The sequence below is a fragment of the Salinarimonas ramus genome (genome assembly GCF_014645695.1).
GTDB classification, from domain to species: domain Bacteria; phylum Pseudomonadota; class Alphaproteobacteria; order Rhizobiales; family Beijerinckiaceae; genus Salinarimonas; species Salinarimonas ramus.
Genome location: NZ_BMMF01000017.1, coordinates 1 through 108,712 on the forward strand (window position 1 = coordinate 1; position 108,712 = coordinate 108,712).

Here is a 108,712-nt window from a genome sequence, read left to right on the forward strand (position 1 = left end):
CACGGGGCCGGAGGGGTCGGACACGCTCGCCACGATCGAGCGCCTCGTCTTCTCCGACGGCGTCATCGCCTTCGACCTCGCGCCGATCACGGACCCGATCTACCGCCTCTACGCCGCCGCCTTCGGGCGCACGCCGGACCAGGGCGGGTTCGAGTTCTGGATCGACCGGGCGCTGACCGGCCAGGGCACGCTCATCGATTTCGCCCGCTACTTCGTCGTCTCGCCGGAATACACCGCCCTCTACGGCCCGGTGGCGACCCTTCCCGACACCACCTTCGTCGACACGCTCTACCAGAACATCCTCTTCCGCGAGGGCGAGGCGGAGGGCCGCGCCTTCTGGCTCGGCCGCCTGGCCGACGGCATGGAGCGCGCCCACGTGCTCGCCTCCTTCACCGAGAGCCCGGAGAACGTGGCCAACAACGCCGAGGTGCTGGCGCAGGGCGTCCTGCTCAGCGAGGCGACGTTCGGCTGACGAGGAGGAGGCGCCGCGCGGAGGCCACGCGGCGCCTCACTTCGTAAGCCCGAGAAGCTGATGCGAGAAGGAGCTGGCGCCTATGCTCTTGACCTGGCCTGGGGTGGCTCGAGGTCATATCGCGCGCGCTAGACGATCGCGCGTCGATGCCGCATCGCAACCGAGCTTCGTCGGTCCAGCCATGCCCGCACTCAACTCCCGCCTTGCCCGAGCCTCTGCTCGGACCGAAATTCTTCATCGATCGACCGGAGTGGGTGACGAGGATCGCGCCCCCGCTGGTGTGCCTTGCGCCCGATATCGCGTCCAGTCCGGTCGGGTCTCGATCTCGCGCCCACCGCACGCCGAGCAGCGCAGCCGCAGGCCGACGTCGGGCACGTAGATCTCCGCCGGCAAGGCGTCGACATCGACGAGTCTAAATCCCGAGGGCAAGGAAAGATGCCGATCGCGCACCCCTGCGATGCCGAGACTGCGACGCTCGCTGCCTAGCGCCAGAGAACGGATATCGCACTGCTCGCGCCGAAACGATCATGTCCCGAGGCGTGGTGTAGCTGACGCGGTGCCATGGACGATCCTGGGCGTGGCCGGATCGTTCGTCAGGGCTCCATCGCTGGCAGGCTGACGGCGGGATCATCGCTCATGCCGGCGATGGTTTCCAGGGTCATGTATCTCGCGCGCTGGACGGCCCATTCGTCGTTCTGTTCGAGCAGGATTGCGCCGACGAGGCGGACGATGGCGTCCTCGTTGGGGAAGATTCCGACGACGTCGGTCCTGCGTTTGATCTCGCCGTTGACGCGCTCGAGCGGGTTGGTCGAGTGCAGCTTGGCCCGATGCCGCAGCGGGAAGTCCATGTAGGCGAGGACGTCGTGTTNGGCCGGCGTGTCGAGCGTCGCGAGGTCGACGTTCGACCCGCACAGCAGCACGCCCACCCGCTCGCCCGTCGCCGGGCGATAGGCGCCGGACGTCAGCGCGGCGAGCGCCGCCGCACCGCCCGGCTCCGTGGCGATGCGGAAATCCTGCCACAGCAGCGCCCGCGCGGCGAGGATCGCCGCGTCCTCGACGAGCGCGACGTGGTCCACCCGTGCCTTGGCGATCTGCGTGACGAGCGCGCCGGCCGAGCGGGCACCGAGGCTGTCGGCGGCGATCGAGTTCACCTCGACGTCCACGGGCTCCCCGGCGGCGAGCGCGGCATGGAGCGCGCAGGAGCCCTGCGGCTCCACGCCCACCACCTTCACCCGATCGCCGAACCAGGTGGCGATCCCCGCGATCAGCCCGCCGCCGCCGACCGCGACGAGGACGGTGTCGAGCCCGCCCTCGGCATCCTCCTCCCATTCGCGCGCGACCGTGCCTTGCCCGGCGATGGTCGCCTGCGCATCGTAGGCGTGCACGGAGAGGGCCCCGGTCCCCGCGATGTGCACGCCGCAGGCGAACAGCGCGTCCGCGTAGCGCGGCCCGCCGATGCGCACGTCCGCGCCCATGCGCCGGATGATCTCCACCTTCGCCGCCGGCGAGATCTCCGGCACGAAGATCGTCGCCCTGTGCCCGAGCTCGCGGGCGGCATAGGCGACGGCCGCACCGTGATTGCCCCCCGACGCCGCCGCGACGCCGGCCTCGGGCACGGTCTCCGTGAGGAGGTTGTTGAAGGCGCCGCGGGTCTTGAAGGACCCGGCATGCTGCAGGAACTCGAGCTTCAGGCTCACGGGCCCGTCGTGCCCGAAGGCGCCGTCGAGCCGCCAGATCGGGGTTCGCCGGACGTGGGGCGCGATGCGCGCGTGGGCATCGGCGACGTCCTGCGGCGTGACGGGCAAGGAGGGTGTCTCGGGGGCGTTCTCGGGGGCGCTCATGGCTCTCTCCTGTCTTTCCCCCTACCTAGCTTCGCACCTGCGCCCGCGCCAGCGCCCCCGCTGCCCGATCCGCCTGGCCGAATACGCGCCGCCTCACGCCCAGATGGCGACGGGCAGGCCGTGCGCGTCGCGCTCCGGCGGCTCGGGGAACCCCCGCGCCGTGCGCTGCGCGAGGCGCATCGCCACGACGAGGGCTGCGAGGGCGTCGAGGTGATCGTCTGGACCGGATCCGCGCGGGCGCTCGGCGTCGACGAGCGCTGCGGGAATGCCCGCGGCCTCGAGCAGCGCGCGGCGCTGGGCGAGGCCCGGCGGATGAGCGCGGCCCTTCACCTTCTTGGGCGTCTCGAGCGCCCGCTCCCCGTTCATGCGCCAGAAGGCGACCTCGGGATGGACCTCGAAGACGCGGGCGACGTCCTGCGGGCGCGCGCGCAGCAGCGCGTCGATCTCGCGGATCTTGGGGAAGAGCATGAAGCCCTGCTTGGAGACCTTGCGGGGCGGCGTCGAGGTCGCGAGCGCCACCCCGCAGGCCTCGCGGTAATCCGCCGCGTAGACCGCTGCGCGCGAGGGCATCGAGAAGACGCTCGACTGGCGCCCTCCGAGAAGCGGGCGCACCGCCTGCTCCGCGGCGCGTCCCGGCCCGACGATACGCTCCGGCAGGCCGATGGGCATGTCGATCGCGACGAGGCGCGGGGCCTCCGGCGCATCGAGGACAGCGGCCAGGTCCGGCGCGCCGCGCAGGCGCGGCGGCTCGGCGCCGTCGAGGCGCATGAAGGCCACGACCCAGCCGAACGGATAGCCGTCGGCGCCCGCGATCCAGGGGGACGCCGTCTCGCGTGCCTCGCCCGATGCCATCGCCCGATCCCCCGCTCGCCGCGCCCCGATCGCGGGAGGCTGCCACGTATGGTCTTAATCGCCGGTTGCTTCCACGCCTGCGCGGTGGAGAACGGCGAATTCGCCGCAGCTCGGTAACGCCGGATTAACCCTGAACGCGTTCCCTCGATGGAGGGGCCCTCCACGGGGGACGAAGTGACGGAAGCGCCGGATCGTTGGCGATTGACCGGGCTCGCCATGCGCGAAGCCGCGCGCATCCTGCGCGCCGAAGCCGCGAGCCTGATGGGGCTCGGCGGCCTGCGCGCGCGCACGCCCAAGCGTCTCGTCATCGTGCCGCCGGACATGCGCACCTGCGACGCCACCATCGCCGACGACATCTATGCCGGCTACTTCGTCTTCGGAGGCCGCGCGCTCGCCACCGGCGGGCGCTCGCCCTTCGCCCTCGAGCCGCCCTCCGAGGCCTGGGCCGACATCCTCCACGGCTTCTCCTGGCTGCGCCACCTGCGCGCGGCGGACACGGCGCTGGCGCGCGCCAATGCACGCGCCCTCGTCGACGAGTACCTGCGCGAGCAGCACGGGCCGGCGATCCGCAAGCCGTCGGTGGCCGCGCGGCGCGCGATCTCCTTCCTCAGCCAGTCGCCGCTCATCGTCGAGGGCGCCGACCATGTCTTCTATCAGCGCTTCCTGCGCGGGCTCGCCCGCGACCTGCGCACCTGCACCCGTGCGGCGCGCGTCGCCTCGCGCCCGCTGGGACGGCTGCAGGCGGCGATCGCGCTCGCTTATGCGGGCCTGTGCTGCGAGGGGTGCGAGACGCTCGGCCGGGCGGCGACCAAGGTGCTCGCCCGCGAGCTCGACCGGCAGGTGCTCGCCGACGGCGGCCATGTCGGGCGCAATCCCCGCGTCGTCCTCGATCTCCTCCTCGATCTCCTGCCGCTGCGCCAGGTCTATCTCGCCCGCGGGCTCGACCCGCCCGAGGCGCTGGTGCGCGCCATCGACCGCATGCCGCCGATGCTGCGCCTGCTGCGCCACGGCGACGGCACGCTCAGCCATTTCAACGGCGCCGGCTCGACGCCCGTCGATCACCTGACGACGCTGCTCTTCTACGACGAGGCGCGGGCGAGCCCGCTGCAGCGCGGGCTCCTCTCGGGCTACGAGCGCCTGCAGGCGGGACGGCTCGTCCTCGTGGCGGACGTCGGCGCGCCGCCGCCGCCCTTCGTGGCGCATGACGCCACTGCCGGATGCCTGTCCTTCGAGCTGACCTCCGGCGAGGCGCGCGTCGTGGTCAATCTCGGCGCGCCGCGCGAGCGCAGCGACCCGCTGGCGCTGCCCGCGCGGGGGACCGCCGCGCACGCGACGCTCACCCTCGACCGCGCCTCCTCCGCCGCCTTCACGAGCGACGCGCGGGGCCTCTCGAAGCTGCCGGCGGCCTTCCTGGAGAGCCGCTTCGGCACGCTCCTGATCTCCGGCCCCGGCGAGGTGCAGACGAAGCGCCCCGAGCCCCTCGTGCTCGAGGCGCGCCACGACGGCTATGCCAGCGGCTTCGGCGTGCTGCACGAGCGTCGGCTCGTGCTCGGCGCCGCCGGCGATGCGCTCGCGGGCGAGGATCGGCTGCTGCCGGCATCGGGGCGGGCCGCGCGCGGCGTCGGCGCCGTGCCGGCGGCGCTACGCTTCCACCTGCATCCGAGCGTGCGGGCACGACGCGCCCAGGCGGGGCGCGTCGTGCTCCTCGGCCTCTCCAACGGGGAGACCTGGCAGTACGTGCTCGAGACCGACGGCGTCGAGGCACGGCTCGAGGAGAGCCTCTACCTCTCCGCGACGGACGGGGCGCGCAAGGCGAGCCAGATCGTCGTCGCCTTCGATACCGCCGCCGCGCCGGTCATCGCCTGGCGCTTCGAGAAGCTCACCGCCTCCTGAGCCCGGCCGCGCCGTGCCGCGGTTCACGCGGCGGCCGCGGCGCCCCTCCAGCCGCGTGCGGTCTCGGCGATGCCGATGCGCCCGCGTGTCAGCGGCACGTCTCCCGAGAAACGCACGTGCTCGGCGTTGATTCCGTCGTACATGGCCGCGAGGAGACGTGCGCCGTCGGCGCCGAGCCCCGCCTCGCGCAGGATGCCTTCCCACGCCTCCCGCGGCGGCACGACCGGCTGGACGGGGCGCCCGACGATCTCCGCGACGGTGGCGGCGACGGCGCGCGGCGTCTCGTCCCGCGGGCCGGCGAGCTCGACGAGGGCCGGCGCGCGCTCCGCCGTCAGCAGCTCGGCGGCGACGCGGCCGATGTCGGCGGCGGCGACGATGCGCTGGGGCCGGTCGAGATCGGTCAGCATGGTGGGCAGCACGCCCTCGGCGGCGGCGACGCCGAAGACCGGGGCGAAGTTCTCCAGGAAGTACGTGGCGCGCAGGATGGTGAGGGGGACGCCGATGCCGGCGAGGGCCTGCTCGGCGGCGTGGAGGCTCTCGATGACGCCGGTCCCGGTGGGCAGGTGCGCGCCTTCCGAGGACAGGAAGACCAGGCGTGGCAGCGCGGCCGCTTCCGCCGCCTCGCGGATGGCGCGGGCCGTGGCGACGGCGCGCCCGACGAAATCCGTGGCGCCGTAATCCGGCGGGACGAGGGCGTAGGCGCCCTTCGTGCCCTGCATGGCGCGGACGAGATCGCTCGTCCAGGCGACGTCGCCCGACACGAGCTCGACGCCGCGCGCCGCCCAATGGGCCGCCTTCGCGGGGGAGCGCACGAGGGCGCGCACACGCTCGCCCGCGTCGAGCAGGGTGCGCGCCGCGGCGGCGCCGGTATTTCCGGTGATGCCGATGACGAGGAACATGGGGATTTCCTTCTTCGCTGTGGCCCGCTCTCGACGAGCCGATGAGCGAAGGGTAGGAAGGGAGCCTCCATGCGTCCAATGCATCGTTGGTATCCGGATCATGCGCGAGACGAATTTACGCGGGATCGACCTCAACCTCCTGGTCCTGCTCGATCATCTGATCGCCGAGCGTAACGTGACCCGCGCGGCAGCGGCGGCGAACCTGAGCCAGCCGGCCATGAGCCGGGCGCTGGCGCGGTTGCGCGCGCTCCTCGACGATCCGATCCTGGTGCGTGGTGCTGAGGGCCTCGTGCCCACGGCCCGCGCGCGGGCGCTACAGCCGGCGTTGCGGCGGACGCTCGGCGAGGTGCGCGATCTCCTCGCGCCGGAGCGCTTCGATCCCGCCACCTGGCGGGCGCGGGTGACGATCTCCGCCACCGATCACCAGACGATCCTCCTCCTGCCGGAGGTGATCGGGCGGCTCGCCCGCGAGGCGCCGGGGCTCGACATCGACGTCGTGCCCCTGCGCGCCCGCGAGCTCGACGCGCTGCGGGACGGGCGCACGCATCTGAGCTTCGGCGTCGCGGAGGCGCCGCTGCCGCCGGGCCTGCGCCGGCGCACGCTCGGCACGGATCGCTTCGTGACGGTGATGCGCGCCGACCATCCCGCCGCCGCGGGAAGCTGGAGTGCGGCGGACTTCGCCGCCCTCGACCACGTCCTCGTGACGGTGCTCGGGGAAGGCCGCGGCTTTCTCGACGCGCAGCTCGAGCGGCTCGGGCTCGAGCGGCGGCTCGCGCTGCGGCTGCCGCATTTCTACGCGGCGATGGAGGTGGTGGCCCGCTCGGACCGCGTCGTCACCCTGCCGGAGACGCTCGCCCGACGCTTCGCGCCGGGGCTCGGCCTCGCCGTGCGCGCGCCCCCGGTGTCCGAGGTGCGCTTCACGCCGACCCTGGTCTGGCCCGAGGCCTACGACAGCGATCCCGCCATGCGCTGGCTGCGCGAGGTGATCGCGCAGGAGGCGGAGCGGGTGTCGCGCGTCCCCTGAGCGACGATCATTCCGCGGCCGCGGCCGCCTGCGTCCGTCGGGGCTTCAGCAGCTCCAGCGGCGTGATGCGCAAGAGCGTGATGCGGTTCCTCGTCTTGCGCAGCACCTGGAAGCGGAAGCCGTGGAAGGTGAAGGCCTGGCCTGTTTCGGGAATGAGCTGCGCCTCGTGGATGACGAGGCCCGCGATCGTGGTCGCCTCCTCGTCGGGGAGGTTCCATTCCATGACGCGGTTGAGGTCGCGGATCGGGACCGAGCCGTCCACGTTCACCGAGCCGTCGACCTGCACCCGCACGCCCGAGACGGCGACGTCGTGCTCGTCCTTGATGTCGCCGACGATCTCCTCGATGATGTCCTCGAGCGTGACGAGCCCCTGCACCTCGCCGTACTCGTCCACGACGAGGGCGAAGTGCGTCTTCTTGGTGAGGAAGGCCCGCAGCTGGTCGCGCAAGGACGTGCGGTCGGGCACGAACCAGGGCTCGAGCGCGATCTGGTCGATCTTCAGCTTGGAGGCGTCGCCGCCCACGGCATCGAGGGCGCGCAGGAGATCCTTCGCGTGGAGGATGCCGACGATGTTCTCGTGGCGCCCGCGCCAGAGCGGCAGGCGCGTATGGGGCGAGGTGAGGACCTCGCGCACGATCGCGTCCGGCGGCAGGTCCGCGTCGATCATGCGCATGCGCGTGCGGTGGACCATGACGTCCTCCACCGCGAGCTCGCGCAGGTCGAGGAGACCGCCGAGCATGTCGCGCTCGGCCTTGGCGACGCCGCCCTCCTTGTGGAGGAGGTCCACCTGGCCCCGAAGCTCCTCGGTCGCGGAGAGGATGTTGGTGTTCTCGCCGAGCTTGATGCCGAACAGGCTGAGCAGGCCGCGGATGAAGGCCTCGATGGCGAGCGTGATCGGCCCGAACAGGGCGACGATCCACGAGATCGGCTTCGCCACGATGAGCGCGACCTTGTCGGGATAGTTGATCGCCACCGTCTTCGGCAGGATCTCGGAGAACACGATCACGAAGATCGAGACGACGATCGTCGCGTAGACGATGCCGACCTCGCCGAAGATCGAGAGCAGGATGCCCGTGGTCAGCGACGCGGCCAGCGTGTTGACCACGTTGTTGCCGATGAGGATGCCGCCGATCAACCGCTCGCGCGCGGTGAGCAGGCGGTTGACCAGCGTCGCGCGCTTGTCGCCGCCCTTCTCGAGCGCATGCATGCGCGCCCGCGAGGACGCCGTGAGCGCGGTCTCCGATCCGGAGAAGAAGCCGGAGAAGACGAAGCAGGCGAGTACCGCCAGGATCGAGACCCAGATCGAGCCGTCCATGTCATTCCTCGTGAGGTGGTCGTGCCGTCAGCCCGGCATCTGCCCTTCGCCCGCGCATTCGCGCGCGAGGAAGGTGCGCACCGCGGCGACGTCGACGCCTCGTGCGATGAAGCTCTCGCCCACGCCGCGCGCGAGGATGAAGGTCAGCTGTCCCGCCACCACCTTCTTGTCCTGCGCCATGGCGTCGAGCAGGCGCTCCGGATCCGGGGCGAGGCCCGGGAACGCTCCTAATGTGGTGGGCAGCCCCGTCGCGGCAAGGTGGCGCGCCACGCGCTCGGCATCGGCGGGGGCGCACAGGCCGAGGAAGGCCGAGAATCGATAGGCGAGCGCGAGCCCCGCCGCCACCGCCTCGCCGTGGACGAGGATCGCGGGATCGTAATGCGCGAGCCGCTCCAGCGCGTGCGCGAAGGTGTGGCCGAGGTTGAGGAGCGCGCGGTCGCCCTCCTCGCGCTCGTCGCGCGCGACGATCGCCGCCTTGGCGCGGCAGGAATGGGCGACGGCGTGCTCGCGCTCCCGCCCGCCGGCGAGCACGGCCTCGCCGTTCGCCTCGCACCAGGCGAAGAAATCGGCGTCGTCGATGAGCCCGTACTTGACGATCTCGGCATAGCCCGCGCGCAATTCGCGCAGCGGCAGCGTGTCGAGGAGCGCGGTGTCGGCGAGGACGAGGCTCGGCTGGTGGAAGGCGCCGACGAGGTTCTTGCCGTGGACGGAATTGATGCCGGTCTTGCCGCCGACCGAGGAATCCACCTGCGCGAGGAGCGTGGTGGGCACCTGCACGAAGCGCACGCCGCGGCGCACGATCGCCGCCGCGAAGCCGGCGAGATCGCCCACGATGCCGCCGCCCAGCGCCATCACGAGATCCCCGCGCTCGATCCGCGAGGCGAGGATGGCGTCGCAGACCCGCGCGAGGGTGGCGTAGCCCTTCGAGCCCTCGCCGGCGGGAACGGTGATCGTCTCGCAGCGCAGGCCCGCGCTAGCGACGCGCGCGGCGATCGTCTCGCCGTGCAGGCGCGCCACCGTGTCGTCCGTGACGAGGGCGACGGCGCGGGCGCCGAGCGCGGCCGCGCGCGTGCCGATTTCCTCGGAGACGCCGCGGCCGATGAGGATGTCGTAGGCGCGCTCGCCAAGAGCGACGCGGACGGCCTCGCGGGCGGGCGCGTCGGCTGCGGCGTGCGAGGTGATGGCGCTCACGGCGCGTCTCCCGGTCTGGTCGCGAGGTGCGCCTCGAGGGCCGCGACCACGGCCTCGACCACCTCCTCGTGGGCCCCGTCGTGGCTCTCCACCACGACGTCGGCGCTGGCGTAGACCGGATAGCGGCGCTCCATCAAGGTGCGCATCGTGCCTTCCGGGTCGGGATTCTGCAGGAGCGGGCGGTTGGCGCGCTTGCGCACGCGGCGCATGAGGGTCTCGAGATCGGCCTTGAGCCACACCGAGACGCCGAGATCGGCCACGGCCGCGCGGGTGGTCTCGTCCATGAAGGCGCCGCCGCCGGTGGCCAGCACGATGCCGCCCTCGCGCAGGAGCCGATCGATCACGCGCCGCTCGCCGTCGCGGAAATGCGCCTCGCCGTACATCTCGAAGATGTCGGGGATGGTCATCCCCGCGGCTTCCTCGATCTCGTTGTCCGCGTCGCGAAAGGGCATGCCGAGCCGCGCCGCGAGCCGACGGCCCACCGTGCTCTTGCCCGCGCCCATCAGGCCGACGAGGACGAGGGGCCGCCCGGCGAGGCCCTCGCGCACGCGGCCCTCGCGCGTGGGCGCGAACGCGGCGACCCCGCCCCGCCCCTCGTCCACCTCGCTCTGGTCACGCCGCACGCTCATGACGCTTGGATAGCATCGGGGCGGGCGGCTGTCATGCGGGAGGATGGGAGGGGGATGGTCAGCTATCGCTCGAACCAAGAAACCGGAATCGTGCCGAATGCCGGCTGGAGAGCATCTTCCGGGCGAAACGCTGGTCGCTGGTCACGACATGCGTATCCAGCTTGATCGCGAGCGCGAGGTAGATCATGTCGTAGGGTGAATGATCATGCGTGCCGGCGAGGTCCCACGCCAGGGACGACAGCTCTGCGACGGGCACGAACGTGCTGATCATGTCGGCGGTCGTCTCCACAAGGCGAATGGCCTCGTCGAGGCGCATTTGTCGAGAGCGGAGGTACTTGAGTGCGGTATTCTGGACTTCGGGCAGAAACAGATCCGGTGCCGTCGCCTGCGACCCGATCCCGATGATCGGCCCGGTGGTGCCGTCGACGACCCAGCGGACGGCAGCGCTCGCGTCGATGACGATCACCGCTCGTCTCTCGACTCGCGGATCAGGTCCTCGGGTGCGGTCAGTCCAGTAAACGGGCCGCAGCGTCGATGGAATTCCCGGATCCGCTCTGCCTTCTCCTCACCGGTTAGCGGCACGGCGGCCGCCAGCGTCTCACGAACGAGCTCCGCTAGCGGCTTGCCTGCCAGCTTCGCGCGCGTTTCGAGACGCCGTACCAAATCGTCGTCGACCTCGAGCTTCGCCATCCGATTCACCTCGTAAAACGACATGACCTTAGCGAAAGTTGCGCTTCCTGTCATCAGGCAACTTTCATCATCCTCGGCTCAGAGCGTCCGCAAGCCGCGCGCGAGAAGGTCGCGCATGAAATGCTGGTAGGGGATGCCGCGCTTCTCGGCTTCGGCCTTCAGCTCGTCGAGCTGGCGTCGCGGCAGCCGGAGCTCGATCGACGCCTCCGGATCGGCGAGATCGTGGCGCAGCGGCTCCATCCGGCTCCAGTCGTACGCGCTGAGATCCGCTTCGGCGACGAAGGCCTCAGCGGCCTCGTCGCTCGGGAGGGACGGCCAGGGCTTCCTTTGCTCGTTCATCCATCTGCCCGATCGAGGGGGCCGGTGCCCGACCCGGGTTGATCCAGGACGACGCACTAAACCGAGTTGCACCTCCTGTCACCAGGCAACTCTCACCGCCCGATCAGCGCCCGCGCCACGATCACCCGCATGATCTCGTTCGTCCCCTCCAGGATCTGGTGGACGCGCAGGTCGCGCACGATCTTCTCGATGCCGTAATCGGCGAGGTAGCCGTAGCCGCCGTGGATCTGGAGCGCCTCGTTGGCGATGTCGAAGCCGCGGTCGGTGGCGATGCGCTTGGCCATGGCGCAGAGCTTGGTGGCGTCGGGCGCGCCCGCGTCGAGGGCGGCGGCGGCGCGCCAGAGGAAGCTGCGCGAGGCCTCGAGCTCGGTCGCCATGTCGGCGAGCTTGAATTGCAGCGCCTGGAACTCGGCGAGCGAGCGCCCGAAGGCGCGGCGCTCGCGGGCATAGGCGAGGGACTTCTCGAGCGCCGCGTCCGCGCCGCCGAGCGAGCAGGCGCCGATGTTGAGCCGTCCGCCGTCGAGGCCGGCCATGGCGATCTTGAAGCCCATCCCCTCCTCCGAGAGCCGGTTCTCGACGGGCACCCGCGCGCCCTCCAGGATCACCTGGCGGGTCGGCTGGGCGTTCCAGCCCATCTTGCGCTCGTTCGCGCCGAAGGAGAGGCCCGGCGTGTCCTTCTCGATCACGAGCGTCGAGATGCCCCCCGCCCCCTCGTCGCCCGTGCGCACCATCGTCACGTAGAGGTCGGACACGCCGGCGCCGGAGATGAACTGCTTGACGCCGTCCACCACGTAATGATCGCCCTCGCGCCGGGCCCGCGTCTTGAGCGCGGCGGCGTCCGAGCCGGCGCCGGGCTCGGTGAGGCAATAGCTCGCGAGGCTCTCCATCATCACGAGCCCCGGCAGCCAGCGCCGACGCTGGGCGTCCGAGCCGTAGCGGTCGATCATCCAGGCGGCCATGTTGTGGATCGAGACGTAGGCGGACACGGTGGGGCAGCCGGTGGCGAGCGCCTCGAAGATCAGCGCGGCCTCGAGCCGCCCCAGCCCCGAGCCGCCGACGTCCTCCGCGATGTAGACGCCGCCCATGCCGAGCTCGGCCGCCTCGCGCATCACGTCGACGGGAAAGTGCTTCTCCTCGTCCCAGCGCACGGCGTCCGGCGCGAGCTTCTCGGCGGCGAAGGCACGGGCCATGTCGCGGATGGCGACATGGTCCTCGGAGAGGGAGAAGGGGGTCATGACCGGACCTCGACGACACGTTCGGGGTCGCGGAGGCTATCAGGTCGCGCGCGCCCGCTCCAGCCGGCGGCGGCCGGCGCCGCGCGTCAGCGGTGGATGCCGAGCATGGCGGTGAGGCCGCCGTCGATGGGGATCGTGGCGCCGGTAACGTAGGCCGCGGGCGGCGTCATCAGGAAGGCGGCGAGGCCCGCGACTTCCTCCGGCTGGCAGAAGCGCCCGGCGGGGATCTGCTTCTCCATGCTCTCGCGATAGGGCGCGTAGGGCGCCAGCATCTCGGTGTCGACGAAGCCCGGCGCGATGACGTTGACGGTCACCCCGCGCTTGGCCGTCTCCATGGCGAGCGTGCGGGCATAGGCCGCGAGCGCGCCCTTGGTGGCGGCATAGGCGGCGTTGCCGGCGTTCGCCTGGATCGCCGCCACCGAGCCGATGGCGACGATGCGCCCGGCGCGCGCGCGCAGCATCGGGCGCATCAAGGCCTTGCAGAGCCGCGTGAAGGCGAAGAAATTCACCTGCATGGCGGCCTCGGCCTTGTCCTGCGCCATCATGGCGGCGAGGGCGTCGTAGCTCTGGCCGGCATTGTGGACGAAGCCGAGGAAGCTCTCGCCCTCGATCGCCCCGCAGAACGCCTCGACCGCCTCCTTGTCGGCGAGGTCGAGAAGACGCGGCTCGATCGTGGAACCGGGATTGGCCGCGGCGACGTCCTCGGCGAGCGCCCTCGCCTCGTCGGCGGAGGAGCGGTAGGTGAACACGACGTCGTGCCCGCCCGCCGCCATGGCACGCACGATCGCCGCACCGACGCCCTTGGCGCCGCCGGTGACGAGGATGCGGGTCCGCTCGGTCATGTTCGTGCTCCTCGATCGCCGCGAATGCGTCAGCCCGGCTCGGCCGAGAGGACGAGGCAGGTGTTCTGGCCGCCGAAGCCGAAGGAGTTCGACAGGACGCGGGTCACCCGCGCCTCGCGCGCCGTGTTCGGCACGACGTCGAGCGGGATCGCCGGGTCCGGGACGTGGTAGTTGATGGTCGGCGGGATGACGCCCTCGCGAATCGTCATCAGCGAGAACACCGCCTCCACCGCGCCAGCCGCCGTGAGCGTGTGGCCGATCATCGACTTGTTGGAGGAGATCGGCACGCTCTGCATGCGCTCGCCGATCACCGCCATGAGTCCCATCGCCTCCATCTTGTCGTTCTCGGGCGTGCCGGTGCCGTGGGCGTTGACGTAGTCGATCGCCTCCGGGCCGATGCCGGCATCCTCCAGCGCCGCCGCGATCGCCGCGATGACCGGCGCGCCGTCGGGCGAGGAGCGGGTGCGGTGGAAGCCGTCGCCCTTCTCGCCGGCGCCGATGACGTAGCCCAGGATCTCGGCGCCCCGGGCATGGGCGTGCTCCGCGCTCTCGAGCACGAGGGCGGCCGCGCCCTCGCCCATGACGAAGCCGTCGCGGTTCTTCGAGAAGGGCTTGGCCGCCTCCTCCGGCACGGCGTTCTGGGTCGACAGCGCCGAGAGCAGCGAGAAGCGGATCAGCGCCTCTGCATGGACCGAGCCGTCGGTGCCGATGCACAGGGCGGCCGGCGCCTCGCCCCGGCGGATCGCCTCGATGCCGAGCTGGATCGCGGTCGCACCCGACGAGCAGGCCGTCGAGAGCGAGATCGGCGAGCCCTTCGTGCCGAAGCGATCGGCCAGGTGGTCGGCCACCGTGCCGAACAGGAAGAGGTCGTGCCACGCGGCGAAATCACCGGTCTGCGCCGCCGCCAGGAGGTCGGCATAGGTGACGTCGCCCGCCTGGCCCGAGGCCTCGGCGAGGGCGCGGCGCTGCGGCCACTCGATCTCGACGGGGGGAACGGCGACGAAGAGCGCGCCGGGGAAGTCGCCCGCGGGCAGGCCGGATTGCGCGACGGCCTCGCTCGCGGCCGTCGTCGCCAGGCGCTCGGAGAGCTTCGGCGCGCAGAAATCCTCCGCCCCCTCGAAGTCGACGGTGCCGGCGATCGTGGTGCGCAGGCCCTCGACGGGGAAGCGGCTGATGCGGTGGATGCCCGATCGGCCGGAGGTGAGCGCGGCCCAGTTCGCCGCCTTGCCCTCGCCGAGCGAGGTGATCACGCCCATGCCGGTGACGGCGACGAGGGGGCGCCCGAAACGGTCGGTATAGGTCGGCTCGGCCATAGCTCGCCTCGTTCGCTCTGTAATCGCGTTCAGCCGGCGCTCATCCGGCGAGGAGCCGGACGAGGCCGGCGCCGCGCTGGTGGCCGATGCTGGTGACGGCGGCCTCGCGTGCCTCGCCCGCGGCGACGAGCCCCGCCGCCAGCGCGACGCCCGCGGGCGCGTGCGCCTCCATCAGGTGGCCGACGAGGTCCTGGGTGACGACCGGCGTCGCGCCGGGCGCGCGCGCGGCGAGGACCGCGCGCTCCTCGCCGTCGCGGTTCGGGAGCCCCAGGGCACCGGAAACGATGCGGGCGTCGGCGCTCGTCTCCGTCTCGGCGAAGAGCCGGTCGAGCGCCTCGGCGATGGCCCCCTCGCCGCGGCCGGTCCGCGTCGCGCCGACCGCCGCCAGCGTCGCGAAGACCCGCGCCCCGCGAGCCTCGGCGTGCGAACGCGCCTCGAGCACCAGGAAGGCGCCGCCGGAGCCGAGCACGAAGCCGGGGCTCGCCCGCTCCGCGACCGGCGCCGGCGCACCAGCATAGGCGCGCTTGCCCAGCGCGTAGGAGAGGATCGAATCGGCGCGCTCGGCATTGAACGAGCCGCCGACGAGGAAGAGGTCGTTCTGCCCCGAGGCGATGCGCGCATGCGCGATGCGGATCGCGTCGACGCCCGCCTGCTCCTCGCCCATGAAGGTGCGCGAGGCGCCGGTGACGCCGTGGACGATGGCGATGTTGCCCGCGAGCAGGTTCGAGAGCTGCGCCAGGAAGAGCGTGGGCCGCACGTCCGACATCAGGCGCTCGTTGAGCAGCACCTCGGGCGCCTCGTGCGTGCGCATGGCGGTGAGCACCTGCCCGTCGACGTCGAAATCGCGCTCGCCGCCGCCCGCGGCCACGATGACGTGGGTGCGCGCCTTGAGCTCTGCGTCGTCCTTCAGGCCGGCCGAATCGAGCGCGGCGCCGGCGGCGTAGACGCCGAGCCGCTGCCAGGGCTCCATCTGCCGCTGGTCGGACTTCTTGGGGATCTGCGTCGTAAGATCGAGCGCGGGCGCCGGGCGCACGGGATAGGGCACGAAGCGCTGCGTCTCCCACGGGCCCGCCTCGAAGAGGCGATCGGCGCCAGAGCGGATCGCCGCGAGATGCGCCTCGATCCCCTCGCCCAGGCAGGAGACGAGGCCGATGCCGGTGACGACGACGTCGCGTTCGCTCATCGTGCCTGCGCTGCTCATCCCCGCACTGCTCATGCCGAAAGCTCCGTCAAGCCGATGCGCGCGGCCTGCCCGCGCATCTGGTCGTCGAGGCCGGGCGGGAAGGGCATGATGCGAAAGCGCAGCTCGGCGTCGCAGATCGGCTTGCCGTCCACCGCGATCCGCGCCTTCGTGCCGACATAGCCCGAGCCCTCGTGCAGGAGGGCGGCCTCGACGTCGAGGACGGCATTCGGCTCGACGAAGGTGCGAAAGCGCGCCTTGTCCACCGCCATCAGGAAGGGCATGTGCGTGTAGCCCATGAGCGCGAGCACGAGGTAGCCCGACGCCTGCGCCATGGTCTCCGTCAGGAGCACGCCCGGCACCAGGGGGTGGCCGGGAAAGTGCCCCTCGAAGACCGGGCTCTCGCTCGGCACGACGGAGCGCGCGACGATGCGCTTGTCCTGCGCGTCGAGGGACACGACCCGGTCGATCATCTCGAAATATTCGAGCCGCATCCGCTCGTCCGTCCTCTCGGCGGGCGCGTCGCGCCGCGCCCGGCTGCGCGACCTTCGAGGCGCCTCAGGCAGCGCGCCTCAGGCGGCGCCCTTGGCGGCGACGAGCTCGTCCACGCGCGCGACGAGGTTCTTCATCACGAAGTATTCCTCGGCCGGCGCCTTGCCCTCGTTCACTTCCTGCGTCCACTGCTCGAGCGGGAGCTTGATGCCGAAGGCCTTGTCGATGGCGAAGGCGATGTCGAGGAAGGCGAGCGAATCGATGCCCAGATCGTCGATGGCGTGGCTCTCGGGCGTGATCTCCTCACGCGGGATGTCGGCCGTGTCGGCGATGATGTCGGCGACTTTGTCGAAGGTGGTGGACATCGCGACGCTTCTGCTCCTGGTGAGGTCCCCGAACGGGCGCCTCGTCTGAGGTGACGCCCCTGCGGCGGAGCGCCCCGCGCGACCGCACGCCTGTCGCGTGCCGATCCCACGGCCGGCGGGCGCCGACCTCGCGCGCGAGGGGCTTCTCGAAGCGCCTCCCTTACACGGATGGCGGGCGCCCGGCAACAGCGAACCCCTGCTGCGAACGCCCGATCCGAACCGCGCGGCGATCGGCCCCGGCTTCACGGATCGCGCGCGCGTCTCTATGTGCGGGAGCGAGGAGGCCTCATGAGCTCCACCGTCTTCGATCGCCGTCTCGCCCGCACCCGCCTCGCCCGCGCACGGGCGCTCGGCCATGCCGACTTCCTCGCCGTGCGCGCGGCGGAGGATCTTGAGGATCGCCTCGGGGCGGTGCTGCGGCAATTCCCCGTCGTCGTCGATCTCGGCACGCCGACGGCGCACCTCGCCCGGGCGCTCTCGTCGCGACCGGGGACCGAGCGCGTCCTACGGCTCGCGCCGCTGCCCGAGCCGGGTGCCGTCGTCGCAGACGAGGAGGCGCTGCCGCTGGCCGCCGAGAGCGCGAACCTCGTCGTCTCGGCGCTGGCGCTCCAGGGGGTGAACGACCTGCCCGGCACGCTGATCCAGGCGCGTCGCGCGCTCGCACCCGACGGTCTCCTCCTCGCCTGCCTGCTCGGCGGCGCGACGCTCCACGAGCTGCGCCAGAGCTTCGCGGCGGCGGAAGCCGAGACGACCGGAGGCGTCTCCCCGCGGGTCGCGCCCTTCGCGGACGTGCGCGATCTCGGCGCGCTGATGCAGCGCGCGGGCTTCGCGCTGCCGGTCGTCGACGCCGACCCGATCGTGGTGCGCTATGCCGACGTCTTCGGCCTGCTGCGCGACCTGCGCGCGATGGGCCTGACGAACGCCCTCGTCGAGCGCCGCAAGGCGCCGCTTCGCCGCGACACGCTGGCTCGCCTCGCGGAGATCTATGCCGAGCGCTATGCGGACCCGGACGGGCGCGTGCGCGCGACCTTCGAGCTCGTCTGGCTGTCGGGCTGGGCGCCCCACGAGAGCCAGCAGAAGCCGCTGCGGCCGGGCTCCGCCCGCATGCGCCTCGCCGACGCGCTCGGCACGCGCGAGATCGGCGCCGGCGACAAAGCGAAGCCGTGAGGCTCCGGGTTTTCCCGGCGCTGCCGCGGGGATAGGCTCGCGCGAGGATCCGCCGTGCGCGCGCGGGATCTCCCACACTCCGCCGCCGTTCGGCAGAGACCGAAGTTTCGAGGAGCAGTCGTCATGATGAAAGAGCCCGGCCCCGACCATCCGATCACGGTGCGCCCCGCCGGCAAGCGCGTGCGCGTCGTCCTCGGCGGCGCCATCGTCGCGGAGACGGACGCGGCGCTGCGGCTCGAGGAGAACCTCTACCCGCCGGTCTTCTACATCCCGCGCGCCGACATCGAGATGGACCTCCTCGCCCCCTCGCCCAAGCGCACGCACTGCCCCTACAAGGGCGAGGCGAGCTATTTCACCGTGTCGGGCCACGGCATCGAGGCGCGCGACGCCGCCTGGTCCTACGAGACGCCCTACCCGGCGCTGAAGGAGATCGAGGGTCTCGTCGCCTTCGACCGCGCCAAGGTGGACGCGATCGAGGAGCTGAGCTAAGCCCCGTCGCCCGCCTCCACGCGCCCCGTCGGGCCGCGAGGCCAGGCCTCCACCGACGGAGCACGCCCCATGACCGTTCGCACGGCGATCGGTGTCGATTTCGGCACCACGAACACCGTGATCGCCCTCGCCGAGGAGGGAGAGGGCGTGCGGGCGGTGCCCTTCGCCCAGCCGGACGGGCTCTCCGACATCTTCCGGTCCGTCCTCGCCTTCGAGAACGTCACCGCGGGGGAGCGTCGCGGCACGGTGGTGTCCCACGCGGCGTCCGCCGCGATCCAGGCCTTCCTGACCACGGCCTTCGAGCTGCGGCTGATCCAGTCCTTCAAGAGCCACGCCGCGAGCCGGATCTTCCACGACACCCGCATCTTCACGCGGCGCTGGCGCTTCGAGGACCTGCTCGGCGAGTTCCTGCGCCTCGCGCTCGAGAGCGCCGGCGAGGCGCTGCCCGCCCCTCCGGACCGTGTCGTCGCGGGGCGCCCCGTCGCCTTCGTCGGCGCGCAGCCCGACGAGCGCCTCGCGATCCGTCGCTACGACGCCGGATACCGGCAGGCGGGGCTGGCCGCGCCGTCCTACGTCTACGAGCCCGTCGGCGCCGCCTTCTGGTACGCGCAGCGCCTCGAGCGCGACGCCACCGTGCTCGTGGGCGATTTCGGCGGCGGCACGAGCGACTTCTCCCTCATCCGGTTCGAGCGCAACGCCGGCACGGTGCGCGCGACCCCCATCGGCTATGCGGGGCTCGGCCTCGCTGGCGACGCCTTCGACTACCGGATCATCGACGCGGTGATCGCGCCGGCGCTGGGCAAGGGCTCGTCCTACCGCTCGATGGACAAGATCCTGCCGATGCCGGTGCATTTCTACGGCAACTTCGCCAAATGGCATCAGCTCGCGCTCTTGAAGTCCCGCGAGACCATCGCCGAGCTCGAGGAGCTGGAGCGCGCCGCGCTCGAGCCCGAGAAGATCGCGACCTTCCTCGACATCGTCCGCAACGATCGGGGCTTCGCCCTCTACCAGGCGATCTCGGACGCCAAGGTCGCGCTCTCGCGGGAGGAGGCGACGGAATTCCGCCTGCGGCTCGGGCGGCTCTCCCTCGACCGCACCCTCACCCGCGGCGAGTTCGAGGGCTGGATCGCCGCCGACCTCGCGCGCATCCACGCCACCGTCACGGGCCTCCTCGCGGAGCGCCGGCTCGACGCTGCGGAGATCGACACGGTCTTCCTCACCGGCGGCACCGCCCAGATCCCCGCCGTGCGCCGCCTGTTCGAGGAACGCTTCGGCGCCGAGCGCATCGGCGAAGGAGACCATTTCCAGTCCGTCGCCTACGGCCTGGCGCTGGTGGGGCTGGAGGAGGACGTCTCGCCTTGGGTAGCGGTGGTGGCGGGCTGACGCGTCGGGTCGCGGACCTGCGCTTGCCCGGCGCCGGGGGCGCCCCTACCTTCGAGTTGGTCGCTCCCGTCCGGGAGCCTCGCCACGGAGCCTCCCGCCTTGCCCTCCCTCAAAGATCGCCTGCGCTTCCTTTTCTCGCGGCGCTATCGCGCCGAGCATCCGCTCGTGCCCGTGGTGCGGCTGTCGGGGGCCATCGGGGTGGGGATGGGGCTGCGGCAGGGGCTGAGCTTCCAGGGCGTCGCGGGGGCGCTGGAGCGGGCCTTCTCCATGCCCGGCGCGAAGGCGGTGGCGCTGCTGGTCAACTCGCCCGGCGGCTCGCCCACGCAATCGCACCTCATCCACCGGCGCATTCGCCTGCTCGCCAAGGAGAAGGAGCTGCCGGTCTACGCCTTCTGCGAGGACGCGGCGGCGTCGGGCGGCTACATGATCGCCTGCGCGGCGGACGAGATCTGGGCCGACCCGAACTCCATCGTCGGCTCCATCGGCGTCGTCTCCGGCGGCTTCGGCTTCCACGAGCTGATCGAGCGCTGGGGCGTGGAGCGGCGGCTCTACACGACGGGCGAGAACAAGGCGATCCTCGACCCGTTCCGCCCGGAGGACCCCAAGGACGTGGCGCGCCTGCGCACGATCCAGGAGCGGATCTTCACGGGCTTCAAGGACATGGTGCGCGCGCGTCGGGGCGAGAAGCTCGACCTCACGAACGAGGCGGAGCTGTTCTCCGGCGCCTTTTGGGCGGGCGAGGACGCCAAGGCGCTGGGCCTCGTCGACGGCATCGGCGAGATCCGCGAGACGCTGCGCGAGAAGCTCGGCGAGAAGGTGCGGCTTCGCCTCGTCCAGCCGCCGCGGCCGGGGCTGATCCAGCAGCTCCTGCGACGCGGGCCCCAGCAGGAGGCGCCGCTCTTCGGGTCGGGTGCGTTCGGATCGGGCCTGATCGACCCGCGCGCCGCCCTCGCCACGCTCGAGGAGCGCGCGCTCTGGGCGCGGCTCGGCCTGTGATGGCGGGCGACCCGACCTGCAACGGCCACGTCCGGCACTGGTGGAAGGAGGCGGTCTTCTACCAGGTCTGGCCGCGCTCCTTCCAGGACACGAACGGCGACGGCATCGGCGACATACCGGGCGTGATCGCGCGCCTCGACCACATCGCCGGGCTCGGCGTCGACGCCATCTGGCTCTCGCCGCATTACGACAGCCCCAACGTCGACAACGGCTACGACGTGCGCGACTACGTGAGCGTCGCCGCCGAGTTCGGCATGATGGCCGATTTCGACCGACTGCTCGCCGAGACGAAGGCGCGCGGCATGCGCCTCATCGTCGACATGGTGGTCAACCATTCGAGCGACGAGCACGCCTGGTTCGTGGAGAGCCGCGCCGCGCGCGATTCCGACAAGCGAGACTTCTACGTCTGGCACCCCGGGCGCGAGGGCGGGACGAAGCCGCCCAACGACTGGCGCTCCTTCTTCGGCGGCTCGGCCTGGTCGCGCGACGCGACGACCGGCGACTGGTACATGCATCTCTTCCACGAGAAGCAGCCGGACCTGAACTGGGAGAGCGCGGCCGCGCGCGAGGCGATCTTCGAGGCGATGCGCTTCTGGCTCGACAAGGGCGTCGACGGCTTTCGCCTCGACGTCATCGCCTTCGTCTCGAAGGAGCCGGGCCTGCCCGACTACCCGCCGCGGCACCGCAAGGCGCCGGAATATTACCACGCCGACGGCCCGCGCCTCATGGAGCACCTGACGCGGATGCGCGAGGAGGTCTATCGCGGGGCCGACAAGGTGGCGGTGGGCGAGGCCTTCGGCGTCACCTTCGAGCAGGCGGCGCGCCTCGTCGCGGAGGGCACGGGGCCCCTCGACATGCTCATCCATTTCGACGCGGTGCGCATCGACCGCGCCGAAGGCTGGCGCTGGAAGCCGTTCACGCTGCCCGACTTGAAGCGCGTCTTCTCCGAGCAGGAGCGGCTCATGGGCCGCACGGCGTGGCGCACGATCTGCCTGTCTAACCACGACAACCCGCGCCTGGTCTCGCATTTCGGCGACACGTCGACCCCCGCTTTGCGCCGCCGTTCCGCCATCCTCCTCGCGACGCTGATCCTCACGCTCAAAGGCACGCCCTTCGTCTACCAGGGCGACGAGATCGGGATGACGAACTATCCCTTCGCGCGCATCGAGGAGTACGACGACGTGGAGGCCAAGGGCGCCTGGACGGACCACGTGGAGACCGGTGCCGTCGCCGCCGAGGAATTCCTCGAGAACATGTGGCGCACCACCCGCGACCATGCGCGCACGCCCATGCAGTGGGACGCCTCGCCCACCGGCGGCTTCACCACGGGCACGCCCTGGTTCCACGTCCACCCCGACGTCGGCGTGATCAACGCCGCAACGGAGCGCGCCGACGAGGGCTCGATCTACCACGGCTATCGGCGCCTGATCGCGCTGCGCAAGGCGACGCCGCCCCTCGTCTACGGGGACTATGCGGACCTCGCGCCCGACGACCCGCGGCTCTTCGTCTTCGAGCGGCGCATCGGCGAGGAGGCCTGCCTCGTCGCCCTGAACATGTCGAGCGAGGACGCGACGCTCACCGTGCCGGAGCGATTCGTCGGCGCCGCCCCGCTGATGGCGGAGGGCGCGGAGCCCGCGGGCGACGCGGCCGCGCCGCTCGGCGGGGAGATCATGCTCGCGCCGTGGGAATCGCGCATCTGGCGCACGACGGAGGGCTGACGCCGGGCCGGCCTCGCGGCGTCGTCGGTGGATCAGCTTCTCTGGACACGCGCCAGAGGATTCGGGCCGAGGGCTTCGAAGAGCTCGAGGTACACGGCGCTGCCTGCGGCGGGGACATAGACGTATTCGAGCTTCATCCCGTCCGGATCGGCGAAGAAGACCGCGTAATAGCCGGGCTCGTAGTCGTAATCGGCGGGCGGGTCGAGGATCGTGACGCCGTGCTCCAGGAGAAGGGCGTACATCGCGTCCACGTCCGCGCGAGAGACCGCGTTCCAGGCGATGTGGTGAAGCCCTGGGCTGTATCGATCGTGGGGATGGGCTTCCGGGCCGCGACTGACGCTCAGAATCAGGAAGTGCAGATTGCCGTAGCCGGTCATGCCGGCGAAGGAGAGCCGCGTCTCGGATCGCTCAACCAGTCGGTACCCCATGTGGGCGGCGATCGGCGTATAGAAGCGCTCCGCATGCGGAATGTCGCTGACGGTCAACCGGATGTGGTTGAGCGTGCCGCGCTTGTCGATCGTCTCTTGGCTCATGTCGCATGCTCTCCCTGGCCGCCCGCAGGGGCGCGGCCGAAATGGTCCTGATAAGCAGGCAGGCTCGGCGCCCCGCCGGTATGGACGAAGACGACGACCTCGCCGGGACGCACACGCCCGGCCTCGATCTCGGCGAGGAGGCCTGCCATGGCCTTTCCCGTGTAGATCGGATCGAGCAGGAGGCCCTCGCGGCGGGCGAGTCGAGAGACGGCCGCGCAGGAGGCCTCCGTCGGCACGCCGTATCCGGGCCCGATCTGGGCATCGTCGATCACGACGCGGTCGAGCGCTCTCACGACGTCGAGATCCGGCAGGAGATCCACGAGCGTATGCAGTCGCGCTTCGACCCGCGCTCGCTGCCGCGCGCGAGGCGCGCCGACGCTGACGCCGTGGAGCACCGGCCGGCCGGGAAGCGAATCGGCGCCCGCTGCGAGGCCCGCCAGCGTTCCCCCGGTACCCGTCGCCAAGACGATCCGTGACGGCTCCACGCCGAGCTCGCGGAGCTGGCCACCCAGCTCCACGGCGAGATCGCGCGCGCCGAGGCAACCCTCGGCGGTGGACCCGCCGGCCGGAACCACGAAGGGGACGCGCCCCGCTGCCCGAACCTCCGCCGCCGCGCCTGCGAGCGCGGCCTCGTAATCGGTACCCCTCGGGAGGTGCACGAGCCGTGCGCCGAACAAGCTCGCGAGGAAGCGGTTGCCGCCGTTCGGCGTGGGGGCGACGCCCGTCTCGTCGACCAGGAGGCCGATACAGGCGAGACCGTGACGCGCCGCCGCCGCCGCGGTCGCTCGCACATGGTTGGATTCGTGCGCGCCGATCGTCACGATCGTATCGGCGCCGGTCGCGACGGCACGCGCGAGAACGTATTCGAGCTTGCGCAGCTTGTTGCCGCCACCGCCGATGCCGGCGAGGTCCTCCCGCTTCACGAGAACGCGGGGACCGCCTCGTTCTGCCGTCAGCGTAGGCAGCGCGTGCAGCGGCGTCGGCGCGGCGACGAGATCGACGCGTGGCGAGGTGGTCACCGTGCGGCCTCGACGAGCGTGCGCTGACGGCCGAGCCCGTCGATGGCGAGCTCCATCACGTCGCCGGCCTTCAGATAGGCGGGCTCGGCCATGCCCATGGCGCAGCCGGCGGGGGTCCCGGTGAGCACGAGATCACCCGGGAGCAGCGTCATCACCGACCCGATATAGGCGAGGATCGCGTCGAGCCCGAAGACGAGATCCGCCGTGCTCCCCTCCTGCCGCGTCACGCCGTTGACGCGCGTGGTCAGGCCGAGCGTCTGCGGATCGGCGACCGCGTCGGGGGTGACGAGCCAGGGACCGAGCGGGCAGAATCCGTCGGCGCTCTTGCCTTTGGTCCACTGCCCGCCGCGGTCGAGCTGCATCGAGCGGTCGGACAGGTCGTTGGCGATGGCGAAACCCGCCACCGCATCGGAGACGCTGCCGCTCCACCCCGCACCGATACGCGTGCCGACGACCATCGCGAGCTCGACTTCCCAGTCGAGGCTCAGCGACCACGACGGCAGGACGACTGGGTCGGCCGGACCGGCGAGTGCCGTCGGCGCCTTGAGAAAGAGGACGGGCTCTCGCGGCGGGCTGGCCCCGACCTCCGCGATGTGAGCGCGATAGTTGAGGCCGACGCACACGATCTTCCCGGGGCGCGCGACGGGCGAGCCCAGACGAGGCGTACCCTCCACGCGCGGGAATCGAGCGGCGAGCGTGTCGTCGTCGAGCCGCGGCAGGCCCGCGGCGATCGTTTCCGGATCGATGTCCGCGAGCGCAGCCGAGAGGTCGTGGAGACGCCCCTCCCCGTCCAGCGCGCCAGGGCGCTCCGCCCGCGGGGGTCCGAAACGAACGTATCGCATTGCATACACCTCACGAGAGCCGGTCGGTGGCGCGCCGGATGCGGCGTGCCGCCTCCGCGACGCGGTCCGTCGCCGTGCCGAAGGAAAAGCGGATGAAGGGCGAAAGCTCGAACGCCTCCCCGGGAACGCTCGCCACGTGCGCGTCCTCCAGGAGCCAGCGCGCCACGTCGCGGTCCGTACGCAGACGCGCGCCCGACGGCGTGGTGCGGCCGAGCAGACCCTCGCAGGACGCGTAGAGGTAGAATGCGCCCTCGCACGGGTCTGCGCTCCACCCGGGAGTCGCGGTGAGCGCTTCCGACAGAAGATCACGGCGGTGTCGCAGCTCGGCGCGACGCTCCGCGAGGTGCTCCTGCGGCCCGTCCAGTGCCGCGACCGCCGCCCATTGGCTGACGTGGCACGGGCTCGACGTGCTCGGAGCCTGCCACCATTTCATGGCCTCGAGCAGGCCCCGCGGGCCCGCGCCGTAACCGATGCGCCAACCGGTCATGCCGTGCGCCTTGGCGACGCCGTTGACGACGAGCGTCCGCTCGCGCAGCCGCGGCTCGGCGTTGACGATGTTGCGAAACGAGCGGTCGTCGTAGATCTGATGCTCGTACAGGTCGTCGGAGAGGATCGCGACCCGCGGCGCCTCGAGCAGCACCGCCGCGAGGCGGGCGAGCTCATGCTCGTCGTAGACGGCGCCGCTGGGGTTGCAGGGAGAATTGAGCACCAGCCACCGCGTCCGCGGCCCGATCGCGGCGCGCAGGGCATCGGGCGTCATCTTGAAGCCGTCCTGCGCCCGCGTCGGGACCGTCACCGGCACGCCGCCGAGGGCCTCGACGGAAAGGCGGAACACGGTCCAGAGCGGAGTCGGGAGGACGACCTCGTCACCGGGCTCCAAGGTCACCGCGAAGGCATTGAATACGACCTGAGACGTGCCGGCTCCCACGAAGACCTCGTCCCTCGCGTAGTCGAGGTCGTTCTCGCGAGCGAGCTTGCGCCTGATCGCGTCCTTGAGCGGGTCGATACCGTCGACGTTGGTGTAGAGGATCTGTCCGGTCGCCATGAAGCGCGTCGCGGCCTCGATCACCGCAGGAGTGGTGGGATAGTCCATCTGCCCCTGCTCCATCGAGATCACGTCGACGCCCTCCTCGCGCAGACGTCGTGCATCTTGCGCGACTGTGAAAAGCAGTGGTGGCGCTATGGTACGATCAGCGCGAGTTTCGATCATTGGAAAACCTCGTTTCCACCCGAAGCTAGCGAGACGATCGCCTCCGGAAAAATGATCTTCCTTCATGGAAGCATGCGAGATCTTGGTTTGCGCGCCGCAATGCGGGCGCTAACCTCTCGAGCGCGCGATGGTGGGCGCGTGCGTGACAGGCGGGCCGCGGCCGGATCGGGCGCGAAACCGGGAGGGACCGGCACATGTCGACGAATCTGCCGCCGCTGGCGACGCTCCGCGCGTTCGAGGCGGTCGCCAGGCTGGGCAGCTTCACCGCCGCGGCGCGCGAGCTGTGCCTCACGCAGACCGCCGTCAGCCATCAGATCCGGACGCTCGAGGAGTGTCTCTCCTGCCGGGTCCTGTTCCGGACGAGCCGCTCCGTCGTGCTCACGAGCGAGGGTGCTGACTATCTGGACGCGGTGCGGCCGTCGTTGCGGGCGCTCGAAGCGGCGACGCACGCCGTCCGAGGGCGCGGGCGGGACGATGCGCTCGTCCTGAGCGTCTATCCGTCGTTCGCCGCGAAATGGCTGGTGCCGCGCCTCGGCGGCTTCCAGGCGCAGCATCCGCAGATCAGGGTCCGGATCGAGGTGGGTCACGAGCTCGTCGATCCGCACGGGCGCGGCGACCTTCTCGCCATCCGCTACGGCCGCGGTTCGTGGCCGGGCCTGTCGGCGCAGCGGCTCTTCGGCGAGCGCCTCCTGCCCGTCGCGGCTCCGCGCCTGCTGAACGCGCTGCCGCTCGACGACGTTGCGGACCTCGCGGCGCACCGCGCCTTGCACGACATCGCCTGCGACGGCTCCGCGGACGGCTGGGCCCGCTGGATCGCGCATGCGGGACACGACGAGATCGCGTTCGCGGCGGAGACGGCCTTCGGTGATTCGTACCTCCTGCTCGCCGCCGCGCTCGACGGTCTCGGCGTCGCGCTCGGGCGCGCGCTTCTCGTCGCTGACGATCTGGCCGCCGGCCGCCTCGTCGCGCCTTTCGACCTCCCGCTCGACGACGCCATGGCCTATTGGCTGGTCAGCGGGGATCCGGAGCGCGACGGCCCGGCCGCGCGCGCCTTTCGCGGCTGGATCGACGCCGAGGCTCGAGCCTGGGAGCGTCGCGCACGCATCGGCGGGACCGCTGCCGGGCGAGAGCATCGCGGCGTGCCCGCATTTCGGGCCGTGAGCTGAGGGTTACGAGCCGGCTGACGGCATCGTGAGGGCCCGCGCGCTTTCGTCCCGCTTTGCGGAGGAACGTGCGCGCCTTAAGCTCGATTGATCGATACGCAAGCGAGCCGGGGGGCGCGCGAGGCACGGGAGAGCCGCGCATGAGCACGGAGCGCGAGCCGGTGAGGCTCACGAAGGATCCCGCTCCCGGACCGGGCGGCACCGCCGACCGCGCGCGGCCACGGCGCGAGAGCCTCGCCACGCGTCTCGCCTCGCGCGTCGCGGGCTTCGCCGGCGGCGCGAGCGTCGATCCGAAGGTGCGCCTCGATCGGCTGGTGCGGCGCGCCGGGCTCGCGATCCTGTGGGAGCGGGCGTGGCCGGCGCTGTGGGCGCCGCTCGCCGTGGCGATGGTGTTCGCCTCCGTCTCCTGGCTCGGCCTGTGGCTCGGCGTGCCGCCGCTCTGGCGGATGATCGGCGCGGGCCTCTTCGGGCTCGCGTTCGTTATCTCCCTCGTGCCGCTCGCGCGTCTCCTCCTTCCGGGCGGTCGCGCGGGGCGTGCGGAGGCGCTGGCGCGGCTCGACCGCTCGTCGGGGCTTTCGCATCGCCCGGCCACCACCTTCGAGGACACGCTCGCCGTCGGCGGCGGCGACGAAGGTTCGCGCGCGCTCTGGGCGCTGCATCGGGCCCGCGCCGAATCGGCGCTCGGCCGCCTGCGGGCCGGCGCGCCGCGTCCCGACATGCCCCGGCGCGACCGCTACGCTTTGCGCGGCGCCGGCGTCCTTGTGCTGGCGGCGAGCGCCTTCGTCGCCGGCCCGGAGATCGGGGCGCGGCTCGGCTCCGCCTTCGACTGGCGCCCGCCCGCCGTGGCGGCGCCGGACTACCGGGTCGACGGCTGGATCGACCCGCCGCTCTACACCCGTCGCCCGCCGCTGATGATCGACCTCACGGGCGGCGACGACCTGATGCGCGTGCCGGTGGGCTCGCGCGTCGTGGTGCGCGTCGCCGGGCGCGAGGACGCGACGATCGAGACCGTGGGCGGACTCGTCGCCATCGAGGAGGACGCGCCCGCCGGCCGTCCGCAGCCCGGCCCGTCGACCACGACCCCCGCCACGACGTCACCCGGCGCCGCGATCGCCGCGCCGGCCATCGCCGAGCGCCGCTTCCGCCTCGACGGCGACGGGACGCTCTCCGTGCGCACCGGCCTCGCTGCCGGCGGCACGCTCACGCTGGAGGCGATCCCCGACACGCCCCCCGCCATCCGCTTCGCCGCACCGCCCGAAACCGGCGAGCGCGGCGCGCTGCGCCTCGCCTACGAGGGCGAGGACGATTACGGGATCGCCAGCGCCGAGGGGCGCCTCGCGCGCATCGACGCGAGCGGCGGGCGCACCCTCGTGCCGCCGCCGGCCCTCGACCTCGCCGTGCCCGCGGCGGGCGCCGACGACGCGGTGGCGGAGGAGATCGACCTCACCGAGCATTACTGGGCGGGCGCGGCGGTCGACCTCACCCTCGTCGCCACCGACGATGCGGGCCAGACCGGCACGAGCGAGACCGTGCGCGTGACGATCCCGCAGCGCCCCTTTTTCGACCCGCTGGCGCGCGCCCTCGTCGAGCAGCGGCGCAAGCTCGTCTTCGCGCCCGACGACACGCGGCCCGTGCAGGTCGCCCTCGACGCGCTCCTCATCGAGCCGTCTCGCTTCACGCCGGAATGGGGCGTCTTCCTCGGCCTGCGCGCCGCGGCGACGCGCCTGCGCGAGGCCTCGAGCGACGAGGACCTCGTCGCTCTGGCGGACTGGCTGTGGGAGATGGCGGTCCAGATCGAGGACGGCGATCTCAGCCAGGCCCAGCGCGACGCGCTCGCCGCCGCCGAGCGCCTCCAGGACGCCATGGAGCGCAACGCGCCCCAGGACGAGATCGACCAGCTGATGGCGGAGCTGCGGGAGGCCATGGACCGGATGCTGCGCGAGCTCGCCGAGCAGATGATGCGTGAAGAGCAGAACCGCGAGCGCGCGGACATGCCGCCGAACGCGGACATGCAGACGCTCTCGCGCCAGGACCTCGATCGCATGATGGAGGAGCTCGAGCGCGCCATGCGCGAGGGGGACATGGCGCAGGCCGAGCGGCTGATGAACCAGCTGCGCGACATCATGCGCAACCTCCAGACCGCGCGCCCGGACAGCCGCATGTCCGATCCCATGGCGCGGGAAATGGACCGGCAGATGAACGAGCTCGACGAGCTCATGCGCGGCCAGAGCGAATTGCGCGACGAGACCTTCCGCGAGGGTCAGCAGGGCCAGCAGGGTCAGCAGGGTCAGCAGCAACAAGGCCAGCAGGGCCAGCAGCAGCAAGGTCAGCAGGGCCAGCAGGGCGGCTCCCTGTCGGAGCGCCAGCAGGCCCTGCGCGAGCGTCTGCAGCAGCTGCAGGAGGCGATGCGCGAGCTCGGCATGGAGGGCGAGGAAGGTCTTTCCGACGCCGAGCAGGCCATGCGCGACGCCGAGGGCGCGCTCGGCCAGGGCGACCAGGGCCAGGCGGTCGACGACCAGGGCCGCGCGCTGGAGGGTCTCCAGCGCGGCATGCAGGGCATGGCCCAGCAGATGCAGGAGATGATGGGCCAGGGCGAAGGCCAGCAGATGGGCGAGCCCGGCCAGCCGGGCCAGCGCGGGCGCGCCGACGCCATGGCCGACGATCCCCTCGGCCGCCCCACCCGCGGGCGCGATTATTCCGACGGGGACGTGCGCGTGCCGGAGGTGGGCGAGAGCGCGGCCCAGCGTGCGCGGCGCATCATGGAGGAATTGCGCGACAAGCTCGGCGATCCGAGCCGTCCGCGCGAGGAGCTCGACTACTTCGAGCGCCTGCTGCGCTCGAATTGAGCGCGCCTCTCAATCGAGCACGCCCTCGCGATGGGCGCGCTCGGCGCGCTGCGTGAAGCGCCCGTCCGGCCCGTGCAGCACGAGGGGCGGCGCGATCACGAGCGGCGTGCGCGCGCCCTTCACCGCCCGGATCAGGACGCGGGTCGCCTCCTTGTCCGCTCGCGGATGGACGGGAACGATGCGGATCGCGCCGAAACGGCCGTCGAGCGCCGCGAGGCAGGCGGCGAGCTTGTCGGCACGCTGGACGAGGGCGAGACGGCCCCGGGGGCGCAGCATGCGCGCGCAGGCCGCGATCCAGGTCTGGAGGCTGCCCGCGCTCAGCGCGTGGGCGGCGGCCCGGCCGGCGTCCGGCGAGAGCGGCGCCTCGCCCGGCTCGAAATAGGGCGGGTTCGTCGCCACCGCGTCCACCGACCCGGCGGCGAGGACGGGGCCGGCGAGGAGATCCGCGCAGACCGACAGGCCGCGCATGCCCACATCGTTCTCGACGAGATTGCGCGCGCCCAGGGCCGCGAGAGCGGGGTCGCGCTCGATCAGTACGATGCGCGCGCCGGGCACGCGCGCGGCGACCATGAGCCCGACGGCGCCGGTCGCCGCGCCGGCGTCGACGAGACGCTCGCCCGGCGCGAGCGCGACGCCGGCGGCGAGGAGGACGGCGTCGGTGCCGGCGCGGTGCCCGCGCACGGGCTGGCGCAGCAGCACGCGCCCGTCGAGGAGCCGATCCCGGGTCTCTCCAGGCTCGCCGCCGGTCTCGACCCCACCCGGAGCGTCAGCGGGCATCGCGCAGTTCGGCGCCGAGCCCGGCATCGCGCAGGAGCCGGCGCGCGCCCTCCTCCTCGTCGTCGACGACGAGGATGCGGCGCTGGATGATGCCGATGGAGCCTTCCATCACGCTCGTGTGCCCGTCGGCGACGAAGATGTTGAAGCCTGCGTCCCGCAGGAGCGATTCGGCGTAGCCGAGGGTCACGACGTCGTTCGTGCGGATCAATTCGACCATCGCCGGCCCGTTTCCCTCTTGCGTCAACCCCGCGCGTTGCGCCACAGCATAGCCCGTGCGACCTTGCCGTAAAGACGTGGCGGGTCACCCGTCGAAGCAGGAACCGAGGTCGAGCGCGTGGGACTGGTCCAACCTCTCGAGGAGAAGAAGGCGCAGGCGGGCATCGAGGCCCTGGTCTCCCTCGTCTCCGCGGACATGGGTCGCGTCAACGAGATGATCCTCTCGCGTACGGGCTCGGACGTGACGATGATCCCGGAGGTCGCGAACCACCTGATCTCGTCGGGCGGCAAGCGACTGCGGCCGATCCTGACGCTCGCCACCGCCATCCTCTCCGGCTACAGGGGCGAGGGCCACGTCAAGCTCGCCGCCTCCGTCGAGTTCATGCACACGGCGACGCTCCTCCACGACGACGTGGTCGACGAGAGCGAGATGCGCCGCGGCAAGATCTCCGCCCGCATGAAGTGGGGCAACGAGGCGAGCGTCCTCGTGGGCGACTTCCTGCTCGGCCAGGCCTTCCGCATGATGGTCGAGGTCGGCTCGCTGCGGGCGCTGCAGATCCTGTCGGACGCCGCCGCCATCATCGCCGAGGGCGAGGTGATGCAGCTCGCCGCCGCCAAGAACATCGAGACGCGCGAGGACGACTACCTGCGCATCATCGCGGCGAAGACGGCCGAGCTCTTCGGCGCGGCCTGCGAGGTCGGCCCCGTCATCGCCGGACGGCCGGAGGCGGAAGCCGCGGCCTGCCGGGACTACGGCATGGCGCTCGGCATCGCCTTCCAGCTCGTCGACGACGCGCTCGATTACGGCGGCGCGGCCGCGACGCTCGGCAAGAACGTCGGCGACGATTTCCGCGAGGGCAAGATCACGCTGCCCATCGTGCTCACCGTGCAGCGCGGCACGGATGCCGACCGCGCTTTCCTGCGCCGGACGCTGGAGCGCGGCGAGATCGCCGAGGGCGATCTGGAGGAGGCGCTCGCCATCCTGCGCCGCAACCGCGCGCTCGAGGACACGATCGCCCGCGCCCGCGACTACGGCGCCCGCGCCGTCTCCGCGCTGGACGTCTACCCCGACGGCCCGATGAAGCGCGCGCTGGTGGACGCCGTCGAGTTCTGCATCGCCCGCGCCTATTGATAGAGCAGGCCCCTCTCCCTCCCTGTGGGGGAGGGGAACGCCGCCGAAGGCGGCCAGGGGTGGGGCCCGGCGGCTGAGATGTTCAGCGTCTCGTTTCGGCTTCGCCGAACGCGCGCTCCGCGCGGCGCCACCTTCCCCTACAGGGAAGGAGACAGTTCGGGATCAGCCGAGACCGGCTAGAGGAAGAAGCGCCAGGGCGATCAGGAAGACGATGCCCGCGACCACCGTCGTCCAGATCGCCTTCTCGACGAGGGCGGGGGAGACGGGCGCGCCGGGCTCGGTGCCGGGCACCATCTCCTCGCTCTCGTGCTGGCTGCGCACGCCGAAGGGCAGGACGGCGAACAGCGTGATCCACCACACGACGAAATAGAAGGCGAGCGCGCCGGCGATTCCCGTGCCGAACAGGATCATGCCGAGCGCGACCGCGAGCGCGATCAGGGCGACGATCACGGTCGCCGCCGCCGGCAGCGAGCCGGCGAGGAGCTTCACGGTGCCGACGGGCGAGCGCGAGGCGTTCGACATGGGGATCACGCCTGCTCGAGCTCGACGAGGGTGCCGCAGAAATCCTTCGGGTGAAGGAACAGGACCGGCTTGCCGTGCGCGCCGATCTTCGGCTCGCCGCCGCCGAGCACCCGCGCGCCGTCCGCGATCAGCTTGTCGCGGGCGGCGAGGATGTCGTCCACCTCGTAGCAGACGTGGTGGATGCCGCCGTCGGCATTGCGCTCGAGGAACTTGGCGATCGGGCTGTCGGCGCCGAGCGGCTCGAGCAGCTCGATCTTCGTGTTGGGCAGCGTGATGAAGACGGTGGTGACGCCGTGCTCGGTCTGCGCCACCGGCGCGGAGACCTCCGCGCCGAGCGTGTCGCGGTAGACGGCGCTCGCCTTGGCGATGTCGCCCACCGCGATCGCCACGTGGTTCAACCGGCCGATCATCGCCCTCTCCTCCTTCGTGCTGCCCGCCCCGTCGTCATACCTCGACGACGAGGACGTGGCACGCGGGCTTTTTGCCCCATTGCCCGTTGACGGCGGAGCGCACGGCGCGGGCGACGGCGGTCTCCACGAAGTCGCTGTCGCGGCGCTTGTTGCGATGCAGGCCGTCGAGGGTGCGGCCGATCGCGTCAGCCACGAGCTCGATGAGCTCCTCGCCGCCCTTCGTCGTGAGCGGCAGGCCCATCACGTCCACCGCCGGATCGCCCTGGATCTCCCCGCGCGCGTCGATGGCGATCGCGACGGTGACGATGCCCGCCGCGGCGAGCTTGCGGCGCTCGGGCACCGCGCGCTCGTCCTCGCCGAGCACGATGTTGCCGTCCTTGTAGAGCTGGCCGGCCTTGACGTGATCGACGATCTCGGGTGTGCCCGGCGCGAGGCGAACCACGGCGCCGTTCTTGGCGACGATGGCCTTGGGCACGCCGTTCTCGCGGGCGAAGCGCGCATGCTCGGCGAGGTGGACCGCCTCGCCGTGGGCGGGGATCACGCAGGCCGGGCGCAGCCACTCGTACATCTTGCGCATCTCGCCGCGCCGCGGATGGCCCGAGACGTGGACGAGCCCGTCGTCCGCCGTGACGATGCCGATGCCGCGCTCCGCGAGCGCGTTCATGATCGCGCCGATGGCCTTCTCGTTGCCGGGGATCTGGCGCGAGGAGAACACGACCTGGTCGCCGGCGGCCAGCGACATGAACGGATGGTCCTCCCGCGCGATGCGGGCGAGCGCGGCACGGGGCTCGCCCTGGGAGCCCGTGAGGATCGCCACCACCTTGTCGCGCGGCAGCTTGTCGAAGACGTCTCCCGACAGGAAGGGCTTCACCCCGTCGAGATAGCCGAGCTCGCGCGCGACGTTGACCACGCGCTCCATGGCGCGCCCGACGACGACGACCTGGCGCCCGCAGCGCTCCGCCGCCATGGCGACGGCGCGGATGCGCGCGACGTTGGAGGCGAAGGTGGTGATGGCGACGCGATGCGGCGCCTTCTCGATCACCGCGGCGAGCCCGTCGGCCACCTCGCTCTCGCTCGGCGAGAAGCCTTCGCGCAGCACGTTGGTGGAATCGGAGATCGCGGCGATCACGCCCTCGTCGCCGAGCGCGCGAAACAGCGTCTCGTCGGTGATCTCGCCCGTGGTCGGCGTCGGGTCGATCTTCCAGTCGCCGGTATGGACGACGAGGCCGGCGGGCGTGCGGATGGCGAGCGCGTTCGATTCGGGGATCGAATGCGCCACCGGCACGTATTCCACCGAGAACGGCCCCGCCTGCGTGCGCACGCCGGGCTTCACCACGCGGATGTCGATCTTGGGCGCGCCCGGCTCGCCCAGGCGGCGCGCCTCCAGCAGGCTCGCGGCGAAGCGCGTCATGTAGACCGGCACGCCGAGCCGCGGCCACATGTCGATGAGCGCGCCGATATGGTCCTCGTGGGCGTGCGTGATGAAGATGGCGTCGAGCCGATCCTTGCGCTTCTCGATGAATCCGAGATCCGGAAGGATGAGGTCGACGCCCGGCGCGTCCTCGCCGGCGAAGCTCACGCCGCAATCCACGAGGACGTAGCGCCGCGTCCGCTCCGGCCCGTAGCCGTAGAGCGCGGCGTTCATCCCGATCTCGCCGAGACCTCCCAGCGGGAGGAAGACGAGCTCGTCTGTCTGATCAACCATGTGTCCGTTTCACCTTCGTCGTTCGAGTTGTCGCGAACCCCGTCATTCGCGGTCGTCACGGGTCGAGATCGTCATGTCGCCGGCGTCGATCGTCTCGATGCCGGCCTGCGTTTCCAGGAGGAGGCGGCCATGCCCGTCCAGGCCGGCCACTCTCCCCCGCTTGAATCCATCGCCGACGCGTACCCGCGCGCCGCCCTCGCGGCCCGCGGCGTGCGTCGTCCATTCCTCCCGCAGCCGCGCGAGGCGCGTCGCGGGTTCCGCCGCCTCGAAGGCGGCCAGGCGCTCCGCCAGCGCGTCCGACAGCGCCAGGAAGAGGCGCTCTCGCGTCGCGCCTGGCGCCAGATCGACGAGGCGCGCCACCGGATAGGGCGCGTCCTCGGGCATGCGCGCGACGTTGACGCCGAACCCCATCACCAGGCCGGGCCGCCCGCCCGTGCGCGCCACGCCCTCGAGCAGGATGCCCGAGATCTTGCCGCCGTCCGCCAGGAGGTCGTTGGGCCATTTGAGCGCGAAACGGCCGGCGACGGAAGGGGGCGCGACGGCGCGCACCGCATCCAGCAGCGACAGGCCGGCGAGGTAGCCCAGCTGCGGCGCCTCGTGCATGGGACACGGCGAGAGGAGCGCGCAGGAGGCGTAGAGGTTCCCTTCCGGCGAGGACCAGGCCCGCCCGTGGCGCCCGCGCCCGGATTCCTGACGTGCGGCGACGACCCAGAGCCGGCCGGGATCGCCGGCGCGCAGGGCCTCGGCGCAATCCGCGTTGCTCGATCCCGTGACCGCGCGGGCATCGAGGCGGTATCCGAGCGCGGCGGCGAGGGGCGAGAGCTCCACCTCGATCTCAGGACAGCGATCGCGCCGCGATGAGCGCCGCCGCGAAGAGCGGGGCCGGCACGAGCCAGAACACGAGATTGAACACGCTGGTCGCGATCATCACGCCGCCGAGCGGCGCCGGCATGGGATCGTAGGCCTCCACCGGCTCGTCGAAATACATGATCTTGACGACGCGCAGGTAGTAGAACGCGCCCGGCACGCTGGCGACGATGGCGATCACCGCGAGCAGCGTCAGCCCGGCCTCGATCGCCGGAAGGAAGACGTAGAGCTTGGCGAAGAATCCCGCCAGCGGCGGGATGCCGGCGAGGGACAAGACCACGGCGGCGAGGCAGAAGGCGAGGCCGGGATGGTTGCGGCGGATGCCCGCGAGGTCGCGGATGTCCTCGAGCACGATGCCGCCGCGGCGCATGCCGAGGATGCAGGCGAAGCCCCCGAGCGTCAGCACGAGGTAGATCGCCATGTAGATCAGCACGCCTTGCACGCCGGCTTCGGTGCCCGCCGCGAGACCGATCAGCGCGAAGCCGATATTGCCGATGGACGAATAGGCCATCAGGCGCTTGATGTTGGTCTGGCCGATGGCGGCGAAGGAGCCGAGGATCACCGAGGCGAGCGAGATGAAGATGACGATCTGCTGCCACTCGTCGACGATGGTGGGGAACGCGTCCATGAAGACGCGGATCGCCAGCGCCATCGCGGCCATCTTCGGCGCGGAGGCGAAGAAGGCCGTCACCGGCGTCGGAGCGCCCTCGTAGACGTCGGGCGTCCACATGTGGAAGGGCACGGCGGAGATCTTGAAGGCGATGCCGGCCGACAGGAAGACGAGGCCGAAGATGACGCCGGTCGAGGCGCCGTCGGCGAGGAAGAGCTGGATGCCCTCGAAGGACACGGTGCCCGTGAAGCCGTAGATCAGCGATGCGCCGTAGAGGAGCAGGCCCGAGGAGAGCGCGCCGAGCACGAAATACTTCAGGCCCGCTTCGGTCGAACGGCCGTCGTCGCGGTGGATCGAGGCGATGACGTAGGCCGCGAGCGATTGCAGCTCGAGGCCCATGTACAGCGCGATGAGGTCGCCCGCCGAGATCATCACCATCATGCCGATCGTCGCCAGCACGATGAGGATCGGGTACTCGAACCGGTCGATGCCCAGCCGCCGGAAATGGTCGTGCGACATCATCAGCGCGACGATGGAGCCGATCAGAACCAGCACCTTGAAGAAGCGCGCGAAGGCGTCGTTCACGAAGGCGCCGAAGAAGGTGACCTCGGTCTCTGCCGGCGCGAAGAAGACGAGCGCCAGCGCGACGAGCATGAGCCCGATGGCGCCGGCGGAGACCAGCGAGGTCGAGCGCTCGCCGCGGAAGGCGCCGACGAGGACGAGGACGAGCGCGCCCACCGCCAGCACGATCTCCGGCAGGGCCGGGCCGAGGGCGGGAACGGGGAAGACCGGGAGCGGGACGGTCGATTCGGGCAGCATGTCAGGTCCTCACTGCGCGCCGGCGAGGGCGGTGGCCGCCCCCTCGAGCGCGGGCGCCGCGGCCCGCAGGACGGCTTCCGTCGGCGCCGCGAAGGCGTCGAGGATCGGTTGCGGCTGGACGCCGTAATAGATGACGAGGAGCGCGAGCGGCGCGAGCATCAGGATCTCGCGGCGCGTCAGGTCCGGCAGGGCGGCGAGCGCGGGCTTCTCGAGCGGGCCGTTCATCACCCGCCAGTAGAGCCACAGCGCATAGGCGGCCGACAGGATGACGCCGAAGGCGGCGAAGAACGCGACCCAGAAATTCGCCTGGAAGGCGCCCATCATCGTCAGGAACTCGCCCACGAAACCCGACGTGCCGGGCAGGCCGACATTGGCCATGGTGAAGGTGAGGAAGGCCACGGCGTAGAGCGGCATGCGGTGGGTCAGCCCGCCGAAGGCGGCGATCTCGCGGGTGTGCATGCGGTCGTAGATCACGCCGACGCACAGGAACAGCGCCCCCGAGATCAGCCCGTGCGACACCATCTGGAACATGGCGCCCTCGATGCCCTGGGGGGTCATCGTGAACAGGCCCATGGTGACGAAGCCCATATGCGCCACCGACGAGTAGGCGATGAGCTTCTTCATGTCCTCCTGCATCAGCGCCACGAGCGAGGTGTAGACGATGGCGATGACGGAGAGCGTGAAGACGAGGGGCGCGAACTCCACGGACGCGTCCGGGAACATCGGCAACGAGAAGCGCACGAACCCGTAGCCGCCCATCTTCAGGAGGATGCCCGCCAGGATGACCGAGCCCGCGGTGGGCGCCTCCACGTGCGCGTCCGGCAGCCAAGTGTGGACCGGCCACATGGGCATCTTCACCGCGAAGGAGGCGAAGAAGGCGAGCCACAGCCACCATTGCAGCGAGGGATCGAAGCCGAAGGCGAGCAGGCGCTCGATGTCCGACGTGCCCGCCGTCCAGTACATCGCGATCATGGCGATGAGCATCAGGACGGAGCCGAGGAGCGTATAGAGGAAGAACTTGAACGAGGCGTAGATGCGCCGCTTGCCGCCCCAGATGCCGATGATGAGGAACATCGGGATCAAGACCGCCTCGAAGAAGATGTAGAACAGGAACAGGTCGAGCGCGGCGAAGACGCCGATCATCAGCGTCTCGAGCACGAGGAAGGCGACCATGTACTCCTTCACCCGCTTCGTGATCGTCTCCCACGAGGCGAGGATGCAGAACGGCATCAGGAAGGTGGTCAAGAGCACGAACGGCATGGAGAAGCCGTCGACGCCGAGCTTGAAGGCGATCTCCGGCGAGATCCAGGCATGCGTCTCGACGAGCTGGAAGCCCGGCAGCCCCGTGTCGAAGCGCGCCCAGGCGACCAGCGAGAGCAGGAAGGTGACGATCGTCGTCGCGAGCGCGGCCCAGCGCACGTTCGACAGCGTCGCCTCGTCCTCGCCCCGCTGGATCAGGATGAACGCCGCGCCGACGAGCGGCAGGACGAGGAGCCCGAAGAGAATGCCGAAGCCGAACATCAACGGGCTCCCGTGACGAGGTACCAGGTGACCAGCGCCGCGACGCCGATCATCATGACGAACGCGTAGTGGTAGACGTACCCTGTCTGCAGCCGCACGACCCAGGAGGTCGCGTCGAGCACGCGGGCGGAGACGCCGTCGGGCCCGAGCCCGTCGATGACGCGGCCGTCGCCGGTGCGCCACAGGAAGCGACCCAGGCGCTTGGACGGCTGCACGAAGAGCATGTCGTAGAGCTCGTCTATGTACCACTTGTTGAGCAGGAAGCGGTAGATCACGGGATGGCGGCCGGCGAGGCGCGCGGGCGCGGCCTTGTCGCGGATGTACATCCAGAAGGCGCCGAGGAAGCCGAGCACCATCATCACGAAGGGCGACCACACGACCCAGGCGGGGACGTGGTGGAAGTCCTCCATGATCGTGTTGCCCTCGCGGGTGTAGATCGCGCCTTCCCAGAAATGATGCCAGTCGTGGCCGACGAAGCTCTCCTTGAAGAGCATGCCGGCGAGGAGCGCGCCCACCGCCAGCACGCCGAGCGGGATCGTCATGACGAGCGGGCTCTCGTGCGGCGCGTGACCGTGACCGTGGCCGTGACCATGGCCATGCCCGTGATCGGCGTGCTCGTGCGCGGCGGCGTGGGCGGGCTCGAGATCCTGGTCGTGCGCGCCGTGGGCGACGCCCTCGTGATCGTCATGGCCATGCGCGGCATGCGTGGCGTCGCCGTGGCCCGCCCAGCGCGGCGCGCCCTCGAAGGCGAGGAAGAACAGGCGCCAGGAATAGAACGAGGTGAAGAGCGCCGCGATCACGGTGGCGACGAAGGCGACGTCGCCCGCCGTCGTCGGCGAGGCGTAGGCCGCCTCGATGATCGCGTCCTTGGAATAATAGCCGGCGGTGAAGGGGAAGCCGGTGAGCGCCAGCGTCCCGATCGCCATCATGGCGGCGGTGAAGGGGATGTGGCGGCGAAGGCCACCCATGTTGCGCAGGTCCTGCTCGTGATGCAGCGCGTGGATCACGGAGCCCGCGCCCAGGAAGAGCAGCGCCTTGAAGAAGGCGTGCGTGAACAGGTGGAAGATGCCCGCGCCGTAGGCGCCGATGCCCAGCGCCACGAACATGTAGCCGAGCTGCGAGCAGGTGGAATAGGCGATGACGCGCTTGATGTCGTTCTGCACGAGACCGACGGTGGCCGCGAAGAACGCGGTGAGCGCGCCGACATAGGTGACCACCGTGAGCGCGGTGGGCGCGAACTCGAAGAGCGGCGACATGCGCGCGACCAGGAACACGCCCGCGGTCACCATGGTCGCGGCGTGGATCAGCGCGGAGACGGGCGTCGGGCCCTCCATCGCGTCCGGCAGCCAAGTGTGGAGCAGGAACTGCGCCGACTTGCCCATGGCGCCCATGAACAGGAGGAGCGCCGCGAGCGTGATCGCGCCCTCAGAGGACAGGCCGAGCAGGACGGGCCCCTCCCCGGTCTCGGCATAGGCCGGGATCGCGGCGAAGATCTCCTCGAACTGGACCGAGCCGAACAGGAAGAAGACGGCGAAGATGCCCAGCGCGAAGCCGAAATCGCCGACGCGGTTGACGACGAAGGCCTTCATGGCCGCCGCGTTGGCCGACGGCTTCTGGTACCAGAAGCCGATCAGCAGGTAGGAGGCGAGGCCCACGCCCTCCCAGCCGAAGAACATCTGGACGAGGTTGTCCGACGTCACCAGCATGAGCATGGCGAAGGTGAAGAGCGAGAGATACGCGAAGAAGCGCGGCCGCGAGGGATCCTCGTGCATGTACCCGATCGAGTAGAGGTGCACGAGCGCCGAGACCGTGTTGACGACGACGAGCATCACCACGGTCAGCGTGTCGATGCGGAAGGCCCAGTCCACCGAAAGCCCGCCCGACACCATCCACGTCGCCACCTGGACGCGGAACACCTCCGGCCCCTCGCCGAGCGCCACGTCGAAGAAGGCGACCCAGGAGAGCGCCGCCGAGACGACGAGGAGCGCCGTCGTGACGATCTCGCTCGGGCGCGCGCCGATGAACCGGCCGAAGATGCCCGCGACGAGGAAGCCCAGGAGCGGCAGGAAGACGATCGCTTGATACATGGCGCGGCCTTCAGCCCTTCATCGTGTTGATGTCTTCCACCGCGATCGTGCCGCGGTTGCGGAAGAAGATGACCAGGATCGCGAGGCCGATCGCCGCCTCCGCGGCCGCGACCGTCAGCACGAACAGCGCGAAGACCTGCCCGACGATGTCGTTCAGGAAGGCGGAGAAGGCGACCAGGTTGATGTTCACGGCGAGCAGGATGAGCTCCACCGACATCAGGATGACGATCACGTTGCGCCGGTTGAGGAAGATGCCGACCACGCCGAGCGTGAACAGGATCGCGGCGACGACGAGGAAGTGGGTGAGGCCGATCATGGCGCGTTCTCCTCAGGCGTCTTCGCGCGTGCGCGACGGGGACGCGCCGGCAGGGGTGGCGCCGGGAGGGGTGGCGCCGGACGCGCCGAGGCCCTTGCCGATCGGCGGCCTCGTCATGCCGATCGCCTCCTCCTTCGTGCGCAGAGCCTGGCGCACCGCGTCCTGGCGCTTCACGCCGACGCGGTCGCGCAGCGTCAGCACGATGGCGCCGATCATGGCGACGAGGAGCACGAGGCCCGCGAGCTGGAAGAAGTAGACGTAGCGCGTGTAGAGCACCGAGCCGAGCGCGGCGGTGTTCGTCATCAGGAGCGGCTCGCCCGGCATCGGCTGCGTGGCGAGCAGCGCGGGATCGACCGCGTAGGTCGAGACGACGAGGACGAGCTCGACGAGGAAGATGACGCCCACCGTCCCGCCGATCGGCAGGTATTGCAGCACGCCCTGCTTGAGGCTGGCGAAGTCCACGTCGAGCAGCATGATCACGAACAGGAACAGCACCGCCACCGCGCCGACGTAGACGACGACGAGGATCATCGCCAGGAACTCGGCCCCGAGCAGCACGAACAGGCCCGCCGCGTTCACGAACGCGAGGATCAGGAACAGCACGGAATGCACGGGATTGCGGGAGGCGATCACGAGGACGGCCGAGGCCACCGTGATACCGGCGAAGAGGTAGAAGAAGGCTGCCGTGACGCTCATGCTCGCTCGCTCGAAGCCCGTCGAGCCGGTCCGCGGGCGGGGTTTGCGCCGGCGCGTCGCGGTTGGCTCTGAAGGAAGCCGCCCGGGGGGCCGGGCGGCTCGTCTATAGACCCGCGGTCCGGGGCGCACAACCCGATGCGCCCCGTATTCGGTCGGTTCTCAGCGGTAGGGCGCGTCGAGCGCGATGTTCTTCGCGATCGCCCGCTCGTACCGCTCGCCGTTCTCGAGCAGCTTCTGCTTGTCGTAGAGAAGCTCCTCGCGCGTCTCCACAGAGAACTCCATGCCCGGCCCCTCGACGATGGCGTCCACCGGGCACGCCTCGGCGCAGAACCCGCAATAGATGCACTTCACCATGTCGATGTCGTAGCGCGTGGTGCGCCGCGTCCCGTCGTTGCGGCGCGGGCCGGCCTCGATGGTGATGGCCTGGGCCGGGCACACCGCCTCGCACAGCTTGCAGGCGATGCAACGCTCCTCGCCGTTGGGATAGCGGCGCAGCGCGTGCTCGCCGCGGAAGCGGGGCGAGCGGGGGTTCATCTCGAAGGGATAGTTCAGCGTCGCCTTGGGCTTGAAGAAATAGCGCATCGAGAGGACGAACGCCTCTGCGAACTCCTTCAGGAACAAAGACTTGGCGCTCTGGTCGAGCTTCATCGCGAAACCTCCTCCGGAAGGTTCTTGTCTCTCGCACGTCACCCGCCGAGCGCACGCCCGGCGAAATAGCCGATGACCGGGAAGGCCAGCACGGTCGCGGCGAGGAGGAGCACGCGCATCAGCTTGATGCGGCGCTCGAACTCCGCCTTGTCCGCCGCGGTCTCGCTGTCGTCGAGCCCGCGCAGCCGGCCTTCCACGACGCCGGCGACGATCCTGTAGTCCACCCACCCGATGACGAGGCCGAGAAAGGCCCCGATCAGGCCGGCGGGGGAGAGCCACTCCACGGGATCAACCTCCCGCGGGCCGGCTCACGCGCCCATCCCCGGGGCGAGCCCCGTGAGCTTGAGCACGAAGGCGACGATGACGACGGCCGCCAGCGACAGGGGCAGGAAGACCTTCCAGCCCAGCCGCATCAGCTGGTCGTAGCGGTAACGGGGCACGAACGCCTTCACCATCGCGAAGAGGAAGAAGACGAGCGACATCTTGAGGACGAACCACACGATCCCCGGCACCCAGGTGAAGGGCGCGATCGGGAACGGGGGCAGCCAGCCGCCGAAGAACATGATCGTCATCAGCGCGCACATGGTCATGATGGCCACGTACTCGCCGAGCATGAAGAGCAGGTAGGGGGTGGAGGAATACTCCACCATGAAGCCGGCGACGAGCTCCGACTCGGCCTCCGGCAGGTCGAAGGGCGGGCGGTTCGTCTCCGCCAGCGCCGAGATCAGGAAGATCACGAACATCGGGAACAGCCACAGCCAGTACCAGCCGAAGATGCCCCATTCCGAGTTCTGCGATTCGACGATCGCGGTGAGGTTGAGCGAGCCGACGCACAAGAGCACCGTGATGATCACGAAGCCGATCGAGACCTCGTAGGAGATCATCTGCGCCGCCGAGCGCAGCGCGCCGAGGAAGGCGTATTTCGAGTTCGACGCCCAGCCGGCCATGATCACGCCGTAGACCTGCAGCGAGGACACGGCGAAGATGAACAGGATGCCGACGTTGAGGTCCGCGATCACCCAGCCGGCGTCCACCGGGATCACCGCCCAGGCGGTGAGCGCCAGGAAGACCAGCACGAGGGGTGCCAGCAGGAACAGGCCCTTGTTCGCCGAGGCCGGGATCACCGGCTCCTTGAGCACGAACTTGAGCAGGTCCGCGAAGCTCTGCAGCAGCCCCCACGGCCCGACGACGTTGGGGCCCCGGCGCAGCTGCACCGCCGCCCAGATCTTGCGGTCCGCGTAAAGGATGTAGGCGATGTAGATCATCAGGACCGACATCACGGTGAGGCTGGCGAGCGCGATGAGCGCGACGTCGAGCGAGGCTTCCCAGAAGGTCATGGTCTCGTATCCGTCCTCACTCGGCCGCTTCGCGCTTGGCGCCCTGAGCGAGCGCCGAGCATTCCGCCATGATCGCCGAGGCGCGGGCGATCGGGTTCGTCAGGTAGAAGTCCGTGATCGGGCTCGCGAACGGCGCCTTGTCCACCGCGCCGCCGCGCGACGCGAGGGCGCCGATCGCCGCCGGGTCGGCGGGCGTGATCCGCTCGTCCTGAGCGAGATGCGGATGCGCCGAGAACAGCGCCTGACGCAGCTGCGCCAGGCTGTCGAAGGGCAGCCGCGCGCCGAGCACGTCGGAGACCGCGCGCAGGATCGCCCAGTCCTCGCGGGCGTCGCCCGGCGGGAAGGCGGCGCGGTAGCCGAATTGCGGGCGCCCTTCCGTGTTGACGTAGAGCCCGTTCTTTTCGGTGTAGGCCGCGCCCGGCAGGATCACGTCGGCGCGATGCGCGCCGCGATCGCCGTGCGTGCCCTGGTAGACCACGAACGCACCAGGGGCGATCTCGATCTCGTCGGCGCCGAGCAGCCACACGACGTCCATGGCGCCGGGAGCCGCCATCTCGGCCACAGTCTTGCCCCCCTCGCCCGGCACGAAGCCGATGTCGAGGCCGCCGACGCGCGAGGCCGCGGTGTGGAGCACGGCGAAGCCGTTCCACCCCTCCGCGATCGCGCCGAACGTGTCCGCCGCCTTCGCGGCCAACGACAGCATCGCCGCGCCGTCGGCACGCGCGAGCGCGCCCTGGCCGACGATGACGATGGGACGCTTGGCCGCCTTCAGCGTCTCGGCGAAGGAGTGCGAGCCGTCCAGCAGGCTCTGCAGCGTCTCGGGGCCGGCGCCGAGATAGTCGTGGTCGTAGGTGAGGTTCGCCGCCTCGCCGACGAGGCCGATGGCGACGGGGCCCTGGCGCCAGCGCTTGCGGATGCGCACGTTGACGAGGGAGGCCTCGATGCGCGGGTTCGAGCCCACGATGAGGATCGCGTCCGCCTCCTCGATGCCCTGGATCGTGGGATTGAAGAGATAGGTCGCGCGCCCGAGCGCCGGATCGAGCGCCGCGCCGTCCTGGCGGCAATCGACGTTGGCCGAGCCGAGGCCCCGCATCAGGCCCTGCAAGGCCCACATGTCCTCCACCGCGGCGAGATCGCCGGCGATGGCGCCGATGCGGCTCGCGTCCTTGCCCTTCACCGCCCCCGCGATCGCCGCGAAGGCCTCGCTCCAGGAAGCCGGCGCGAGACGCCCGTCGGCGCCGCGCACGTAGGGGCGATCGAGCCGCTGGCGGCGCAGGCCGTCGACCACGTGGCGCGTCTTGTCGGTGATCCACTCCTCGTTGATCGCCTCGTTGACGCGCGGCAGGATGCGCATCACCTCGCGCCCACGGGTGTCGACGCGGATCGCCGAGCCCACCGCATCCATGACGTCGACGCTCTCCGTCTTCGTCAGCTCCCAGGGGCGGGCATTGTAGGCGTAGGGCTTCGAGGTCAGCGCGCCGACGGGGCAGAGGTCCGCCACGCAGGACTGGAGCTCCGAGCCCATCGCCTTCTCGAGATAGGTCGTGATCTCCATGTCCTCGCCGCGGCCGATGGCGCCGAGATCCGGCACGCCGGCCACCTCGGTGGCGAAGCGCACGCAGCGGGTGCAGTGGATGCAGCGGTTCATCCACGTCTTGACGAGCGGGCCGATGTACTTGTCCTCGACCGCGCGCTTGTTCTCGTGGAAGCGCGTGTTGTCGACCCCGTAGGCCATGGCCTGGTCCTGGAGGTCGCACTCGCCGCCCTGGTCGCAGATCGGGCAGTCGAGCGGGTGGTTGATGAGGAGGAACTCCATCACCCCCTCGCGCGCCTTCTTCGTGCTCGCCGACTTCGTGTAGACCGTCGGCGGCTCGCCGTTGGGGCCGGGCCGGCAGTCCTTCACGCCCCAGGCGCAGGACGCCACGGGCTTGGGCGCCCCTTTCAGCTCGACGAGGCACATGCGGCAATTGCCGGCGATGGACAGGCGCTCGTGGAAGCAGAAGCGCGGGATCTCGGCCCCCGCGGCCTCGCAGGCCTGGAGCAGCGTGTACTCGGCGGGGACGTCGACCTCGACGTCGTCGACGATGATCTTCGGCATGGTCTCGTCCTTACTCCGCCGCGACCCGGACCGGGTCCGTGTGCGGGTTGGCGGCGTAGTCGTCGATGCGCTTCTCGATCTCCGGGCGGAAATGCCGGATCAGGCCCTGGATCGGCCAGGCGGCGGCGTCGCCGAGCGCGCAGATCGTGTGGCCCTCGACCTGCTTCGTCACCTCGAGCAGCATGTCGATCTCGCGCTTCTGGGCGCGGCCCTCCGCCATGCGCGAGACGACGCGCCACATCCAGCCCGTGCCCTCGCGGCAGGGCGTGCACTGGCCGCAGCTCTCGTGCTTGTAGAAGTACGATATGCGCGCGATCGCCCGGATGACGTCCGTGGACTTGTCCATGACGATGACGGCCGCCGTGCCCAGGCCCGAGCCGAGCCCGCGCAGCGTGTCGAAGTCCATAGGCGCGTCGGCGATCTGGTCGGCCGGCACCATCGGCACCGACGAGCCGCCGGGGATGACGGCGAGCAGGTTGTCCCAGCCGCCGCGGATGCCGCCGCAATGCTTGTCGATGAGCTCCCGGAAGGGGATGCCCATCTCCTCCTCGACGTTGCAGGGCTTGTTCACGTGGCCCGACACGCAAAACAGCTTCGTGCCGTGGTTGTTCGGCCGGCCGAGCCCGGCGAACCAGGCGCCACCGCGGCGCAGGATCGTGCCCGCCACCGCGATGGATTCGACGTTGTTCACCGTCGTCGGGCAGCCCCACAGGCCCATGTTGGCCGGGAAGGGCGGCTTGAGGCGCGGCATGCCCTTCTTGCCCTCGAGGCTCTCGAGCAGCGCCGTCTCCTCGCCGCAGATGTAGGCGCCGGCGCCGTGGGCGAGATAGCAGTCGAACGGGTAGCCGTGGACGTTGTCCTTGCCGATCAGCCCGGCCTCGTAGGCCTCGTCGATGGCGCGCTGGAGCGCCACGCGCTCGGCGACGTACTCGCCGCGCAGGTAGATGTAGGCCGCGTGCGCGCCCATGGCGACGCAGGCGAGGAGGCAGCCCTCGACGAGGAGATGCGGGTCGTGCCGCATGATCTCCCGGTCCTTGCAGGTGCCCGGCTCGGATTCGTCGGCGTTGACGACGAGGTAGTGCGGGCGCCCGTCGTTCTGCTTGGGCATGAACGACCATTTCAGGCCCGTCGGGAAGCCCGCGCCGCCGCGGCCGCGCAGGTTCGACTTCTTCATCTCGTCGATGATCCAGTCGCGGCCCTGGTCGACGAGGAACTTCGTCTCGTCCCAGGCGCCGCGCTTGCGCGCCGCGTCGAGATCCGGCGAGTGGAAGCCGTAGAGGTTCGTGAAGATGCGGTCCTGGTCCTGAAGCATGACTTCGGTCTCCTCTCAGGACGTCTTGTCGCGGTCGGCCAGCGCGCGGGCCTGCTCGACCCAGTTCTCGCGATCGATCCGGCCGGGGAAGGCGAGATAGGTGCCGACCCAGCGGACCTGCGGGCGCGCCCAGCCGGCGATCTGGTCGAAGTGGAAGATGCCGAGCTCGTTGAGCTTCTTCTCGTTGGCGGGGCCGATGCCGATGATGGCCTTGAGGTCGTCGGCCGCACCGCCGCGCGGCGCCTCCAGCCCGGCCGGACGCTCGCCCACCGCGTTCGCCTTGTCCTCGGCGGAGGCGTCCTTGGGCAGACCGGCGAGGCGCGCGGCGACCTCCTCCTCCTCGGCGACGGCGTCCGCGTCCACCGTCTTGCGCGTCCCCTCCTCGGAGGCCGCGACGCGCGCGCCCGGATCGACGGGACGCTCGCCGGCGGCGGCGCGCTGGGCGGGCGCGTCTGCGACGGGCGTCTCGGTGGCGCGACCGGAATCCGGCTTGCCGGGCTTGGGCTCGACCGCCGCCTCCTTGGCGGCGGACGCCGCTTCGCCCTCGGCCTTGGCGGCCGCCTCGGACTCGGCCGCCTTGCGCGCGGCCTCCTCCTCGAAGCGCTTCTTCCACGCGCCGACGCGCGAGCCGTCGTAGAGGGCGGGGTCCTGCAGGGTCCGGACGTTGTCCGTCGGCTCGGAGGAGGTGCGGCCCTCCTGCGAGCCGAGCTTCGGCTCGCGCCCGGCGGCGAGATCGTCGAGGAGCTTCTCGAAGTTCGCCTCCGTCAGGTCCTCGTAGTAATCGTCGTTGATCTGCACCATGGGCGCGTTGCAGCAGGCGCCCAGGCACTCGACCTCGAGCCAGGAGAACAGGCCGTCGGCGGTCACGGTGCTCTGCGCGCCGACGCGGCGCTCCAGCACCTTCTTGATCGTGTCCGAGCCGCGCAGCTGGCACGGCGTCGTGCCGCACATCTGCACGAAGTACTTGCCCACCGGCTCGAGGTTGAACATCGTGTAGAAGGTCGCGACCTCGAACACGCGGATGTAGGGCATCGCCAGCCGCTCCGCGACGGCCTCGATGGCCTTCTGCGGCAGCCAGTTCCCGCAATCCTTCTGCACGCGCCAGAGCAGCGGGATCACCGCGGAGGCCTGCCGGCCTTCCGGGTACTTGCGCACCTGCTCGACGAGCCACGCCTCCGTCTCGGGCGTGAACGCGAAGGATTTCGGTTGCACCGCGTCGGGTGCGAGCCTGCGAACGGCCATCTGCCTCTACTCGCTGTTCTGCGCGGCCCGCTCTCGCGCGCCGCGCGCATCTCGTGCCGCCCGCGCGGAGGACGACCTCCCCCGCGCCGGCCCGTCTTCGATCAGCGATCGACCTCGCCGAAGACGATGTCGATCGACCCCAGGATCGCCGACACGTCGGCGAGCATGTGCCCGCGGCACAGGAAGTCCATCGCCTGGAGGTGGGCGAAGCCCGGCGCGCGGATCTTCACCCGGTAGGGCTTGTTGCCCCCGTCCGAGACCAGATAGACGCCGAACTCGCCCTTGGGCGCTTCCACCGCCGCGTAGATCTCGCCCTCGGGGACGTGGAAGCCCTCGGTATAGAGCTTGAAATGGTGGATGAGCGCCTCCATCGAGCGCTTCATCTCGGCGCGCTTGGGCGGCGCGACCTTGCCGTCCTTCGTCGCGATCGGGCCCTTGCCGTCGGGCTCGCGGAGCTTCTTGATGCACTGGCGCATGATGCGCACGGACTGGCGCATCTCCTCCATGCGGATGAGCTGGCGATCGTAATTGTCGCCGTTCTTCCCCACGGGGACGTCGAACTCCATCTCGTCGTAGCACTCGTAGGGCTGCGACTTGCGCAGGTCCCACGGCGCGCCCGAGCCGCGCACCATCACGCCGGAGAAGCCCCACTTCCAGCAATCCTCCAGCGACACGACGGCGATGTCGACGTTGCGCTGCTTGAAGATGCGGTTGCCCATGACCAGCGCGTCGAGATCGTCGACCGTCTTCAGGAACGGATCGCACCAGGCCTCGATGTCGTCGATCAGGTCCTCCGGCAGGTCCTGGTGGACACCGCCGAAGCGGAAATAGTTGGCGTGGAGCCGCGCGCCCGAGGCGCGCTCGTAGAACACCATCAGCCGCTCGCGCTCCTCGAAGCCCCACAGCGGCGGGGTGAGCGCGCCGACGTCCATCGCCTGCGTGGTGATGTTGAGGAGGTGCGAGAGGATGCGGCCGATCTCGCAGTAGAGCACGCGGATGAGCTGCGCGCGGCGCGGCACGGTGATGCCCATCATGCGCTCGGCCGCGAGGCAGAAGGCGTGCTCCTGGTTCATCGGCGCGACGTAGTCGAGCCGGTCGAAATAGGGCGTGCCCTGCAGGTAGGTCTTGTACTCGAGCAGCTTCTCGGTGCCGCGGTGCAGGAGCCCGATATGCGGGTCGACCCGCTCCACGATCTCGCCGTCGAGCTCCAGCACCAGGCGCAGCACGCCGTGCGCGGCGGGATGCTGCGGGCCGAAATTGATCGAGAAGTTGCGGATGTCGTGCTCGCCCATGGCGCTCTCCTCGATCAGCCTTTGCTCGCGCCCTGCGCCTTCTCGTCGCCCGGCAGGACGTAGTCCGTCCCTTCCCAGGGCGAGAGGAAGTCGAAGTTGCGGAATTCCTGGGTGAGCTTCACGGGCTCGTTGATCACACGCCCCTGCGCCTCGTCGTAGCGGACCTCGACGAAGCCAGTGAGCGGGAAGTCCTTGCGCAGCGGATGGCCCTCGAAGCCGTAATCGGTCAGGAGCCGGCGCAGGTCCGGATGGCCGGAGAACAGGATGCCGTACAGGTCGTAGGCCTCGCGCTCGAACCAGTTCGCCGCCGGGAAGTCGTCGATGATGGACGGCACCGGCGTGCGCTCGTCGGTGCGCACCTTCACGCGCACGCGCGTGTTGTGCTCCGGCGACAGCAGGTGGTAGACCACGTCGAAGCGCTGCGGGCGCTCCGGATAGTCCACCCCGCAGATGTCGATGAAGGAGACGAACCGGCAGCGCGGGTCGTCGCGCAGGAAGCCGATCACGTCGCGGATGCGCTGCGCCTCGACCTCGAGCGTCAGGTCGCCGAAGGCGAGGGAGACGTCGGTGACGGCGCCGGGAACCGACGCCTCGACGTGGCGGCCGATGGCGAGGAGCGCGTCGGTATCGATATGGGCCTGGGTGCTCATGATGCGCGAACCGCCTTCCTCAGCGCTCGATCGTGCCGGTGCGGCGGATCTTCTTCTGCAGGAGCAGGACGCCGTAGAGCAGAGCCTCCGCCGTGGGCGGGCAGCCCGGCACGTAGACGTCCACCGGCACGATGCGATCGCAGCCGCGCACCACCGAGTAGGAATAATGGTAGTAGCCGCCGCCGTTGGCGCACGAGCCCATGGAGATGACGTAGCGCGGCTCCGGCATCTGGTCGTAGACCTTGCGGAAGGCGGGCGCCATCTTGTTGGTGAGCGTGCCGGCGACGATGATCACGTCCGACTGGCGCGGGGAGGCGCGCGGGGCGAAGCCGAAGCGCTCGGCGTCGTAGCGCGGCATCGACATCTGCATCATCTCGACGGCGCAGCAGGCGAGCCCGAACGTCATCCACATGAGCGAGCCGGTGCGCGCCCAGGTGATGAGGTCGTCCACCGAGGTGACGAGGAAGCCCTTGTCGGCGAGCTCGGCCGAGACGTTGGCGAAGAACGGGTCCTCGCCGGTCGGGGCGCCGTGGCGCGCACCGAACGTGTCTTCCGTCTGCGGGGCGACGGGGCGGGGCGTTCCGAGGCCCGACTTGCCCGGGTCGATCAATCCCATTCCAGGGCTCCCTTGTTCCACTCGTACACGAAGCCGACGGTGAGCACGCCGAGGAAGATCATCATCGACCAGAAGCCGAACCAGCCGATCTCGCCGAACGTGACCGCCCAGGGGAAGAGGAAGGCCACCTCCAGATCGAAGATGATGAACAGGATCGCGACGAGGTAGAAGCGCACGTCGAACTTCATGCGCGCATCGTCGAAGGCGTTGAAGCCGCACTCGTAGGCCGAGAGCTTCTCGGCATCCGGCTTCTTGTAGGCCACGACGAAGGGCGCGGCGAGGAGCACGACGCCGATGAAGAGCGCCACGCCCATGAAGATCACGAGCGGCAGGTAGTCGGCCAAAAGCGCGGTCATGACGCTCCCTTCTCACGAGGCCCCGCAACGCCGAAGGGTCCGCCTTGGAGAAGGCGGAATCTGGATGGCGTTTCGCGAGGCGACGCTTAGCCCACGCCCCGGCGGGTGACAAGGCCCCGCGGGGTCGCACGGATGGCGAAAACGGCCCCGAACCGTGGCCTTCCCGTCGGCGGTCGGCGGCGAGACGCGCGGTTCGCGCCTCGTCGACGAGTTTCAGATGGGGAACGCCCGGGCGGGTCGACAGGGGGTGCTACGGTCCGACGCGGGGCCTCTCGCGCGGGAGGTGTGGCGGCCCGTCGCAGGAAAAGGTTTCCAGCGGGCGGGCGAGCTGCTACCGCTCGTGTCGACGACGGTGCCCGAGAGGGCCACGAGGGAAGCCGGTGCGATGCCGGCGCTGCCCCCGCAACTGTGAGCGGATAGCCGCTGCGCGTCACTGGGCGCCCCGCCCGGGAAGGCCGCAGCACGAGGCGAGAACCCGCGAGCCAGGAGACCTGCCGGCGTCGGGACGACCACGCGAGACGGGGCGGAGGGCCCCGAAGGAGTAGTGCATGTTCAAGAAGTCGATGATCGCCGCCGCCCTGGCGCTGGCGGCGCTGCCCGTCGCCGCGCACCATGCGGGCGATCAGTTCCGCACCGGGCCGATGGTGGTGAGCCACGCCTGGACCGAGGAGACGAGCCCGATGGCGCATGCCGCCGAGGTCTTCCTCACCGTGGAGAACACCGGCGAGGCCGTCGATCGCCTCCTCTCCGCAACGACGAGCTTCACGGCACCGGGCGTGTTCCAGGCCTCCGTCATGACCGAGACCGGCGCCGTCGCCGTGCGCGAGGTCCCCGCGATCGAGATCGCGCCGGGCCAGTCGATCACCTTCCAGCCGGGCGGCATCCACGTCGTCCTCAACGACGTGAAGCGCAATCTGGAGGCGGGCGACCACTTCCACATGACCCTCGTCTTCGAGGAAGCCGGCGCGCTCGAGATCGACGTCGAGATCGAAGAGCACGGCGACCACGACCACGACGCGCCCGCGGGCTGAGGGTCCTCCCCGGAGGGGAGGAGTCCGCGCCTAGGCGCGGGCGGTGGGGCCGGTCGGTAGCAATGCAGGCCGGCCCGCCCCCGCCCCACCCTCCGGCCCGCAGGCCGTCGTCCTCCCCTGCGGGGAGGTGGCACGCGGCGTCACCCCTCCCGCACGGCGCCCACCCGGGAGCGGTGGGGGCCGGCGAGGCAGGCGAGGCCCAGGATCGCGCCGGACACCGTCGCGATCATGCCCGCCGCGCTGACCGCGTTCTCGCCGCCGAGCCAGAGCGGGCCCCAGCCGGCGAGCACGTATCCCAGCACCGCCGAGAGCGTGGCGAAGGCCACGCTCCATGCCACCTGGCGCTCGAGCCGGTTCGTCATCAGCCGCGCCGCCGCGGGCGGGCAGATGAACATGGCGATGACGATGATCGAGCCCACCGCGTCGAAGGCCGCCACCGCCGCCACGGCTGCCGTCACGACGAGGCCGAAGGAGATGGCGCGCACCGGCATGCCGAGCGTCGCCGCGAAGCCCTCGTCGAAAGTCGAGAGCTTGAGCGGGCGCCAGAACAAGGCCGTGAGGAGCGCGATCAGCGCTGCCACCGCCGCCATCCGCGGCAGCTCTGGCGGCAGATCGGCGAGCGCGGCCGGATCGAGGAGCGAGCCCCAGCCCTCCCCGGAGAGCCAGATGAGGCTCTCGAGATTGCCGTAGAGCGCGTGCTCCACGTCGATGTGGACGCTCGACGTGTCGCTTTGCTCCAGCACGAGCACGCCGGCCGCGAACATGGCCGTGAAGACGACGCCCATGGCGGCGCCGGGCTCGATGCGGCCGAGCCGGCGCACCGCCTCGATCAGGACGACGGCGACGACCGCCGCGCCGGCGGCGCCGAGCATCATCGGCCAGGTGGCGACCACGCCCGTCACCAGGAAGGCGACGACGATGCCGGGCAGCACCACGTGCGAGATCGCGTCGCCGATCAGCGCCTGACGGCGCAAGACGAGGAAATTCCCCGGCAGCGCGCAGGCGATCGCCGCCAGCGTGCCGATGAGGATCGGGGGCAGGTCGAGCTGGAGGAAGCCGTCCATCAGGCCGCTCCCTCGCTGGACGCCACGGGCACCGGCGGCCCGAGGCGGCGGTCGAGATCGGCGATCTCGTCGCGGGTGAGCACGGCCTCGATGGAGGTGAGCCCGTCGTAGCGCCCGGAGATGGTCTCGTCGCGATAGACGGCGCGCGCGACGTCCCAGCGCTTCTCGTCGCGCAGGACCTTCGCCGCCCGCGCGGCGCCGTCGGGCGTCGCCACGCGATCGGGGCGCAGGAGCCCCTCGCGCAGGAGGACCTTGAGCGTCAGCCGGTCGAAGATCGGCTCGCCGCGGGCGAGCGCCAGCAGACCCTGGCGGCGATGCACGTCGAGCTGGAAGCGGCGGTGGCGCCACAGCGCCGCCGCGACGCCGCGCACCGGTGCGAGGAGGAGGGACGCGACGAAGAGCGTGAAGGACACGAGCACGATGATCGGCCCCGTCGGCAGATCCGGCGCCGAGGCCGAGAGCGCCGCGCCGAGATAGCCCGCGAGCCCGCCGAGCGCGCCTGCGATCCACACCACGCGCTCGGTCCGCTCCGTCCAGAACCGCGCCGTCACGGGCGGGATGATGAGGAGCGCGACGATGAGGATGAGGCCCACGATCTTGAGCCCGATGACGGTGACCGCCATGACGAGCCCCATGATGGCGAGATCGACGCCGCGCACGTTCACGCCGGACGCCGCCGCCCATTCGGGATCGAACGAGACCATCGTCATGGGCCGTCGCAGGAGCACGACGAGCCCGACGCTGAGCGCGCCGCCGACCGCGATCGTGATCGCGTCGGAATAGAGCATGCCCGCCGTCGAGCCGAGGAGGAAGCTCTCGAGCCCCGCCTGACGCCCGCTCGACATGGTCTGGATCACCGTGAGAAGCACGATGCCGAAGCCGAAGAACACCGACAGGACCGCCCCGATGGCGGCGTCCTCCGGCAGGCGCGTGCGCCGGGCGATCCATTCCACGAGGAGGAGGCCCAATGTCGCGGAGAGCGCCGAGCCGATCAGCAGCCCGGGCAGGCTGCGCCCGTCGCCGCCCATCATCACCATGACGATGAAGGCGATGCCGATGCCCGGCAGCGTCGCGTGCGCCACGGCGTCGGAGACGAGCGCGCGCTTTCGCAGGAAGAGGAAGGTCCCGCCCGCGCCGGCGGCGGCGCCGAGAAGCCCAGCGCCGATGGCGACGAGGGCGGAATTGTAGCCCGCCTGGAGCGTCAGCGCCGCGAGGAGCGCCTGGGAGAACCCGCTCTCCATCTCAGCCGCTCGCGAGCTGGAGCTGGTCGATATGCGCGGTGGCGAGCCGCCCGCCGTAGGTCGCCTGCAGGTTCTGGGCGGTGAAGGTGGTGGCGACCGGCCCGTCGGCGATCTTGCGCACGTTGATGAGCAGCAGGTGGTCGAAATAGTCCGCGACCGTCGCGAGGTCGTGGTGGACGGCGATCACCGTCTTGCGCTCGGCCTTGAGGCTCTTGAGCACGTCGATGATGGCCTTCTCGGTCGCGGCGTCGACGCCGGCGAAGGGCTCGTCGAGGAGATACAGGTCGGCGCCCTGCGCCAGCGCGCGGGCGAGGAAGACGCGCTGCTGCTGCCCGCCGGAGAGCTGCCCGATCTGCCGATCGGCGAAATCCGCCATGCCGACACGCGCGAGGCAGGCCATGGCGCGCTCGCGATGGGGGCGGCGCACGAGCTTGAGGAGGCCGAGCTCGCGATACATCCCCATCAGCACCACGTCGATCACGCGGGTGGGGAAGTCCCAGTCCACGCTCGCGCGCTGGGGCACGTAGGCGATGCGCCGGCGCGCCGTCGCCAGCGGCTCGCCGAAGACGGTGACGCGCCCCGAGATCGAGGGCACGATGCCGAGCGCCGCCTTGAGCAGGCTCGACTTGCCCGCCCCGTTGGGCCCGACGATGGCCACCATGCTCTCCGGCGGGGCTGTGAAGTCGACGTTGAAGACGACGGGCTTCTCCCCGTAGGAGACTGTCATCTCCTGCACTGCGAAGGGGCTGTCCACGGGAACGGTCGGGCTCATGGCCCGACCGCCATCGGTCGCGAGGCGAACCTCGCCCTGCTGCATCGTCATCGTGTCCTTCACGTCCCGGCCGCGAGGCGGCCGTCCATGCCACGCTCCGGAGCCTCGCCGCCGAGCGCGCGGGCGATGGTCGTCGCGTTGTGGTCGATCATCCCGATATACGTGCCTTCGTAGGTCCCCGGTTCGCCCATGGCGTCGGAGAAGAGCTCGCCGCCGACGACGACCTCGTGCCCGCGGGCGGCGGCGCCCTCGATCAGCGCCCGGATGTTGCGATCCGAGACCGAGCTCTCCACGAAGATCGCGCCGATGTCGCGCGACACGAGGAGATCGACGAGCTCCTCCATTCGCGCGAGGCCCGCCTCGCTCTCCGTGGAGATGCCCTGGATGCCGAGCACCTCGAAGCCGTAGGCGCGCCCGAAATAGTTGAAGGCGTCGTGCGCCGAGAGCAGCACGCGGCTCCCCTCCGGCACGGAGGCGAGGACGCCGTCGGCATAGTCCGCGAGACGCGCGATGTCGGCGAGATGGGCCTCGGCATTGGCCGCGAAGGCCGCCTCGTGCTCGGGCGCGACCGAGACGAGCGCGTCGCGCACCGCCTCGACGACGCCCGACCAGAGGCGCGGATCCATCCACACGTGCGGGTCGAAGCGTCCCTCGTAATCGTCGTGCGCGACGAGGCGATCCTCGGGCAGCGCCTCCGCCACCGCGACGACCGGCCCGCGATCGGCGAGATCGAGGAGGAACTCCTCCATCTGCGCCTCGAGGTAGAGGCCGTTCCAGACGACGAGATCGGCATTGGCGAGCGCCAGGATGTCGGTGCGGGTCTGGCGGTAGGCGTGCGGATCGATTCCAGCGCCCATCAGCGCCGTGACCTCGACGAGATCGCCGCCCACCGCGCGCGCCGCGTCGGCGATCATGCCGGTGGTCGCCACGACCTCGACGGGCGCCTCCGCCTGGGCGCGGGCCGGCTGCGGCCCGACGAGCCCCGCCGCCGCGATGCCGGCCGCGACGCATGCCGCGAGCCCGAGAACGCTCCGCTTCGTCACCGTCATCCCCACACCTCCCTCGCCGTCGTCCGCGGCCGGTGCGCCGCTCTCCCTAAACGCATATGGGAATGATTTGCATCTGTCAACGCTCTTGCGATCCATTTGCATCTGGCTCTTGCAAATGCGTCGCACTTGGCTAGCGTGCCGCGGATGACGACACGTGATTCCGAGGGCCTGATCGAGGATCGCGCGCGGGAGCTGGAAGACGCCCTGCGCGCCAAGGGCGTGCGCATCACACGCCAACGCGCGGCCTTGATCGAGGTTCTCTCGCGCGCGGAGGACCACCCCGACGCCACCGAGCTCCACCGCCGGGCGCAGGATATCGACGCGTCGGTCTCGCTCTCGACGGTCTACCGGACGCTGTCGGTTCTGGAGCAGCAGAACGTCGTCCACCGCCACGCCTTCGAGGGCGCCCCCGCCCGCTTCGAGCCGGCGGACGCGCCGCACCACGACCACATCATCGACATCGAGACCGGCGACGTGCTCGAGTTCCACAACGAGCGCATCGAGAAGCTGCAGGCGGAGATCGCGGCCGAGCTCGGCTACGAGGTGGTCCGCCACAGGCTGGAGCTGTATTGCCGCAAGCGGAAGGGGTGACGCAGCGGGTGGGGGCGGACCGTTTTTCGGGGCATTCGCCTCCTCCGGTCCGCTCACGCGGCCCACCTCCCCTGCGGGGAGATTTCACCCACCCTTGCGCAGCACGATCCCCCGCTGCACGGCGGCGTCGCCGAAGCGCTTGCGCAGGGCCGCGATGGCGTCGGCGCGGCTCTTCTCGCGGGGCGCATCCGGATCGGCGAGGTCGCCGCGGTCGGCGAGCGCGGGATCGCACAGATCGCCCGCGCCGATGCCCAGTAGGCGGAAGGGCGTGCCGTCGCATTCCTCGGCGAGCAGGCGCCGCCCGGCCTCGTAGAGCCGGGTCGCGAGCCCCGTGGGCGGCAGGCCCGAGAGCGTGCGGGTGCGCAGCTTGAAGTCGGTCGTCTTGAGCTTGAGGACGACGCTGCGCGTGGCGTAGCCCTCCGCAGCCAGGCGCGCGGCGAGCTTCTCGGCGAGGCGCCAGAGGATGGGCTCGAGGTCGGCGAGCGCGGCGATGTCGTGCTCGAACGTGGTCTCGGCGGACACGCTCTTCGTCTCGCGCACGGGCTCGACGCGCCGCGTGTCGCGCCCCTCCGCGAGCGCCTTGAGCCGAAGCCCGTCGCGCCCGGCGACCGCGACGAGGCGGGCGGGGTCCGCGCGGGCGATCTGCCCGACCTTGGCGAAGCCCGCCTGCGCGAGCTTCTTCTCGGCGACCGCGCCGATGCCCGGCAGGATGCCCACCGGCCGGTCCGCCAGGAAGGCGGCCGCCTCGGCCGCGCCGATCACCGCGAAGCCGCGGGGCTTGTCGAGGTCCGAGGCGATCTTGGCCAGGAACTTGTTGGGCGCGAGCCCCACCGAGACCGTGATGCCGATCTCCCGCTCGACGCGCCGCGCGAAGCGCGCCAGCGTCACGGCGGGCGCGGCGCCGTGCAGGCGCTGCGTTCCGGAGAGATCGAGGAAGGCCTCGTCGATGGAGAGCGGCTCGACGAGCGGCGTCAGGTCGCGCATCATGGCGCGGACCTCGCGCCCGACGGCGACGTATTTCGCCATGTTCGGGCGAATCACCACGGCGTCGGGGCAGGCGTCGAGCGCCTTGAACATGGGCATGGCCGAGCGCACGCCGTAGGTCCGCGCGACGTAGCAGCAGGTGGAGACGACGCCGCGCCGCCCGCCGCCGATGATCACCGGCTTGTCGGCGAGGGAGGGGTCGTCGCGCTTCTCGATGGTCGCGAAGAAGGCGTCGCAATCGACATGGGCGATGGACAGCGCCGTGAGCTCGGGATGGGAGACGATCCTCGGCGAGCCGCAGGCGCGGCAACGCGGACGCCCGCCCATCGCGGGCGCCGAGAGCGCGAGGCAATCGCGGCACAGGGCGACCGCGGCCGCCATGGCGGGTCCTCCCTCAGGCGTCGAAGGCGGGGGGCGAGAGCAGCATCTGCGCCCGCGCCACCGCCTCCGGGCTCTCGTCCGACGCCTCGGCCACCGCGAGGAGAAGCTCCTCCTCGGCGACGACGTGGTCGAGGATCGCGGCGAGGAAGCCGGGCTCGCCCGCCGCTTCACGCAGGCCGGCGGGATCGAGCCCGGTGAGCGCGAGGAAGCGCGCGAGCCGCTCCTCGTCGGCCGCGATCAGCCCGAGCGCGGCGACCGCGATCTCCTCGGCGCGAGCGGGATTCATATTTGTTAGGCGACGTTCGGTTCTCACCTGAGACGCTTTCGATTTGACCATTCGTCAATAGGTGTACGGTACAAGGACCCATCCGATCAAACGCAAGCGGCGGGCGTGCCCGCAGGGCTCGCGCCCCGAGAGGTCGAGGATGAAGAAGACGGTGCTCATCGTCGAGGACAACGAGCTCAACATGAAGCTCTTCAACGACCTGCTCGAGGCGCACGGCTATTCCACGCTGAAGACCGCGAGCGGGTTCGAGGCGATGGAGCTCGCCCGCAGCCACCGGCCGGACCTCATCCTCATGGACATCCAGCTGCCCGAGGTCTCCGGCCTCGAGGTGACGAAATGGCTCAAGGAGGACGACGACCTGAAACTCATCCCGGTCGTCGCCGTAACTGCCTTCGCCATGAAGGGAGACGAGGAGCGCATCCGCGAAGGCGGGTGCGAGGCCTATCTCTCGAAGCCGATCTCGGTGGCGAAGTTCCTCGAGACGGTTCGCACCTATGTCGGCGCAGCCTGAGGAGACGAGCCACCGATGACAGCCCGCGTCCTCGTCGTCGACGACATCTTCCCGAACGTGAAGCTGCTCGAGGCCAAGCTCTCGGCCGAGTACTTCGACGTCGTCACCGCCATGAACGGCCCCGACGCCCTCGCCGTCTGCGAGCAGGGCCTCGCCGACATCGTCCTCCTCGACGTGATGATGCCGGGGATGGACGGGTTCGAGGTCTGTCGCCGGCTCAAGAACGCGCCGACGACGGCGCACCTGCCCGTCGTCATGGTCACCGCCCTCGACCAGCCGAGCGACCGGCTCAAGGGTCTCGACGCGGGCGCGGACGACTTCCTGACGAAGCCGGTGGACGACGCGGCGCTCTTCGCGCGGGTGCGCTCGCTGGTGCGGCTCAAGTCCGTCACCGACGAGCTGCGCACCCGCGCCATGGCGTCGCGCGAATACGGGCTCGTGGGCGATCCCCTCGCCGCCGCCGCGGCGGAGGACGGGCAGAACGCCAAGATCCTCGTCGTCGACGATCGCCGCTCGTCCTACGAGCGCCTCGGCGCGACGCTCTCCCAGCTCCACCGCGTGGACATCGAGCCCGATCCGCACCAGGCGCTGATTCGCGCCGCGGAGGGGGCCTACGACACGGTGCTCGTCTCCCTCGACCTGCAGGAATTCGACGGCTTGCGCCTGTGCTCGCAGCTGCGCTCGCTCGAGCGCACCCGCGACCTCGCCGTCCTGATGATCGCCGAGAGCGAGGACCGGGCGCGGATCCTGCGCGGCCTCGACATCGGCGTGCACGATTTCCTCGTGCGCCCCGTCGATCGCAACGAGCTCGTGGCGCGCGTGCGCACGCAGGTGCGGCGCAAGCGCTTCGCCGAGCGCCTGCGCGAGAGCGTCCAGGTCTCCCTCGAGCTCGCCGTCACCGACGCGCTGACGGGGCTGCACAATCGCCGCTACCTCGACAGCCATCTCGCCGCGCTCTTCGACGAGGCGAGCCTCAGGGCGCGCCCGCTCTCGGTGCTCGTCCTCGACATCGACCGCTTCAAGTCCGTCAACGACACCTACGGCCACGACGCCGGCGACGAGGTGCTGCGCGAGTTCGCGACCCGCATCCGCTCGCAGACGCGCGGCATCGACGTCGTCGCCCGCTTCGGCGGCGAGGAGATGGTCGTCGTCGTGCCCGATACCGGGCTCGAGGGCGCCCGCGCCGTGGCGCAGCGCATCTGCGACCGCATCGAGAGCGAGCCCTTCGCCATCCATCAGGGTACGCGCTCCATCCCGGTGACCGTATCGATCGGCGTCTCCGCGCGCATGGTCGAGGACCGCAGCCCCGCGGATCTTCTGAAGCGCGCCGACCTCGCGCTCTACAGGGCGAAGGAAGAGGGCCGCAATCGCGTCGTCGCGTCGGCCGCCTGAGGGCCGCTCGCGACGCGCCGATGCGGGCGTCCTCGCGCATCTTAACCTTTACGAAGAATGAAGGAGCGCGACGTCGCATCCGCTGTTGCGCCGCACGGGGGTTCCTGTAGGGTGACCACCAACGGCGAGGCGGCCCCGGCCCCTCCCAAACAGACGCCCTCGATGTCCAGGTCCGCCGCATCTCCTGGGTTTTCGCAGGGCAAGGCCGGTCAGGAAGCGGATAATGGCCTCCTCATGACCGCTTCCTGCCGGCCACCTCATTCCTGAACGGGAGAGCTCGATCCGAGATCGAGCGAGACGCCCGGGTCGCCCTCCGCGACCCGGGCGTTCTTCTTTTCGCGCGCGACCGGCGGCCCCGCGATGCTCAGCTGTAGAGCACCCGCGGCAGCCACGTGGCGATCTCCGGGAACAGGAACAGCAGCACCAGCGCCACGACCTGCAGGACCACGAAGGGCACCACGCCCTGGTAGATCATGCCCGTCGTCACCTTCGAGGGCGCGACGCCGCGCAGGTAGAACAACGCGAAGCCGAAGGGCGGGGTGAGGAAGGACGTCTGCAGGTTCATGCCGACGATGACGCCGAGCCAGACGGGGCTGACGTCGAGGTTGAGCAGAACCGGCGCCGTGATCGGCAGGACGATGAAGATGATCTCGAACGTGTCGAGGATGAAGCCAAGCACGAACATCATCGCCATGACCGCGATGACCGCACCGACGACGCCGCCGGGCAGGCCCGACAGGAGATCGTGCACGAGCGCATCGCCGCCCATCAGGCGGAAGACGATGGAGAAGACCGAGGCGCCGAACAGGATGATGAAGATCATCGAGGTGATCGTCGCCGTGGAGATCACCACGTCCTTGAAGGTCTGCGCCGAGAGCTTCAGGCGCAGCCCCGCGAGGATCGTCGCGCCGACGGCGCCGACGGAGGCCGCCTCGGTGGGCGTGGCGATGCCGCCGAGGATCGAGCCGAGAACCGCGATGATGAGGAGGAGCGGCGGGACGAGGGCCGTAACGACCTCGCGGCCGAGATGCTGCTTCTCCTCGGGGGGCACCGGCGTCGCCGGACAGCTCTGCGGGGAGATGAAGGCCTTGATCACCATCCAAAGCAGGTAGAGGCCGACGAGCAGCAGGCCGGGGAAGAAGGCGCCGGCGAAGAGGTCGCCCACGGAGACGGGCGCGGGGGCGAAGTTGCCCTTCGCCATCTGCACCTGAGAATTGATGCCCGCGAGCATGTCGCCCATGAAGATGAGCACCGTCGAGGGCGGGATGATCTGCCCGAGCGTGCCGGACGCGCAGATGACGCCGCAGGCGAGCCGCGGGTCGTAGCCCGCGCGCATCATCGCCGGCAGCGAGATCAGCCCCATCGTCACGACGGTGGCACCGACGACGCCGGTGGAGGCCGCGAGCAGCGCACCGACGATGACGACCGAGATGCCGAGCCCGCCGCGCAGGTTGCCGAACAGCTTGCCCATCGTCAGCAGCAATTGCTCGGCGATGCCCGAGCGCTCGAGCATGACGCCCATGAAGATGAACAAGGGCACCGCGACGAGCACCTCGTTCGTCATGAAGCCGATGTAGCGCGAGGGCAGCGCCGCGTAGTTCGACGGGTCGAATACGCCCAGCGACATGCCGACGAGGCCGAAGATGAGCGAGACGCCCGCCAGCGTGAACGCGACGGGAAAGCCCAGCATGAGCAGGCCGATGATGCCGAAGAACATCGAGCCGGCGAGAATCTCGCCGAGGAGGACGGGATCCATGCCGGCTTACTCCTTGCCGTGGCCGTAGCGCAGGTTCTCGGGGACGAGATCCTCGCGCCCGCCGAGGATGAGCACGCTGCGCGCGATCATGGCGATGCCCTGGAGGAGGATCAGCAGGCCGAAGAGGAGGATGAAGCTCTTGAGCACGAAGAAGCCGGGCATGCCGCCGACGTTCGGCGAGGCCTCGTAGAGCCGCCAGGAGCGCTGCACGTAGGGCATGCCGTAGGAATAGATCACCCAGCAATAGGGGACGATGAAGATCACGACGCCGATCATGTCGATCAGCGCCTTCGTCCGCAGCGTGGCGGGGCGGTAGAAGATGTCGACGCGCACGTGGTCGTCGCGCAGGAGCGCGAAGCCGGCGACCGCCGTGAACATCGCCCCGTTGAGCCAGACGTAGAGGTCCTGCATCCAGACCTGCGTCGTCGAGAAGGCGTAGCGCTGCACGACGACGGTGAAGCAGACCAGCACGATGGCGAGCGCCAACCAGGCGAACACGTTGCCCACGACGCGGTTCACCCCGCTCAACGCGCGCATCAACCCCGCGACGACATGCACGGCATCCCTCCCCCGCGACGCGGCTTCGCGCGTCGTTCCCTCGCTCGCCCGCACCTTGCCGGCGAGCGTTGTCCGGGCCGTGCGCAATCGCGCAAGCCCGCATGCGCCCTGCCTATGATACGGATGTTTCCCAAGGTCAACGCCCAATCGGCGCGCACCCGGGAGCCGAGCGGGCCTCCTCAGCCACCGTACATCTGGCCGGGCAACCACAGGACGAGCGGCTCCCAGGCGAAGACCATGGCGACGACCAGCACCTGGATCAGGACGAAGGGTATGACGCCCTTGTAGATATCGGTGGTCTTCACCTCGGGTGGAACGACGCCCTTCAGGTAGAAGAGCGAGAATCCCACCGGTGGCGTCAGGAACGAGGTCTGCAGCGTCACCGCGAACAGGACCACGAACCAGACGAGCTCGAAGCCGAGCCCCACCACGACCGGCCCGACGAGCGGCAGCAGGATCAGCGTGATCTCGAGCCAGTCGAGGAAGAAGCCGGCGAGGAAGGCGATGAAGAGGATCACGAGCACGATTCCGCCCGGCGGGAACGGGATCGAGTTGAGCATGTGGGCGATGAACTCGTCGCCGCCGAGCTGGCGCAGCACGACCGCGAAGGCGGTCGCGCCCAGGAAGATGCCGAAGATGAAGGCGGTGGTGAGCGTCGTCTTGTAGCAGACGTCCCGCAGCACGGCGAAGGAGAAGCGCCGGTTCGCCATCGCGAGCAGCGTCGCGCCGGCGGCACCCACGCCCGACGCCTCCGTGGGCGTCGCGATGCCGAAGAAGATCGAGCCGAGCACGGCGACGATGAGCAGGATCGGCGGGAAGACGGCGATCAGCGTGTCGCGCACGAGCCCCGGCGACAACGGCTCGAGATTCTTGGGAGCCGGCGCCATGCGCGGCATGATCTGCGCGCCGATGATGGCGTAGGCCATGTAGCACAGGCCGAGCAGCACGCCGGGGATGAGCGCGCCCATGAACAGCTCGCCCACCGACAGCGAGAGCTGGTCCGCCATCAGGATGAGCATGACGGAGGGCGGGATCAGGATGCCGAGCGTGCCCGCCGAGGCGACGACGCCCGAGGCGAAGGCCTTCGAGTAGTTCTGCGCGAGCATCACCGGCATGGCGAGCATCGCGAGCAGCGTCACCGAGGCGCCGACGATGCCGGTGGAGGCCGCGAGCAGGATGCCGATGAGGATCACGCCCATGGCGAGCCCGCCGCGATAGCGGCCGAAGAGCTTGACGAAGTTCACCATCAGCTTGTCGGCGACGCCCGAGCGCTCGAGCATCAGGCCCATGAAGATGAACATCGGCAGGGCGACGAGCACCCAGTTCGACATCTGCGCGTAGATGCGCTGCACGATGATGCCGAAGATGCGGAAGTTCGTCAGGAAGTAGGTGTCGACGTCGAAATACTCGTTGAGCAGGATGCAGCCCACCGCGAAGATCACGGCGATGCCGCCCAGCAGCCACGCGATGGGGAATCCGGTGAAGATCAGGGCGATGAAGGAACCCATCATCGCGATGACCAGGAACTCGTAGGTTTCGAGCACGCGCGGCGCCTCCGAGGCCTCACGGCCCCACGTGAGTATTCGAACGGGTCAGGTCGGTCCGGCGTCGCCGGACGCGGGGCGCGGACGCGGCGTGCCGAACAGGAACGCCGTCACGCGCGACAGCCGCGAGAACGCGGCGAGGCCCAGGAAACCGAAGGCGACGATGATGACGGCCTTCGACACCCAGCGCGCCGGCAGCCCACCGGGTGCCGGCGAGGTCTCGTTGAGCCGCCAGGCCCGCTCGACGAACGGGATCGCGTCCATGATCACCACGTAGACGAACGGAGCCAGGAAGAGGAGCAGCCCCACGAGCTCGACCCAGGCCCGCCCGCGATGCGACAGCTTCTCGGCCACCACGTCGACGCGCACGTGCCCGTCGTACAGCAGCGTGTAGGACAGGCCCATCATGAAGCCGATGGCGTAGAGGTGCCATTGCAGCTCCTCCAGCGCGACGAAGTTCGTGCCGATCGCGTAGCGCAGCACGACGTTGCCCACGATCAGGACGATGAGGATCGCCCAGATCCAGGAGAACGCCTCGCCGATCCTGCGCACGAGCGCGTCGATCGGGCGGGAGATCGCCGTCTCCGGGAGGGAGAAGGCGGCGGCTTCGGCCGCCGCCCCCTCTTTGGGCGCGTGGAGATTGGCCACGTGTCAGCGCCTTTCGCGATGCCGGTGCGGCCCGCTCACTGCTGGTCCTGGACGATGTTGTTGAAGGCCCAGTCGCGCGGCAGGTAGCCCTTGGCGTACCACTCGGCGTGCTCGCGCTGGAAGGCGCGCATCGAATCGTGCACCTTGCCGAACTGAGCATCCTCCTCGGAGAGACGCGCCATCACGTTCTGCGTCGCCTCCCAGAACGTGTCGAGGAAGTCGTCGGACCACACGACGAGGTTCACGCCCTGCTCCTGGAAGCGGGAGAGCACCGCGCCCTGCAGCGCCTCGGCCTTGGCCATGGCCATCGTGACGCCCGCGGTGCAGGTCGTCTCGATGAGCGCCTTCGTCTGGTCGTTGAGGTCGTTCCAGGCGTCGATATTGACGTACAGGAACTGGTTCGTCGACGGCTGGTGCCAGCCGGGCAGGTAATAGTACTTCGCCACCTGGAAGAAGCCGAGCTGCTCGTCAACCGTCGGCAGCGAGAACTCGGTCGCGTCGAGCACGCCCGTCTCCAGCGCCTGGTAGAGCTCGCCGCCGGGCAGCAGCGTCACCGACATCTGCAGCTCTTCCATGATCTCGCCGCCCACGCCCGCGGCGCGGAACTTGAGGCCCTGGAGGTCGGAGACCGAAGCGATCTCGTTGCGGAACCAGCCCGAGGCCTCGGGGCTGATCGAGCCGCACAGGATCGGGTAGACGCCGTAGGGCTCGAAGGTCTCCTTGAGGAGCTGGTCGCCCTCGCCGAAATACATCCAGGCGATGAAGCCGGGGCTGTCGAGGCCGAAGGGCGTGGCGCCGAACAGCGCCGAGGCCGGCACCTGGCCGCGCTCGTAGCCCATCCAGGAATAGCCCGCGTCGATGTTGCCGTTCGAGGCGTTCTCGAAGATCGTCAGCGGCGGGATCAGCGTGCCCGGCTCCATGACCTGCAGCGTCACCTCGCCGCCGGAGACGGCGGACACCGCCTCGGACACCCACGGCATCGTGTCGCCGAGCGCCGTCAGCGTGGAGGCGAAGGACATCGGGATCTGCCAGCGCACGCTGTCGAACTCTGCGGCGGCATCGCGGGGCGCGGCGACGAGCGCCGTCGCGGCCAGGGTGGCGACGAGCGCGGTCGTGCGCAGTCCTGCATTCTTCGTCATGAAGGCGTTCTCCCATTCTCGTGGGTGCGCGACGCCGCCGCTCGCGAGAGAGCGGATCTTGTCTTTAGCCTTCGGTCGCGCGCACGGTTCCGGCCGACCCCCCGAGGGCCGGGCGTGCGCAATGCTAGCCCCTGCCATGCGCAGGAAGCAAGGCGCTTTCCGCTGCGATGTCTTGCGTCGAAAGTCTAACGCCGCCGCACCCGTGTCATTCCGGCACGAGATCGACGCCGAGAGCCGCGAGGTCGCGCCAGTAGAGCGGATAGGTCTTCGCCGTGCAGCCGGGATCGAGGATGGTGATGCCGGGCGCGCGCAGGCCGACCAGCGCCATGCTCATGGCGATGCGATGATCGCAATAGGTCTCGATGCGCGCAGGGCGGGTCTCGGCCGCGAGCCCGGGATCGCCCTCGACCACGAGGTCGTCCCCCTCCTCGCGCGCGAGGCCCGGCTTCACCCGGGCGAGCTCCGTCGCCATGGCGGCGATGCGGTCGCATTCCTTCACGCGCAGGTTCTCGATGCCGACGAAGCGCACCGGCCCCTCGTTGAAGGCGGCGAGCGCCGCCAGCGTCGGCACCGCGTCCTGCATCTGCGAGCCGTCGATCAAAGGCGGCAGGCGGGGAAAGCGGGCCATGAGGTCGTACGCCTTCGCGTCGGGCTGGGTCATGGCGCCCGGCGCGACGCCGAGGTCGATGGCGCCGCCGGTCAAGCGCTCCGCCGCCCACAGATAGGTCGCGGCCGAGGCGTCGGGCTCCACGCGGTAGGTGCAGCCGCGGTAGCCCATGGGCTCGACACGCCAGCGCCCCTCGTCCTCCTGCACCACCTCGGCGCCGAAGGCGCGCATGGCGGCGAGCGTCAGGTCGACGTAGCCGCGCGCGCCGATCTTGGTGCCCGAGAGCGAGATCGTGACGGGCGCGTCGCTCCCCGCCGCCGCCATCAGGAGTGCGGAGACGTACTGGCTCGAGAGCCCGGCATCGATCGTCACCGCGTGCGCCGCGAGACGACCCGAGCCGCGCACGGTCACCGGCGGGCAGCCCTCCGTCGCCGCCACGTCGACGCCGAGCGCGCCGAGCGCCGCGACGAGGGGGCCGATGGGGCGCTTTCGCATGTGCGCGTCGCCGTCGAGCACGACGGTGCCGTCGACGAGCGCGGCCGCCGCCGTCAGGAAGCGCATGGCGGTCCCGGCATTGCCGAGGAAGAGCGCGCAGTCGGGCGCCGCGAGCCGGCCCGTGCCGCCGACCGTGAAGGTCGCGCCGTCCGCGCCGTCCGCCTGCGTCACCGGCACGCCCATCCGCCGCAGCGCCTCCGCCATGTGGCGGGTGTCGTCGCTCGCGAGCGCGCCCTCGATGGTGCTCTCGCCTTTGGCGAGGCCCGCGAGGAGGAGCGCGCGATTGGTGATGGACTTCGAGCCCGGCGGGCGAATGGCCCCGACGAGCGGTCGGCCGGGCGGCACGATCGTGACGGCGGGCGCGCTTCGAATGTCCGCGAGGTCCATGGGCGTCTCCTGCCGGCGCGACGTCGTGCGACGTCACGGTGTGGGCGACGTCCTGACGAAGCGGCGGCGAACCGTCAAGAGCTGCGCGCGCGAGGGCCCGCGCGCTTGCGCAAGCGCGCACGGCCGCGTTCTCGCTTGGTTAACGCACCCCTGCTAGCGTCCGGCAACCGCGAATCAGGGTATGTCTGGGGGCTGACGGGGCTATGGCGACGATTCAGGGTGTTTATCTGGCTTTGTTCGGGCGTCCGGCGGATCCGGCGGGAGCCGCGTTCTGGTCTCAGGCCACGAGCGGCGGCGCGGATCTCTCCGCCATGCTCGCCGCGCTGGCGCCGCTGCCGGAATATACCGGCCGCTTCTCGGGCATGACCACCGCACAGCAGGTCGATTCGATCTACCAGGCCCTGTTCGGGCGCGCCGCCGACGCGGAGGGCCGCGCCTTCTTCGTCCAGCGCATCGAGGCGGGCGAGCTGACGCTCTCCACCCTCGCCGTCAACATCCTCGACGGCGCGCAGGGCACGGACGCGACGGTCATCGCCAACAAGCTCGCGACGGCGGAGCGCTTCACCGCCTCCCTCGACACCGCCGCCGAGCGCGCCGCCTATGTCGGCACGGGCCCGGCGGACGCGGCGCGCTCCTTCCTCTCCGCCGTCGACGCCGACCCGGCCAGCATTCCCCCGCAATCGGTCATCGACCTCGCGATCACCGCGATCGTCGAGAATTTCGGCGGCGGCAAGCCGGGCGACCGGCTCGAGTTCGTCGGAGACGACGGGAAGGTCTCCATCGGGACGTTCCAGGCGCTCGACGAGGTCGGCGCGTTCTCGAACCAGTCGACCGATCTCATCGGCATCGATCGCCTGCGCGCGGATGCGCGCTTTTCGGAGGCGGACGGCCGCGGCGTCACCGTCGTCGTCCTCGACACCGGCATCGACCTCGACCATCCGGCCTTCGGCCCCGACGCGAACGGCGACGGGCGCTCGGATCGCATCGTCGCGGCCCTCGACTTCACCGGCGAGAACGACGGCACGGCGCAGGACCGCAACGACCACGGCTCCAACGTCTCCTCGATCATCGGATCGAGCGACCCGCGCTTCCTCGGCGTCGCGCCCGGCGTCAACATCATCCACCTGCAGGTGCTCGAGGCGAACGGCGGCGGCAGCTTCGGCTACGTCGAGCGCGCGCTCCAATGGGTGGTGCAGAACGCCGCCGCCTACAACATCGTGGCGGCGAACCTCTCCCTCGGCCCGGGCGACAACGTCAACGTCGCCGCGCCCTCGCCCTTCGGCCTCGCCGACGAGTTCGCAGCCATGTTCTCGGCGGGCATCGTCACGACGGTCGCCACCGGCAACGATTACCACACCTATCAGGCGGCGGGCCACGCCTCGCTCGCGGCCGATCCCAACGTGATCGGCGTCGGTGCCGCGTATTCCGGCGATTTCGGGCGGATGGAATGGGGCGGCGGCGCCATCGACAACACGACCGCCGCCGACCGCCTCACCGTGTTCGGCCAGCGCTCGGGCGCGCTCGAGACGTTGCTCGCCCCCGGCGCGCTGATCCAGGGCGCCAACGCGCAGGGCGGCTCGACCTTCCAGGGCGGCACCAGCCAGGCCGCGCCGCACGTGGCCGGCCTCGTCGCCGTGGCGCAGAACATCGCGCAGCAATATCTCGGACGCCTTCTCACCCCCACCGAGTTCGAGCAGGTGGTGCGCACCAACGCCGTGCGGCTCGTCGACGGCGACGACGAGGACGACAACGTCGTCAACACCGGCGCGACCTTCGACCGCGTCGACGCCGTGGCGATGGCGGAGGCGATCATCGCGCTCGGCGCCGGCACGCCTCCCGGACCGGGCCCCGGACCGACGCCGATCGCGGACGACTTCGCGGGCGACGCCACGACGGCCGGCCGCCTCTCCCCCGGCGCTGCCGTCTCCGGCGTGATCGAGTCCGCGGGTGATCGCGACTGGTTCGCGATCTCGCTCCAGGCCGGCACCGCCTATCGCTTCGCGCTCGAGGGCGCCACGGCCCAGGGGCTGGCCGATCCGCTCCTCGTGCTGCGCGACCGGAACGGCACCATCGTCGCCCAGAACGACGACGGCGACGGCACGCTGAACAGCCTCCTCGACTTCATGCCCGGCCGGGACGGGCTCTTCTATCTCGAAGCGCGCGCCTATTCCACCGAGACGGGCGCCTACGTCCTCGCCGCGAGCCGGGCGCCCGGCTTCGACCTGCCCTCGAACGGCACGACGAGCTCGGTGCTCACGCCGGGCACGCCCGAGATCGACGTCCTCGACGCCATCGGCGATCGCGACTGGCACGCCATCGACATCGTGGCGGGACGCACCTACGAGGTGCAGCTGCAGGGGGCGGGCTCCGGCGCCGGGACACTGCGCGACCCGCTCCTGCGCCTCTACGACGCCAACGGCCAGGTCTTCGCCCAGAACGACGACACGTTCGGGTTCGACAGCGCCATCACCTTCGTCGCGACGAGCACGACGCGCGTCTTCGCCGAGGCCGCCGCTTTCGCCGACGGCTACGACGGCACCTACCGGATCACGCTGACCGAGCGCGGCGCGGACCAGGGCGACGTGCCCGGCAACGGCACGACGCAGGAGACGCTCGTCGCGGGCGGCAGGGTGCTCTCGACCCTCGAGAGCGCCGGCGACCGGGACTGGTACCGCGTCGAGCTGAACGCCGGCGACGTCGTCGGCTTCGCGCTCCAGGGCGGTGGCACGAACCCGCTCGGCGATCCGCTGCTGCGCGTCTACGACGGGCTGGGCAATCTCGTCGGCAGCAACGACGACGCCAACGGCACGCTCGACTCTCAGCTCCAGATGCGCGTGACGCAGAGCGGCACCTATTTCGTCGAGGCCGCCGCCTACGCGGATCGTTCCGTCGGATCCTACCTGCTCTCGCACAGCGTCCTCGACACCGGCGGCCCCGTGGGCGACCTGCCGGGCAGCGGCGCGACGCCGGTCACCCTCGCGCCGGGCGTGCTGGTGCGCTCCACGCTCGAGCAGGCCGGAGACGACGACTGGTTCCGCATCGAGGCGGCCGCCGGGCAGACCGTGCGGGTGGCGCTCGGCGGGGACGGCACGAACCCGCTCTCCGACCCGTTCCTGCGGATCTTCGACGCCGCGGGAAGCCTCGTCGCCTTCAACGACGATTTCGGCGGCACCCGCAATTCCTACGTCGAGTTCGTGGCGCCGCAGGCGGGAACCTACTTCGCCTCCGCGCGCTCCTACTTCGACTACTTCACGGGGGACTACGCGCTGCTGCTCGTCGGCGCGGAGGGCTTCTCGGCTGAGGCCGCCGCGCTCCAGGGGCTCGCGGCAGCCTCGGCGAGCGGCGCGGAATGGTTCGCGTGACCGAGACGCGATCACGCCTGGCACCGCGAGCGGGCGCGATTCTCGCGCTCGCCTGCCTCGCGGGTCCGCTCGCGCCCACCGCCGCCGCCTCACCCGAGGCGGCGGTGCCCGTTCGAGCGGAGCCCGCCATGACACGAGACGAAACCCCCGCCCTGCCGACCATGCAGCCGTCCCTGACGCTCTCGCCCGACCGATCGGGCGGGCTCGCCTATCGCGTCGGCGTCTGGCTGCCCACCGGCTGCCACCGCCTGGTGGCGCCCCCCGCCCTCGTGCTCGACGGTGACGGCACGCCGGTGCTCTCGCTCAGGGTCGAGGTCGATCCCGGCCCGTGCACGCAGGCCTTCGTCGAGCGCGTCGCCGAGGGCGTCCTCCCCGGCGTCGCGTGGGACGCATCCGCGTTCGCCGTCGAGGTCCTCGGCGAGGACGGCGCGCGCCTGTGGCGCCTCGAGGGCCGCTGGACGCAGTGAAGGGCGCGTCTATCGGGACGCTTGCCTGATCGGCGACGGCGTACGGCCGCCGGCGCAACCGTCCGCGCCGTCGGCTACGGGCTCACGCCAACAGCCCGTGCTCCTGCGCCATCTCCTTCAGGCTGCGCTGGGGGCGCGCGCCGATGTGGGAGATGACCTCGGCGGCGGCCATGGCGCCCAGCCGCGCGCAGGCGACGTGATCGAGGCCGCGGGTGAGGCCCGCGAGGAAGCCGCCGGCGAAGAGGTCGCCCGCCCCCGTCAGGTCGACGATCGTCTCCACGGGGAAGGCGTCCACCGCGCGCGTGCCCTCGCGGGTGACGACGAGGGAGCCGCGCTCGGAACGCGTGACGATCGCGAGGAAGGGGCGGTCCGGATGGCCCTCCTCCCGCAGCGCCGCGACCGCACTGTCCTCGTCGGCGGTCTGGTAGAGCGCCTTGAGCTCGTGGATGTTGGCGAACAGGATGTCGAGCGCGCCGGTGCGGGCGAGGTCGAGGAATTCCGTGCGGTAGCGGTCGACGCAGAAGGAATCCGACAGGGTGAGCGCCACGCGGTTGCCGGCGCCGTGGGCGATGTCCACCGCCTTGCGGAAGGCCTCCTTCGCCTGCGGCGGATCCCACAGGTAGCCCTCGAGATAGGTGATCTCGGCGCCGGCCACCGTCGCCTCGTCGATGTCGTCGGGCGTCAGGTTCTGGCAGGCCCCGAGGAAGGTGTTCATGGTGCGCTCGCCGTCGGGCGTCACCAGGATGAAGGAGCGCGCCGTCGCCGGGCCGTCCGGGGCGGCGTAGGCGGTCTCGAAGGAGACGCCCGTGGCGTTCATGTCGTGGCGGTAGATGCGGCCGAGCTCGTCGTCGCGGACCTTGCCGATGAAACCCGCGCACACGCCGAGCGAGGCCGCGCCCACCGCCGTGTTGGCGCCCGAGCCGCCGGAGATGATCGCCGCCTGGCCCATCTTGCCGTAGAGATATTCCGCCCGGGCCTCGTCGATGAGGTTCATCGAGCCCTTGTGGAGCTTCTCCGAGACGAGGAAGCCGTCGTCCGTGTGCGCGATCACGTCGACGATGGCGTTTCCGAGGGTCAGGACGTCGAGCTCGGGCATGAAAATCCTCAGTTGCTGTCTCGCGGGCGCGACGGGACGCCCGGCGGCGGGTCGCCAGGGTTAGAGCCGTTGGCATCCCTTCCGTCAAGGGAGGGACCGGGGTGGTCCGTTGCATCGACGGGCGTCGACACGCCATCCAGGATGGCGAGCATGGAGGCGACCCGCTCGGGGCCGAGGCCTGCGATCTCGCGCGCGAGGCGGTTGGCGAGCAGCATGGCGTCCGCCCCGCAACCGCCGGCCGGCACCCGCGGCGCGGGGTCGGAGAGCTCGGCGAGCCGCTGCAGCTCGTCCGCCTCGTCCCAGATCACGCCGAAATAATGGATCGTGCCCTGGACGAGGGTGAAGGTGGGGCGCCCGCGCTCGCCGCGCTCGAGCGCGGAGAGGTAGGCGCTCGAGACGCCGAGATGGGCCGCCATGTGCTTGAGCTGGAGCCCGCGCGCGGCGCGCAACTCGCGCACGCGCCGGCCGAAGGGCGTGAGCGCCCGCGCCTCGCCGTCGGGATCGCGGGAGCGCCGCGGCATTCGTCGCGCGCCTCAGCGCCCGTTGCGGCGGCGCAGGCGCACGTAGAGCGCGCCCTCCCCGCCATGGTGATGGGCCGCGGATTCGAAGCCGACGACGAGCCCGCGCACGCCGGGCTCCGCCAGCCAATGCGGCACGAGCCGGCGCAGCACGCCGCGCTCGTCGAAGATCGAGCCCGTGCCCGGCGATCCTCCCTTGCCGGTGACGACGAGCACGATGGTGTGGCCCTGCGAGGCCGCGCGGTGGAGGAAGCCGTGGAGCGCGAGATGCGCCTCGCTCTGGCGCATGCCGTGGAGATCGAGCGTCGCATCGGGGTGCCGCGATCGGCGCGAGAGCGCCGCGCGCTCCTTGCGGGCGAGCTTCGTCAGAGGCGGGATCGGCGGCGGCGGGGCCGGCACGGGGCGATAGGGCGCCGCCGTCGGCATGCGCGGCGAAGGCGGCGTGCCGGGGGGACGCTTCGGAGCGTCTGCGGCCGGCGCCACGCGCGGCGGCGCCGCGGTAGCGGTCTCCGGGGCCCGCGCGGGGAGGGGATCGGGCGGCACGGCCTTGCCGGGGAGCGGCTCCACGTGACGCACCACGTGGCGCCACAGGAGACGCTCCTCCTCGGTCAGCTCGCGCTTGCGCCGGCGCGTCATCGCGCGGCCTCGTCGGTCGCGGCTTCACCATTCGCCGCGCGACGCGGCAGCAGGACGACGAAATCGGTGGCGTGCCGGATCAGCCCCGCTCGCGTGCCCGCCCGCGCGCCGGAGCCGGTGAAGTAGTCGCCCCGCGCCGGCCCGAGGATGGCGGAGCCCGTGTCCTGCGCGATCACGAGCCGCGCCAGCGGATGCTCCTCGCCATCGGCGTCCGGGAGCGCGCCCGTCAGGTAGAAGGGCAGCCCGTAGGGCCACAGGCCGCGATCGACGGCGATGGAGCGCTCCGGCGTCAGCGCCACGCCGGCTCCGCCGATGGGCCCGAGCGCCGGATCGTGCCCGTCGAGACGCGTGAAGAAGATGTAGGAGGCGTTCTCGTGCATCAGCGCCCGCGCTGCCGCGCCGTTCTCCCGCAGCCAGGCGAGGAGCCGCTCGAGACTCATCTCGTCGCGCTCGATCTCCCCGCGCTCCACGAGCAGGCGGCCGATGGAGGTGTATGGATGGCCGTTTCGCCCGGCATAGCCGACGCGCATCACCGCGCCGTCGGGCAGGCGGATGCGCGCGGAGCCCTGGACGTGGACGATGAAGGCCTCGCCGGGCTCCTCCAGCCAGACGACCGGCTGCGCCTGCGCGTCCAGAGCACCGGCCTCGATCTCGGCGCGCGTCGGCACGGGCACGTGCCCGCCCGCCCCGTCCGCGAGAGCCGCCCGGAGGGACGGATCGACGCCGTCGACGCTCTCGCCCTCGGCGAGCGTCACGAGGGCCGCGGGTCGCCCCCGCAGCGGCGTCGCGAAGCGGGCGGTCGGGACGAGGGAGCCCTCGAGCTCGGGCTCGTAATAGCCGGTGAGGAAGCCGCGCCCGGAATGCGGCACGATGCGGTGGGGGACGAAGGTGCGCTCGAAGAAGGCGCGCGCTCCGCCGGGCGCGACCTCGAGCGCCGCGCGGCAGGCGGCGAGGAGATCGATGCCCGCCTTCGCCGCGGGGCGAAGCGCGGCGCGGCCGTCGAGGATCGGGGCGCACGAGACGCGGAACGCGGCGAGGGCGGCCTCGTGGTCGTCCGCCGCCCAGCCGGGGAGATCGTCGTAGGAGAGAGGCTCCAGCCGCGCCCCGCCGATCTCGTCGGCGCCCGCGGGGAGCGGGTGCGCGAGGGGGTGGGCGAGAACCATGATCGCGGCGAGCGCGAGGAGGGGCGCGGGACGCGCGCCCCTCATTGCCCCGCTTCGGTGGCGACGAGCTGCCAGTTGGGATCGCGCGCGCCGAGCTGGCGGGCGAAGGTCCACACGTCGGTGACGTCCACAACCTGATCGGCGGAGCCCTCGACCACGTCGCCGGCGGACGAGCGCGTCACCGAGATCAGCTCGGAGACGATCCGCACGGTGATCTGGGCGGTCTTGCCCTTCACCTCGGCGGCGGTGATCTCGGCCTTGTCGATGGCGACGAAGGTGGTCTCGGAGCGCTCGCCGCGCTGCTCGCGATCGGTGATCGCCGCCTCGAAGCCTTCGTAGACCTCCTTCGACAGGAGGTCCTTGAGCGTCTTGCGCTCGCCGGCGGCGAAGGCCGTCACGATCATCTCGTAGGCCATCTTGGCGCCTTCGAGGAAGTCGCGTCCGTTGAAGGAGGGCTCCTGCCGGACGATCTCGTCGAGCGCGCCGGTGACGTCCGCGCCGGGCGCGGAGACGCTCTTCCAGCGATCGGGCGAGGCGGGCGCACCGGCCGAGCCGTTCGGCAGGCGCACGACGTTGTCGCCGCCGGTCCGGCCCCCGCGGGAGCCGGGAGCCTCGCGGCGGAACGGATCCTGCGGCGGTTTCTCGTTGCCGGTCTTCGTGCCGAGCACCGAGCGCAGCCGCCAGATCACGAAGACGGCGAGCGCGAGGAAGATGAGCGTCGTGAGATCGAAGGACTCTTGCATCGTCGGTCCGGCCTGGAATTCCCGGGATACGGGCCTCGTTGGCGACGCTCCGGCGCGGCGGGGGGCCGGCGCGTCGCGTCCTCCTCGTGGATATGGGCAGCGAGCCTCGTAACATCCACCCGTCGCGGCGACAAGCAGCGCCTTATCGCGGCTTTTTCTCGCGGCGCCCCTCCCCGGGACGGAAGAGCACGATCGCGACCGGCGGGGATCTCGGGGCACCTCTCACGCTTGTTCCCTCGGAAGAGACGTGCTAGCGCGCCTGCCATCGAGGCCGGCGGGCGACCCGCGGGCCGGTCCGCGCCCGGCCGGGCGCTCTCGCACGAACTCGGAGACAACCGATGGCCGATACCCCGGCGACCAACGGCGCCCAGAACGGCGGCGCCCCGAACGGCGGCGACGCCGGCAGCGCTCCCTCGCTCAACGCGCTCGCCCAGTACACGAAGGACTTCTCCTTCGAGAATCCGGCGGCGCCGCGCTCGCTCGCCCCGCAGCAGACCCAGCCGAAGATCGGCATCCAGGTCAACGTCAACGCCAAGCAGATGAGCGAGACGGACTACGAGGTCGAGCTCAAGCTCGAGGGCGACGCCAAGACCGACGGCAACGTCATGTTCAAGTTCGAGCTGAACTATGCCGGCGTCTTCCGCGTGCAGAACGTGCCCAAGGAGCAGCTGCATCCGGTCGTCATGATCGAATGCCCGCGCCTGCTCTTCCCCTTCGCCCGCCAGATCGTGGCGGACGCGGTGCGCAACGGCGGCTTCCCGCCGCTCTACATCGACCCGATCGACTTCGTGGCGCTCTATCGCCAGCGCGTCGCAGCCGCCCAGAAGGCGCAGGCCGCCGCCGCGCCGGCGGGCGAGGGGCCGCAGACGGCCTGACGAGGAGCGCCCCACGGCGGTTCGTCGAGCCGAATCCAGGTGAGAACGCCCCCGGACGCACCCCGTCCGGGGGCGTTCGCACGTCACGGACCCGCTTTACGCGAGACGGCCTTGGCGGTTAAGCCTCGGTCATCGAGCGACACGGGGGAGCGACCATGGCCATCATCGACGAGTTCAAGACGTTCGCGCTCAAGGGCAACGTGGTGGATCTGGCGGTGGGCGTCATCATCGGCGCCGCCTTCTCGCGGATCGTCTCCTCCCTCGTCGAGGACGTGTTCACGCCCCTCGTCGGGCTCGTCACCGGCGGGCTCGACTTCACCAACTACTTCCTCCCGCTGTCCTCCGCGGTGACGGCGACGACGCTGGCGGAGGCGCGCGAGCAGGGGGCGGTGATCGCCTACGGCTCCTTCGTGACCGCGACCATCAACTTCCTCGTCGTGGCCTGGGTGCTGTTCTTCGTCATCCGCGGCATCAACCGCCTGCGCGCCCGCCAGGAGGCGGAGATCGCCGTCTCGCCGACCCCCCCGGCCGAGCCCGAGATTCCCGCCGACGTGAAGCTCCTGTCCGAGATCCGCGACCTCCTCGCGAGCGGCCCTGAGAAAATTTCGCGAACCGAGGCCGATAGGCATTGATCCGGAGGAGAATCGGGGTTATCTCCCGCCTTGCCCAATTTCGCACGTGCCTGTGGTCGCGTGCCGGTCGGTGGGCATCCGGGCAAGAGACCGGACAGCCGCCCGAGGGAGACTTCCCTCGACACCCCTGACCGGCAGCCGGAGGCGAAACCGGCGCACCTCGCTCTCAGCGGGGAACGCGACTTAAAGCAACGACGACACGGGCTTTTTTGGTCTCGATCGGCCCTCCAAAGGTCGGTCACCGAAGAGGCTTGTCTCATCATTGCCGGGCGTGCGGTTCGGGTCTCCCGTTCCAATCCAAGGCAGCACGTCGGGTCGCTCCGTCGATCGCGCGTTCGCGTCTCCAAAGCGCGCTCGCTCGGCCGAAGAGGCGCCCCATCGAGCTCCGCGACCTCGGGCGAGGTCGCGATCGTGATCAATCGGCGGCCGCACGCATCGGCTGCCCGCGAGCCTATTGGGGGAGAGCGCCATGACCGAGCGCATCCGTGATTTCCTGCGCCGCCGCCGCGAGGACGGGCCCTGCCTCGTCGTCGACCTCGAGGTCGTGCGCGACAACTACTTCAAGTTCGCCCGCGCGCTGCCCGACACGCGCGTCTTCTACGCCGTGAAGGCGAACCCCGAGCCGCAGCTCCTCAAGCTCCTGGCCGATCTCGGCTCGTCCTTCGACACGGCCTCCGTCGTCGAGATCGAGCTCGCGCTCGACGCCGGCGCCACGTCCGACCGCATCTCCTTCGGCAACACGATCAAGAAGGAGCGCGACGTCGCGCGCGCCCTCGAGCTCGGCGTGCGCCTGTTCGCGGTGGATTGCGAGGACGAGGTCGAGAAGATCGCCCGCGCCAAGGCCGCGACCGGCGCCGAGGACGTGCAGGTGTTCTGCCGCATCCTCTGCGACGGCGCCGGCGCCGAGTGGCCGCTCTCGCGCAAGTTCGGCTGCGAGCCGGAGCTGGCGATCGAGGTGCTCGAGCACGCCCATCGCGTGGGCCTCGAGGCCTACGGCGTGTCCTTCCACGTCGGCTCGCAGCAGGGCAACACCGAGGCCTGGGACCAGGCGCTCGGCTCGGCCGCGATGATCTTCCACACGCTGGCGGAGAAGGGCATCCACCTGTCGATGGTCAACCTCGGCGGCGGCTTCCCGACCCGGTACCTCAAGGACATCCCGGCGGTGGAGGCCTACGGCCAGTCCATCTTCGAGGCCCTGTCGCGCCATTTCGGCAACCGCATCCCGGCGACGATCATCGAGCCGGGCCGCGGCATGGTGGGCAATGCCGGCGTGATCGAGGCCGAGGTGGTGCTCGTCTCCAAGAAGAGCCGCGCCGAGGACGAGATCCGCTGGGTCTATCTCGACATCGGCAAGTTCGGCGGCCTCGCCGAGACCATGGACGAGTCGATCCGCTACCCGATCCGCACGGACCGGGACGCGGACGCGACGACGCCGTGCGTGCTCGCCGGCCCGACCTGCGATTCGGCCGACGTGCTCTACGAGAAGGCGCCCTACCCGCTGCCCGTCTCGCTCTCCATCGGCGACAAGGTCCTCATCGAGGGCACCGGCGCCTACACCACGACCTACTCGGCGGTCGCCTTCAACGGCTTCCCCCCGCTGAAGAGCTACGTGATCTGACGAGAGGCGGCCTCCCCCACGGGAGGCCGTCCGCGCTGGGGCGCCCGTGGGTAAGCGCTCCACCGCCACCTCCCCGCAGGGGAGGACGACGGCCCTCGCGCCGGAGGGTGGGGAGGGGGCGGGCCGGCGAGCAGAACTCCCGGGACGTCCCCACCGCCCGCGCCGAGGCGCGGACTCCTCCCCTCCGGGGAGGATGCGCCCGCCCCCTCCCGCACATCGGGCATGCGTCCCGTGCCTCTGCCATCGCGCGGCGGGGCGCGGTACGGTCGGCGCCGCATGAGCACCCCCGAGCCCTCCCGGCGCCCGCCGCGCACCGATCTCGACGCCCCGCTCGACGCGGCCGCGAGCCGCGAGCGGCTCGTCGCCATCGCGCTCATGTGCGCGGCGCTGATCTGCTTCTCCTGCCTCGACACCAGCGCCAAATGGCTCGGCGGGGAGGGCCTGCCGACGCTGCAGGTGGTGTTCATCCGCTATCTCGGCTCGATCATCCTGATCTCGTTCTTCGTCAACGGGCTGACCACGCCCGGCGTGACGCGCTCGGCGCGGCCGGGGCTGCAGGTGCTGCGCTCGCTCTTCCTGATGGGCGGGACGCTCCTCAACTTCACGGCCCTGCGTTGGCTCCAGCTCGCCGAGACGATGGCGATCATGTTCTCGACGCCCTTCATCGTGGCGCTGATCGCCGGGCCGCTGCTCGGCGAGCGGGTGGGGCCGCGCCGCCTCGCGGCGATCGCGGTGGGCTTCGTCGGCGTCCTCGTCGTGGTGCGCCCGGGGCTCGAGGGCTTCCACCCGGCGGCGATCCTCTCCTTGGGAGCGGCCGTCTGCAACGCGCTCTACGGCGTGACGACGCGCATGCTCGCGAGCCACGATTCCTCGCGCACGACGCTGATCTATTCGGGCCTCGTCGGCGTCGCGCTCACCGCGCCGGTGGCGCCCTTCCTGTGGGAGGCGCCGCCCTCCGTCCTGTCGTGGATCGTGCTCGGGGGGCTCGGCGCCTTCGGGGCCGTGGGGCACTGGCTCCTGATCCTGGCGCACGCCCGCGCGCCGGCGGCGGCGCTCTCGCCCTTCTTCTACACGCAGATCGTCTGGATGCTGGCGCTCGGCTGGCTCGTCTTCGGGGACCTGCCGGACGCCGCGACCCTCGTGGGCGCGGCCATCGTCGTCGCCTCCGGGCTCTACCTCCTGGCACGGGAGCGGGCGCGCGTCCGTAACGTTTAAGTATCCTTCCTTATGGACCAAAAACGAAGCCGCGTTAACGTGCGTTAGTTTTCGGCGGGGAAGCGTACCATATGGGATCCTCGGTTCAGGAACCGGCCCGCGGCGCGCGCGGGCGGGTCACTCTGCAGATCATCGCGGACGCGCTCGGCGTCTCGACGGCGACGGTCTCCCTCGCCTTGCGCAACGCCCCCGTGGTGGCGGAGGCGACGCGGCTGCGCGTCCATCAGGCGGCGCGCGATCTCGGCTACACCTACAATCGCGGCGCGGCCGCCCTGCGCACGGCCCGCTCGGACATGCTCGCCGTCGCCCTCTCCGACGTGGCGCTGCCCGATCACGCGGCGATCCTCGGCGCGGTGGAGGACACCGCCCGCGCCGCCGGCCGCACGATCCTGCTCGGTACCACGGCGGAGGATCTCGTGCGCCAGGAGCAGGTGCTCGCCATGCTGCGCGAGTTCCGGCCCGACGGCCTGCTCATCGCCCCCGCCGCCGGCACGAAGGCGGCGGCGCTCTACCATCTCGTCGCGGCGGGCATCCCCGTGGTGCAGGTGGCGCGCGAGGTCGATGGGCTCGCCTTCGACTACGTGGGCAGCGACGAGACGCTCGCCGCGTGCCTGGCGGTGGAGCATCTGCTCGCGCTCGGCCATCGCCGCATCGGCATGATCGGCGGCGCCGAGGGGGTCTCGAGCCATCGCGACCGCCGCCGCGCCTTCTGCGAGGCGCTTCAGCGCGCCGGCGTGCCTGTCGATTGCGGCTGGCTCCTCGACGGCTACGGCAGCCGCGAGACCGGCATCGCGGGAATGGGCCGCCTCCTCGCCCTGAAGGAGGCGCCGACCGCCGTCGTGTGCGTGGACGACCTCACCGCCATCGGCGCCATGATCGGGCTGGCCCGCGCCGATCTGCGCCCCGGGCGCGACCTCTCCGTCGTCGGCTGCGGGGACGCGCCGGAGGCCGTCGCCTTCGAGCCGCAGCTCTCGACCGTGCGCGCCCATCACGCCGCCATCGGCCGACGCGCGGCGGAGGTGCTCATGCGCCGGATCGCCGAGCCGGAGGCGCCGCCGGAGCGCCACGTGATTCCCCCCGAGCTCGTGGTGCGCGCCTCCTGCGCGCGGCTGGAGCGCATCGCCGCCTGAGGCAATCTCCGATTCCCGGGGACGTGCGCTCGCGCGAAGATCGCATGCGCGGGCGCGGGCGCTCGTGCCGCGTCGGTTGGTCGCGGATTCAGAGGGCGGAGGCGCTCGGCGGGGGCGCCGATCTCGCCTGGAACCGGGCCCTCCCCCCGCAACGTCCGATTCCCGCCGCCGCGATTCCGTCCGCCCGTGCCCGCGACTCCTGCTTGACTCCATCCGGCCGCGATGGAATCCATGAGCGAACGGATTAGGAACAGACAGGGATCGAACCATGGCTCGTCACGAGCCTCACGACGGCGCCCCCGCGCCGGCGGACGGCGAAGCCGTGCCGGGATGGGAGGCAGTTCCCCGAGAGGAGGACGCCCTCGCCCGGCGCCTCGCCCGGGCGCGCGCCGCGCTCGCCTCGGCGCTCGCCGAGCAGGGGATCGCCGAGCAGGGGATGTCCGCGCGCGACGGGACGGCGAGCGCGGCCGGCGGGTTCGGGGAGGCGGCGCAGGCCGGCTATGCGGTTCCCTCGGCCGCCGTGCCGGCGGCACCGCGGCGGCGCCGGCCCCGTCCCGCACCGCTGGGGGCCGAGGGGCTCGACGCGGTCCTCGGCGGCGGGCTCGCGCGCGGCACGATCCACGAGATCCTGGCGCGGGAGGCGGGAGATCTCGGGGCCGCGCACGGCTTCGCGCTCGCCCTCGCCGCCCGCCTCGCCGCGCCGGCCGCTCCGCGCTCGCTCGAAAGCCGCGGGGCAGAGAACCGCGGGGCAGAGAGCCGCGGGGCAGAGCGCCTGCCCGGCCGCGTCCTCCTCGTGCAGGACGAGGAGGCGGCGCGGGAGGACGGGGCGCCCTACGGGCCGGGGCTCGCGCTGCACGGGCTCGACCCCGCCCGCCTCGTCCTGGTGCGCGCCCGCGACGCGCACGAGGCTTTGTGGGCGACGGAGCAGGCCCTGCGCTGCCGGGCGCTCGGCGCCGTCCTCGCCGAGATCGCCCGCCTGCCGGGCCTCTACGACCTCACCGCCTCGCGCCGCCTGGTGCTCGCCGCCCGCGAGGGCGGGACGACGGGGCTCGTGGTGCAGGCCGCCTTCGGCGCGGGAGCCGGCACCGGCGCGCGCGCCAGTGCCGCCGAGAGCCGTTTCGTCGTCGCGGCGGCACCCAGCCGGCCGGGCCTCGCCGGCACGCCAGGCGCGCCCGCCTGGCGCGTCCATCTCGCCCGCCATCGCGGCGGCCGCGAGGGTCTCTATCACCTGGAGTGGAGCCATGACGATCGTGCCTTCCGAGAGCTCGAGCCGCGCGCCCACGAGCCCGCCGCCGGCGAAGCGCTACCTCGCCCTCGTCCTGCCGACGCTCGCGACGGACCGCGCGCGGCGGCGGGGGCGACGGCGCGGAGGCTCCTCCTTCCCTTCCCCCGCCGCGCCTGAGGCGAGCGCCGCAGCGCCGCCCCTCGCGGCCGTGGCCAAGGTGAAGGGCGCGCTGCGGCTGTCCGCCTGCGACGCCCGCGCGACCGCGCTCGGGCTGCGCGCCGGCATGTCCCTCGCCGACGCCCGCGCGCTCCATCCCGCGCTCGCGGTGGTGGAGGCCGATCCGCAGGGCGACGCCGCCATGCTCGCGCGCCTCGCCGATTGGGGCCGGCGCTGGACGCCCCTCGTCGCGACGCTGCCCCCCGACGGCATCGTCCTCGACGTGACGGGCTCGGCCCATCTCTTCGGCGGGGAGGCCGCCATGCGGGCAGACGCGGTGGCGCGCCTCGCCGCCCTCGGCTTCGCCGCCCGCGCCGCCATCGCCGGCACGCCGGAGGCGGCGGCGACCCTGGCGCGGGCCGCCGACGGGGCGATCGTGGCCACGGGCGAGGAGACGCGGGCGCTGGCCCCCCTCCCCGTCGCGGCGCTGGGCGTCGCGGCGGAGATCGCGGACGGGCTCGCCAAGGTGGGCCTGCGCCGCATCGAGGACCTCGCGCTGCGCCCCCGCGCGCCCTTCGCCGCACGCTTCGGCACCGATCTCGTGGCGCGCCTCGACGCCGCGCTCGGGCGCACGCGCTCCTCCATCGGCGCGCGGCTCGAGGCGCCGCCCTACGTGGCGGAGCGGCGCTTCTTCGAGCCGATCCTGACGCCCGAGGACGTCTCGCGCACGCTGCATCGGCTCACCGAGGAGCTCTGCGCCATGCTCGAGACGCACGGGGAGGGCGCGCTGGGGCTCGAGCTCGCGCTGTTTCGGGTGGACGGCGCCGTGCGGCGCATCCGCGTCGGCGCGAGCCGCCCCACCCGCGAGCCCGCGCGCATGGCGCTGCTCTTTCGCGAGAAGCTCGCCGGCGAGCGCGACGAGCTCGACATCGGCTGGGGCTTCGACGTGGTGCGCCTGTCCGCCCTCTCGGCCCGGCGCCTCGACGAGGCGGCGCGGCGCCTCGACGGGGAGGTGGCGGGGGAGGACCTCGCCCGCCTCGTCGACGCGCTGGGCGCGCGGCTCGGGACGGACCGCGTGCGCCGGATCGCGCCCTGCGACAGCCATTGGCCGGAGGACGCGGCGGCCTCGATCCGGCCCGGCGCCTCCGGGTCGTCGTCTGCCGGAGCGCCCGACGCCGCCTCGGGGCCCGACGCCGCCTGGCCGCAGCCCCTGCCCGACGCCGCCGCCGACCGGCCGATCCGCCTGTTCGCGCATCCCGAGCCCATCGAGGCGGTTGCGACCGTGCCCGACGGCCCGCCCTTGCGCTTCCGCTGGCGCCGCGTCCTCCACGAGACCGCCGCCTTCGAGGGGCCCGAGCGCATCGCGCCGGCCTGGTGGGACGAAGACCGCCTCACCCGCGACTATTTCCGCACGGAGGACCGTTCGGGCCGCCGCTTCTGGATCTTCCGCGAGGGCCTCTACGGCCGCGAGACGCAGGCCCCGCGCTGGTACGTGCACGGGCTCTTCGGATGAGCGGCGCGCGGCCATGACCGGGCTCCTCCCGCTCTCGATCCCCTATGCCGAATTCGGGGTGACGACGAACTTCTCCTTCCTGGAGGGAGGCTCGCATCCCGAGGAGCTCGTGGCGCAGGCGGCGAGCCTGGGGCTCGCGGGGATCGGCATCGCCGATCGCAACTCGGTCGCGGGCGTCGTGCGCGCGCACGTGGCGCTGCGCGAATGGCGCGCGGAGAACGCCACGGGCACCCACGCCCTGCGCCTCGCGCCGGGCGCGCGCCTCGCCTTCGTCGACGGCACGCCCGACATCCTCGCCTATCCGAAGGACCGCGCCGCCTGGGGCCGGCTGTGCCGGCTGCTCACGCTGGGCAAGAGCCGCGCGCCCAAGGGCTCGTGCGAATTGCGGGTCGAGGACCTGATCGAGCGCGCGGAGGGCCTGCAGCTCATCGTGATCCCGCATTATGATAAGCCGGCAAATGGTCTAGACGCCCTGCCCGCTCTGAAGGAGGCGTCCGCCGGCGCCTGGCTCGCCGCGCGCGCGCTCTACGGCCGCGCCCCGCGCCATGCGCTGGCGAAGATCCTCGTGCTGGCCTCGGAACACGGCGTCTCCCCCATCGCCACGGGGGACGTGCTCTACCATTCCCCCGAGCGCCGCCCGCTGCAGGACGTCCTCACCTGCATCCGCCACGGCACCACCCTGGATGCAGCGGGGCGGCGTCTCGCGGCCAATGCGGAGCGACATATTAAGCCGGCTCACGAAATGCTGCGTCTGTTCCGGGAGGCGCCCGTCGCCATCCCCGAGACGATCCGCTTCCTGGACGGCCTCGCCTTCTCGCTGGACGACCTGCGCTACGAATATCCCGAGGAGGGCCGCGAGGGCTTCGCCGACCCGCAGGAGGCGCTCGCGCACTATGCCTGGGAGGGCGCGCGCCGGCGCTTCGGCGACGCCGTGCCCGACAAGGTCGCCGTCGCCATCCGCCACGAGCTCGCGCTCATCGCGGAATTGCGCTACGCGCCCTACTTCCTCACCGTGCACGACATCGTGCGCTTCGCGCGCTCGCGCGGGATCCTGGCCCAGGGACGCGGCTCGGCGGCCAATTCCACCGTGTGCTTCTGCCTCGGCATCACCGAGGTCGACCCCACCAAGCACGATCTCCTCTTCGAGCGCTTCGTCTCCAACGAGCGCAAGGAGCCCCCCGACATCGACGTCGACTTCGAGCACGAGCGGCGCGAGGAGGTGATGCAATACGTCTACGAGCGCTACGGCCGCGACCGCGCGGGGCTGGCTGCGAGCGTCATCACCTATCGCGCCCGCTCCGCCGTGCGCGAGGTGGGCAAGGTCTTCGGCCTCTCGGAGGACAGCGTCGCCGCCCTGTCGGGCTCGATCTGGGGCTGGTCGAAGGCGAGCGTCGAGAGGAAGGAGGTCGAGCGCCTGGGCATGGATCCCGGCGAGACCCGGCTCTCGCGGGTGCTGGCGCTGGCGCAGGAGCTAAACGGCTTCCCCCGCCACCTCTCGCAGCACACCGGCGGCTTCGTCATCACCCGCTCGCGCCTCGACGAGGTCACCCCCGTCTCGCCGGCCGCCATGGAGGACCGCACCACGGTGGAATGGGACAAGGACGATCTCGAGGCGCTGGGCATGCTCAAGATCGACCTCCTCGCGCTGGGCATGCTCTCGTGCCTGCGCCGCGCCTTCGACCTCCTGGCGCGCCATTACGACGAGCGGCTCACCCTCGCCACGATCCCCGCGGAGGACCCGCGGGTCTACGCCATGATCCAGCGCGCGGACACGCTCGGCGTCTTCCAGATCGAGAGCCGGGCGCAGATGTCGATGCTGCCGCGCCTCAAGCCGGCGTGCTTCTACGACCTCGTCATCGAGGTCGCCATCGTGCGCCCCGGGCCGATCCAGGGCGACATGGTCCACCCCTACCTGCGCCGCCGCGAGGGGCGCGAGCACGTCGTCTACCCCTCCCCCGCCCCGGAGCACGGGCCGAAGAACGAGCTCGAGCAAGTGCTCGGCAAGACGCTCGGCGTCCCGCTCTTCCAGGAGCAGGCGATGAAGATCGCCATCGTCGCCGCGCGCTTCACCCCCTCCGAGGCCGATCGCCTGCGCCGCGCCATGGCGACCTTCCGGCGGGTGGGGACGATCGGCACCTTCGCGCAGAAGATGGTGGAGGGCATGGTGGCGCGCGGCTACGAGCGGTCGTTCGCCGAGCATTGCTTCCGGCAGATCGAGGGTTTCGGCGAATACGGCTTCCCGGAGAGCCACGCCGCCTCCTTCGCGCTCCTCGTCTACGCCTCGTGCTGGGTGAAGGCGCGCTATCCGGACGTCTTCGCGGCGGCGCTCTTGAACGCCCAGCCCATGGGCTTCTACGCGCCGGCGCAGATCGTGCGCGACGCCCGCGAGCACGGCGTCGAGATCCGCCCGCCCGACATCAACGCCTCCGACTGGGACTGCACGCTCGAGCCCGGCCCGCCGGCCGCGGAGCGGCTGCATCCGGCGCACGCCTCCATGCGCGGGGACATCCGCGCACGCCACGCGCTGCGGCTCGGCCTGCGCTCGGTCAAGGGCGTGCGCGAGGAGGACATGCGCCGCCTCGCGGCGCGGCGCGGGGCGGGCTACGATTCGGTGCGCGACGTGTGGCTGCGCACGGACCTCGCGCCGGCCGCGCTGGAGCGGCTGGCGGAAGCCGACGCCTTCGCCTCGCTGGGGCTTTCGCGGCGCGACGCGCTGTGGGCGGTCAAGGCGCTCCGGCGCGCGGGCGACAAGGACGACCTGCCGCTGTTTCGCGCCGCCACCATGGCCGAGCGGGAGCCCGACGCCGCGCTCCCGCCCATGCCGCCGGGCCAGGAGGTGGTGGCGGATTACCGCTCGCTGACCCTCTCGCTCAAGGCGCACCCGGTCTCCTTCCTGCGCGCGACGCTGGCGCGGCGCGGGGTGACGCGCCATCTCGAGCTCGATCGCGTGCGCGACGGCGCCCGCGTCCAGGTCTGCGGCCTCGTCCTCATCCGCCAGCGGCCGGGCTCGGCCAAGGGCGTCATCTTCATGACGCTCGAGGACGAGACCGGCATCGCCAACCTCATCGTCTGGCCCAAGACCTTCGAGGCCTACCGCCCCGTCGTCGTCGGCGCGCGGCTGGTGGGCGTGCGCGGGCGCCTGCAGCGGGCGAACGGCGTCACCCACATCGTCGCCGACGCGCTGGAGGACTGGTCGGACCTGCTGGCGCGGCTCGGCGGCGAGGGCCTGCCCGAGGCTCTGGCGCGCGCCGACGAGGTCAAGGCCGGCGGCTCCGCCGATCCCCGCGAGAAGGAGACGAAGCGCGAGCGCGAGGCGCGCTTCCGCGCCCTGGTGCGCGAGGAGCCGGCGCTCGCGCAGGACGTCGCACGCCACGAGGCGCAGTCGGCGTTGCGCCGCGGCGCCGCCGCCGATCCCACCACGCTCCCCGACCGCCGCGGCGTCGCCGCCGCCATGCCAAAGGGGCGGAACTTCCGATGAGGTCAGCCGCGATCGGGCGAGGCGCCCGCGGTCGCCGCCGCCCCCTTCCTCGCGCGCCGGCGCACGGAGGCGAGGAGGCGGGGCACGAGCGACAGGAGAAGCAGCGCGATGAGCACGAGGGTGATCGGGCGATCGAGCACGAAGGACGGGTCGCCCCCGGTGATCTGGTAGGAGCGCACGAGCTCGCCCTCCGCCATGTCGCCCACGAGGAGGCCGACCACCGCCGCGGCCACCGGGTAGCCGTAGCGGCGCATGGCCCAGCCGAGCACGCCGCCGGCGACGACCGTGATCGGCCCCACCATGTTGCCGGTGATGGCATAGGCGCCCACGATGGAGAGCACCATCACGACGGGGGTGAGGAGCCGCAGCGGCACCTTCACGATGGTGCCCGCCGCGAACACGAGGGCCGTGCCCACGAGGAGCAGGAGGAAGGCCTGCGCCATGTTGCCGAGGATGAGCGCGTAGACGACGTCGCCGTTCTCCGCGATGAAGCGCGGCCCGCCGGTCACGTTGTGCATGGCGAAGGCGCCGAGCAGGATCGCCGTGCCCGCGCCGCCGGGCAGGCCGAGCGCGAGGAGCGTGATCATCGAGCCGCCCTCGGACGAGCTGTTGGCCGCCTCCGACGCGATGACGCCCTCCGGCGCGCCCTTGCCGAAGCGGGACGGGTCCTTGTCGCGGCGCTTGGCGATGGCGTAGGAGGCGAGGTTCGCCACGCTCGAGCCGACGCCCGGCACCATGCCGATGCCCGCCCCGATGAAGCCCCCGCGCATCAGGTCGACGGGCTTTCCGAGCGCGAGCCTGATGCCGCCGAGGATGGCCGAGAGCCGCACCACCCGGTGCGCCCGCTCCTCGACGATGTAGTCGCGCCCCACGAGGCCGAACAGCTCGGAGGCCGCGAACAGGCCGATGAGCGCCGCGATCGGCGGGATGCCGTCGAGGAGGTACATCGAGCCGAAGGTGCCGCGCATCTGGCCGGCGTCGCTGAAGCCGATCGTCGAGAACAGGAGGCCGACGATGCCGGCGGCGACGCCCTTGGCGACGCTCGCGGTGTTGAGCACGGCGATGAGTGTCAGCCCCCAGATCGCGACGACGAGGAGCTCGGTCGGCCCGAGCCGCAGCACCCATTCGGCGACGAAGTCGACGGTGAAGAGCAGGAGCAGGTAGCCCACGAGCGTGCCGACCACCGAGGCCGCGAGCCCGGCGCCGAGCGCCTCGCCGTGGCGGCCCGCCACCGACATGGGGAAGCCGTCGAAGGCGGAGGCCACCGCCGACGAGGTGCCGGGAATGTTGATGAGGATCGCCGGGATCGCCCCGCCGAAGCCGCCGCCCGTGAAGATCGCGGTGAGGAACAGGATCGCCGTGAGAAAGTCCATGTAGAGCGTGGCGGGCAGGAACACCGCCATGGCGATCGAGATCGACAGGCCGGGGATCGCCCCGAAGATCACGCCGATGACGAGGCCCGGCACCACGACGAGCCAGGCGCTCGGCGTCGAGGCGAGAAGGTCGAGGGCACCGGCGAAGGCGACCGTGTCGATCATGGGCGCGAGGGCCTCAGAACAGAAGCGTCGGCAGGCGCACCGAGAGGAGCGCGACGAAGATCCAGACGACCGGCGCCGTCACGAGCGCGGCGAAGCCGATCAGCACGAGCGGGCGCCGCTCGCCCTGGAGCGCCAGCGATGCCGCGAGGAAGACGAAGGTCGCCGCGTCGAAGCCGGCATGGGGGATCGCCGCCACGTAGGCGACGAGGAGCGCCATGAAGGCGAGGCTGGCGCGCGTCTGGCGGGCCTCCTCGCGGACCTTCGCGTCGTCGAGGGTCGTGCGCCGCGCGGCCGCGACGTCCTCCGCGATCGCCGCGAGGAGCGCCACGATGCCGATGGCGGCGGCCGGCACGATCAGGATCGTGTCGGCGATGCCCCGCGACTTCGAGGCGACGTCGGCGGCGTAGCCCGCCATGGCGAGCGCGAGCGCCAGCGCGAAGAGAACGGCCCCCACCGGCCAGGCCGGCCGGCGGGGGGACGCGCTCTCGGGGGAAGCGCCGTCTTGCGACATGGGGTCCGGCGACATCGCGCTCGGGCCGGCCTCAGCGCAGCTTCTCGGCATGGGGCACGAGCGCCGCGTAGGCGTCGTCGACGAGCGCCTGGCTCTCCTCGGGGCCGACCCAGTCGGCGCCGATCTTGGCCTCGCGGGCCCAGGCCTGGAACTCCTCGCTCTCCACGGTCTCGCGATAGGCGTCGACGAGGATCTGCCAGCGGTCGGGATGCTCCTCCTTCAGGGCGGAATGCGCGATCAGGCCGGTGATGTTGCCGCCGATGAGGGCGACGGGCTCGACGCCCATCTCGCCGAGCGCCTCGTTGAGGAGCGGCGCGTCGTGCTCGCCCGGGTCCGAGGTGTTGACGACGGCGAGCACCCGGATGCGGTCGCGGATCGAGGCGGCGGCTTCGGCCGCGATGATCTCGAAATCGACCTGGTTGCCGGCGAGCGCCGCGCGCAGGGGCGCGCCGCCGTCATAGGTGACGAAGCGCACGTTGTCGGTTGGAATGTCGAAGGCGTCCATCAGGATGTAGGTCTGGATATGCCCGCCATTGCCGAAGATGATGCCCGAGGACACGGCACCCGGCTCGCGCATGGCCTCGACCAGCTGATCGAGCGTCTCGTAGGGGCTGTCCTGGTGGACGGCGACGATGGCGTAGTCGTTCCACTGCGCGTTGAGGAGCGAGAAGTCGTCCCATTCCACCGGCGCGCCGCTGACCAGGATCGCGCTCGACAGGTAGGGCGTGGCCTGCATCAGGAGCAGCGTGTTGCCGTCGGCCGCCTGCTGCTGGAAGTAGGTCGCGCCGAGCGCGCCCGCGCCGCCGGCGCGGTTCTCCACCGTGATCGGCACGCCCAGCCGCGGGCTCATGTGCTCGGCGAGGCCGCGCGCCATGCGATCCGCGCTGCCGCCGGCATTGAAGGGCACGACGATGGAGATCGGCTCGTCGGGCCAGGCGAGGGCTGCGGAGGGGGCGGCCAGCGCCGCGAGCCCGAGCGCGGCGGCGCCGACGAGGGCGCGGCGCGTGAGCGAGCCGCCCGTGAGCCGCCCCGTCGCTGCGGCGAAGCTGTCGAAAAGCATGGTCTTTCCTCCCGGCGTCTTCTGTTCCGTGGTGGCGCGAGAGTGCGACCTGTGCTTAAGTCATGTCAATATGACAAATCGGGATAGGGAGCCATACGTGTCCGGGGGCGATCCGTGGCCCAAGCACCACCAGCTCTACCTCGTCCTGCGCCAGCAGATCCGCGAGGGCGCCTTCGACGGCGGCGTGCCGCTGCCGAGCGAGCACAAGCTCGGGGGGGAGTTCGGCGTCTCCCGGATCACCGTGCGCCGGGCGATGGAGCGACTGGAGCAGGAGGGCTTCGTCGAGCGCCATCGCGGGCGCGGCACCTTCGTGCGCGACGGCGCGGCGATCTCGCCGGTCCAGGCGAGCATCAGCGGCTCGGTGGAGAACCTCGTCGCCATGGGGCTGGAGACCCAGGTGCGGGTCATGGGCGTCGACTACGTGCCGCCGCCGCCCGCCGTGGCGCGCCAGCTGGGGCTCGCCGCCGGCGCGCCGTGCCAGCGCGCGGTTCGCGTGCGCGCCCTCGACGGTCGGCCGTTCTCGCATCTGACGACCTACGTACCCGAGGAGATCGGGCGAACGTTTGATGTGGACGACCTCGCGCGCACCCCGCTCCTCATCCTGATTGCGCAGGCCGGGCGGCCCATCGCGCGGGCCGCGCAGAGCGTCTCGGCGACGCTGGCGACGCCCGAGATCGCGCGCGCCCTCGACATCGATCCGGGCGAAGCGCTCCTCGCCATCCGCCGCGTGGTGCGCGACGTCGACGGACGGGCGGTGGAGGTGATGCACGGCCTCTACCGGCCCGACACCTACGAGCACGAGATGGCGCTCGAGCGCACCAACGAAGGCGGCGTCGAGCTCTGGAAGGCGCGCTGAGCGGCTGCGTTCAACGCAGACGCGCGCCGCTCTGCGGATCGAACAGGTAGACCCGCGCGGGATCGACCGCGACGTCGACCCGCGCCCCGGGACGCGGCGCATTCACGCCGCGGGTCTCGACCACGAGCCGCGTGCCGTGCCCCGCGTCGCAATGGACGTGGCAGACGGAGCCGAGATTCTCGACGATGTCGACGACGAGCGTCTCGCCGGCGGCGAGGGTGAGATCCTCGGGGCGCAGGCCCACCGTCACGGCGCCGTCGCGCGGCCGCACCGCCGTCTCGATCGTGCGCCCGAGCGCGGGTATCGCCACGCCGCCCGCCTCGGCGCGCCCGTCGAGGAAGTTCATCGACGGGGAGCCGATGAAGCCCGCGACGAAGCGGTTGTCCGGGTCCTGGTAGAGCGCGAGCGGCGCGCCGACCTGCTCCACCCGCCCCGCGCGCAGGACCACGATCTTGTCGGCGAGCGTCATCGCCTCGACCTGATCGTGGGTCACGTAGATCATCGTCGCGCCCATGGATTTGTGCAGGTGCGCGATCTCGACGCGCATCTCCACGCGCAGCTCCGCGTCGAGGTTCGAGAGCGGCTCGTCGAACAGGAAGACGGACGGGTCGCGCACGATGGCCCGCCCGATGGCGACGCGCTGGCGCTGGCCTCCCGACAAGGCCTTTGGCTTTCGCTCGAGATAGGGCTCGAGCTGCAGCACCCGCGCCGCCTCGCCCACGCGCCGGGCGATCTCCTCCTTGGGGTGGCCCGTCATCTTCAGGCCGAAGCCCATGTTCTCGGCCACCGACATGTGCGGATAGAGCGCGTAGGTCTGGAACACCATGGCGACGCCGCGCTCGGACGGGTCGGCGCGGGTGACGTCCTCGCCGGCGATGACGATGCGCCCGTCCGTCGTCTCCTCGAGGCCCGCGATCATGCGCAGCAGCGTCGACTTTCCGCAGCCCGACGGCCCGACGAAGACGCACAATTCGCCCTCGGCGATCTCGAGGTCGACGCCGTGGATCACCTGGGTCTCGCCGTAGCGCTTGATCACGCGCTCCAGGCTCACGCCGTTCGTCACGCCGGCCATGGGATCAGTCTCCGTGCGTCGGGGCGCGTCGCGCGCCGGGGAAGGTGAAAGCCGCCGCCTCGCGGGCGATGGCTCCCGCGGTCTCGGAAAGGCGCGGGGCGAGCGCGGCGAGGTCGGCCAGCGAATGGCGCAGCGTCGAGGACGTCACCGACATGGCGCCGAGCGGCCGGCCGGCCTCGTCGAGGATCGGCACGGCGACGCAGATGATCGTCGGCTCGTGCTCCTCGCGATCGAAGGCGATGCCGCTCGCGCGGATCTCGCCGAGCTCCGCGCGCAGGCTCTGCGGCGAGACGTGGGTCGCGGGCGTGTGCGGGTACCAGCTCTGCTGCGCCAGCGCCTTGTCGAGGGCGGGCGCCTCGAGATGGGCGAGCATCGCCTTGCCGACGCCGGTGCAATAGGCGGGGCCGATCTTGCCGGCGTCCGAGAACATCGGGATCGGGCGACGCGCGTTGCGCTTGTCGACGTAGAGGACCTGGCCGTTGTCGAGCTTGGCGAGATGCACGGTCTCGCCGATCGCTTCCGACAGCCGGTCGAGATGGGCGCGGGCGAGCGGGGCGAGCGTCGTCTGCTGCCAGGCGGCATGGGCGAGGCGGATGAGCCGGGCGCCGAGCGCGTAGGTATGGTGCGTCTCGTCGTAGGCGAGCATGCGCTGGCTCACCAGCGTCTGCAGGAGGCGGTAGAGCGTCGCCTTGGGCAGCTCGCCGTCGGCCAGGATCTCGGCGAAGCGTACGGGACGGCCGTAGGCGGCCACCGCATCGAGCAGCGTCAAGGCCTTCCCCACCGTGCCGTCGGCGGGCTTGTCCATGCCCGTCACCTCCCCGTCTTTCCATCCCGCGGCGCAGCATTCGTCGGCTGCACTCTCCTGGTTGACAACACTAGCGAGGGCAGGCATCGTTTTCAATAATCAAAACACGGTTCCAACATTCGGAACTCATCCGATGCGGGAGCCGATCGGGAGGAGACCTGGAATGCCGTCGATCACGAAGACCCGCCTGCTCGCCTTCGCCGCCGCGACCATGCTCGCCGGCGCCGCGATGCCCGCCATCGCGCAGGACGAGCCGCTCACCGGGGAGCTGCGCATCTTCCTCGACACTTCGAACCCGGCGCCCCGCGCCGCGATGGAGGGGATGATCGCGCGCTTCCAGGAGATGCATCCCGATCTCGACATCGAGACGACGATCATCGACCGCGAGGCCTACAAGACCCAGCTGCGCAACTTCCTCTCCGCAAACGCGCCGGACGTCGCCACCTGGCACGCGGGCAACCGCATGGCGCCCTACGTCGAGGCGGGCCTGCTCGAGGACGTCTCCGACCTGTGGGACGAGGAGGTCTCCCGCGACCTCGCCTCCACCAAGGGCTCGATGACGATCGACGGCAAGCAATGGGGCGTGCCCTACACCTATTATCAGTGGGGCGTGTACTATCGCGAGGACCTGTTCGAGCAATACGGCATCGCCGAGCCGGCGACCTGGGACGAGTTCAAGGCCGCCTGCCAGACGCTGCTCGACAACGACGTGAAGTGCGTCTCCATCGGCACGAAGTTCCTCTGGACCGCCGCCGGCTGGTTCGACTACGTCAACCTGCGCACCAACGGCTACGAGTTCCACATGGACCTCACCGCCGGGCGCGTGCCGTGGACCGACGAGCGCGTGCGCCAGACCTTCGCCAATTGGCGCGAGCTCATCGACATGGGCGCCTATATCGACAATCACACCTCCTATTCCTGGCAGGAGGCGCTGCCCTTCATGGTCCAGGGCGACGCCGCCATGTACCTGATGGGCAATTTCGTGGTCGCGCCGCTGCGCGAGGCGGGGCTCACCGACGACCAGATCGGCTTCTTTCAGTTCCCGTCCATCGACGCGGACCTGCCGATGGCCGAGGAAGCGCCGACCGACACGTTCCACATCCCCGCCCAGGCGCAGAACAAGGAGGCCGCCCGCGCCTTCCTGCGCTACGTGGTCGATGCCGAGAACCAGTCGATTATCAACGCCGAGCTGGGGCAGCTGCCGGTGAACTCGCAGGCCACGATCGAGGACGACGAGTTCCTCAACGCCGGCTTCGAGATGCTGTCCTCGGCCCAAGGCCTCTCCCAGTTCTTCGACCGCGACGCCCCGGCGGAGATGGCCAAGGCCGGCATGGAGGGCTTCCAGGAGTTCATGGTGCGCCCGGACAACCTGGACGCCATCCTCGAGCGCCTCGAGCGCGTGCGCCAGCGCGTCTACTGAGCCGCGAGCGCTCTCGCGATCCCGGGCCCGCGCGGCTCGGGATCGCCGCATGATCGATCGCCCGTGAAATCCGAGGAGACCCGCCATGGTCGCCGTCGCGACCCCGCCGCGCGGGGCCAAGCGCAAGGCGAAGGCGCCCACCGCCTTCGGCGGCTATTGGCGCCGCAACCAGCTCAAGCTCGCGCCGTGGCTCTTCCTGGCGCCGGGGGCGTTCTTCTTCGCGCTCTACGTGGTCGCGCCGATCCTCCAGAGCTTCCAGATCTCGCTCTACGAATGGGACGGTCTCGGCACGCGCGAATACGTCGGCCTGCGCAATTACGAGGAGCTGTGGTGGGACGACGCCTTCTGGACGGCGCTGCGCAACAACGTCGTCTGGCTCGTCCTCTACCTGCTGGCGATCCCCGGGGGCCTGTTCATCGCGCTGTTCCTGAACCAGACGGTGCGCGGCATCCGCATCTACAAGTCGTTGTTCTTCTTCCCCTTCGTGATCAGCCAGGTCGTGGTCGGCCTCGTCTTCGCCTGGTTCTACGATCCGACCTTCGGGCTGTTCAACGAGATCCTCGGCGTGTTCGGGCTCGGCCCCGTGGCCGTGCTCGGCGACCCGGACTACGTCACCTACGGCATCATCGCAGCCGGCCTGTGGCCGCAAACGGCCTATTGCATGATCCTCTACCTCACCGGGTTGAACGCGGTCGATCCCGAGCAGATCGAGGCCGGGCGCCTCGACGGCGCCAAGGGCTGGCGGATGCTCTGGTACGTCGTGCTCCCGCAATTGCGGCCCGCGACCTTCATCGCCTTCGTCGTGACGATCATCGGCGCGCTGCGCTCCTTCGACCTCGTCTCGGTGATGACGGCGGGCGGCCCCTTCGGCGAGAGCCGGGTGCTCGCCTACTACATGTTCGAGGTGGCGCTGTCGGAATACGGCTTCCGCATGGGCTACGGCGCGGCGATCGCGGTGGTGCTGTTCGCCATCATGATGATCTACATCGCCTTCTTCCTCACGAAGATGTACCGCGACGAGAAGGGGGTGTGATGAGCGCCTCCTTCCGCCAGCGCGTCGCCGCGATCTGCGAGCGCCTTCCCGGGGTCGAGACCACCCGCGTATGGGGCGACAGCCACGAGGTGTGGACCGTCGGCGGGCGGATCTTCGCGGGCATCGGCACCATGACGCGCGGCGTCGCGGTGAAGTGCGCGGACGTCGAGACCGCGCAGATGCTCGTCGAGGCGGGCGTCGGGACGCCGGCCCGCTACTTCCACCGCTCCTGGCTGCTCCTGCCGGAGGATGCGCCGGAGGACGAGATCACCCATCGCATCGGCCTCTCCTACGATCTCATCCGCGCGAAGCTGCCCAAGGCGGCGCGCGCCGCCCTGCCCGTGCGGGAGGACGCCTGACATGTTCCCGACGCCCGTCGAGAAGTCGTCCGCCGCCTGGCGCGCCTCCTATCAGGCGCTGCTCCCGATCGCGCTCGTCGTCTGGCTCCTGCCGCTGATCGCGGTCGCGGTGTTCTCGATCCGGCCGGACGCGGACTTCGCCAACGCGAACTATTGGGGCTGGCCGTCGGCGTTCAACCTCCTGGAGAATTACGGCGCGGTGTTCTTCCAGTCCGACATGCCGCGCTACCTGCTCAACTCGGTGCTGATCACCGTGCCGACCGTGATCGGCGCGGTGGGGCTCGCCTGCATGACGGGCTTCGCGCTCGGCGTGTACAAGTTCCGGGCGAACCTCCTCGTCTTCTTCGTCTTCGTCGCCGGCAACTTCGTGCCGTTCCAGATCCTGATGGTGCCGGTGCGCGAGCTCACCCTCGATCTCGGCCTCTACGACACGAAGACGGGCCTCGTGCTCTTCCACGTGGCCTTCCAGGCGGGCTTCTGCACGCTGTTCATGCGCAACTTCATCCGGGCGCTGCCGCGCGAATTGATCGAGGCGGCGCGCGTGGAGGGCGTCTCCGAGATCCGGATCTTCTGGTACGTGGTGCTGCCGCTCATGCGCCCGGCCATCGCGGCGCTCTCGGTCCTGATCTTCACCTTCGTCTGGAACGATTATTTCTGGGCGATCGTGCTGACCCAGGGCGTCGATTCGCAGCCGGTGACGGCGGGCATCACCGCCTTCAACTCGCAATATCGCGCGGCCTATCACCTGATGAGCGCGGGCTCCATCGTCGCCGCGCTGCCGCCGGTCCTGATGTTCTTCCTCATGCAGCGCCACTTCATCGCCGGCCTGACGCTCGGGGCGGTCAAATGAGGCATGCTTGGCGCCTCGACACGCCGGCGCAGACGCTCGTGCTCGCGAGCCGCGAGGGCGGCCTGCCGGAGGTCGTCCATTGGGGCGCGCCTCTCCCGCAGGACGAGGATCTCGAGGCGCTGGCGCAGGCTCTCCTGCCCCGCGAGGTCACCGGCGGCATGGCGGATGCGCGCCCGCCGCTGACGATCTGCCCGCTCGCGCAAGACGGGCACGGCGGCGCGCTCGGCGCCGATCTCGGCGACGCGCACCCGCGCCTCGCGCTGGAGCACGCCGATTACGAGCCCGGCCGCAGCCTGCGCGCCGTCTTCGCCGGCGACGGCCATCGCTACACGCTCGCCATCGAGGCCGATGCCGAGACGGACGTCCTCGTGCTCTCGGCGATTCTGGACGCGCCCGGCCCCGTCCGCCACCTCGCCGCGCCAGCGCTCCCCGGCCCGCCGCTCGGGACGGCGGTGACGACCTTCGCCGGGCGCTGGACGTCCGAGTTCCAGCGCCGGGACGTGCCCTGGTCCGCGGGGCCGCACGTGCGCGAGATCCGCGAGGGCCGCACGTCGCACCAGGCCTATCCCGGCCTCCTCATGCCTTCCGGGGAGCTGCGCCACGAGACGGGCGAGGTCTTCGCCCTCGCGCTCGGGCAGTCCACCGGCCATCGGCTCGTGATCGAGGAGCTGCCCGACGGGCGCCGGCACGTCATGCTCGGGCCGGTCCTGCACCCCGCCGGCGCGACGCGCGTCACCGCCGGCCCGCTCTACGTCACGCGCTCGGACGCCGGCACCAACGGCGTGATCGACGCCTTCCACCGGCACCTGCGCGCGCGCCTCGTGCGCTTTCCCGATCCGGCGCGCCCGCGGCCGGTGCACTACAATTCATGGGAGGCCGTCTACTTCCGCCACGACATGGCGGAGCTGAAGGAGATCGCCACCCGCGCCGCAGCGCTGGGCGCCGAACGCTTCGTCCTCGACGACGGCTGGTTCAAGGGCCGGAGCGACGACACGACGAGCCTCGGCGACTGGATCGTCGACGCCGACAAGTACCCGGATGGCCTCCACCCGCTCCTGGCGCACGTGCGCGCGCTCGGCATGCGCTTCGGTCTGTGGGTCGAGCCGGAGATGGCGAGCCCCGTCTCCGATCTCGCCCGCGCCCATCCGGACTGGATCCTCGGTCCCGGCGACCAGCCGCTGGCGCGAAACCAGCTCGTCCTCGATCTCTCCCGCGCGCAGGTGCGCGAGCACCTCTTCGCGCGCCTCGATGCGCTCCTGCGCGAATACGAGATCGACTACCTGAAATGGGACCACAACCGCGCCCTGCCCGGCCCGGACCATCGGCAGGCCGACGGCTTCGCCACGCTGGTCTCGCGGCTGCGCGAGGCCCATCCGATGGTCGAGATCGAGAGCTGCGCATCCGGCGGCGGGCGGCTCGATTGGGGGGCGCTCGCGCTCACGCAGCGCGTTTGGCTGTCGGATTCGAACGATGCGCTCGAGCGGCTGCGCATCCAGCACGAGGCGCTGCCCTTCCTGATCCCGGACGTGACCGGCAGCCATGTCGGGCCGCGCACCTGCCACACGTCGGGGCGCATCCTGCCCATGCGGCTGCGGGCGTGGACGGCGGCGCAGCGCCATTTCGGCTTCGAGATGGACCCGCGCGAGCTCACCCCCGAGGAGGCGGAGGTGCTCGCCTCCGTGTGCCATTGGTGGAAGGAGCGCCGCGACTGGCTGATGCCGGCGCGGCGCCTTCGCCTCGACACGCACGATCCGGCCCGCCTCGCCGAGATCGCCATAGCGCCGGACGGCGACCGGTTCGCGCTGTGGCTTGCGCAGGTGGCGACGCCGGGGCGCATCCTCCCGATCCGCCTGCGCATCCCCGGCCTCGAACGCGAGGCGCGCTATCGCGTATCCCTCGCTGATCCCGGCTGCGTCTCGCCGCTGTCGCGCGGCGGGCATCCGCTCCTGGCGGGGGCGGTGACGCTGTCGGGCGCGGCTCTCGCCGGCGCCGGCCTCGCGCCGCCGCTGCAGGAGCCCCAGAGCGTCCTCGTCCTCGAAGGAGAGCGTCTTCCATGAGCGCCGAAGAGACCATGCCCACCTATCCCGATCTCGCGGGCGCCTGCGTCTTCGTCACCGGCGGCGGCTCGGGTATCGGCGCGGCGCTGACCGAAGGCTTCCTGCGCCAGGGCGCGAAGGTCGCCTTCGTCCAGCGCTCGGACGCCGCCGCCTTCTGCGACCGCATGGCGGAGGAGACGGGCAATCGCCCGCTCTTCATTCGCTGCGACATCACCGACATTCCCGCGCTGGAGCGCGCCATCGCGGACGCCTCCGCCGCGCACGGGCCGGTGCGCGTGCTCGTCTCCAACGCCGCCAACGACCTGCGCCAATCCATCGCCGAGACGACGCCCGAAGCGTGGGACGCCTCGATGGCGATCAACCTCAAGCCCTACTTCTTCGCCGCGCGGGCGGTCGCGCCCGGGATGCGCGCGGCCGGCGGAGGCGTCATCGTCAACATGTCGTCGGTCAGCTACATGATGGGGAACGCGGGCTATCCCGCCTACGTCACGGCCAATGCCGGCATCACCGGCATGACCCGCGCGCTCGCCCGCGAGCTGGGGCCCGATCGCATCCGCGCGAACGCGCTGATGCCGGGCTGGGTACTCACCGAGAAGCAGATCTCGCACTGGGCGACGCCGGAGGATCTCGCCGCCCATCTCGACAAGCAGTGCCTGAAGGAGCATCTGGCGCCGGCGGACATCGTGGGCGGCTGCCTGTTCCTGGCCTCGAACGCGAGCCGCATGATGACGGGCCAGGCGCTCGTCATCGACGGCGGAGTGGTGGTGACCGGATGACGAAGACGACGGAGCGGGTCGAGGCGCAGTGGATCGGCCTCGACTGGGGCACGACGAACCTGCGGGCCTATCTGATGGCGGGGGAGACCTGCCTCGCCGAGGCACGCGCCCGCAAGGGCATGAACACGCTCGCGACCCGCGACGATTTCGAGCGCGCGCTGTTCGACACGGTGGGCGGCTGGCTGCCGCAGGACCCGCAGGTGCCGGTGCGCGTCATCGCCTGCGGCATGGTCGGTGCCCGCCAGGGCTGGCGCGAGGCGCCCTATCTGCGCGCGCCGACGACGCCGATCGGCGAGCCGCGCACCGTTCCGACCTCGCGGCCGGGCATCGTCGTCGAGATCCTGCCGGGCATCAGCCAGGACGAGCCGGCCGAGGTGATGCGGGGCGAGGAGACGCAGATCGCGGGCATCCTCGCCGCAGAGCCCGATTTCGAGGGCGTCGTCTGCCTCCCGGGCACGCACACCAAGTGGGTGCGGGTTGCCGAGGGCGGCATCGTGGGCTTCCGCACGGCCATGACCGGCGAGATCTTCGGGCTCCTGTCCGAGCGCTCGGTGCTGCGCCATTCCATGGACGAGGAGTGGGACGAGGGCATCTTCGCCGCCGCGGTGGCGGAGGCCGCCGCGGATCCGGCGCAGGCGCCCCTCGCCTTCTTCCGCATCCGCGCGCAGAACCTCCTCCACGACACGATTCCCGGAGAGAGCCGCGCGCGGCTCTCGGGCCTCCTCATCGGCGCGGAGCTCGCGGCGCTCGGCGCCTTCCGCGACGCCGCCGCCGTGCGCGTCGTGGGCAACGCGACGCTCGCCGGACATTACGCGAAGGCGCTCGGCGCGCTGGGCCAGGGCGCGATCCTGCACGACGGCGCGGCGGCGACGCGCGCCGGCCTCGCTGCCGCCTACCGCGCGCTCGCGCCGGGGCGCGCGACATGACGCGCCCGCTCATCGCCATCCTGCGCGGCATCACGCCGAGCGAGGCCGTGCCCGTCGCCGAGGCGCTGATCCGGGCCGGGATCGAGACGATCGAGGTGCCGCTCAACTCCCCCGATCCGCTCGCCTCCATCGCGGCGATGGTCGAGGCGCTCGGCAGGCGCGGCCGCTTCGGCGCCGGCACGGTGACGACGCCCGAGGAGGTGCACGCCGTCGCTCGGACCGGCGCGACCTTCGTCGTCTCGCCCAACACCGACGAGGCCGTGATCCGCGAGACGAAGCGGCTCGGCCTTCGCTCCTATCCCGGCGCCTTCACGCCGTCGGACTGCTTCGGCGCGCTCAAGGCCGGCGCCGACGCGCTCAAGATCTTCCCCGCCTCCATGATGGGCCCCTCCGGCCTGAAGGCGATCCGCGCCGTTCTCCCCGCCGGCACGCGCGTCTATGCCGTGGGCGGAGCGGACGCCGACACGTTCCCCGCCTGGCTCGCCGCCGGAGCCGACGGCTTCGGCCTCGGCTCGGCGCTCTACAAGCCCGGGATGGCAGCGGAGGAGGTGGCGCGGCGGGCGGAGGCGATCGTGAGGGCATATGACGGCGCCGCCGCGGGCGATAATCGGCGCGACGGCCGCTGAAAGGGACCGAACGATGCCCACCCCCAAGCTCGGCGTCTGCTACTACCCGGAGCACTGGCCGGAAGCCCGCTGGGCGCTCGATGCGCGGATGATGCGCGCGGCGGGGCTCTCGCTCGTGCGGATCGGCGAGTTCGCCTGGAGCCGGCTCGAGCCGCGCCCCGGCGAATTCGACTTCGGCTGGCTCGACCGGGCGATCGCGACGCTGGGCGAGGCCGGCCTCGGAATCGTGCTCGGCACGCCCACCGCGACGCCGCCGCGCTGGATGCTCGAGCGCCACCCGGACATGCTCGCGGTCGATGCCGAGGGGCGGCCGCGCAAGTTCGGCTCGCGCCGGCACTATTGCTTCGCCCACGAGGGCTACCGCGCCGAGGCGGCGCGCATCGCCGGTCTGCTCGGCGAGCGCTACGGCCGAAATCCGCACGTCGTCGCCTGGCAGATCGACAACGAATACGGCTGCCACGACACGGTGGTCAGCTATTCGGACGCCGCCGCGCGCGGCTTCCGTCGCTGGCTGGCGGCGCGCTACGGCGACGTTTCGCGGCTCGACGAGGCCTGGGGCAACGTTTTCTGGTCGATGGAATACACGGCCTTCGAGGAGATCGACCCGCCGAACCTCACCGTCACCGAGGCGAACCCGGCCCACACGCTCGACTACCGCCGCTTCCTCTCGGACGCGGTCGTCGCCTTCAACGCGGCGCAGGTCGCGGCGCTTCGCCCGCATACGGACGCGCCGCTCTCGCACAATTACATGGGCCGCATCCTCTCCTTCGATCATTTCGCGGTCGGGCGCGATCTCGAGATCGCGACGTGGGACAGCTATCCCCTCGGCTTCCTGGAGGATCGCTCCGACCAGGGCGAGGATTGGCGCCGCCGCTTCGCGCGCCAGGGCGACCCGGATTTCCAGGCCTTCCACCACGACCTCTACCGCGCCGTGGGCAAGGGCCGCTGGTGGGTGATGGAGCAGCAGCCCGGCCCGGTGAACTGGGCCCCGCACAATCCCGCGCCGCTGCCGGGCATGGTCGCGCTCTGGACCTGGGAGGCGATCGCTCACGGCGCGGAGGCCGTGTGCTATTTCCGCTGGCGGCAGGTGCCGTTCGCGCAGGAGCAGATGCATGCGGGCCTGCTGCGCCCGGACGCCGCCCCCGCACCGGGCCTCGCCGAGGCGAGAGCGGTGGCAGACGCGCTCGACGATCTGCCGGAGACCGGCACGGCCCCCGTCGGGCTCGTCGTCGACTATCAGGCGTCCTGGGTGTGGGAGACGGAGCGGCAGGGCGCGGAATGCGACTATTTCCGCCTCGTCTTCGACGTCTACCGGGCGCTGCGCTGCGCCGGGCTCTCCGTCGACATCCTGCCGCCGACGACGCGCGACCTCTCGGCCCATGCGCTCGTGCTGGCGCCCGGCCTCGCGATCTGGCCGGAGCCGCTGCGCGAGGCCCTCGCGGCCCATGACGGCATCGCTATCGCCGGGCCGCGCACCGGGGCGAAGACCGACGCGTTCCGCATCCCCGAGGCGCTTCCCCCGCAGATGCCGGGCGTCGACGCGCGGGTGACGCGCATCGAGACGCTGCGCGACGACTGCCCCGTGGCGCTCGCGGAGGGCGGCGCATTCCGGTTCTGGCGGGAATTCGTGGAGGGCGACGCGCCCGTGCTCGAGGCGTGCGCCGACGGCGAGCCCGCCCTCGTCGGCACGCGGGAGCGCGCCTATCTCGCCGGCTGGCCGGACGACATCGCCTTGGACCGCATCGTGCGCCGCGCCGCCGGCGCGGCGGGGCTCGCGACCCTCGCCTTGCCGGACGGGCTTCGCGTGCGCGACCGCGGCTCGGTGCGCTTCGTCATGAATTACAGCGCCGAGCCCGTCTCCCTCGACGGCGTCGTGCCCGGCGCCACCGGCACGCTCCCGCCGGCGGGAACCCTGCGCCTGCCGCGGGCGTGAGCGCGCTCACCCGCGCGAAACCTCACCCGCGCGGCGTCGGTCGCCAGCCGGGCGGGGCCATCTCGAAGCCGGCGAAGTCGAAGCCCGGCGCCACGGTGCAGCCCACCAGCGTCCAGGCGCCGAGCGAGGTCGCCGTCTGCCACCAGCCGGCGGGCACCACGATCTGCGGCACCTGCCCGCGGGCGATGTCGATGCCGAGATGCCGGGCTTCCGCGTCATGGCCGTTGGGCGAGAGCGTCAGGACGAGGGGCGCGCCGGCATGGAAGTGCCAGACCTCCGCCGCGTCCACCCGGTGCCATTCGGAGACGTCGCCGAGCCCGAGCAGGTAGTAGATGGCGGTGGAGACCGCCCGCCCGGACGCGTCCGTCCGCGGGTCACGGAACGTCTCCTTGTAGAACCCGCCCTCGGGGTGCGGGGACAGGCCGAGACGCGCGACGACCTCGTCGGCGGTGAGCCCGTCGATGGCGTGCGGCATCGCGCCCTCCCCTCGCCTTTCCTCGAGCCGGCTCAGAAGTTGTTCTTCCACTCGCGCAGCGCGCGGAAGACCTCGCTCGCCGGCCGGCCCTCCATCTTCACCGAGCGTGCGAGCGCCGGCTCGCCCGCACGCATGAAGGGGTTCGTGGCCTTCTCCTCGCCCACCGTCGTGGAGCCGAACAGCGTGCCGGCAGCCGCCATCTCCTCCGCCTTCGCGGCCCGCGCCTTCAATTCCGCATTGTCCGGATCGGCGGCGAGCGCGAAGCGCGCATTGGCGCGGGTGTAGTCGTGCCCGCAATGGGCGATCGTCTCGTCCGGCAGCGCCGCGATGCGCGAGAGCGCCCGCCAGAGATCGTCGTAGCCCCCGCCGAAGACGCGCCCACAGCCCATCGGGAAGAGCACGTCCCCGGGGAAGAGCAGCCCCGCTCCCGCGAAATGGAAGGTGACGTGGTCCTCGCAATGGCCGGGCGTCTCCCACACCTGCGCCACCAGATCGCCGACCCTCACCGTGTCGCCCTCGGCCACGCTCTGCGCGGTGCCCTCGATCGCCGGCCCCTTGGCCGGCGCGACGACCCGCGCACCGGTGGCCGCGACGACCTCGGGGATGCCCTGCACGTGGTCGGCGTGCTTGTGCGTGACGAGGATGTCGGTGAGCGTCCACCCGGTGTCGGAGAGCGCCTTCATCACGGCCGCCGCCTCCGGCACGTCGATGGCGGCGCAGGCGCCCGTCGCGGGATCGCGCACCAGGACGCCGATATTGTCGGACAGGCAGCGGAAGACGTGCGTCTCGACGGGGCTGTGGGAAGCCATTCGCATTCTCCTCGTCTCGTTCGTTCGCGTGCGGGGAGCGGTAGCACGCGCGAGCGCGCGACGATACCCGGGCGGACGCACGCGCCGATGCGCGGCGGCCGTCGGTGTGCAGCGTCCGGCAGGTCGTCAGGCGGCAGCTTGCGAGAAGGCCTCGTCCGCCTGATCGATTTCGATCACGCGTCCCGCCTGCGCCAGCAGCGCGTTCGCAGGGCCCATCTCGGCCCGGCTGCGGACGACGGCGATCAGGCTCGGCGGATCGGGCAACGCCGCGAGATCGTGGAAAGCCGTGCTCGCCTTGAAGACGGCGACGGGATAGTTCGGCACCGCGTGAAAGACCGCGACGCGGCCGTTCGGCCGCGCGATGGCGGTGAGGTCCCATTCCGTGGCGGACGCGCCGGCGAGCCGACCGCGAAACTCGACCGCCGCGGGGAAGACGCGCTCCAGGCGCTCCTGCAGCATTTCCTCGATCGCGATCTCGGCGGCCTGAGAGGCGTTCGCGACGATCCGGTCCGCGATCGCCTTGGAGGCGGCACTCACGTCGAAGATCGCGCGCTCGACGTGCTCCACCGGCACGTCGACGAACACTTCGCGGCGCCCGGCCTCGACGTCGTGCTCTTCCGCGATCGTACGAGCCGTGTTGGCGAAGGACCGCATCGCCCCGAAGCTCTCGATCTCGCGATACGCGAAGCCGGAATCGCTCACCCGGATGCCGCCCGCGGCATAGCCGAGCCGCACGGTCACGAAGGCTCCGCTCGGATAGACCATCGGCAGGCTGATGAAGCTCGCGTCGCCGTAATTCTTCACGGTTACGAGACCGGGCGCGATCTCGGCGCTGAGCGTGGAGAGGTTGGGGAGATCGGTCATGGCGTCGGGCCTTGCGAGAAGAGATCATACTCCCATGGCGGTGGGGCGACAACGTCGATGTTCTCGATTCGAAGACGTGAACCGACGAACGTCCGTACGTCCGCGAAGCTCCCCAAGAACACGTCGACGTCACGTGCGGTGGAGAGACCGCCCGACCGCATCCGTCGCTCGGTTTCGGACCAGTTCAGCTCGAAGGCATGAAGGTGCGTTCCGTGTATCCGCCTCCCGGACCAAGCCGACCTAGGCCGCCGCGGATTCGAATGGCCTCCGTCGAGCGGCCGCCAGTCGAGCCGTTCGAGCGGGAGCGCTTGGCGCCCAGGCGCTCTGGCAAGCCTCAGCTCGAAGGTCACGTGCTCGTTCGGCCTGCGTGCGTAGCAGCCGCCGTGCAGCACGAGACCGGTGTCGGCCACGCCTTCGATCTCTAGTGCGGCGTCGAACCAGCTGTAGTCGGTGCCGCGCTCGGGTATGCCCCAGTTCTGAAAGGCGCGGAGACGCTTCTGCGCGTGGAAGATCGCATCGATCGTGACGGTCATGCGTCTCGTCCAGCACGTCAGGGCGGTGGTTGCCGGGGAAGCGTATAGCGCAATCCGGCCCCACCACCGTTCTCCTCGATGAAGATCACGCCCCCTCTCGCGAATGCGTCCCTGATCTTCTCGACGGTCCCCTTATGCGCGGCCAGCGGCCCCGGAATGGTCTCCAGGCGCCGGATCGTTGCGTGCGACACGCCGGCCTCCCGACTCAGATCCTTTTGCTCCCAACGAAGGAGGGCGCGTGCCGCCCGGACCTGCTCGCTCGTTATTGACCGTTCCGGCACGCGAGGCTCGCACAAAATTAGCCCTGAAGGCTTGATTTGATCTACAAGCTTCACTATACATCGCTGCAGGCCCACAACGCAACGAGAGTCCCACCCCATGACGGACGACGCATCCGCGTGTCCGCTCGCGCGCCTGTGCGCCGAGACGGAGCGGCTCCTCGCGCGCCGAGCGGAGGCGGCGCGGGAGCTGGAGGAGGCGCGCGACACCGACGTGCGCGATCACGCCGTGCGCGTGATCCGGGAGGTCGATCGCAGCCTCACCCACATCGCAGCGCGGGCGAGCGACCTTCGGCCGGAGAGCCGCCGCGGAGCGCTCTTCACGCTCGCTCTCGCCGCGGCGGACGTCGAGGAGCTTCCCGACGCCGACGAGACGGAGCCCGCCGCTCGGCTCCGTCGCCGACTGCACGCGCTGCGCGGCTTCCTCGAAGCCGGCGATCCCCTCCCGGGCCCCGTGATGAGCCGGTGGATGCGCGTCGACGCCGACCCGCTCTCGTGGCTCGCCGAGTAGCGGGTGGAACGAAGTCTCCCCACCCACCGAACCCCTTGTGCAGGACGCCGTCCTCCCCACTTCACAGGCCTCGGGAAACGTTATAGTAGAACATCGCCATGAGCCGAGCGCACCACCACCACCACGAGACCGGTCCCGCGCGCCGCGCCGAGGCGGCGGCGCCGACGCTGTCGCTGCTGCGGCTCTCCGCGGGCCAGCGGCTCGCGGGGGTGGGCGTCGCGATCGTGCTCCTGTGGGCGGCGATCCTCTCCGTCATCGGCTGGATCTGAGGGCGCGGCATGACGGCGATCCGCTTCGAGAACGTGACGCTCGGCTACGGCCGGCACCCGGCGGTGCATCACCTCGCGGGGGAGATCGCGCAGGGCAGCCTGACCGCCATCGTCGGGCCCAACGGCGCGGGCAAGTCGACGCTGCTCAAGGGCGTCGTCGGCGCGCTCAAGCCCCTGCAGGGGCGCATCACGCTCTCCACCGGCGCGCGCACGCGCATCGCCTACCTGCCGCAGGCCTCCGAGCTCGACCGCGCCTTTCCCGTCAGCGTCTACGACCTCGTTGCCATGGGCCTGTGGGGATCGCGCGGGCTCTTCGGCGGCATCGGCCGCAGCGATCGCCCGCGCATCGAGGCGGCGATCGCGGCGGTGGGCCTCGGCGGCTTCGAGCGCCGCGCCATCGGCACCCTGTCGGGCGGGCAGATGCAGCGGGCGCTGTTCGCGCGCCTTCTCCTGCAGGACGCACCGCTGATCCTGCTCGACGAGCCCTTCACCGCCATCGACGCCAAGACGACGGCCGACCTGCTTCTTCTCGTGCGTCGCTGGCACGAGGAGGCGCGCACCGTCGTCACCGTGCTCCACGACATCGAGATGGTGCGCGGCGCCTTCCCGCGGACCATGCTGATCGCCCGCGAGCTCGTCGCCCACGGCGAGACGGGCACGGTGCTCGGCCCCGAGAACCTGCTTCGCGCACGCCGCATGGTCGAGGCGGCCAACGACGTCGCGCCCGTCTGCGAGCGGGCCTGAGCCATGCTCTACGATGCGCTTCTCGCCCCCTTCGTCGAGTTCGAGTTCATGCGCCGCGCCCTCGTCGGCTCGCTGGCGCTGGCGCTCGCGGCGGGGCCCATCGGCGTCTTCCTGATGCTGCGGCGCATGTCGCTCACGGGCGACGCCATGGCGCACGCGATCCTGCCGGGCGCGGCGATCGGCTTCCTCGTCTCGGGCCTGTGGCTGCCGGCGCTGACGCTCGGCGGCTTCCTCGCCGGGGTGGCCGTGGCGCTCGCGTCGGGCCTCGTCACGCGGGTGACGAAGCTCGGCGAGGACGCCTCGCTCGCGGCGTTCTACCTCGTCTCGCTGGCGCTCGGCGTCACCATCGTCTCCATGCGGGGCTCGAACGTCGACCTGATGCACGTCCTGTTCGGGACCGTGCTCGCGCTCGACGACGGGGCGCTGCTGCTCATCGGCGCCATCGCCACGGTGACGCTCGGCGCGCTGGCGCTGATCTACCGCCCGCTCGTGATGGAATGCGTCGACCCGGTCTTCCTCGGCTCGGTGAGCCGGGCGGGCGGGGTCGTCCACCTCACCTTCCTCGTCCTCGTCGTCGCCAACCTCGTGGGCGGCTTCCAGGCGCTGGGCACGCTGCTCGCGGTCGGCCTGATGATGCTGCCGGCGGCCACCGCGCGGTTCTGGGCCTCCGACGTCACCGGCATGATCGCCGTGGCGACGGGGGCCGGCATGGTGTCGGGCGCGGCGGGGCTCCTGCTCTCGTATCATTGGGAATTGCCCGCCGGCCCCGCGATCATCCTCGTGGCCGGCGGCATCTATCTCGTCTCCCTCGTCGTCGGAAAGGAAGGCGGGCTTTTGCGCCTCGCCTTCCCGGGACGACATTTGGAGGCATAGGGCCGAGGCCGTGTGGAAACGCCCTCGAATATGCTAAGCTTCAGCTCTCTACACGGGGAGCTTCGGGATGGGGCGTTTCGTCGAGGGCCAGGATCGCCGGCAGG

General features: G+C 71.1%; 104 protein-coding genes, 2 pseudogenes and 1 riboswitch. Of the genes and pseudogenes, 39 read left to right on the forward strand and 67 right to left on the reverse strand.

What is annotated here, in order from left to right; all coding sequences use genetic code 11:
• Positions 1 to 472, forward strand: a 472-nt coding sequence (locus IEX89_RS22375) for a DUF4214 domain-containing protein (protein ID WP_188915508.1), incomplete at its 5' end; no start/stop codon positions are given.
• Between the two features lie 593 nt (positions 473 to 1,065).
• Here IEX89_RS22375 and IEX89_RS22380 read toward each other — a convergent pair.
• From IEX89_RS22380 to IEX89_RS22390, 3 genes and pseudogenes are all read right to left on the reverse strand, one after another.
• Positions 1,066 to 1,344 (reverse strand): annotated as a pseudogene (locus tag IEX89_RS22380) (transposase); the annotation flags it as partial.
• Positions 1,345 to 1,365: 21 nt separating this feature from the next.
• A pseudogene (locus IEX89_RS22385) lies at positions 1,366 to 2,313 on the reverse strand (threonine/serine dehydratase); the annotation flags it as partial.
• A 93-nt stretch (positions 2,314 to 2,406) separates the two neighbouring features.
• On the reverse strand, positions 2,407 to 3,165 hold the full coding sequence (locus tag IEX89_RS22390) for a DUF429 domain-containing protein (RefSeq protein ID WP_188915509.1): 759 nt from the start codon (positions 3,163 to 3,165) through the stop codon (positions 2,407 to 2,409).
• A 201-nt stretch (positions 3,166 to 3,366) separates the two neighbouring features.
• Here IEX89_RS22390 and IEX89_RS22395 point away from each other — a divergent pair, with 201 nt between their 5' ends.
• A complete protein-coding gene (locus IEX89_RS22395; RefSeq protein ID WP_244645654.1) occupies positions 3,367 to 5,058 on the forward strand; it encodes a heparinase II/III family protein in 1,692 nt (563 codons plus the stop codon).
• A gap of 23 nt (positions 5,059 to 5,081) precedes the next feature.
• Here the strand turns inward: IEX89_RS22395 and IEX89_RS22400 are convergent, their stop codons facing one another.
• Positions 5,082 to 5,957, reverse strand: a complete 876-nt coding sequence (locus IEX89_RS22400; RefSeq protein WP_188915511.1) for an NmrA family NAD(P)-binding protein — start codon at positions 5,955 to 5,957, stop codon at positions 5,082 to 5,084.
• 100 nt (positions 5,958 to 6,057) lie between these two features.
• Here IEX89_RS22400 and IEX89_RS22405 point away from each other — a divergent pair, with 100 nt between their 5' ends.
• Positions 6,058 to 6,981 (forward strand): LysR substrate-binding domain-containing protein, encoded by a 924-nt coding sequence (locus IEX89_RS22405; protein ID WP_188915512.1) that lies wholly within the window; start codon positions 6,058 to 6,060, stop codon positions 6,979 to 6,981.
• A 7-nt stretch (positions 6,982 to 6,988) separates the two neighbouring features.
• Here IEX89_RS22405 and IEX89_RS22410 read toward each other — a convergent pair whose 3' ends face one another.
• The 12 genes from IEX89_RS22410 to IEX89_RS22465 all read right to left on the reverse strand — a co-directional run bounded on the left by IEX89_RS22410 (position 6,989) and on the right by IEX89_RS22465 (position 16,572).
• The gene (locus IEX89_RS22410; protein WP_188915513.1) at positions 6,989 to 8,296 is read right to left on the reverse strand and encodes an HlyC/CorC family transporter; all 1,308 of its coding nucleotides are present in this window, start codon (positions 8,294 to 8,296) and stop codon (positions 6,989 to 6,991) included.
• A gap of 27 nt (positions 8,297 to 8,323) precedes the next feature.
• Positions 8,324 to 9,487, reverse strand: a complete 1,164-nt coding sequence (aroB, locus tag IEX89_RS22415) for a 3-dehydroquinate synthase (protein ID WP_244645655.1) — start codon at positions 9,485 to 9,487, stop codon at positions 8,324 to 8,326.
• On the reverse strand, positions 9,484 to 10,116 hold the full coding sequence (locus IEX89_RS22420; protein ID WP_188915514.1) for a shikimate kinase: 633 nt from the start codon (positions 10,114 to 10,116) through the stop codon (positions 9,484 to 9,486). The genes aroB and IEX89_RS22420 overlap by 4 nt, the downstream gene beginning before the upstream one ends.
• A gap of 58 nt (positions 10,117 to 10,174) precedes the next feature.
• Entirely contained in the window at positions 10,175 to 10,582 is a 408-nt protein-coding gene (locus IEX89_RS22425) for a type II toxin-antitoxin system VapC family toxin (protein ID WP_188915515.1), read from the reverse strand.
• Positions 10,579 to 10,806, reverse strand: coding sequence for a hypothetical protein (locus tag IEX89_RS22430; protein WP_188915516.1), 228 nt, complete (start codon positions 10,804 to 10,806; stop codon positions 10,579 to 10,581). Before IEX89_RS22430 ends, IEX89_RS22425 begins: the two co-directional genes overlap by 4 nt.
• A 78-nt stretch (positions 10,807 to 10,884) precedes the next feature.
• A complete protein-coding gene (locus IEX89_RS22435) occupies positions 10,885 to 11,145 on the reverse strand; it encodes a CopG family antitoxin (RefSeq protein ID WP_188915517.1) in 261 nt (86 codons plus the stop codon).
• A gap of 92 nt (positions 11,146 to 11,237) precedes the next feature.
• Positions 11,238 to 12,380, reverse strand: a complete 1,143-nt coding sequence (locus IEX89_RS22440) for an acyl-CoA dehydrogenase family protein (RefSeq protein WP_188915518.1) — start codon at positions 12,378 to 12,380, stop codon at positions 11,238 to 11,240.
• An 86-nt stretch (positions 12,381 to 12,466) separates the two neighbouring features.
• Positions 12,467 to 13,222 (reverse strand): SDR family NAD(P)-dependent oxidoreductase, encoded by a 756-nt coding sequence (locus IEX89_RS22445; RefSeq protein ID WP_188915519.1) that lies wholly within the window; start codon positions 13,220 to 13,222, stop codon positions 12,467 to 12,469.
• A gap of 29 nt (positions 13,223 to 13,251) precedes the next feature.
• Positions 13,252 to 14,535, reverse strand: coding sequence for a beta-ketoacyl-ACP synthase (locus IEX89_RS22450; protein WP_188915520.1), 1,284 nt, complete (start codon positions 14,533 to 14,535; stop codon positions 13,252 to 13,254).
• Between the two features lie 40 nt (positions 14,536 to 14,575).
• A complete protein-coding gene (locus IEX89_RS22455; protein WP_188915521.1) occupies positions 14,576 to 15,718 on the reverse strand; it encodes a beta-ketoacyl-ACP synthase in 1,143 nt (380 codons plus the stop codon).
• A 29-nt stretch (positions 15,719 to 15,747) separates the two neighbouring features.
• Positions 15,748 to 16,209 carry a 3-hydroxyacyl-ACP dehydratase FabZ family protein gene (locus IEX89_RS22460; RefSeq protein ID WP_188915522.1) on the reverse strand — a complete coding sequence of 154 codons (462 nt, stop codon included), beginning with the start codon at positions 16,207 to 16,209 and terminating at the stop codon, positions 15,748 to 15,750.
• 78 nt (positions 16,210 to 16,287) lie between these two features.
• Positions 16,288 to 16,572 (reverse strand): acyl carrier protein, encoded by a 285-nt coding sequence (locus IEX89_RS22465; protein ID WP_188915523.1) that lies wholly within the window; start codon positions 16,570 to 16,572, stop codon positions 16,288 to 16,290.
• 288 nt (positions 16,573 to 16,860) lie between these two features.
• On the opposite strand from IEX89_RS22465, the gene IEX89_RS22470 reads away from it, so the two are divergent.
• From IEX89_RS22470 to IEX89_RS22490, 5 genes are all read left to right on the forward strand, one after another.
• Positions 16,861 to 17,739 (forward strand): methyltransferase domain-containing protein, encoded by an 879-nt coding sequence (locus IEX89_RS22470; protein WP_188915524.1) that lies wholly within the window; start codon positions 16,861 to 16,863, stop codon positions 17,737 to 17,739.
• A gap of 123 nt (positions 17,740 to 17,862) precedes the next feature.
• On the forward strand, positions 17,863 to 18,228 hold the full coding sequence (locus tag IEX89_RS22475) for a DUF427 domain-containing protein (RefSeq protein WP_308423853.1): 366 nt from the start codon (positions 17,863 to 17,865) through the stop codon (positions 18,226 to 18,228).
• A gap of 69 nt (positions 18,229 to 18,297) precedes the next feature.
• Positions 18,298 to 19,611, forward strand: a complete 1,314-nt coding sequence (locus IEX89_RS22480; RefSeq protein ID WP_188915525.1) for an Hsp70 family protein — start codon at positions 18,298 to 18,300, stop codon at positions 19,609 to 19,611.
• 99 nt (positions 19,612 to 19,710) lie between these two features.
• Positions 19,711 to 20,607: a S49 family peptidase gene (locus IEX89_RS22485; protein ID WP_244645656.1), complete on the forward strand. Its 897-nt coding sequence runs from the start codon at positions 19,711 to 19,713 to the stop codon at positions 20,605 to 20,607.
• On the forward strand, positions 20,607 to 22,325 hold the full coding sequence (locus IEX89_RS22490) for a glycoside hydrolase family 13 protein (RefSeq protein WP_188915526.1): 1,719 nt from the start codon (positions 20,607 to 20,609) through the stop codon (positions 22,323 to 22,325). Before IEX89_RS22485 ends, IEX89_RS22490 begins: the two co-directional genes overlap by 1 nt.
• A gap of 32 nt (positions 22,326 to 22,357) precedes the next feature.
• On the opposite strand, the gene IEX89_RS22495 is transcribed toward IEX89_RS22490, so the two are convergent.
• The 4 genes from IEX89_RS22495 to IEX89_RS22510 are packed head-to-tail and all read right to left on the reverse strand — an operon-like array spanning position 22,358 to position 25,827.
• A complete protein-coding gene (locus tag IEX89_RS22495) occupies positions 22,358 to 22,858 on the reverse strand; it encodes a VOC family protein (protein WP_188915527.1) in 501 nt (166 codons plus the stop codon).
• Positions 22,855 to 23,877 carry a 1-aminocyclopropane-1-carboxylate deaminase/D-cysteine desulfhydrase gene (locus IEX89_RS22500; RefSeq protein ID WP_188915528.1) on the reverse strand — a complete coding sequence of 341 codons (1,023 nt, stop codon included), beginning with the start codon at positions 23,875 to 23,877 and terminating at the stop codon, positions 22,855 to 22,857. The genes IEX89_RS22495 and IEX89_RS22500 overlap by 4 nt, the downstream gene beginning before the upstream one ends.
• Positions 23,874 to 24,719, reverse strand: coding sequence for a fumarylacetoacetate hydrolase family protein (locus IEX89_RS22505; RefSeq protein WP_188915529.1), 846 nt, complete (start codon positions 24,717 to 24,719; stop codon positions 23,874 to 23,876). The genes IEX89_RS22500 and IEX89_RS22505 overlap by 4 nt, the downstream gene beginning before the upstream one ends.
• A 10-nt stretch (positions 24,720 to 24,729) precedes the next feature.
• On the reverse strand, positions 24,730 to 25,827 hold the full coding sequence (locus IEX89_RS22510; protein ID WP_244645660.1) for a pyridoxal phosphate-dependent aminotransferase: 1,098 nt from the start codon (positions 25,825 to 25,827) through the stop codon (positions 24,730 to 24,732).
• Positions 25,828 to 26,123: 296 nt separating this feature from the next.
• Between IEX89_RS22510 and gcvA the strand changes: the two genes are divergently transcribed.
• Positions 26,124 to 27,095 carry a transcriptional regulator GcvA gene (gene gcvA / locus IEX89_RS22515; RefSeq protein ID WP_188915531.1) on the forward strand — a complete coding sequence of 324 codons (972 nt, stop codon included), beginning with the start codon at positions 26,124 to 26,126 and terminating at the stop codon, positions 27,093 to 27,095.
• 137 nt (positions 27,096 to 27,232) lie between these two features.
• Positions 27,233 to 29,938, forward strand: a complete 2,706-nt coding sequence (locus IEX89_RS22520; protein WP_188915532.1) for a TIGR02302 family protein — start codon at positions 27,233 to 27,235, stop codon at positions 29,936 to 29,938.
• Positions 29,939 to 29,947: 9 nt separating this feature from the next.
• Here IEX89_RS22520 and IEX89_RS22525 read toward each other — a convergent pair whose 3' ends face one another.
• Together IEX89_RS22525 and IEX89_RS22530 are read right to left on the reverse strand one after the other, a co-directional pair.
• A complete protein-coding gene (locus tag IEX89_RS22525; RefSeq protein ID WP_188915533.1) occupies positions 29,948 to 30,715 on the reverse strand; it encodes a tRNA1(Val) (adenine(37)-N6)-methyltransferase in 768 nt (255 codons plus the stop codon).
• Positions 30,705 to 30,932 carry a putative signal transducing protein gene (locus tag IEX89_RS22530; protein ID WP_188915534.1) on the reverse strand — a complete coding sequence of 76 codons (228 nt, stop codon included), beginning with the start codon at positions 30,930 to 30,932 and terminating at the stop codon, positions 30,705 to 30,707. Before IEX89_RS22530 ends, IEX89_RS22525 begins: the two co-directional genes overlap by 11 nt.
• 117 nt (positions 30,933 to 31,049) lie before the next feature.
• Between IEX89_RS22530 and IEX89_RS22535 the strand changes: the two genes are divergently transcribed.
• Positions 31,050 to 32,063, forward strand: coding sequence for a polyprenyl synthetase family protein (locus tag IEX89_RS22535; protein ID WP_188915535.1), 1,014 nt, complete (start codon positions 31,050 to 31,052; stop codon positions 32,061 to 32,063).
• A 162-nt stretch (positions 32,064 to 32,225) separates the two neighbouring features.
• Here IEX89_RS22535 and IEX89_RS22540 read toward each other — a convergent pair whose 3' ends face one another.
• From IEX89_RS22540 to IEX89_RS22630, 19 genes are all read right to left on the reverse strand, one after another.
• Positions 32,226 to 32,585: a DUF1467 family protein gene (locus IEX89_RS22540; RefSeq protein ID WP_188915536.1), complete on the reverse strand. Its 360-nt coding sequence runs from the start codon at positions 32,583 to 32,585 to the stop codon at positions 32,226 to 32,228.
• Between the two features lie 5 nt (positions 32,586 to 32,590).
• Positions 32,591 to 32,995: a methylmalonyl-CoA epimerase gene (gene mce / locus IEX89_RS22545; protein WP_188915537.1), complete on the reverse strand. Its 405-nt coding sequence runs from the start codon at positions 32,993 to 32,995 to the stop codon at positions 32,591 to 32,593.
• A gap of 34 nt (positions 32,996 to 33,029) precedes the next feature.
• Complete coding sequence (locus IEX89_RS22550; RefSeq protein ID WP_188915538.1) at positions 33,030 to 34,700, reverse strand: ribonuclease J; 1,671 nt, start codon at positions 34,698 to 34,700, stop codon at positions 33,030 to 33,032.
• 42 nt (positions 34,701 to 34,742) lie between these two features.
• A complete protein-coding gene (locus tag IEX89_RS22555) occupies positions 34,743 to 35,528 on the reverse strand; it encodes a biotin--[acetyl-CoA-carboxylase] ligase (RefSeq protein WP_188915539.1) in 786 nt (261 codons plus the stop codon).
• 7 nt (positions 35,529 to 35,535) lie between these two features.
• A complete protein-coding gene (gene nuoN / locus IEX89_RS22560; protein WP_188915540.1) occupies positions 35,536 to 36,996 on the reverse strand; it encodes an NADH-quinone oxidoreductase subunit NuoN in 1,461 nt (486 codons plus the stop codon).
• A gap of 9 nt (positions 36,997 to 37,005) precedes the next feature.
• Positions 37,006 to 38,517 (reverse strand): NADH-quinone oxidoreductase subunit M, encoded by a 1,512-nt coding sequence (locus IEX89_RS22565; protein WP_188915541.1) that lies wholly within the window; start codon positions 38,515 to 38,517, stop codon positions 37,006 to 37,008.
• The gene (nuoL, locus tag IEX89_RS22570; RefSeq protein ID WP_188915542.1) at positions 38,517 to 40,604 is read right to left on the reverse strand and encodes an NADH-quinone oxidoreductase subunit L; all 2,088 of its coding nucleotides are present in this window, start codon (positions 40,602 to 40,604) and stop codon (positions 38,517 to 38,519) included. The genes IEX89_RS22565 and nuoL overlap by 1 nt, the downstream gene beginning before the upstream one ends.
• A 10-nt stretch (positions 40,605 to 40,614) precedes the next feature.
• Positions 40,615 to 40,920, reverse strand: a complete 306-nt coding sequence (nuoK, locus tag IEX89_RS22575) for an NADH-quinone oxidoreductase subunit NuoK (protein ID WP_188915543.1) — start codon at positions 40,918 to 40,920, stop codon at positions 40,615 to 40,617.
• Positions 40,921 to 40,932: 12 nt separating this feature from the next.
• Positions 40,933 to 41,616 carry an NADH-quinone oxidoreductase subunit J gene (locus tag IEX89_RS22580; RefSeq protein WP_188915544.1) on the reverse strand — a complete coding sequence of 228 codons (684 nt, stop codon included), beginning with the start codon at positions 41,614 to 41,616 and terminating at the stop codon, positions 40,933 to 40,935.
• 159 nt (positions 41,617 to 41,775) lie between these two features.
• The gene (gene nuoI / locus IEX89_RS22585; RefSeq protein WP_188915545.1) at positions 41,776 to 42,264 is read right to left on the reverse strand and encodes an NADH-quinone oxidoreductase subunit NuoI; all 489 of its coding nucleotides are present in this window, start codon (positions 42,262 to 42,264) and stop codon (positions 41,776 to 41,778) included.
• 38 nt (positions 42,265 to 42,302) lie between these two features.
• On the reverse strand, positions 42,303 to 42,548 hold the full coding sequence (locus tag IEX89_RS22590; RefSeq protein WP_188915546.1) for a hypothetical protein: 246 nt from the start codon (positions 42,546 to 42,548) through the stop codon (positions 42,303 to 42,305).
• A gap of 24 nt (positions 42,549 to 42,572) precedes the next feature.
• On the reverse strand, positions 42,573 to 43,601 hold the full coding sequence (gene nuoH / locus IEX89_RS22595; protein ID WP_188915547.1) for an NADH-quinone oxidoreductase subunit NuoH: 1,029 nt from the start codon (positions 43,599 to 43,601) through the stop codon (positions 42,573 to 42,575).
• A 16-nt stretch (positions 43,602 to 43,617) separates the two neighbouring features.
• Positions 43,618 to 45,699, reverse strand: a complete 2,082-nt coding sequence (gene nuoG / locus IEX89_RS22600) for an NADH-quinone oxidoreductase subunit NuoG (protein ID WP_188915548.1) — start codon at positions 45,697 to 45,699, stop codon at positions 43,618 to 43,620.
• 10 nt (positions 45,700 to 45,709) lie between these two features.
• Complete coding sequence (gene nuoF / locus IEX89_RS22605) at positions 45,710 to 47,011, reverse strand: NADH-quinone oxidoreductase subunit NuoF (RefSeq protein WP_188915549.1); 1,302 nt, start codon at positions 47,009 to 47,011, stop codon at positions 45,710 to 45,712.
• A 15-nt stretch (positions 47,012 to 47,026) separates the two neighbouring features.
• A complete protein-coding gene (gene nuoE, locus IEX89_RS22610) occupies positions 47,027 to 48,253 on the reverse strand; it encodes an NADH-quinone oxidoreductase subunit NuoE (RefSeq protein ID WP_188915550.1) in 1,227 nt (408 codons plus the stop codon).
• 101 nt (positions 48,254 to 48,354) lie between these two features.
• Positions 48,355 to 49,545, reverse strand: coding sequence for an NADH-quinone oxidoreductase subunit D (locus IEX89_RS22615; RefSeq protein ID WP_188915551.1), 1,191 nt, complete (start codon positions 49,543 to 49,545; stop codon positions 48,355 to 48,357).
• Positions 49,546 to 49,559: 14 nt separating this feature from the next.
• The gene (locus tag IEX89_RS22620; protein ID WP_188915552.1) at positions 49,560 to 50,195 is read right to left on the reverse strand and encodes an NADH-quinone oxidoreductase subunit C; all 636 of its coding nucleotides are present in this window, start codon (positions 50,193 to 50,195) and stop codon (positions 49,560 to 49,562) included.
• A 19-nt stretch (positions 50,196 to 50,214) separates the two neighbouring features.
• Positions 50,215 to 50,811: a NuoB/complex I 20 kDa subunit family protein gene (locus IEX89_RS22625; RefSeq protein ID WP_188915553.1), complete on the reverse strand. Its 597-nt coding sequence runs from the start codon at positions 50,809 to 50,811 to the stop codon at positions 50,215 to 50,217.
• On the reverse strand, positions 50,802 to 51,167 hold the full coding sequence (locus tag IEX89_RS22630; protein ID WP_188915554.1) for an NADH-quinone oxidoreductase subunit A: 366 nt from the start codon (positions 51,165 to 51,167) through the stop codon (positions 50,802 to 50,804). Before IEX89_RS22630 ends, IEX89_RS22625 begins: the two co-directional genes overlap by 10 nt.
• A gap of 333 nt (positions 51,168 to 51,500) precedes the next feature.
• Positions 51,501 to 51,680: riboswitch (cobalamin riboswitch) on the forward strand.
• A 35-nt stretch (positions 51,681 to 51,715) separates the two neighbouring features.
• Here IEX89_RS22630 and IEX89_RS22635 point away from each other — a divergent pair.
• Positions 51,716 to 52,198: a copper chaperone PCu(A)C gene (locus tag IEX89_RS22635; protein ID WP_188915555.1), complete on the forward strand. Its 483-nt coding sequence runs from the start codon at positions 51,716 to 51,718 to the stop codon at positions 52,196 to 52,198.
• A 140-nt stretch (positions 52,199 to 52,338) separates the two neighbouring features.
• On the opposite strand, the gene IEX89_RS22640 is transcribed toward IEX89_RS22635, so the two are convergent.
• Genes IEX89_RS22640 through IEX89_RS22655 form a run of 4 tightly spaced genes read right to left on the reverse strand, consistent with a single transcriptional unit; the run spans position 52,339 to position 56,324 of the window.
• On the reverse strand, positions 52,339 to 53,262 hold the full coding sequence (locus tag IEX89_RS22640) for a metal ABC transporter permease (protein ID WP_244645657.1): 924 nt from the start codon (positions 53,260 to 53,262) through the stop codon (positions 52,339 to 52,341).
• Complete coding sequence (locus IEX89_RS22645; protein ID WP_188915556.1) at positions 53,262 to 54,503, reverse strand: metal ABC transporter permease; 1,242 nt, start codon at positions 54,501 to 54,503, stop codon at positions 53,262 to 53,264. The genes IEX89_RS22640 and IEX89_RS22645 overlap by 1 nt, the downstream gene beginning before the upstream one ends.
• Before the next feature lies 1 nt (position 54,504).
• Positions 54,505 to 55,326 (reverse strand): metal ABC transporter ATP-binding protein, encoded by an 822-nt coding sequence (locus IEX89_RS22650; RefSeq protein ID WP_280513932.1) that lies wholly within the window; start codon positions 55,324 to 55,326, stop codon positions 54,505 to 54,507.
• A gap of 8 nt (positions 55,327 to 55,334) precedes the next feature.
• Positions 55,335 to 56,324 carry a metal ABC transporter solute-binding protein, Zn/Mn family gene (locus tag IEX89_RS22655; RefSeq protein ID WP_188915557.1) on the reverse strand — a complete coding sequence of 330 codons (990 nt, stop codon included), beginning with the start codon at positions 56,322 to 56,324 and terminating at the stop codon, positions 55,335 to 55,337.
• Positions 56,325 to 56,468: 144 nt separating this feature from the next.
• On the opposite strand from IEX89_RS22655, the gene IEX89_RS22660 reads away from it, so the two are divergent.
• Complete coding sequence (locus IEX89_RS22660) at positions 56,469 to 56,915, forward strand: Fur family transcriptional regulator (RefSeq protein WP_188915558.1); 447 nt, start codon at positions 56,469 to 56,471, stop codon at positions 56,913 to 56,915.
• 84 nt (positions 56,916 to 56,999) lie between these two features.
• Here IEX89_RS22660 and IEX89_RS22665 read toward each other — a convergent pair whose 3' ends face one another.
• Together IEX89_RS22665 and IEX89_RS22670 are read right to left on the reverse strand one after the other, a co-directional pair.
• Positions 57,000 to 58,280, reverse strand: a complete 1,281-nt coding sequence (locus IEX89_RS22665; RefSeq protein ID WP_188915559.1) for a DNA polymerase IV — start codon at positions 58,278 to 58,280, stop codon at positions 57,000 to 57,002.
• A gap of 13 nt (positions 58,281 to 58,293) precedes the next feature.
• Entirely contained in the window at positions 58,294 to 58,566 is a 273-nt protein-coding gene (locus IEX89_RS22670) for a DUF3572 domain-containing protein (protein WP_188915560.1), read from the reverse strand.
• A 139-nt stretch (positions 58,567 to 58,705) separates the two neighbouring features.
• Between IEX89_RS22670 and IEX89_RS22675 the strand changes: the two genes are divergently transcribed.
• Both IEX89_RS22675 and IEX89_RS22680 read left to right on the forward strand, forming a co-directional pair.
• The gene (locus tag IEX89_RS22675) at positions 58,706 to 59,077 is read left to right on the forward strand and encodes a response regulator (RefSeq protein WP_188915561.1); all 372 of its coding nucleotides are present in this window, start codon (positions 58,706 to 58,708) and stop codon (positions 59,075 to 59,077) included.
• A gap of 15 nt (positions 59,078 to 59,092) precedes the next feature.
• Complete coding sequence (locus tag IEX89_RS22680; protein ID WP_188915562.1) at positions 59,093 to 60,469, forward strand: PleD family two-component system response regulator; 1,377 nt, start codon at positions 59,093 to 59,095, stop codon at positions 60,467 to 60,469.
• Positions 60,470 to 60,833: 364 nt separating this feature from the next.
• Here IEX89_RS22680 and IEX89_RS22685 read toward each other — a convergent pair whose 3' ends face one another.
• The 6 genes from IEX89_RS22685 to IEX89_RS22710 form a co-directional block, all read right to left on the reverse strand.
• Positions 60,834 to 62,225, reverse strand: a complete 1,392-nt coding sequence (locus IEX89_RS22685; protein WP_188915563.1) for a TRAP transporter large permease — start codon at positions 62,223 to 62,225, stop codon at positions 60,834 to 60,836.
• A gap of 6 nt (positions 62,226 to 62,231) precedes the next feature.
• A complete protein-coding gene (locus tag IEX89_RS22690) occupies positions 62,232 to 62,783 on the reverse strand; it encodes a TRAP transporter small permease subunit (protein WP_188915564.1) in 552 nt (183 codons plus the stop codon).
• Between the two features lie 179 nt (positions 62,784 to 62,962).
• Positions 62,963 to 64,327 carry a TRAP transporter large permease gene (locus IEX89_RS22695; RefSeq protein WP_244645658.1) on the reverse strand — a complete coding sequence of 455 codons (1,365 nt, stop codon included), beginning with the start codon at positions 64,325 to 64,327 and terminating at the stop codon, positions 62,963 to 62,965.
• A gap of 48 nt (positions 64,328 to 64,375) precedes the next feature.
• A complete protein-coding gene (locus IEX89_RS22700) occupies positions 64,376 to 64,975 on the reverse strand; it encodes a TRAP transporter small permease subunit (RefSeq protein WP_188915565.1) in 600 nt (199 codons plus the stop codon).
• Between the two features lie 35 nt (positions 64,976 to 65,010).
• The gene (locus IEX89_RS22705) at positions 65,011 to 66,114 is read right to left on the reverse strand and encodes a TRAP transporter substrate-binding protein (RefSeq protein ID WP_188915566.1); all 1,104 of its coding nucleotides are present in this window, start codon (positions 66,112 to 66,114) and stop codon (positions 65,011 to 65,013) included.
• 205 nt (positions 66,115 to 66,319) lie between these two features.
• Positions 66,320 to 67,588 (reverse strand): 3-phosphoshikimate 1-carboxyvinyltransferase, encoded by a 1,269-nt coding sequence (locus IEX89_RS22710; protein WP_373290634.1) that lies wholly within the window; start codon positions 67,586 to 67,588, stop codon positions 66,320 to 66,322.
• Between the two features lie 218 nt (positions 67,589 to 67,806).
• Here IEX89_RS22710 and IEX89_RS22715 point away from each other — a divergent pair, with 218 nt between their 5' ends.
• Together IEX89_RS22715 and IEX89_RS22720 are read left to right on the forward strand one after the other, a co-directional pair.
• Positions 67,807 to 70,965: a S8 family serine peptidase gene (locus IEX89_RS22715; protein ID WP_188915568.1), complete on the forward strand. Its 3,159-nt coding sequence runs from the start codon at positions 67,807 to 67,809 to the stop codon at positions 70,963 to 70,965.
• 128 nt (positions 70,966 to 71,093) lie between these two features.
• Positions 71,094 to 71,432, forward strand: a complete 339-nt coding sequence (locus IEX89_RS22720) for a hypothetical protein (protein WP_188915569.1) — start codon at positions 71,094 to 71,096, stop codon at positions 71,430 to 71,432.
• Between the two features lie 82 nt (positions 71,433 to 71,514).
• Here the strand turns inward: IEX89_RS22720 and IEX89_RS22725 are convergent, their stop codons facing one another.
• Genes IEX89_RS22725 through IEX89_RS22745 form a run of 5 tightly spaced genes read right to left on the reverse strand, consistent with a single transcriptional unit; the run spans position 71,515 to position 75,588 of the window.
• Positions 71,515 to 72,528 (reverse strand): adenosine kinase, encoded by a 1,014-nt coding sequence (locus IEX89_RS22725; RefSeq protein ID WP_188915570.1) that lies wholly within the window; start codon positions 72,526 to 72,528, stop codon positions 71,515 to 71,517.
• An 8-nt stretch (positions 72,529 to 72,536) separates the two neighbouring features.
• Positions 72,537 to 73,049: a helix-turn-helix domain-containing protein gene (locus tag IEX89_RS22730; protein WP_188915571.1), complete on the reverse strand. Its 513-nt coding sequence runs from the start codon at positions 73,047 to 73,049 to the stop codon at positions 72,537 to 72,539.
• Positions 73,050 to 73,061: 12 nt separating this feature from the next.
• Entirely contained in the window at positions 73,062 to 73,682 is a 621-nt protein-coding gene (locus IEX89_RS22735; RefSeq protein ID WP_188915572.1) for a Smr/MutS family protein, read from the reverse strand.
• Entirely contained in the window at positions 73,679 to 74,890 is a 1,212-nt protein-coding gene (mltA, locus tag IEX89_RS22740) for a murein transglycosylase A (protein WP_188915573.1), read from the reverse strand. The genes IEX89_RS22735 and mltA overlap by 4 nt, the downstream gene beginning before the upstream one ends.
• The gene (locus IEX89_RS22745) at positions 74,887 to 75,588 is read right to left on the reverse strand and encodes a Tim44/TimA family putative adaptor protein (protein ID WP_188915574.1); all 702 of its coding nucleotides are present in this window, start codon (positions 75,586 to 75,588) and stop codon (positions 74,887 to 74,889) included. The genes mltA and IEX89_RS22745 overlap by 4 nt, the downstream gene beginning before the upstream one ends.
• Before the next feature lie 338 nt (positions 75,589 to 75,926).
• Between IEX89_RS22745 and secB the strand changes: the two genes are divergently transcribed.
• The 8 genes from secB to IEX89_RS22780 all read left to right on the forward strand — a co-directional run bounded on the left by secB (position 75,927) and on the right by IEX89_RS22780 (position 87,430).
• Entirely contained in the window at positions 75,927 to 76,463 is a 537-nt protein-coding gene (gene secB / locus IEX89_RS22750; RefSeq protein ID WP_188915575.1) for a protein-export chaperone SecB, read from the forward strand.
• A gap of 161 nt (positions 76,464 to 76,624) precedes the next feature.
• The gene (gene mscL / locus IEX89_RS22755) at positions 76,625 to 77,095 is read left to right on the forward strand and encodes a large conductance mechanosensitive channel protein MscL (RefSeq protein ID WP_188915610.1); all 471 of its coding nucleotides are present in this window, start codon (positions 76,625 to 76,627) and stop codon (positions 77,093 to 77,095) included.
• A 469-nt stretch (positions 77,096 to 77,564) separates the two neighbouring features.
• Positions 77,565 to 78,713, forward strand: a complete 1,149-nt coding sequence (locus tag IEX89_RS22760; protein WP_188915576.1) for a type III PLP-dependent enzyme — start codon at positions 77,565 to 77,567, stop codon at positions 78,711 to 78,713.
• 276 nt (positions 78,714 to 78,989) lie between these two features.
• The gene (locus IEX89_RS22765; RefSeq protein WP_188915577.1) at positions 78,990 to 79,928 is read left to right on the forward strand and encodes a DMT family transporter; all 939 of its coding nucleotides are present in this window, start codon (positions 78,990 to 78,992) and stop codon (positions 79,926 to 79,928) included.
• 71 nt (positions 79,929 to 79,999) lie between these two features.
• Positions 80,000 to 81,058: a LacI family DNA-binding transcriptional regulator gene (locus IEX89_RS22770; protein WP_188915578.1), complete on the forward strand. Its 1,059-nt coding sequence runs from the start codon at positions 80,000 to 80,002 to the stop codon at positions 81,056 to 81,058.
• A gap of 268 nt (positions 81,059 to 81,326) precedes the next feature.
• The gene (locus tag IEX89_RS24555; RefSeq protein WP_244645659.1) at positions 81,327 to 82,460 is read left to right on the forward strand and encodes an ImuA family protein; all 1,134 of its coding nucleotides are present in this window, start codon (positions 81,327 to 81,329) and stop codon (positions 82,458 to 82,460) included.
• A gap of 40 nt (positions 82,461 to 82,500) precedes the next feature.
• Entirely contained in the window at positions 82,501 to 83,952 is a 1,452-nt protein-coding gene (locus IEX89_RS22775) for a Y-family DNA polymerase (RefSeq protein ID WP_244645661.1), read from the forward strand.
• A 13-nt stretch (positions 83,953 to 83,965) separates the two neighbouring features.
• Complete coding sequence (locus tag IEX89_RS22780) at positions 83,966 to 87,430, forward strand: error-prone DNA polymerase (protein WP_188915580.1); 3,465 nt, start codon at positions 83,966 to 83,968, stop codon at positions 87,428 to 87,430.
• Positions 87,431 to 87,432: 2 nt separating this feature from the next.
• Here IEX89_RS22780 and IEX89_RS22785 read toward each other — a convergent pair whose 3' ends face one another.
• The 3 genes from IEX89_RS22785 to IEX89_RS22795 are packed head-to-tail and all read right to left on the reverse strand — an operon-like array spanning position 87,433 to position 90,539.
• Positions 87,433 to 88,968 carry a tripartite tricarboxylate transporter permease gene (locus tag IEX89_RS22785; protein ID WP_188915581.1) on the reverse strand — a complete coding sequence of 512 codons (1,536 nt, stop codon included), beginning with the start codon at positions 88,966 to 88,968 and terminating at the stop codon, positions 87,433 to 87,435.
• A gap of 13 nt (positions 88,969 to 88,981) precedes the next feature.
• Complete coding sequence (locus tag IEX89_RS22790) at positions 88,982 to 89,479, reverse strand: tripartite tricarboxylate transporter TctB family protein (protein ID WP_188915582.1); 498 nt, start codon at positions 89,477 to 89,479, stop codon at positions 88,982 to 88,984.
• A 31-nt stretch (positions 89,480 to 89,510) separates the two neighbouring features.
• Entirely contained in the window at positions 89,511 to 90,539 is a 1,029-nt protein-coding gene (locus tag IEX89_RS22795; protein WP_188915583.1) for a tripartite tricarboxylate transporter substrate-binding protein, read from the reverse strand.
• 97 nt (positions 90,540 to 90,636) lie between these two features.
• On the opposite strand from IEX89_RS22795, the gene IEX89_RS22800 reads away from it, so the two are divergent.
• Complete coding sequence (locus IEX89_RS22800; RefSeq protein WP_210317695.1) at positions 90,637 to 91,395, forward strand: GntR family transcriptional regulator; 759 nt, start codon at positions 90,637 to 90,639, stop codon at positions 91,393 to 91,395.
• Between the two features lie 10 nt (positions 91,396 to 91,405).
• Here IEX89_RS22800 and IEX89_RS22805 read toward each other — a convergent pair whose 3' ends face one another.
• Positions 91,406 to 92,467 (reverse strand): ABC transporter ATP-binding protein, encoded by a 1,062-nt coding sequence (locus tag IEX89_RS22805; RefSeq protein WP_188915585.1) that lies wholly within the window; start codon positions 92,465 to 92,467, stop codon positions 91,406 to 91,408.
• Positions 92,468 to 92,471: 4 nt separating this feature from the next.
• A complete protein-coding gene (locus IEX89_RS22810) occupies positions 92,472 to 93,272 on the reverse strand; it encodes an IclR family transcriptional regulator (RefSeq protein WP_188915586.1) in 801 nt (266 codons plus the stop codon).
• 163 nt (positions 93,273 to 93,435) lie between these two features.
• Here IEX89_RS22810 and IEX89_RS22815 point away from each other — a divergent pair, with 163 nt between their 5' ends.
• The 9 genes from IEX89_RS22815 to IEX89_RS22855 all read left to right on the forward strand — a co-directional run bounded on the left by IEX89_RS22815 (position 93,436) and on the right by IEX89_RS22855 (position 103,252).
• Entirely contained in the window at positions 93,436 to 94,692 is a 1,257-nt protein-coding gene (locus tag IEX89_RS22815) for an ABC transporter substrate-binding protein (protein ID WP_188915587.1), read from the forward strand.
• 85 nt (positions 94,693 to 94,777) lie between these two features.
• Positions 94,778 to 95,725, forward strand: a complete 948-nt coding sequence (locus IEX89_RS22820) for a carbohydrate ABC transporter permease (RefSeq protein WP_188915588.1) — start codon at positions 94,778 to 94,780, stop codon at positions 95,723 to 95,725.
• Entirely contained in the window at positions 95,725 to 96,084 is a 360-nt protein-coding gene (locus IEX89_RS22825; RefSeq protein ID WP_188915589.1) for an MmcQ/YjbR family DNA-binding protein, read from the forward strand. The genes IEX89_RS22820 and IEX89_RS22825 overlap by 1 nt, the downstream gene beginning before the upstream one ends.
• A gap of 1 nt (position 96,085) precedes the next feature.
• A complete protein-coding gene (locus tag IEX89_RS22830; RefSeq protein WP_188915590.1) occupies positions 96,086 to 96,934 on the forward strand; it encodes a carbohydrate ABC transporter permease in 849 nt (282 codons plus the stop codon).
• Positions 96,931 to 98,991, forward strand: a complete 2,061-nt coding sequence (locus IEX89_RS22835) for an alpha-galactosidase (protein WP_188915591.1) — start codon at positions 96,931 to 96,933, stop codon at positions 98,989 to 98,991. Before IEX89_RS22830 ends, IEX89_RS22835 begins: the two co-directional genes overlap by 4 nt.
• Complete coding sequence (locus IEX89_RS22840; protein WP_188915592.1) at positions 98,988 to 99,767, forward strand: SDR family NAD(P)-dependent oxidoreductase; 780 nt, start codon at positions 98,988 to 98,990, stop codon at positions 99,765 to 99,767. The genes IEX89_RS22835 and IEX89_RS22840 overlap by 4 nt, the downstream gene beginning before the upstream one ends.
• Entirely contained in the window at positions 99,764 to 100,693 is a 930-nt protein-coding gene (locus tag IEX89_RS22845; protein ID WP_188915593.1) for a 2-dehydro-3-deoxygalactonokinase, read from the forward strand. Before IEX89_RS22840 ends, IEX89_RS22845 begins: the two co-directional genes overlap by 4 nt.
• Entirely contained in the window at positions 100,690 to 101,319 is a 630-nt protein-coding gene (locus tag IEX89_RS22850; RefSeq protein ID WP_188915594.1) for a 2-dehydro-3-deoxy-6-phosphogalactonate aldolase, read from the forward strand. Before IEX89_RS22845 ends, IEX89_RS22850 begins: the two co-directional genes overlap by 4 nt.
• 13 nt (positions 101,320 to 101,332) lie before the next feature.
• On the forward strand, positions 101,333 to 103,252 hold the full coding sequence (locus tag IEX89_RS22855; RefSeq protein WP_188915595.1) for a beta-galactosidase: 1,920 nt from the start codon (positions 101,333 to 101,335) through the stop codon (positions 103,250 to 103,252).
• Positions 103,253 to 103,274: 22 nt separating this feature from the next.
• Here the strand turns inward: IEX89_RS22855 and IEX89_RS22860 are convergent, their stop codons facing one another.
• The 4 genes from IEX89_RS22860 to IEX89_RS22875 form a co-directional block, all read right to left on the reverse strand.
• Positions 103,275 to 103,727 carry a cupin domain-containing protein gene (locus IEX89_RS22860; RefSeq protein ID WP_188915596.1) on the reverse strand — a complete coding sequence of 151 codons (453 nt, stop codon included), beginning with the start codon at positions 103,725 to 103,727 and terminating at the stop codon, positions 103,275 to 103,277.
• Between the two features lie 32 nt (positions 103,728 to 103,759).
• A complete protein-coding gene (gene gloB / locus IEX89_RS22865) occupies positions 103,760 to 104,536 on the reverse strand; it encodes a hydroxyacylglutathione hydrolase (protein ID WP_188915597.1) in 777 nt (258 codons plus the stop codon).
• A gap of 126 nt (positions 104,537 to 104,662) precedes the next feature.
• Positions 104,663 to 105,400, reverse strand: a complete 738-nt coding sequence (locus IEX89_RS22870) for a hypothetical protein (RefSeq protein WP_188915598.1) — start codon at positions 105,398 to 105,400, stop codon at positions 104,663 to 104,665.
• On the reverse strand, positions 105,397 to 105,933 hold the full coding sequence (locus tag IEX89_RS22875) for a hypothetical protein (protein WP_188915599.1): 537 nt from the start codon (positions 105,931 to 105,933) through the stop codon (positions 105,397 to 105,399). Before IEX89_RS22875 ends, IEX89_RS22870 begins: the two co-directional genes overlap by 4 nt.
• Positions 105,934 to 106,311: 378 nt before the next feature.
• Between IEX89_RS22875 and IEX89_RS22880 the strand changes: the two genes are divergently transcribed.
• From IEX89_RS22880 to IEX89_RS22895, 4 genes are all read left to right on the forward strand, one after another.
• Positions 106,312 to 106,722 (forward strand): hypothetical protein, encoded by a 411-nt coding sequence (locus IEX89_RS22880; RefSeq protein ID WP_188915600.1) that lies wholly within the window; start codon positions 106,312 to 106,314, stop codon positions 106,720 to 106,722.
• A gap of 98 nt (positions 106,723 to 106,820) precedes the next feature.
• A complete protein-coding gene (locus IEX89_RS22885) occupies positions 106,821 to 106,991 on the forward strand; it encodes a hypothetical protein (protein WP_188915601.1) in 171 nt (56 codons plus the stop codon).
• 9 nt (positions 106,992 to 107,000) lie between these two features.
• Positions 107,001 to 107,735, forward strand: a complete 735-nt coding sequence (gene aztA, locus IEX89_RS22890) for a zinc ABC transporter ATP-binding protein AztA (RefSeq protein WP_188915602.1) — start codon at positions 107,001 to 107,003, stop codon at positions 107,733 to 107,735.
• A 3-nt stretch (positions 107,736 to 107,738) separates the two neighbouring features.
• Positions 107,739 to 108,608, forward strand: coding sequence for a metal ABC transporter permease (locus IEX89_RS22895; RefSeq protein ID WP_188915603.1), 870 nt, complete (start codon positions 107,739 to 107,741; stop codon positions 108,606 to 108,608).
• Positions 108,609 to 108,712 lie beyond the last annotated feature (104 nt).

Excerpts from the sequence above, each read along its gene's own strand:
- IEX89_RS22475 (WP_308423853.1), top strand. The coding sequence starts at position 17,863 with ATGATGAAAGAGCCCGGCCCCGACCATCCGATCACGGTGCGCCCCGCC.
- IEX89_RS22885 (WP_188915601.1), top strand. The coding sequence starts at position 106,821 with ATGAGCCGAGCGCACCACCACCACCACGAGACCGGTCCCGCGCGCCGC.
- nuoI (WP_188915545.1), bottom strand. The coding sequence starts at position 42,264 with ATGAAGCTCGACCAGAGCGCCAAGTCTTTGTTCCTGAAGGAGTTCGCA.
- IEX89_RS22805 (WP_188915585.1), bottom strand. The coding sequence starts at position 92,467 with ATGGCCGGCGTGACGAACGGCGTGAGCCTGGAGCGCGTGATCAAGCGC.
- IEX89_RS22770 (WP_188915578.1), top strand. The coding sequence starts at position 80,000 with ATGGGATCCTCGGTTCAGGAACCGGCCCGCGGCGCGCGCGGGCGGGTC.
- mce (WP_188915537.1), bottom strand. The coding sequence starts at position 32,995 with ATGATCGGCCGGTTGAACCACGTGGCGATCGCGGTGGGCGACATCGCC.
- IEX89_RS22730 (WP_188915571.1), bottom strand. The coding sequence starts at position 73,049 with ATGCCGCGGCGCTCCCGCGATCCCGACGGCGAGGCGCGGGCGCTCACG.
- IEX89_RS22760 (WP_188915576.1), top strand. The coding sequence starts at position 77,565 with ATGACCGAGCGCATCCGTGATTTCCTGCGCCGCCGCCGCGAGGACGGG.
- IEX89_RS22785 (WP_188915581.1), bottom strand. The coding sequence starts at position 88,968 with ATGATCGACACGGTCGCCTTCGCCGGTGCCCTCGACCTTCTCGCCTCG.
- IEX89_RS22790 (WP_188915582.1), bottom strand. The coding sequence starts at position 89,479 with ATGTCGCAAGACGGCGCTTCCCCCGAGAGCGCGTCCCCCCGCCGGCCG.
- IEX89_RS22445 (WP_188915519.1), bottom strand. The coding sequence starts at position 13,222 with ATGACCGAGCGGACCCGCATCCTCGTCACCGGCGGCGCCAAGGGCGTC.
- IEX89_RS22825 (WP_188915589.1), top strand. The coding sequence starts at position 95,725 with ATGAGCGCCTCCTTCCGCCAGCGCGTCGCCGCGATCTGCGAGCGCCTT.
- IEX89_RS22645 (WP_188915556.1), bottom strand. The coding sequence starts at position 54,503 with ATGGAGAGCGGGTTCTCCCAGGCGCTCCTCGCGGCGCTGACGCTCCAG.
- IEX89_RS22670 (WP_188915560.1), bottom strand. The coding sequence starts at position 58,566 with ATGAATCCCGCTCGCGCCGAGGAGATCGCGGTCGCCGCGCTCGGGCTG.
- IEX89_RS22540 (WP_188915536.1), bottom strand. The coding sequence starts at position 32,585 with ATGTCGAACGCCTCGCGCTCGCCCGTCGGCACCGTGAAGCTCCTCGCC.
- IEX89_RS22480 (WP_188915525.1), top strand. The coding sequence starts at position 18,298 with ATGACCGTTCGCACGGCGATCGGTGTCGATTTCGGCACCACGAACACC.
- gloB (WP_188915597.1), bottom strand. The coding sequence starts at position 104,536 with ATGGCTTCCCACAGCCCCGTCGAGACGCACGTCTTCCGCTGCCTGTCC.
- IEX89_RS22455 (WP_188915521.1), bottom strand. The coding sequence starts at position 15,718 with ATGAGCGAACGCGACGTCGTCGTCACCGGCATCGGCCTCGTCTCCTGC.
- IEX89_RS22875 (WP_188915599.1), bottom strand. The coding sequence starts at position 105,933 with ATGACCGTCACGATCGATGCGATCTTCCACGCGCAGAAGCGTCTCCGC.
- secB (WP_188915575.1), top strand. The coding sequence starts at position 75,927 with ATGGCCGATACCCCGGCGACCAACGGCGCCCAGAACGGCGGCGCCCCG.
- IEX89_RS22895 (WP_188915603.1), top strand. The coding sequence starts at position 107,739 with ATGCTCTACGATGCGCTTCTCGCCCCCTTCGTCGAGTTCGAGTTCATG.
- IEX89_RS22615 (WP_188915551.1), bottom strand. The coding sequence starts at position 49,545 with ATGGGCGAGCACGACATCCGCAACTTCTCGATCAATTTCGGCCCGCAG.
- IEX89_RS22855 (WP_188915595.1), top strand. The coding sequence starts at position 101,333 with ATGCCCACCCCCAAGCTCGGCGTCTGCTACTACCCGGAGCACTGGCCG.
- IEX89_RS22705 (WP_188915566.1), bottom strand. The coding sequence starts at position 66,114 with ATGACGAAGAATGCAGGACTGCGCACGACCGCGCTCGTCGCCACCCTG.
- mltA (WP_188915573.1), bottom strand. The coding sequence starts at position 74,890 with ATGAGGGGCGCGCGTCCCGCGCCCCTCCTCGCGCTCGCCGCGATCATG.
- IEX89_RS22625 (WP_188915553.1), bottom strand. The coding sequence starts at position 50,811 with ATGGGATTGATCGACCCGGGCAAGTCGGGCCTCGGAACGCCCCGCCCC.
- IEX89_RS22505 (WP_188915529.1), bottom strand. The coding sequence starts at position 24,719 with ATGCGATACGTTCGTTTCGGACCCCCGCGGGCGGAGCGCCCTGGCGCG.
- IEX89_RS22460 (WP_188915522.1), bottom strand. The coding sequence starts at position 16,209 with ATGCGGCTCGAATATTTCGAGATGATCGACCGGGTCGTGTCCCTCGAC.
- IEX89_RS22850 (WP_188915594.1), top strand. The coding sequence starts at position 100,690 with ATGACGCGCCCGCTCATCGCCATCCTGCGCGGCATCACGCCGAGCGAG.
- IEX89_RS22680 (WP_188915562.1), top strand. The coding sequence starts at position 59,093 with ATGACAGCCCGCGTCCTCGTCGTCGACGACATCTTCCCGAACGTGAAG.
- IEX89_RS22440 (WP_188915518.1), bottom strand. The coding sequence starts at position 12,380 with ATGACCCCCTTCTCCCTCTCCGAGGACCATGTCGCCATCCGCGACATG.
- IEX89_RS22635 (WP_188915555.1), top strand. The coding sequence starts at position 51,716 with ATGTTCAAGAAGTCGATGATCGCCGCCGCCCTGGCGCTGGCGGCGCTG.
- IEX89_RS22845 (WP_188915593.1), top strand. The coding sequence starts at position 99,764 with ATGACGAAGACGACGGAGCGGGTCGAGGCGCAGTGGATCGGCCTCGAC.
- IEX89_RS22810 (WP_188915586.1), bottom strand. The coding sequence starts at position 93,272 with ATGGACAAGCCCGCCGACGGCACGGTGGGGAAGGCCTTGACGCTGCTC.
- IEX89_RS22745 (WP_188915574.1), bottom strand. The coding sequence starts at position 75,588 with ATGCAAGAGTCCTTCGATCTCACGACGCTCATCTTCCTCGCGCTCGCC.
- IEX89_RS22580 (WP_188915544.1), bottom strand. The coding sequence starts at position 41,616 with ATGAGCGTCACGGCAGCCTTCTTCTACCTCTTCGCCGGTATCACGGTG.
- IEX89_RS22525 (WP_188915533.1), bottom strand. The coding sequence starts at position 30,715 with ATGCCCGCTGACGCTCCGGGTGGGGTCGAGACCGGCGGCGAGCCTGGA.
- IEX89_RS22410 (WP_188915513.1), bottom strand. The coding sequence starts at position 8,296 with ATGGACGGCTCGATCTGGGTCTCGATCCTGGCGGTACTCGCCTGCTTC.
- IEX89_RS22870 (WP_188915598.1), bottom strand. The coding sequence starts at position 105,400 with ATGACCGATCTCCCCAACCTCTCCACGCTCAGCGCCGAGATCGCGCCC.
- IEX89_RS22685 (WP_188915563.1), bottom strand. The coding sequence starts at position 62,225 with ATGGATCCCGTCCTCCTCGGCGAGATTCTCGCCGGCTCGATGTTCTTC.
- IEX89_RS22550 (WP_188915538.1), bottom strand. The coding sequence starts at position 34,700 with ATGGTTGATCAGACAGACGAGCTCGTCTTCCTCCCGCTGGGAGGTCTC.
- IEX89_RS22840 (WP_188915592.1), top strand. The coding sequence starts at position 98,988 with ATGAGCGCCGAAGAGACCATGCCCACCTATCCCGATCTCGCGGGCGCC.
- IEX89_RS22725 (WP_188915570.1), bottom strand. The coding sequence starts at position 72,528 with ATGCCCGAGCTCGACGTCCTGACCCTCGGAAACGCCATCGTCGACGTG.
- IEX89_RS22450 (WP_188915520.1), bottom strand. The coding sequence starts at position 14,535 with ATGGCCGAGCCGACCTATACCGACCGTTTCGGGCGCCCCCTCGTCGCC.
- IEX89_RS22620 (WP_188915552.1), bottom strand. The coding sequence starts at position 50,195 with ATGAGCACCCAGGCCCATATCGATACCGACGCGCTCCTCGCCATCGGC.
- IEX89_RS22495 (WP_188915527.1), bottom strand. The coding sequence starts at position 22,858 with ATGAGCCAAGAGACGATCGACAAGCGCGGCACGCTCAACCACATCCGG.
- nuoE (WP_188915550.1), bottom strand. The coding sequence starts at position 48,253 with ATGGCCGTTCGCAGGCTCGCACCCGACGCGGTGCAACCGAAATCCTTC.
- IEX89_RS22720 (WP_188915569.1), top strand. The coding sequence starts at position 71,094 with ATGACACGAGACGAAACCCCCGCCCTGCCGACCATGCAGCCGTCCCTG.
- IEX89_RS22835 (WP_188915591.1), top strand. The coding sequence starts at position 96,931 with ATGAGGCATGCTTGGCGCCTCGACACGCCGGCGCAGACGCTCGTGCTC.
- IEX89_RS22430 (WP_188915516.1), bottom strand. The coding sequence starts at position 10,806 with ATGGCGAAGCTCGAGGTCGACGACGATTTGGTACGGCGTCTCGAAACG.
- IEX89_RS22400 (WP_188915511.1), bottom strand. The coding sequence starts at position 5,957 with ATGTTCCTCGTCATCGGCATCACCGGAAATACCGGCGCCGCCGCGGCG.
- IEX89_RS22520 (WP_188915532.1), top strand. The coding sequence starts at position 27,233 with ATGAGCACGGAGCGCGAGCCGGTGAGGCTCACGAAGGATCCCGCTCCC.
- IEX89_RS22465 (WP_188915523.1), bottom strand. The coding sequence starts at position 16,572 with ATGTCCACCACCTTCGACAAAGTCGCCGACATCATCGCCGACACGGCC.
- IEX89_RS22765 (WP_188915577.1), top strand. The coding sequence starts at position 78,990 with ATGAGCACCCCCGAGCCCTCCCGGCGCCCGCCGCGCACCGATCTCGAC.
- nuoK (WP_188915543.1), bottom strand. The coding sequence starts at position 40,920 with ATGATCGGCCTCACCCACTTCCTCGTCGTCGCCGCGATCCTGTTCACG.
- IEX89_RS22660 (WP_188915558.1), top strand. The coding sequence starts at position 56,469 with ATGACGACACGTGATTCCGAGGGCCTGATCGAGGATCGCGCGCGGGAG.
- IEX89_RS22420 (WP_188915514.1), bottom strand. The coding sequence starts at position 10,116 with ATGAGCGTGCGGCGTGACCAGAGCGAGGTGGACGAGGGGCGGGGCGGG.
- IEX89_RS24555 (WP_244645659.1), top strand. The coding sequence starts at position 81,327 with ATGGCTCGTCACGAGCCTCACGACGGCGCCCCCGCGCCGGCGGACGGC.
- IEX89_RS22715 (WP_188915568.1), top strand. The coding sequence starts at position 67,807 with ATGGCGACGATTCAGGGTGTTTATCTGGCTTTGTTCGGGCGTCCGGCG.
- IEX89_RS22675 (WP_188915561.1), top strand. The coding sequence starts at position 58,706 with ATGAAGAAGACGGTGCTCATCGTCGAGGACAACGAGCTCAACATGAAG.
- IEX89_RS22795 (WP_188915583.1), bottom strand. The coding sequence starts at position 90,539 with ATGCTTTTCGACAGCTTCGCCGCAGCGACGGGGCGGCTCACGGGCGGC.
- nuoN (WP_188915540.1), bottom strand. The coding sequence starts at position 36,996 with ATGCTGCCCGAATCGACCGTCCCGCTCCCGGTCTTCCCCGTTCCCGCC.
- IEX89_RS22665 (WP_188915559.1), bottom strand. The coding sequence starts at position 58,280 with ATGGCGGCCGCGGTCGCCCTGTGCCGCGATTGCCTCGCGCTCTCGGCG.
- IEX89_RS22860 (WP_188915596.1), bottom strand. The coding sequence starts at position 103,727 with ATGCCGCACGCCATCGACGGGCTCACCGCCGACGAGGTCGTCGCGCGT.
- nuoF (WP_188915549.1), bottom strand. The coding sequence starts at position 47,011 with ATGCTTCAGGACCAGGACCGCATCTTCACGAACCTCTACGGCTTCCAC.
- IEX89_RS22830 (WP_188915590.1), top strand. The coding sequence starts at position 96,086 with ATGTTCCCGACGCCCGTCGAGAAGTCGTCCGCCGCCTGGCGCGCCTCC.
- IEX89_RS22435 (WP_188915517.1), bottom strand. The coding sequence starts at position 11,145 with ATGAACGAGCAAAGGAAGCCCTGGCCGTCCCTCCCGAGCGACGAGGCC.
- IEX89_RS22405 (WP_188915512.1), top strand. The coding sequence starts at position 6,058 with ATGCGCGAGACGAATTTACGCGGGATCGACCTCAACCTCCTGGTCCTG.
- IEX89_RS22390 (WP_188915509.1), bottom strand. The coding sequence starts at position 3,165 with ATGGCATCGGGCGAGGCACGCGAGACGGCGTCCCCCTGGATCGCGGGC.
- IEX89_RS22815 (WP_188915587.1), top strand. The coding sequence starts at position 93,436 with ATGCCGTCGATCACGAAGACCCGCCTGCTCGCCTTCGCCGCCGCGACC.
- gcvA (WP_188915531.1), top strand. The coding sequence starts at position 26,124 with ATGTCGACGAATCTGCCGCCGCTGGCGACGCTCCGCGCGTTCGAGGCG.
- IEX89_RS22820 (WP_188915588.1), top strand. The coding sequence starts at position 94,778 with ATGGTCGCCGTCGCGACCCCGCCGCGCGGGGCCAAGCGCAAGGCGAAG.
- nuoG (WP_188915548.1), bottom strand. The coding sequence starts at position 45,699 with ATGCCGAAGATCATCGTCGACGACGTCGAGGTCGACGTCCCCGCCGAG.
- nuoL (WP_188915542.1), bottom strand. The coding sequence starts at position 40,604 with ATGTATCAAGCGATCGTCTTCCTGCCGCTCCTGGGCTTCCTCGTCGCG.
- IEX89_RS22565 (WP_188915541.1), bottom strand. The coding sequence starts at position 38,517 with ATGTTCGGCTTCGGCATTCTCTTCGGGCTCCTCGTCCTGCCGCTCGTC.
- IEX89_RS22880 (WP_188915600.1), top strand. The coding sequence starts at position 106,312 with ATGACGGACGACGCATCCGCGTGTCCGCTCGCGCGCCTGTGCGCCGAG.
- nuoH (WP_188915547.1), bottom strand. The coding sequence starts at position 43,601 with ATGACCTTCTGGGAAGCCTCGCTCGACGTCGCGCTCATCGCGCTCGCC.
- IEX89_RS22640 (WP_244645657.1), bottom strand. The coding sequence starts at position 53,262 with ATGGACGGCTTCCTCCAGCTCGACCTGCCCCCGATCCTCATCGGCACG.
- aztA (WP_188915602.1), top strand. The coding sequence starts at position 107,001 with ATGACGGCGATCCGCTTCGAGAACGTGACGCTCGGCTACGGCCGGCAC.
- IEX89_RS22630 (WP_188915554.1), bottom strand. The coding sequence starts at position 51,167 with ATGACCGCGCTTTTGGCCGACTACCTGCCGCTCGTGATCTTCATGGGC.
- IEX89_RS22510 (WP_244645660.1), bottom strand. The coding sequence starts at position 25,827 with ATGGAGCAGGGGCAGATGGACTATCCCACCACTCCTGCGGTGATCGAG.
- IEX89_RS22735 (WP_188915572.1), bottom strand. The coding sequence starts at position 73,682 with ATGACGCGCCGGCGCAAGCGCGAGCTGACCGAGGAGGAGCGTCTCCTG.
- IEX89_RS22650 (WP_280513932.1), bottom strand. The coding sequence starts at position 55,326 with ATGACGATGCAGCAGGGCGAGGTTCGCCTCGCGACCGATGGCGGTCGG.
- IEX89_RS22655 (WP_188915557.1), bottom strand. The coding sequence starts at position 56,324 with ATGACGGTGACGAAGCGGAGCGTTCTCGGGCTCGCGGCATGCGTCGCG.
- IEX89_RS22490 (WP_188915526.1), top strand. The coding sequence starts at position 20,607 with ATGGCGGGCGACCCGACCTGCAACGGCCACGTCCGGCACTGGTGGAAG.
- IEX89_RS22780 (WP_188915580.1), top strand. The coding sequence starts at position 83,966 with ATGACCGGGCTCCTCCCGCTCTCGATCCCCTATGCCGAATTCGGGGTG.
- IEX89_RS22530 (WP_188915534.1), bottom strand. The coding sequence starts at position 30,932 with ATGGTCGAATTGATCCGCACGAACGACGTCGTGACCCTCGGCTACGCC.
- IEX89_RS22470 (WP_188915524.1), top strand. The coding sequence starts at position 16,861 with ATGAGCTCCACCGTCTTCGATCGCCGTCTCGCCCGCACCCGCCTCGCC.